The organism is Nonomuraea sp. NPDC049646 (genome assembly GCF_044465525.1).
GTDB lineage: Bacteria > Actinomycetota > Actinomycetes > Streptosporangiales > Streptosporangiaceae > Nonomuraea.
The window spans coordinates 113,472-225,101 of sequence record NZ_JBITLU010000013.1 but is presented as its reverse complement, the minus strand read 5'-3'; the positions used below and the strand labels follow the sequence as shown (position 1 = coordinate 225,101).

At 73.4% G+C, this 111,630-nt stretch carries 102 protein-coding genes, 1 pseudogene and 2 riboswitches (2 of these 105 running past the window's edge); of the genes and pseudogenes, 52 read left to right on the top strand and 51 right to left on the bottom strand.

Annotation, left to right across the window (positions count from 1 at the left end; all coding sequences use genetic code 11):
- The 9 genes in view from ACIBQ8_RS34665 to ACIBQ8_RS34625 are tightly spaced (at most 30 nt apart) and all read right to left on the bottom strand, a layout consistent with a single transcriptional unit that may run on beyond the window.
- Window positions 1-730, bottom strand: the 5' portion of a protein-coding gene (locus ACIBQ8_RS34665; protein WP_397174841.1) for a class I SAM-dependent methyltransferase. It extends 26 nt beyond the left edge of the window; 730 of the gene's 756 nt are visible here — the first part of the coding sequence; it begins with the start codon at window positions 728-730; its stop codon lies beyond the left edge, outside the window.
- 11 nt (window positions 731-741) lie between these two features.
- Window positions 742-2,013, bottom strand: a complete 1,272-nt coding sequence (locus tag ACIBQ8_RS34660) for a class I SAM-dependent methyltransferase (protein WP_397194074.1) — start codon at window positions 2,011-2,013, stop codon at window positions 742-744.
- A gap of 18 nt (window positions 2,014-2,031) precedes the next feature.
- Entirely contained in the window at window positions 2,032-3,015 is a 984-nt protein-coding gene (gene rfbB / locus ACIBQ8_RS34655; protein WP_352327799.1) for a dTDP-glucose 4,6-dehydratase, read from the bottom strand.
- Between the two features lie 30 nt (window positions 3,016-3,045).
- A complete protein-coding gene (locus ACIBQ8_RS34650; protein WP_397174838.1) occupies window positions 3,046-4,401 on the bottom strand; it encodes a nucleotide disphospho-sugar-binding domain-containing protein in 1,356 nt (451 codons plus the stop codon).
- Window positions 4,402-4,406: 5 nt separating this feature from the next.
- Window positions 4,407-5,759, bottom strand: coding sequence for a condensation domain-containing protein (locus tag ACIBQ8_RS34645; protein WP_397174837.1), 1,353 nt, complete (start codon window positions 5,757-5,759; stop codon window positions 4,407-4,409).
- Window positions 5,756-6,850: a 4-hydroxyphenylpyruvate dioxygenase gene (gene hppD / locus ACIBQ8_RS34640; protein ID WP_397194073.1), complete on the bottom strand. Its 1,095-nt coding sequence runs from the start codon at window positions 6,848-6,850 to the stop codon at window positions 5,756-5,758. Before hppD ends, ACIBQ8_RS34645 begins: the two co-directional genes overlap by 4 nt.
- A gap of 3 nt (window positions 6,851-6,853) precedes the next feature.
- Window positions 6,854-7,066, bottom strand: a complete 213-nt coding sequence (locus ACIBQ8_RS34635; protein ID WP_352359912.1) for an MbtH family protein — start codon at window positions 7,064-7,066, stop codon at window positions 6,854-6,856.
- A 10-nt stretch (window positions 7,067-7,076) separates the two neighbouring features.
- Complete coding sequence (locus tag ACIBQ8_RS34630) at window positions 7,077-8,831, bottom strand: amino acid adenylation domain-containing protein (protein ID WP_397194072.1); 1,755 nt, start codon at window positions 8,829-8,831, stop codon at window positions 7,077-7,079.
- 11 nt (window positions 8,832-8,842) lie between these two features.
- The gene (locus tag ACIBQ8_RS34625) at window positions 8,843-10,060 is read right to left on the bottom strand and encodes an NAD(P)/FAD-dependent oxidoreductase (protein ID WP_397174832.1); all 1,218 of its coding nucleotides are present in this window, start codon (window positions 10,058-10,060) and stop codon (window positions 8,843-8,845) included.
- A 148-nt stretch (window positions 10,061-10,208) separates the two neighbouring features.
- On the opposite strand from ACIBQ8_RS34625, the gene ACIBQ8_RS34620 reads away from it, so the two are divergent.
- The 4 genes from ACIBQ8_RS34620 (at window position 10,209) to ACIBQ8_RS34605 (ending at window position 14,070) form a co-directional block, all read left to right on the top strand.
- Entirely contained in the window at window positions 10,209-11,522 is a 1,314-nt protein-coding gene (locus ACIBQ8_RS34620; protein WP_397194071.1) for an extracellular solute-binding protein, read from the top strand.
- 141 nt (window positions 11,523-11,663) lie between these two features.
- Window positions 11,664-13,130 carry a multicopper oxidase family protein gene (locus ACIBQ8_RS34615; RefSeq protein ID WP_397174828.1) on the top strand — a complete coding sequence of 489 codons (1,467 nt, stop codon included), beginning with the start codon at window positions 11,664-11,666 and terminating at the stop codon, window positions 13,128-13,130.
- An 18-nt stretch (window positions 13,131-13,148) separates the two neighbouring features.
- A complete protein-coding gene (locus tag ACIBQ8_RS34610) occupies window positions 13,149-13,556 on the top strand; it encodes a DoxX family protein (RefSeq protein WP_397174827.1) in 408 nt (135 codons plus the stop codon).
- Between the two features lie 61 nt (window positions 13,557-13,617).
- Window positions 13,618-14,070, top strand: a complete 453-nt coding sequence (locus ACIBQ8_RS34605; RefSeq protein WP_397194070.1) for a DUF1579 family protein — start codon at window positions 13,618-13,620, stop codon at window positions 14,068-14,070.
- A gap of 64 nt (window positions 14,071-14,134) precedes the next feature.
- On the opposite strand, the gene ACIBQ8_RS34600 is transcribed toward ACIBQ8_RS34605, so the two are convergent.
- A complete protein-coding gene (locus tag ACIBQ8_RS34600) occupies window positions 14,135-14,833 on the bottom strand; it encodes a TetR/AcrR family transcriptional regulator (RefSeq protein WP_397194069.1) in 699 nt (232 codons plus the stop codon).
- A 99-nt stretch (window positions 14,834-14,932) separates the two neighbouring features.
- On the opposite strand from ACIBQ8_RS34600, the gene ACIBQ8_RS34595 reads away from it, so the two are divergent.
- Window positions 14,933-15,871: an NADP-dependent oxidoreductase gene (locus tag ACIBQ8_RS34595; RefSeq protein WP_397194068.1), complete on the top strand. Its 939-nt coding sequence runs from the start codon at window positions 14,933-14,935 to the stop codon at window positions 15,869-15,871.
- A 46-nt stretch (window positions 15,872-15,917) separates the two neighbouring features.
- Here ACIBQ8_RS34595 and ACIBQ8_RS34590 read toward each other — a convergent pair whose 3' ends face one another.
- Window positions 15,918-17,201 (bottom strand): acyltransferase family protein, encoded by a 1,284-nt coding sequence (locus ACIBQ8_RS34590; RefSeq protein WP_397174821.1) that lies wholly within the window; start codon window positions 17,199-17,201, stop codon window positions 15,918-15,920.
- Between the two features lie 239 nt (window positions 17,202-17,440).
- Between ACIBQ8_RS34590 and ACIBQ8_RS34585 the strand changes: the two genes are divergently transcribed.
- The gene (locus ACIBQ8_RS34585; RefSeq protein ID WP_397174820.1) at window positions 17,441-18,226 is read left to right on the top strand and encodes a tryptophan 2,3-dioxygenase; all 786 of its coding nucleotides are present in this window, start codon (window positions 17,441-17,443) and stop codon (window positions 18,224-18,226) included.
- Window positions 18,223-19,434, top strand: coding sequence for a kynureninase (locus tag ACIBQ8_RS34580; protein ID WP_397194067.1), 1,212 nt, complete (start codon window positions 18,223-18,225; stop codon window positions 19,432-19,434). The genes ACIBQ8_RS34585 and ACIBQ8_RS34580 overlap by 4 nt, the downstream gene beginning before the upstream one ends.
- Before the next feature lie 115 nt (window positions 19,435-19,549).
- On the opposite strand, the gene ACIBQ8_RS34575 is transcribed toward ACIBQ8_RS34580, so the two are convergent.
- The 3 genes from ACIBQ8_RS34575 to ACIBQ8_RS34565 are packed head-to-tail and all read right to left on the bottom strand — an operon-like array spanning window position 19,550 to window position 22,631.
- Complete coding sequence (locus tag ACIBQ8_RS34575) at window positions 19,550-21,193, bottom strand: CoA-transferase (protein ID WP_397174816.1); 1,644 nt, start codon at window positions 21,191-21,193, stop codon at window positions 19,550-19,552.
- A complete protein-coding gene (locus tag ACIBQ8_RS34570; RefSeq protein WP_397194066.1) occupies window positions 21,190-21,954 on the bottom strand; it encodes an enoyl-CoA hydratase/isomerase family protein in 765 nt (254 codons plus the stop codon). The genes ACIBQ8_RS34575 and ACIBQ8_RS34570 overlap by 4 nt, the downstream gene beginning before the upstream one ends.
- Complete coding sequence (locus ACIBQ8_RS34565) at window positions 21,954-22,631, bottom strand: FkbM family methyltransferase (protein WP_397174813.1); 678 nt, start codon at window positions 22,629-22,631, stop codon at window positions 21,954-21,956. The genes ACIBQ8_RS34570 and ACIBQ8_RS34565 overlap by 1 nt, the downstream gene beginning before the upstream one ends.
- Before the next feature lie 211 nt (window positions 22,632-22,842).
- Between ACIBQ8_RS34565 and ACIBQ8_RS34560 the strand changes: the two genes are divergently transcribed.
- On the top strand, window positions 22,843-23,712 hold the full coding sequence (locus ACIBQ8_RS34560; RefSeq protein WP_397174811.1) for an arylamine N-acetyltransferase: 870 nt from the start codon (window positions 22,843-22,845) through the stop codon (window positions 23,710-23,712).
- Window positions 23,713-23,733: 21 nt separating this feature from the next.
- Here the strand turns inward: ACIBQ8_RS34560 and ACIBQ8_RS34555 are convergent, their stop codons facing one another.
- Window positions 23,734-24,114, bottom strand: a complete 381-nt coding sequence (locus ACIBQ8_RS34555; RefSeq protein WP_397174809.1) for a VOC family protein — start codon at window positions 24,112-24,114, stop codon at window positions 23,734-23,736.
- Between the two features lie 95 nt (window positions 24,115-24,209).
- Between ACIBQ8_RS34555 and ACIBQ8_RS34550 the strand changes: the two genes are divergently transcribed.
- Window positions 24,210-25,340 (top strand): helix-turn-helix transcriptional regulator, encoded by a 1,131-nt coding sequence (locus ACIBQ8_RS34550; RefSeq protein WP_397194065.1) that lies wholly within the window; start codon window positions 24,210-24,212, stop codon window positions 25,338-25,340.
- A gap of 302 nt (window positions 25,341-25,642) precedes the next feature.
- On the opposite strand, the pseudogene ACIBQ8_RS34545 reads toward ACIBQ8_RS34550, so the two are convergent.
- Together ACIBQ8_RS34545 and ACIBQ8_RS34540 are read right to left on the bottom strand one after the other, a co-directional pair.
- Window positions 25,643-25,711, bottom strand: a pseudogene (locus ACIBQ8_RS34545) (nitroreductase family protein); the annotation flags it as partial.
- A gap of 109 nt (window positions 25,712-25,820) precedes the next feature.
- Window positions 25,821-26,336 carry a hypothetical protein gene (locus ACIBQ8_RS34540; RefSeq protein ID WP_397194064.1) on the bottom strand — a complete coding sequence of 172 codons (516 nt, stop codon included), beginning with the start codon at window positions 26,334-26,336 and terminating at the stop codon, window positions 25,821-25,823.
- Between the two features lie 221 nt (window positions 26,337-26,557).
- Between ACIBQ8_RS34540 and ACIBQ8_RS34535 the strand changes: the two genes are divergently transcribed.
- Window positions 26,558-27,433: an alpha/beta fold hydrolase gene (locus ACIBQ8_RS34535; protein WP_397194063.1), complete on the top strand. Its 876-nt coding sequence runs from the start codon at window positions 26,558-26,560 to the stop codon at window positions 27,431-27,433.
- A gap of 11 nt (window positions 27,434-27,444) precedes the next feature.
- Here the strand turns inward: ACIBQ8_RS34535 and hemC are convergent, their stop codons facing one another.
- Entirely contained in the window at window positions 27,445-28,380 is a 936-nt protein-coding gene (hemC, locus tag ACIBQ8_RS34530; RefSeq protein WP_397174804.1) for a hydroxymethylbilane synthase, read from the bottom strand.
- A gap of 130 nt (window positions 28,381-28,510) precedes the next feature.
- Between hemC and ACIBQ8_RS34525 the strand changes: the two genes are divergently transcribed.
- From ACIBQ8_RS34525 to catA, 4 genes are all read left to right on the top strand, one after another.
- On the top strand, window positions 28,511-29,743 hold the full coding sequence (locus ACIBQ8_RS34525) for a hypothetical protein (RefSeq protein WP_397174803.1): 1,233 nt from the start codon (window positions 28,511-28,513) through the stop codon (window positions 29,741-29,743).
- Window positions 29,744-29,864: 121 nt separating this feature from the next.
- Window positions 29,865-30,308, top strand: coding sequence for a hypothetical protein (locus ACIBQ8_RS34520; RefSeq protein ID WP_397194062.1), 444 nt, complete (start codon window positions 29,865-29,867; stop codon window positions 30,306-30,308).
- The gene (locus tag ACIBQ8_RS34515) at window positions 30,305-32,350 is read left to right on the top strand and encodes a M48 family metalloprotease (RefSeq protein ID WP_397194061.1); all 2,046 of its coding nucleotides are present in this window, start codon (window positions 30,305-30,307) and stop codon (window positions 32,348-32,350) included. The genes ACIBQ8_RS34520 and ACIBQ8_RS34515 overlap by 4 nt, the downstream gene beginning before the upstream one ends.
- 102 nt (window positions 32,351-32,452) lie before the next feature.
- The gene (gene catA / locus ACIBQ8_RS34510; protein WP_397194060.1) at window positions 32,453-33,121 is read left to right on the top strand and encodes a type A chloramphenicol O-acetyltransferase; all 669 of its coding nucleotides are present in this window, start codon (window positions 32,453-32,455) and stop codon (window positions 33,119-33,121) included.
- 265 nt (window positions 33,122-33,386) lie between these two features.
- Here catA and ACIBQ8_RS34505 read toward each other — a convergent pair whose 3' ends face one another.
- Both ACIBQ8_RS34505 and ACIBQ8_RS34500 read right to left on the bottom strand, forming a co-directional pair.
- Entirely contained in the window at window positions 33,387-33,572 is a 186-nt protein-coding gene (locus ACIBQ8_RS34505; RefSeq protein ID WP_397194059.1) for a hypothetical protein, read from the bottom strand.
- 42 nt (window positions 33,573-33,614) lie between these two features.
- Window positions 33,615-34,199, bottom strand: a complete 585-nt coding sequence (locus ACIBQ8_RS34500; RefSeq protein WP_397174791.1) for a TetR/AcrR family transcriptional regulator — start codon at window positions 34,197-34,199, stop codon at window positions 33,615-33,617.
- Between the two features lie 91 nt (window positions 34,200-34,290).
- On the opposite strand from ACIBQ8_RS34500, the gene ACIBQ8_RS34495 reads away from it, so the two are divergent.
- From ACIBQ8_RS34495 to ACIBQ8_RS34470, 6 genes are all read left to right on the top strand, one after another.
- Window positions 34,291-34,983 carry an SDR family oxidoreductase gene (locus tag ACIBQ8_RS34495; RefSeq protein WP_397194058.1) on the top strand — a complete coding sequence of 231 codons (693 nt, stop codon included), beginning with the start codon at window positions 34,291-34,293 and terminating at the stop codon, window positions 34,981-34,983.
- A gap of 276 nt (window positions 34,984-35,259) precedes the next feature.
- Window positions 35,260-35,814 (top strand): hypothetical protein, encoded by a 555-nt coding sequence (locus ACIBQ8_RS34490; protein WP_397174787.1) that lies wholly within the window; start codon window positions 35,260-35,262, stop codon window positions 35,812-35,814.
- 155 nt (window positions 35,815-35,969) lie between these two features.
- Complete coding sequence (locus ACIBQ8_RS34485; RefSeq protein ID WP_397194057.1) at window positions 35,970-36,659, top strand: DUF4097 family beta strand repeat-containing protein; 690 nt, start codon at window positions 35,970-35,972, stop codon at window positions 36,657-36,659.
- A gap of 120 nt (window positions 36,660-36,779) precedes the next feature.
- Window positions 36,780-37,607: a hypothetical protein gene (locus tag ACIBQ8_RS34480; RefSeq protein ID WP_397194056.1), complete on the top strand. Its 828-nt coding sequence runs from the start codon at window positions 36,780-36,782 to the stop codon at window positions 37,605-37,607.
- Window positions 37,604-37,981: a GntR family transcriptional regulator gene (locus ACIBQ8_RS34475; protein ID WP_364335224.1), complete on the top strand. Its 378-nt coding sequence runs from the start codon at window positions 37,604-37,606 to the stop codon at window positions 37,979-37,981. Before ACIBQ8_RS34480 ends, ACIBQ8_RS34475 begins: the two co-directional genes overlap by 4 nt.
- 194 nt (window positions 37,982-38,175) lie before the next feature.
- Entirely contained in the window at window positions 38,176-38,586 is a 411-nt protein-coding gene (locus ACIBQ8_RS34470; RefSeq protein ID WP_397194055.1) for a VOC family protein, read from the top strand.
- Between the two features lie 202 nt (window positions 38,587-38,788).
- On the opposite strand, the gene ACIBQ8_RS34465 is transcribed toward ACIBQ8_RS34470, so the two are convergent.
- From ACIBQ8_RS34465 to ACIBQ8_RS34455, 3 genes are all read right to left on the bottom strand, one after another.
- Window positions 38,789-44,284 (bottom strand): fibronectin type III domain-containing protein, encoded by a 5,496-nt coding sequence (locus ACIBQ8_RS34465; RefSeq protein WP_397194054.1) that lies wholly within the window; start codon window positions 44,282-44,284, stop codon window positions 38,789-38,791.
- Window positions 44,285-44,460: 176 nt separating this feature from the next.
- The gene (locus ACIBQ8_RS34460; protein ID WP_397194053.1) at window positions 44,461-44,859 is read right to left on the bottom strand and encodes a hypothetical protein; all 399 of its coding nucleotides are present in this window, start codon (window positions 44,857-44,859) and stop codon (window positions 44,461-44,463) included.
- 31 nt (window positions 44,860-44,890) lie between these two features.
- Complete coding sequence (locus ACIBQ8_RS34455) at window positions 44,891-48,097, bottom strand: BTAD domain-containing putative transcriptional regulator (RefSeq protein ID WP_397194052.1); 3,207 nt, start codon at window positions 48,095-48,097, stop codon at window positions 44,891-44,893.
- A gap of 93 nt (window positions 48,098-48,190) precedes the next feature.
- On the opposite strand from ACIBQ8_RS34455, the gene ACIBQ8_RS34450 reads away from it, so the two are divergent.
- The gene (locus ACIBQ8_RS34450) at window positions 48,191-49,498 is read left to right on the top strand and encodes an FAD-binding oxidoreductase (protein WP_397194105.1); all 1,308 of its coding nucleotides are present in this window, start codon (window positions 48,191-48,193) and stop codon (window positions 49,496-49,498) included.
- 117 nt (window positions 49,499-49,615) lie between these two features.
- Here the strand turns inward: ACIBQ8_RS34450 and ACIBQ8_RS34445 are convergent, their stop codons facing one another.
- Both ACIBQ8_RS34445 and ACIBQ8_RS34440 read right to left on the bottom strand, forming a co-directional pair.
- Window positions 49,616-50,413: a class I SAM-dependent methyltransferase gene (locus ACIBQ8_RS34445; protein WP_397194051.1), complete on the bottom strand. Its 798-nt coding sequence runs from the start codon at window positions 50,411-50,413 to the stop codon at window positions 49,616-49,618.
- A 244-nt stretch (window positions 50,414-50,657) separates the two neighbouring features.
- Entirely contained in the window at window positions 50,658-51,047 is a 390-nt protein-coding gene (locus ACIBQ8_RS34440; protein WP_397194050.1) for a MerR family transcriptional regulator, read from the bottom strand.
- An 86-nt stretch (window positions 51,048-51,133) separates the two neighbouring features.
- Between ACIBQ8_RS34440 and ACIBQ8_RS34435 the strand changes: the two genes are divergently transcribed.
- On the top strand, window positions 51,134-52,318 hold the full coding sequence (locus ACIBQ8_RS34435) for an MFS transporter (RefSeq protein WP_397194104.1): 1,185 nt from the start codon (window positions 51,134-51,136) through the stop codon (window positions 52,316-52,318).
- 248 nt (window positions 52,319-52,566) lie between these two features.
- On the opposite strand, the gene ACIBQ8_RS34430 is transcribed toward ACIBQ8_RS34435, so the two are convergent.
- A complete protein-coding gene (locus ACIBQ8_RS34430; RefSeq protein WP_397194049.1) occupies window positions 52,567-53,055 on the bottom strand; it encodes an ester cyclase in 489 nt (162 codons plus the stop codon).
- A gap of 141 nt (window positions 53,056-53,196) precedes the next feature.
- Window positions 53,197-53,326, top strand: a riboswitch (cobalamin riboswitch).
- A 34-nt stretch (window positions 53,327-53,360) separates the two neighbouring features.
- On the opposite strand from ACIBQ8_RS34430, the gene ACIBQ8_RS34425 reads away from it, so the two are divergent.
- The 6 genes from ACIBQ8_RS34425 to ACIBQ8_RS34400 are packed head-to-tail and all read left to right on the top strand — an operon-like array spanning window position 53,361 to window position 59,008.
- Complete coding sequence (locus ACIBQ8_RS34425) at window positions 53,361-53,552, top strand: CbtB domain-containing protein (RefSeq protein ID WP_352320001.1); 192 nt, start codon at window positions 53,361-53,363, stop codon at window positions 53,550-53,552.
- A gap of 9 nt (window positions 53,553-53,561) precedes the next feature.
- Window positions 53,562-54,347, top strand: a complete 786-nt coding sequence (locus ACIBQ8_RS34420) for a CbtA family protein (protein ID WP_397194048.1) — start codon at window positions 53,562-53,564, stop codon at window positions 54,345-54,347.
- A 5-nt stretch (window positions 54,348-54,352) separates the two neighbouring features.
- Complete coding sequence (locus tag ACIBQ8_RS34415; protein ID WP_397174767.1) at window positions 54,353-54,904, top strand: histidine phosphatase family protein; 552 nt, start codon at window positions 54,353-54,355, stop codon at window positions 54,902-54,904.
- Window positions 54,901-57,057, top strand: a complete 2,157-nt coding sequence (locus ACIBQ8_RS34410) for a VWA domain-containing protein (protein WP_397194047.1) — start codon at window positions 54,901-54,903, stop codon at window positions 57,055-57,057. The genes ACIBQ8_RS34415 and ACIBQ8_RS34410 overlap by 4 nt, the downstream gene beginning before the upstream one ends.
- Before the next feature lie 2 nt (window positions 57,058-57,059).
- Complete coding sequence (gene cobO / locus ACIBQ8_RS34405; RefSeq protein ID WP_397174765.1) at window positions 57,060-57,662, top strand: cob(I)yrinic acid a,c-diamide adenosyltransferase; 603 nt, start codon at window positions 57,060-57,062, stop codon at window positions 57,660-57,662.
- An 8-nt stretch (window positions 57,663-57,670) separates the two neighbouring features.
- Window positions 57,671-59,008 (top strand): cobyrinate a,c-diamide synthase, encoded by a 1,338-nt coding sequence (locus tag ACIBQ8_RS34400; protein ID WP_397194103.1) that lies wholly within the window; start codon window positions 57,671-57,673, stop codon window positions 59,006-59,008.
- On the opposite strand, the gene cobN is transcribed toward ACIBQ8_RS34400, so the two are convergent.
- Window positions 58,963-62,592 carry a cobaltochelatase subunit CobN gene (gene cobN, locus ACIBQ8_RS34395; RefSeq protein ID WP_397194046.1) on the bottom strand — a complete coding sequence of 1,210 codons (3,630 nt, stop codon included), beginning with the start codon at window positions 62,590-62,592 and terminating at the stop codon, window positions 58,963-58,965. The genes ACIBQ8_RS34400 and cobN overlap by 46 nt on opposite strands.
- 34 nt (window positions 62,593-62,626) lie before the next feature.
- Window positions 62,627-62,804, bottom strand: a riboswitch (cobalamin riboswitch).
- 39 nt (window positions 62,805-62,843) lie between these two features.
- Here cobN and cobG point away from each other — a divergent pair.
- The 3 genes from cobG to ACIBQ8_RS34380 are packed head-to-tail and all read left to right on the top strand — an operon-like array spanning window position 62,844 to window position 66,141.
- Window positions 62,844-64,040: a precorrin-3B synthase gene (cobG, locus tag ACIBQ8_RS34390; protein ID WP_397194045.1), complete on the top strand. Its 1,197-nt coding sequence runs from the start codon at window positions 62,844-62,846 to the stop codon at window positions 64,038-64,040.
- Window positions 64,037-64,657, top strand: coding sequence for a precorrin-8X methylmutase (locus ACIBQ8_RS34385; RefSeq protein WP_397194044.1), 621 nt, complete (start codon window positions 64,037-64,039; stop codon window positions 64,655-64,657). The genes cobG and ACIBQ8_RS34385 overlap by 4 nt, the downstream gene beginning before the upstream one ends.
- A gap of 5 nt (window positions 64,658-64,662) precedes the next feature.
- Complete coding sequence (locus tag ACIBQ8_RS34380; protein WP_397194043.1) at window positions 64,663-66,141, top strand: precorrin-2 C(20)-methyltransferase; 1,479 nt, start codon at window positions 64,663-64,665, stop codon at window positions 66,139-66,141.
- On the opposite strand, the gene ACIBQ8_RS34375 is transcribed toward ACIBQ8_RS34380, so the two are convergent.
- The 3 genes from ACIBQ8_RS34375 to cbiE all read right to left on the bottom strand — a co-directional run bounded on the left by ACIBQ8_RS34375 (window position 66,132) and on the right by cbiE (window position 68,899).
- Window positions 66,132-66,884 carry a cobalt-precorrin-6A reductase gene (locus ACIBQ8_RS34375; protein WP_397174756.1) on the bottom strand — a complete coding sequence of 251 codons (753 nt, stop codon included), beginning with the start codon at window positions 66,882-66,884 and terminating at the stop codon, window positions 66,132-66,134. The two genes, ACIBQ8_RS34380 and ACIBQ8_RS34375, sit on opposite strands and share 10 nt — an antisense overlap.
- The gene (cobM, locus tag ACIBQ8_RS34370; protein ID WP_397174755.1) at window positions 66,869-67,624 is read right to left on the bottom strand and encodes a precorrin-4 C(11)-methyltransferase; all 756 of its coding nucleotides are present in this window, start codon (window positions 67,622-67,624) and stop codon (window positions 66,869-66,871) included. Before cobM ends, ACIBQ8_RS34375 begins: the two co-directional genes overlap by 16 nt.
- A gap of 66 nt (window positions 67,625-67,690) precedes the next feature.
- Window positions 67,691-68,899 carry a precorrin-6y C5,15-methyltransferase (decarboxylating) subunit CbiE gene (cbiE, locus tag ACIBQ8_RS34365; RefSeq protein ID WP_397194042.1) on the bottom strand — a complete coding sequence of 403 codons (1,209 nt, stop codon included), beginning with the start codon at window positions 68,897-68,899 and terminating at the stop codon, window positions 67,691-67,693.
- A 150-nt stretch (window positions 68,900-69,049) separates the two neighbouring features.
- Between cbiE and cobF the strand changes: the two genes are divergently transcribed.
- A complete protein-coding gene (cobF, locus tag ACIBQ8_RS34360) occupies window positions 69,050-69,808 on the top strand; it encodes a precorrin-6A synthase (deacetylating) (protein WP_397194041.1) in 759 nt (252 codons plus the stop codon).
- 44 nt (window positions 69,809-69,852) lie between these two features.
- Here the strand turns inward: cobF and ACIBQ8_RS34355 are convergent, their stop codons facing one another.
- The 5 genes from ACIBQ8_RS34355 to ACIBQ8_RS34335 all read right to left on the bottom strand — a co-directional run bounded on the left by ACIBQ8_RS34355 (window position 69,853) and on the right by ACIBQ8_RS34335 (window position 73,173).
- Complete coding sequence (locus tag ACIBQ8_RS34355) at window positions 69,853-71,073, bottom strand: Dyp-type peroxidase (protein WP_397194040.1); 1,221 nt, start codon at window positions 71,071-71,073, stop codon at window positions 69,853-69,855.
- The gene (locus ACIBQ8_RS34350; RefSeq protein ID WP_397194039.1) at window positions 71,073-71,624 is read right to left on the bottom strand and encodes a copper chaperone PCu(A)C; all 552 of its coding nucleotides are present in this window, start codon (window positions 71,622-71,624) and stop codon (window positions 71,073-71,075) included. The genes ACIBQ8_RS34355 and ACIBQ8_RS34350 overlap by 1 nt, the downstream gene beginning before the upstream one ends.
- A 156-nt stretch (window positions 71,625-71,780) precedes the next feature.
- A complete protein-coding gene (locus ACIBQ8_RS34345) occupies window positions 71,781-72,341 on the bottom strand; it encodes an MFS transporter (RefSeq protein ID WP_397194038.1) in 561 nt (186 codons plus the stop codon).
- 226 nt (window positions 72,342-72,567) lie between these two features.
- Window positions 72,568-73,014 carry a hypothetical protein gene (locus ACIBQ8_RS34340; protein ID WP_397194037.1) on the bottom strand — a complete coding sequence of 149 codons (447 nt, stop codon included), beginning with the start codon at window positions 73,012-73,014 and terminating at the stop codon, window positions 72,568-72,570.
- Window positions 73,015-73,020: 6 nt separating this feature from the next.
- Window positions 73,021-73,173 (bottom strand): hypothetical protein, encoded by a 153-nt coding sequence (locus tag ACIBQ8_RS34335; protein WP_397194036.1) that lies wholly within the window; start codon window positions 73,171-73,173, stop codon window positions 73,021-73,023.
- 80 nt (window positions 73,174-73,253) lie between these two features.
- Between ACIBQ8_RS34335 and ACIBQ8_RS34330 the strand changes: the two genes are divergently transcribed.
- The 12 genes from ACIBQ8_RS34330 (at window position 73,254) to ACIBQ8_RS34275 (ending at window position 87,668) form a co-directional block, all read left to right on the top strand.
- The gene (locus ACIBQ8_RS34330; protein ID WP_397174744.1) at window positions 73,254-73,679 is read left to right on the top strand and encodes a sensor histidine kinase; all 426 of its coding nucleotides are present in this window, start codon (window positions 73,254-73,256) and stop codon (window positions 73,677-73,679) included.
- A gap of 172 nt (window positions 73,680-73,851) precedes the next feature.
- On the top strand, window positions 73,852-76,164 hold the full coding sequence (locus ACIBQ8_RS34325; protein ID WP_397194035.1) for a molybdopterin-dependent oxidoreductase: 2,313 nt from the start codon (window positions 73,852-73,854) through the stop codon (window positions 76,162-76,164).
- A gap of 58 nt (window positions 76,165-76,222) precedes the next feature.
- Window positions 76,223-76,774: an EF-hand domain-containing protein gene (locus ACIBQ8_RS34320; protein ID WP_397174741.1), complete on the top strand. Its 552-nt coding sequence runs from the start codon at window positions 76,223-76,225 to the stop codon at window positions 76,772-76,774.
- A 210-nt stretch (window positions 76,775-76,984) separates the two neighbouring features.
- On the top strand, window positions 76,985-77,170 hold the full coding sequence (locus ACIBQ8_RS34315) for a hypothetical protein (RefSeq protein WP_397174739.1): 186 nt from the start codon (window positions 76,985-76,987) through the stop codon (window positions 77,168-77,170).
- Window positions 77,171-77,178: 8 nt separating this feature from the next.
- Window positions 77,179-78,789, top strand: a complete 1,611-nt coding sequence (locus tag ACIBQ8_RS34310; protein WP_397194034.1) for a hypothetical protein — start codon at window positions 77,179-77,181, stop codon at window positions 78,787-78,789.
- Window positions 78,790-78,852: 63 nt separating this feature from the next.
- The gene (locus ACIBQ8_RS34305) at window positions 78,853-79,434 is read left to right on the top strand and encodes a hypothetical protein (RefSeq protein ID WP_397194033.1); all 582 of its coding nucleotides are present in this window, start codon (window positions 78,853-78,855) and stop codon (window positions 79,432-79,434) included.
- Window positions 79,431-80,747, top strand: coding sequence for a lanthionine synthetase C family protein (locus ACIBQ8_RS34300; RefSeq protein ID WP_397194032.1), 1,317 nt, complete (start codon window positions 79,431-79,433; stop codon window positions 80,745-80,747). Before ACIBQ8_RS34305 ends, ACIBQ8_RS34300 begins: the two co-directional genes overlap by 4 nt.
- On the top strand, window positions 80,744-83,692 hold the full coding sequence (locus ACIBQ8_RS34295; protein WP_397194031.1) for a lantibiotic dehydratase: 2,949 nt from the start codon (window positions 80,744-80,746) through the stop codon (window positions 83,690-83,692). The genes ACIBQ8_RS34300 and ACIBQ8_RS34295 overlap by 4 nt, the downstream gene beginning before the upstream one ends.
- Before the next feature lie 117 nt (window positions 83,693-83,809).
- A complete protein-coding gene (locus tag ACIBQ8_RS34290; protein ID WP_397194030.1) occupies window positions 83,810-85,114 on the top strand; it encodes an MFS transporter in 1,305 nt (434 codons plus the stop codon).
- Window positions 85,115-85,248: 134 nt separating this feature from the next.
- Window positions 85,249-85,764, top strand: a complete 516-nt coding sequence (locus ACIBQ8_RS34285; RefSeq protein WP_397194029.1) for a DUF3592 domain-containing protein — start codon at window positions 85,249-85,251, stop codon at window positions 85,762-85,764.
- A 195-nt stretch (window positions 85,765-85,959) separates the two neighbouring features.
- Complete coding sequence (locus tag ACIBQ8_RS34280; RefSeq protein ID WP_397194028.1) at window positions 85,960-86,955, top strand: hypothetical protein; 996 nt, start codon at window positions 85,960-85,962, stop codon at window positions 86,953-86,955.
- Window positions 86,956-87,026: 71 nt separating this feature from the next.
- Complete coding sequence (locus ACIBQ8_RS34275; RefSeq protein ID WP_397174726.1) at window positions 87,027-87,668, top strand: DsbA family protein; 642 nt, start codon at window positions 87,027-87,029, stop codon at window positions 87,666-87,668.
- 17 nt (window positions 87,669-87,685) lie between these two features.
- Here the strand turns inward: ACIBQ8_RS34275 and ACIBQ8_RS34270 are convergent, their stop codons facing one another.
- Window positions 87,686-88,276 (bottom strand): NUDIX hydrolase, encoded by a 591-nt coding sequence (locus tag ACIBQ8_RS34270; protein ID WP_397194027.1) that lies wholly within the window; start codon window positions 88,274-88,276, stop codon window positions 87,686-87,688.
- Between the two features lie 91 nt (window positions 88,277-88,367).
- Between ACIBQ8_RS34270 and ACIBQ8_RS34265 the strand changes: the two genes are divergently transcribed.
- Entirely contained in the window at window positions 88,368-88,664 is a 297-nt protein-coding gene (locus ACIBQ8_RS34265) for a hypothetical protein (RefSeq protein WP_397194026.1), read from the top strand.
- 22 nt (window positions 88,665-88,686) lie between these two features.
- Here the strand turns inward: ACIBQ8_RS34265 and ACIBQ8_RS34260 are convergent, their stop codons facing one another.
- From ACIBQ8_RS34260 to ACIBQ8_RS34245, 4 genes are all read right to left on the bottom strand, one after another.
- Window positions 88,687-89,196, bottom strand: a complete 510-nt coding sequence (locus ACIBQ8_RS34260) for a DUF6624 domain-containing protein (RefSeq protein WP_397194025.1) — start codon at window positions 89,194-89,196, stop codon at window positions 88,687-88,689.
- A 44-nt stretch (window positions 89,197-89,240) separates the two neighbouring features.
- On the bottom strand, window positions 89,241-90,470 hold the full coding sequence (locus tag ACIBQ8_RS34255; RefSeq protein WP_397194024.1) for a cytochrome P450: 1,230 nt from the start codon (window positions 90,468-90,470) through the stop codon (window positions 89,241-89,243).
- 236 nt (window positions 90,471-90,706) lie between these two features.
- Entirely contained in the window at window positions 90,707-91,282 is a 576-nt protein-coding gene (locus ACIBQ8_RS34250) for a hypothetical protein (protein ID WP_397194023.1), read from the bottom strand.
- Between the two features lie 355 nt (window positions 91,283-91,637).
- Window positions 91,638-92,531: a CNNM domain-containing protein gene (locus tag ACIBQ8_RS34245; protein WP_397194021.1), complete on the bottom strand. Its 894-nt coding sequence runs from the start codon at window positions 92,529-92,531 to the stop codon at window positions 91,638-91,640.
- Window positions 92,532-92,850: 319 nt separating this feature from the next.
- On the opposite strand from ACIBQ8_RS34245, the gene ACIBQ8_RS34240 reads away from it, so the two are divergent.
- The 3 genes from ACIBQ8_RS34240 (at window position 92,851) to ACIBQ8_RS34230 (ending at window position 95,361) form a co-directional block, all read left to right on the top strand.
- On the top strand, window positions 92,851-93,669 hold the full coding sequence (locus ACIBQ8_RS34240; RefSeq protein ID WP_397194020.1) for an ion transporter: 819 nt from the start codon (window positions 92,851-92,853) through the stop codon (window positions 93,667-93,669).
- A 142-nt stretch (window positions 93,670-93,811) separates the two neighbouring features.
- Window positions 93,812-94,477, top strand: coding sequence for an RNA polymerase sigma factor (locus ACIBQ8_RS34235; protein ID WP_397194019.1), 666 nt, complete (start codon window positions 93,812-93,814; stop codon window positions 94,475-94,477).
- Window positions 94,474-95,361, top strand: a complete 888-nt coding sequence (locus ACIBQ8_RS34230) for a hypothetical protein (RefSeq protein ID WP_397194018.1) — start codon at window positions 94,474-94,476, stop codon at window positions 95,359-95,361. The genes ACIBQ8_RS34235 and ACIBQ8_RS34230 overlap by 4 nt, the downstream gene beginning before the upstream one ends.
- Before the next feature lie 27 nt (window positions 95,362-95,388).
- On the opposite strand, the gene ACIBQ8_RS34225 is transcribed toward ACIBQ8_RS34230, so the two are convergent.
- Window positions 95,389-96,423: a nitrilase family protein gene (locus tag ACIBQ8_RS34225; protein ID WP_397194017.1), complete on the bottom strand. Its 1,035-nt coding sequence runs from the start codon at window positions 96,421-96,423 to the stop codon at window positions 95,389-95,391.
- Between the two features lie 93 nt (window positions 96,424-96,516).
- Here ACIBQ8_RS34225 and ACIBQ8_RS34220 point away from each other — a divergent pair, with 93 nt between their 5' ends.
- Window positions 96,517-97,413 (top strand): LysR substrate-binding domain-containing protein, encoded by an 897-nt coding sequence (locus tag ACIBQ8_RS34220; protein ID WP_397194016.1) that lies wholly within the window; start codon window positions 96,517-96,519, stop codon window positions 97,411-97,413.
- A gap of 7 nt (window positions 97,414-97,420) precedes the next feature.
- On the opposite strand, the gene ACIBQ8_RS34215 is transcribed toward ACIBQ8_RS34220, so the two are convergent.
- Window positions 97,421-98,686: a hypothetical protein gene (locus tag ACIBQ8_RS34215; protein WP_397194015.1), complete on the bottom strand. Its 1,266-nt coding sequence runs from the start codon at window positions 98,684-98,686 to the stop codon at window positions 97,421-97,423.
- A gap of 177 nt (window positions 98,687-98,863) precedes the next feature.
- Here ACIBQ8_RS34215 and ACIBQ8_RS34210 point away from each other — a divergent pair, with 177 nt between their 5' ends.
- Window positions 98,864-99,682 carry an alpha/beta fold hydrolase gene (locus tag ACIBQ8_RS34210; RefSeq protein ID WP_397194014.1) on the top strand — a complete coding sequence of 273 codons (819 nt, stop codon included), beginning with the start codon at window positions 98,864-98,866 and terminating at the stop codon, window positions 99,680-99,682.
- Window positions 99,683-99,697: 15 nt separating this feature from the next.
- Here ACIBQ8_RS34210 and ACIBQ8_RS34205 read toward each other — a convergent pair whose 3' ends face one another.
- The gene (locus tag ACIBQ8_RS34205) at window positions 99,698-100,117 is read right to left on the bottom strand and encodes a hypothetical protein (protein WP_397194013.1); all 420 of its coding nucleotides are present in this window, start codon (window positions 100,115-100,117) and stop codon (window positions 99,698-99,700) included.
- Between the two features lie 139 nt (window positions 100,118-100,256).
- On the opposite strand from ACIBQ8_RS34205, the gene ACIBQ8_RS34200 reads away from it, so the two are divergent.
- Window positions 100,257-100,745, top strand: coding sequence for a GNAT family N-acetyltransferase (locus tag ACIBQ8_RS34200; protein ID WP_397174703.1), 489 nt, complete (start codon window positions 100,257-100,259; stop codon window positions 100,743-100,745).
- A 91-nt stretch (window positions 100,746-100,836) separates the two neighbouring features.
- On the opposite strand, the gene ACIBQ8_RS34195 is transcribed toward ACIBQ8_RS34200, so the two are convergent.
- The 6 genes from ACIBQ8_RS34195 to ACIBQ8_RS34170 form a co-directional block, all read right to left on the bottom strand.
- A complete protein-coding gene (locus tag ACIBQ8_RS34195; RefSeq protein ID WP_397194012.1) occupies window positions 100,837-102,825 on the bottom strand; it encodes a right-handed parallel beta-helix repeat-containing protein in 1,989 nt (662 codons plus the stop codon).
- Window positions 102,826-102,850: 25 nt separating this feature from the next.
- Entirely contained in the window at window positions 102,851-103,708 is an 858-nt protein-coding gene (locus ACIBQ8_RS34190; protein ID WP_397174699.1) for a carbohydrate ABC transporter permease, read from the bottom strand.
- Between the two features lie 9 nt (window positions 103,709-103,717).
- Window positions 103,718-104,668, bottom strand: coding sequence for a carbohydrate ABC transporter permease (locus ACIBQ8_RS34185; protein ID WP_397174697.1), 951 nt, complete (start codon window positions 104,666-104,668; stop codon window positions 103,718-103,720).
- The gene (locus ACIBQ8_RS34180) at window positions 104,650-105,897 is read right to left on the bottom strand and encodes an ABC transporter substrate-binding protein (RefSeq protein ID WP_397174695.1); all 1,248 of its coding nucleotides are present in this window, start codon (window positions 105,895-105,897) and stop codon (window positions 104,650-104,652) included. The genes ACIBQ8_RS34185 and ACIBQ8_RS34180 overlap by 19 nt, the downstream gene beginning before the upstream one ends.
- A 226-nt stretch (window positions 105,898-106,123) precedes the next feature.
- Window positions 106,124-107,956 (bottom strand): heparinase II/III family protein, encoded by a 1,833-nt coding sequence (locus tag ACIBQ8_RS34175; RefSeq protein WP_397174693.1) that lies wholly within the window; start codon window positions 107,954-107,956, stop codon window positions 106,124-106,126.
- Window positions 107,946-109,208, bottom strand: a complete 1,263-nt coding sequence (locus tag ACIBQ8_RS34170) for an alpha-L-fucosidase (protein WP_397174691.1) — start codon at window positions 109,206-109,208, stop codon at window positions 107,946-107,948. Before ACIBQ8_RS34170 ends, ACIBQ8_RS34175 begins: the two co-directional genes overlap by 11 nt.
- 95 nt (window positions 109,209-109,303) lie before the next feature.
- Here ACIBQ8_RS34170 and ACIBQ8_RS34165 point away from each other — a divergent pair, with 95 nt between their 5' ends.
- Window positions 109,304-110,104 (top strand): hypothetical protein, encoded by an 801-nt coding sequence (locus ACIBQ8_RS34165; protein ID WP_397194011.1) that lies wholly within the window; start codon window positions 109,304-109,306, stop codon window positions 110,102-110,104.
- Between the two features lie 37 nt (window positions 110,105-110,141).
- Here ACIBQ8_RS34165 and ACIBQ8_RS34160 read toward each other — a convergent pair whose 3' ends face one another.
- The gene (locus tag ACIBQ8_RS34160; protein WP_397174688.1) at window positions 110,142-111,056 is read right to left on the bottom strand and encodes an aldo/keto reductase; all 915 of its coding nucleotides are present in this window, start codon (window positions 111,054-111,056) and stop codon (window positions 110,142-110,144) included.
- A protein-coding gene (locus tag ACIBQ8_RS34155) for a hypothetical protein (protein WP_397194010.1) crosses the window boundary here: on the bottom strand, window positions 111,053-111,630 show its final stretch. It continues 1,324 nt past the right edge of the window; 578 of the gene's 1,902 nt are visible here — the last part of the coding sequence; its start codon lies beyond the right edge, outside the window; its stop codon occupies window positions 111,053-111,055. The genes ACIBQ8_RS34160 and ACIBQ8_RS34155 overlap by 4 nt, the downstream gene beginning before the upstream one ends.

Here is a 111,630-nt window from a genome sequence, read left to right as displayed (position 1 = left end):
CCTCGCGCACGCCGACGAACAGCCCGGGGCTGTTGGGCCGGCCGTCGGCCAGCTTGAACGCGGGCCGGAACTCGGCCCGGCAGCCCGCCTCGGCGAACGCCTCCAGGTACTGGTCGCAGGTGAACAGGCTGGAGTACAGGACCTCGGCGAACTCCTTGAAACCCGAGGCGTCGGCGACCCTGAACCGCACCTCCAGCCGGCTCTTGCCGCCCTCCCTGCGCGAGTGCGTCATGCGGGAGATGACGAGCCCCTCCTCCACCAGCGTGTGGCCGCCGACGTGCCCGTCGAGGAAGTTCTCCGGGAAGTACCAGGGCTCGACGACGAGGACGCCGCCGGGCGCCAGGTGGGCCGCCATCCGGCCGACGGCCTCCACCAGTTCGTCGTAGGAGCCCAGTTCGCCGACGGCGTTGCCCATGCAGGTCACGGCGTCGAAGGTGCGTCCGAGGTCGAAGGTGCGCATGTCGCCGGCGTGCAGCGGCACGCCGGGCAGCCGCCGTCCGGCGACCTCCCGCATGTCGGGCGACAGCTCGACCCCTTCGACGTGGTCGAACAGCTTGGCGAAGGTCTCCAGGTGCGCGCCGGTGCCGCAGGCGACGTCGAGCAGCGAGGCCGCGTGCGGCGACCGTTCCCTGATGATCCTGTCGAGCTCGCGGGCCTCGCCCTCGAAGCTCTTGCCGCGGCTGCGGAAGACGCGGTCGTAGTACTCGGCGTGGTCGGATCCGTATTCCATGCAGATCTCCTTCAGGCCACCGCCGGGACGGGCTCGGCCGTCACGACCCTCGGCTGCGGGATGGGGATGATGAACTTGCCGCCGCGGCGCAGGAAGTCCTGTTCCTTGGAGATGATCTCGTCGGCGTAGTTCCAGGCGAGCAGCAGGTAGTAGTCGGGCTGCTGGTCGCGGGCCTGCTCGGGCGAGCGGCACGGGATGCGGGTGCCGGGCAGCAGCCGGCCGTGCTTGAGGCTGGTGGTGTCGCTGCAGAAGCGCACCTCGGCCGGTCCGAGCTCGCAGAACTGCAGCAGGGTGGTGCCCTTGGAGGGCGCGCCGTACCCGGCGACGGTCAGGCCGCGGCCGGCCAGGTCGCGGACGAGGTCGCCGATCTGCTTGATCACCTGGTGGGCGCGCCCGGCGAAGGCCAGGTAGGCCTCGTCGGAGTCGAGGCCGCTCTGCCGCTCCAGCGACAGCAGCCGGTTGACCGAGGGGCGGGTGGGGTGGTCCGAGCCCTCCCTGGCGGCGAAGACGACGATCGAGCCGCCGTGCACGGCCGCCCGCTCGACGTCCACGACGCGCAGGCCGTGCCGCGCGAACAGGTGGCTCAGCGTGGTGACCGAGTAGTACGACAGGTGCTCGTGGTAGATCGTGTCGAACTGGTTCTCCTCCAGCAGGTCCAGCAGGTACGGCACCTCGATCGCGACCAGCCCGTCGGGGGCCAGCACGGCGGTGGCGCCGTCCAGCACGTTGTGCACGTCGTCGATGTGGGCGAAGCACTGGCGGCCGAGCACCAGCTTGGCCTCGCCCTGCTCGGCGTGGATGCGGCGGCCCTGGTCGGCGCCGAAGAACTCGGGCAGCGTGCGCACGCCGCGGGCGTTGGCGATCTCGGCCAGGTTCTCGGCCGGGTCCACGCCGACGACGCGCTGCCCCTGCTCCTGGAAGAGCGCGAGCTGCAGGCCGACGTTGCTGCCCAGCTCGACGACCAGCTCGCCGGGCGCCAGGCCGGCCCGGCGGGTGCACCAGCCGACGATGCGCCGCATGTGGCCGGTCATCTGGTCGGACTCGGAGGTGACGTACACATAGTGCCGGAACAGCACGTCGGGCCTGATCACGTGGCGGATGGCCATCAGCCGGCAGTTGCGGCACACGATGACGTCCACGGGATAGGCGGGCTCCTCGGCCGGCAGGTCGGCGGGGTCGAGGAAGCCGTTGGCCAGCGGCACGGACCCGAAGGAGGTGACCTCCAGCCAGTCGTCGCGCCCGCAGACCCGGCACGTGTCAAGACGTCGGACAATGTCCTGCATGGCTTCTCCTCATGATCTTCAGTGGGCGGCCACGGCGAGCTCGCGGTGCTTGAGCGGTTCCCACCAGGACCGGTTGTCCCGGTACCACGCGACGGTCGCGGCCAGCCCGGTCTCGAAGTCGACCGACGGCGCGTAGCCCAGCTCCCGCTCGATCTTGGAGATGTCGAGGGAGTAGCGCAGGTCGTGCCCCGGCCGGTCGGGGACGTGCTCGACCATGTCCCAGCCCGCGCCGCACGCCTCCAGCAGGCGGGCGGTCAGCTCCAGGTTGCTCAGCTCGCTGCCGCCGCCGATGTGGTAGACCTCGCCGGCCCGGCCGCGGTCGAGGACCATGCGGATGGCCCGGCAGTGATCGGAGACGTGCAGCCAGTCGCGCCGGTTGCCGCCGTCGCCGTACAGGGGCACCCGGCGGCCTTCGAGCAGGTTGGTGACGAACAGCGGGATGACCTTCTCGGGGAACTGGTAGTGGCCGTAGTTGTTGGTGCAGCGGGTGATCACGACGTCCAGGCCGAGGGTGCGGTGGAAGGCCAGCGCGAGCAGGTCCGAGCCGGCCTTGGAGGCCGCGTACGGCACGTTCGGCGCGAGCGGCGTCTCCTCGGTCCACGAGCCCTCGGCGATGGAGCCGTACACCTCGTCGGTGGAGACGTGCACGAAGCGGCCGACGCCGTGCCGCAGGGCCGCCTCCAGCAGGGTCTGGGTGCCCAGCACGTTGGAGCGCACGAAGCCGGTCGCGCTGACGATCGACCGGTCGACGTGCGTCTCGGCGGCGAAGTGCACGATCGCGTCCTGCCCGGCCACCACCTCGTCGGCCACGAGCGGGTCGGCGGTGTCGCCCTGCACGAAGCGCAGCCCCGGGTGGCCGGCCACCGGGTCGAGGTTCTCCAGGTTGCCGGAATAGGTGAGCTTGTCCAGGACGGTGACCCGCGTGCCCGGCGAGTCGCGCAACGTGGCTCTGACGAACTCCGAGCCGATGAAACCGGCGCCGCCGGTGACCAGGATCCGCAACTGTCCGCCTCCTGTCTGAGGGGTCGACGGCTACCGGGCGGCGGCGGTCAGCCGCTCCAGCTCCGCGACGATGTCGGTCGGGCTCGGCGTGGCCAGCCAGTCCTCGTGGATGGCGGCCGCGCCCTTGGTGAACGAGGGGTCCTTCAGCACGCGCAGCAGCTCGTCGCGGATCTCGGCCGCGGACTGCGTCTGGTGGTTGATCCGCACGCCGGCGCCGCGCGTGGTGACGTACCGGGAGGTTCGGGTCGAGGTGAGCTGTTTCTGGCACTGGAGCTGCCAGTCGATGCCGTCCTCGACGGGGGTGCCGACGAGCCGGTTGTGCTCGTCGGTGTCGCAGACGACCTGCGGGACGTTCATGGCCGAGGCGGCCGCGAAGGTGCCGATCGAGCCGTGGTGGATGATCGCCGAGCAGGTCGGCAGGAGCTGGTCGAGCGGCACGTAGTCGAACACGCGCACGTTGGCGGGCAGCGGGCGGTCCAGGTCGAGGAGCTGGTTGGCGTCCAGGGTGGCGACGACCTCGGCGTCCAGGCCGTCCACGGCCTCCATCAGCTTGGCGGTGCGGCCCCAGTCGCCCTTGAAGAACGTGCGCATCGACACGCCCAGCGAGATCGCCACCCGCGGCCGCTCCGGCGGTCGCCGCAGCCACTCGGGGACGACGCTCGCCCCGGTGTAGGGGACGTACCGGACGGGCACGCGATGCACGCCGGGGGTGGGCAGGCTCATCCCGGGTGGGAACGGGTCCACCGTCCAGTCGCCGAGCAGCAGGTTGTCGTCGACGGTCACGCCGTACCTGTCGGCCAGCGGGCCGATCACCCCGGTCATGGGGTTCCGCTCGCCGCTGCCGGCGAACCTGTCCGCGGCCCAGGCGGTGTAGTCGGGGGCCAGCAGCGTACGGGCGTGGGCGGCGCCGCAGACCCGGGCCGCCACCGCGCCGCACGGGAACCACGGGTCCCACAGGACGAGGTCGGGCCGCCACTCGCGGGCGAACTCGACGACGGCCTGCACGTCCTGGCGGGGCTCCGGCGGATGGTAGTTGCGCATGGTGAGCAGCGCGAAGTGGTAGAAGACGTCCCAGGGCGGGCGTTCGGCCTCGGTGATGCCGAGCGCGGCGACCAGGCGCTCCGACTCCTCGATCGTCGGGATGAGGCCGGCGAACCCGGGGTAGCCGCGGTCGTGCACCGACAGCGGCTCGGGCGCGCCGCAGGAGACCGCGGTCAGCCCGGCCGCGTTCACCGACCGGTGGAAGTCGGGCACCGAGACCCCGGTGTCGACGCCCGGCGGGGCGGCCACCACCACCTGGTGCCCGGCCGCCTGCAACGCCCAGGCGTAGGGCACGATCGGCAGGAAGTGCGCCGTCGCGGGGAAGACGGTGAACATCACGCGCATGGCGATCACTCCAGCGGCGAGTCGGGGGCGGCCAGGCCGGCGCGCAGGATCTCGCCGAAGTCGGCCACCATCGTCACGATCGTGCTCTCGGTGAACAGGTTGCTGTTGTAGGCGAAGTTGCCGAAGATCTCGCCGGAGGGGGCGATGTCGAAGGTGAGCAGCGCGCCGTCGGGGATGTCGGTGCCGTTGGGCTGGTCCAGCAGGCGTTCGCGGACCTCGGCGATCTCCAGGTCGCCGACGCGCTCGCCGTCCATGCCGGTGGCGAACTGCCAGACCTGCAGCGCGCACAGCGCCTTGCTCTCCAGCGCGGCGTCGGCCATCAGCTCGGGCGCCTCGGCCACGATCTGCAGGAACGGGATCTCGTTGGCGTAGGAGTCCATGCAGGTCCGGCGGGAGCGCTCGACGACCTGCCGGAAGGTGGCGCAGCCGTCGAGGCCGGTGCGCAGCGGCAGGAAGTTGAAGAACGGCCCCACGGTCTCCTGGAACTCCGGCTGCCCGCGTCCGGAGCTGATCACCGGGACGACCAGGTCGGTGGCCCCGGTGATCCGGCTGAGCAGCACGTTGTAGGCCGCCAGCAGCACCATGAACGGCGAGCTGCGCATCGTCCTGGCGTAGCCGATCACCCGGGCGGAGACGTCCTTGGGCAGCGAGAACCGGTGGACCGGGCAGACCTTGGCCAGCCCGGCCGACCTGGCGTGGTCGGTGGGGACGGCCAGCATGCGCGCGCCGCGCAGCCGCTGCGCCCAGAAGTCGCGGGCGGCCTGGGTCTCGGCGCTTGCGGCCTGCTCCTGCTGCCGTCCGGCGTACTCGTGGTAGGGACGGGGCTCGGGCAGCGGCGGCACGGCATGGCCGCGGCGCTCGGCGTAGCGGGTGACGATGTCGCGGATGAGCAGCTGCATGGACCAGCCGTCGCCCGCGGTGTGGTGCACGATCAGCGCCAGCACCGCGTCCTCGTCGTCGAACCGGCCGAGGATGGCGCGCAGGTGCGGCAGCTCCTGAAGGCTGTAGGAGCCGGCCTCGACCTCGGTGAGCAACTCCTCGGCCCGCAGCGCGCGCTCCTCGGGGGCGGCGGCCGGCAGGTCGACCACCAGCAGCCGGGCCGGCGCGGACGGCTGCCGCACCTGGTACGCCTCCCCCTCGCCCCGGGTGATCGTCATGTTGAGCGCGTCGTGCCGGTCGGCGACGTCGTCCATGGCGAGCTGGAGGGTGTCGACGTCGATGCGGCCGCGCAGACGCCAGCCGACGACGATGTTGTAGCGGGCGCTGAAGGGCCCCTGGGCGTCGCCCTGGTCGAACAGGCGCAGGAAATGCTGGGTGTAGGACAGGGGGTACCGGATCGCCGGCGGGGAAATGGTCATGCTGCCGCCTCCGTGCGGGCATCGCGTCGGCCGCTGCGCTGGAGCTCCACGGCCCGGTAGAGGGCGCTGATGTTGCCGCTGCCGAAGCTGCGGGCGCCCAGTCGCTCGATGAGTTCGAAGAAGAAGGTGTCGCGGGGGTGGGTGGAGCGGGCGAAGATCTGGTAGAGCTGCCCGTCGTGGTCCTCGTCGACGAGGATGTCGAGCCGGGCCAGGTCCTCCACCCGGTACTTCACCGGCCGGACCCGCTCGGCGAGCAGGCTGTAGTAGACGTCGGGGGCGGTCAGGAACTCCACCCCGCGGGCCGCAGTGCCCTCCACCGCGGCCACGATGTCGGCGGCGGCCAGCGCCAGGTGCTGCACGCCCGCGCCGCCGTGGTCGCGCAGGAACTCGTCGATGTGGCCGGGCGTCCTGGTCACGTCCGGCTCGATCAGCGTGAACGTCACCTCGCCGCCGCGGCTGCGGACGACCTTGGTGGTCATGGCCTGCGAGCCGACGGCGATGCGCTCGGCGAAGGTCAGGTCGAAGCCGAGCACCCGCCGGTACCACTCGACGGTGGCGTCGAGCTCCCCGGCCGGGACGCACACGGCCAGGTGGTCCACCTCCCGCAGCCCGAGGGCGGAGCCGGCCGGCCCCGGCCCGGCGGACGCGGTGTCGCGGAAGCCGGGCAGTGCGTGCTCGCGTGCCCCGGCCGGGCGCTGCACGAAGGTGTGCAGCACGTCGCCGAAGCCGTAGATGGCGGCCGTGACGAAGCCGTCGCGCCCGGCGGGGGCCGAGACCGGACGCGCGCCGCGCCGCACCGCCTCGTGGTAGGCGGCCGCGGCGTCGGGCACGCCCAGCGCGATGTCGGACACGCCGTCGCCGTGCCGGTCGAGGTAGCCGGCGCCGGGGTGGTCGGCGGCCAGCGGCTGGGTGAGCACGAACCTGATCCGGTTCGCGCCCAGGACGGCCGCGCGGGCCCGGCCGTCCTGCGCCGTGGCGTAGGCCGAAAGGCCCAGGGAGCCGGTCAGCCGGGCGGTCTCGCCGTCCAGGTCGCCGACGTAGAAGCCGATGTGGTCCAGGCGCAGGTCGTCGAAGATCGTCGTGGTGGTCATGGGCTATCCGGCGTCCGTCCGGGCGGCGAGACCGCGCGGGCGCAGGTCCGTCCAGTGGGCGGTGACGTACTCGGTGCAGGCGTCGCGGACGGCCGGGCCGAAGGCGACCTCCCACCCCGCGGGCACGTCGGCGAAGGCGGGCCACAGGCAGTGCCGGCCCTCGTGGTTCACCAGCACGCGGAAGGCCGCGTCCCGGTCGTCGAATGGGTTGCTCATCTCGTCCCTCTCACTGGGTGCGCGCGCCGGCCTCTAGCCATTCGTCCAGGCCGGCCACGGTCGCCGCGTCGAACAGGTCGCCGATGGACAGGTTGACGCCCAGCGCCGCGCGGATCCGGCTGACCAGCCGCATCGCCAGCAGCGACTGGACGTCCAGGTCGAAGATGCTGTCGTCCACGCCGACCCGCTCGACGCCGAACACCTCGGCGAACACCGTGCACAGGACCTCCTGGCGGGGGTTCTGCGGCGCGCGGTAGGCCGAGCCGGGCTCGTTGTCGGGGTCGGGCAGGGCCGCGCGGTCCACCTTGCCGTTGGCGGTCAGGGGCAGCGCGTCCAGCACGACGAACGCCGTGGGCACCATGTAGTCCGGCAGCGACGTGCGCACGTGGGCGCGCAGCGCGGCCGGGTCGGGGGCCTCGCCGGCCGGCACGACGTAGGCGACCAGACGCTTGTCGCCCTGCCGCGACTGCCCGGCCACGACGGCGACGTGCGCCAGCCCGGGATAGCCGGCCAGGACGGCCTCCACCTCGGCCAGCTCCACCCGGAAGCCCAGGATCTTGACCTGGTCGCCGGCCCGCCCGATGAACTCGATCTGCCCGTCGTCGTTCCGCCGGACCAGGTCGCCGGTGCGGTACATGCGCTCGCCGGGCCCGCCGAACGGGTCGGCGACGAAGCGCTCGGCGGTCAGGTCGGGGCGGCCGTAGTAGCCCCGGGCCACTCCCCGGCCGGCGATGTACAGCTCGCCCTCCAGGTCGCCGGGGACCGGGCTGAGGCGGTCGTCGAGCACGTAGAGCCGCACGTCCCGCATCGGGCCGCCGACCGGCACGCTGGTGCCCAGCTCGGTCCCGGCGGTCAGGGGGGCGTGGGTGGAGAACAGGGTCACCTCGGTCGCGCCGTACATGGCCCGCACGGTCGTCCCCGGGCAGGCGGCCAGCACCTGGCGGACGGCGGCGGGCACGATCACGTCGCCGCCGGTGAGCACCTCGCGGACGCCGGCCAGGCAGTCCGCCCCCTCCTCGGCCACGACGCGGAACAGGCCCGCGGTCAGGTGCAGCCCGGTGATCCGCTCCTCGCGGATCAGCCGGCGCAAGGTGTCGAGGTCCGGCTCGCCGGGCGGCGCGACGACGATCGTGCCGCCGTGCAGCAGCGGCACCCACAGCTCGTACGTCGAGACGTTGAACGCGTACGGCGCGACCATCAGGACGCGCTCGTGGGCGCCGGTGTCCCAGCAGGGGTCGAGGGCCAGGCCGAGCACGTCCCAGTGGGTGACCGCGACGCCCTTGGGGTGCCCGGTCGAGCCCGAGGTGTAGATGACGTAGGCCAGGTCGTCCGGGCCGGTGGCGACGCCCGGCTCGGTGGCCGGTTGCTGCGCGGTGGCGGGGTCGTCGTCGGCCAGCAGGGTCGCGGGGGCGGCCGGCAGTCCCGCGGCGGCCTTGGCGCGGTCGGCGACCAGGACGGGCGTCCCGGACGAGTCGACGATCCACTGCCGGCGGTCGGCCGGGTAGGCGCTGTGGACGGGCAGGTAGCAGCCGCCCGTCTTGAGGATCGCGAGGAGCGTGACGACCAGCTCGGCCGAGCGCTCCATCAGCACCGCGACCGGCGTCTCGGGGCCGGCGCCGAGCCCGCGCAGGCGGTGGGCGAGGCGGTTGGCCCGCTCGTCGAGCTCCCGGTAGGTCAGCCGCACCGGGCCCGCCGACACCGCGACCGCGTCGGGCGTGCGCCTGGCCTGCTCGGCGACGTGTCCGTGCACAGTTGTAGGCGACATCAGCGGGTTCCTCAGTCGTCGTGGAAGATGGCGTGGATGCCGGAGACGCCCGAGAGCATCGTGGCGAAGTCGATCTTGCGGGGGCGGAGCTTGCTGGGGTCGAGGGTCTTCTGCGCCCTGTCCCAGTACTCCTCCTTGTGCTTGGTGCGGTCGTAGAAGAAGCGCACGAAGTCCAGCAGGGAGTCCAGGAACTCGCGGTAGTCCTTCTCGTAGCGCGCCAGCACGGCCTCCTCCGAGGCCGGGTCGTTCAGGATCTCGTCCACCGCGCCGGCCAGCCCGTGGGCGCCGCGCAGCGCCAGGCCGACGCCGGTGGACAGCAGCGGGTCGATGAAGGCCGCCGCGTCGCCCACCAGGGCCCAGCCGGGGCCATGGAAGCGGGTGCAGGTGTAGGACCAGTCGCGGATGCTGCGGAAGCCGCTGACCCGGGTGGCGCCCTCGGTCAGGGCCCGCACCTCCTCGGCGGCGGCCAGCTCCGAGGCGTACAGGTCCTCCAGGCTCTTGCCGGACTTCTTGTACTCCTCGATGGGGGTGACGTAGCCGACGCTCACCGTGCCGTCGTGCAGGGGGATGAACCAGAACCAGCCCGCGGGGCGGTTCTCGGTGACGGTGTCGCCGAAGCGCGTGCCGCCGTAGCGCTTGCACCCCTGCCAGTACGACCAGACCGCGATGTTGCGCAGGTCGTCGTGGTACTCGATGAGGTCGAAGCGGCGGGCCAGGAGGTGCTGCTGCCCGGTGGCGTCGATCAGCAGGCGGCAGCGGGCGGTGCGCTGCTCGGCGTCGCCCTTCACCGTGTACGTCACGCCGGTGACGCGCTCGCCGTCGAACACCAGGTCCTTGACCGTGGCCTCCTCGAACACCGTGGCGCCCAGCTCCCTGGCCCTGGCCAGCAGGAGGGAGTCGAAGTCGGCGCGGCGCACCTGGTAGGCGTACTCGTAGTTGGACGCCTCGGCGAAGCGGAAGTCCCAGGTGCCCTGGTTCCTGCCCCACAACAGGGTGCCGCCGTACTTCTTGACGAACCCCATCTGGTCGAGCCGCTCCTTCAGGCCCAGCTCCTCCAGCGTGGGCATGGACCCCGTGATCAGCGACTCACCGATGTGGTAGCGCGGGAACTTCTCCCGCTCCAGCACCAGAACCCGGTGCCCGCGCTGGGCCAGCAGTCCCGCCGTACCCGAGCCGCCAGGGCCTCCGCCGATCACGACAACGTCGAACTCGTCATGAGTGTTGATCACCGTGCTCCTCCGTTTCGCCGCTCTGCGACTCGCAGTCAGGGTCACATTCACGTCGCGGGGCCCACATCCTTTGAATTGCTGTCTGAGCTCACGAAACACCGCATTTCACAAGATGTGCGGCGGGGTGGCCGCGTTCATCATGAGGCGAATGAGAACGGTCATCAGCGTCTGGATCGCCGAGCATCCCCTGCCGGACTACCTGGGCCCGATCAGGAGGATGGCCGCCGACTTCGAGGCCGCGCACCCGGACCTCCGGATCGAGATCACCGGGCACGGCTTCCGCGAGCTGCCCGCCGAGGTGGCCCGCGCGGCCGGCCGGGGGGAGCCGCCGGACCTGGCGGAGTACTACGCCACGGCCACCCGGCCCGCGCTGGACACCCGGGCGCGTTCCGGCGCGCCGCTGTTCACGCCGATCGAGCGCGCCGTCGGGGGGCGCGCGGAGATCCTCGGCGAGCCGGTCGTGCTCGCCGACCTCGAACCGGCCGTACGCGGCCACTACACCTACCGCGGCGAGCTCGTCGCCGCGCCCGCGACGGCGACCACGGCGGTGCTGCTCACCAACGCCACCCTGCTGCGCGCGGCCGGGATCGACGCGCCGCCGCGCACCTGGGAGGAGCTGGAGCGCGCCTGCGCCGCCGTGCGGGCGCTGCCCGGCGGCCCGCCGCACGGCGTCTCCTGGGCCAACCACGGCTGGCTGTTCCAGCAGGCCGTCGCCGGGCAGGGCGGCCTGCTGGCCGACCACGACAACGGCCGCGCCGGCCGCGCCGGACGGGTGGACCTGGCCTCCAAGGAGCTGCTGGCCTACGCCGCCTGGTGGCGGCGCCTGCACGCCGAGGGCCACTACCTGCGCGCGGGCGAGCCCGGCGACTGGGGGCCGGCGCTGGGGGCGTTCCTGGGGCAGCGGGTGGCGTTCACGATCGCGTCCTCGGTGGTGGTGGGCATGATCGCCGAGCGCGGGCGGGAGTCCGGGTTCGAGGTGACGGCGAGCCCGCTGCCGCACAACGAGAGCCTGCCGCGCGCCGGGCACCTGGTCTCCGGCCAGGCGCTCTGGCTGACCGACGGGCTGCCGCCGGAGCGGCGGGACGGCGCGCTGGCGTTCGTCCAGCACCTGCTGAGCGCGGGCAACGCGGCGCGGTGGCACCGGGAGGCCGGTTTCCTGCCGGTCACCGGGGCCGCGGCCGGCCTGCTGGAGCAGGAGGGCTGGTTCGACCGGCACCCGGTGCACCGGGCCGCGACCGCCCAGCTCCGCGCGGCCGACGGCTCCCCCGCCGCGCTGGGCGCGGTGCTCGGGGACTTCGCCGGGATCCAGGACCTGATGACGCAGGCCATGACCCGGGTGCTGGACGGCGCCGACCCCGACGACTGCTTCGCCGACGCCTCGCAGCGGGCTCAGGGCCTGCTCGACGCCTACAACGCCGACTGCCTGGACGGGCGCACCCCGCGCCGCCTGTCGGTGGGCTGAACCACCGCCGCCTTCCGGGCGGCGGCACCGCTCCCACGGCATCCGCCCGTGAAGTGAGCACTTCAGAAGAAGACCGTGCCGGCGGGCGATGCCACGCTCGGACATGGCGATGGGAGTTCCCGTATGTTAAGCCGACGGCGCTTGATCGTTCTCGGTGGCCTGGCAGGAGGCGCCGCGCTCACCCCGGTGTCCCGCGGGCTGTTCGGCGAGCCGGAACAGCAGGCGCAGCAACAGCACATGATGCGCATGCACGACCACGGGGGCCGGGTCCCCGCGGTCCGCACCGGCGCCACCGCGGCGCCCTTCAGCGTCGCGATGCCGGTGCCCCCGGTGCTGGCCCCCGTGGCCACCCTGCCGGGCATCGACTTCTACCGGCTGTCCATCCAGCAGGCGACCACCGAGATCCTGCCGGGCGTGAGCACGCCCGTGCTGACGTACGGCGGCCAGTTCACCGCCCCCACCATCCGCGCCCGCCAGGGCCGCAGGGCGCTGGTCACCTTCGACAACAAGCTCGGCCACGAGGCGAACGTGCACCTGCACGGCGGCCGGGTGCCGGCGGCCAGCGACGGGTACCCGATGGACCTGATCGCCGACGGCAAGTCGAAGACCTACGACTACCCGAACGCCCAGGCCGGCGCCACGCTGTGGTACCACGACCACACCCACCACATGGAGGCCGAGCACGTCTACCGCGGCATGCACGGCTTCTACCTGGTCGAGGGCGCCGACGAGCAGCAGCTCGGCCTGCCGTCCGGGGCCTACGACGTGCCCATCCTGCTTCGCGACGCGCTCTTCGACGACCAGGGCGGGCTGGTCTTCGACCCGGCCGACCCCTACAACCGGCCGACGCTGATCGCCAACGGCAAGGCCCAGCCGTACTTCAAGGTCGCGGCCCGCAAGTACCGGCTGCGCCTGCTCAACGGCTCCACCCACCGGATCTTCGAGCTGTCGCTGAGCAACGGCGCCCAGATGACCCAGATCGCCACCGACTGCGGCCTGCTGGCGGCGCCGGTGCCGACGTCCAAGCTGGTGCTCTCCTCGGGCGAGCGGGCCGAGGTCGTGATCGACTTCGGCGCGTTCCCGCTGGGCACGCAGGTGACGCTGGAGGACGTGAGCGGGTCCGTGCTCCGCTTCGACGTCGTACGGCGGGCCGTCGACCGCAGCCGCGTCCCCAGCCAGTTGCGCGCGATGGTCCCGCTGGCCGCGGCCACGCAGACCCGGCAGCTCACGCTCAGCCTGGACCCGGTCAACATCCAGGCCCTGATCAACAACCGGGCGTTCGACGCCAACCGGGTGGACATGCAGGTCAAGCGGGGAACCAGCGAGGTCTGGGAGGTCACGAACTCCGACACCAACGTCGGCGGCTCGGGCTTCGGCGTCCCGCACAACTTCCACACCCACCTCGCCCAGTTCCGGATCCTGGACCGCGACGGCACGCCGCCGCAGCCGGGCGAGGCGGGGTGGAAGGACACGGTGCTCATCCAGCCGGGCGAGACCGTGCGCTTCCAGGCCAGCTTCGGCGACTACCTGGGGCGATACGTCTACCACTGTCACATGTTGGAGCACTCGGCCATCGGGATGATGGGCCAGATGGAGATCATCAACTAGTTCCTCAAGGAGGACTGCATGAGCACCACGAACAGCACGACCGCCGTCGGCCGGTCCACCGGTCGCGGCGTCAACATCGCCCTCTGGGTCGCCCAGGTCCTTCTGGCGTTCCAGGTCGGCCTGGGCGGCGTGCTCAAGCTCGCCGGCGACCCGACCATGGTCGCCATGTTCGAGGACATCGGCGCCGGCCAGTGGTTCCGCTACGTGGTCGGCGTGCTGGAGATCGCCGGCGCGATCGGGCTGCTGATCCCGCGGCTGAGCGGCGTGGCCGCCCTCGCGCTGATCGGCCTGATGATCGGCGCGGCCGGCACCAACGCGATCGTGCTGGGCGGCGTCCCCGTGATCGAGGCCGTCCTGCTGGTCGTCCTGGCGCTGGTCGTCTGGGGTCGCTGGTCCCGGGTCAAGGCGTTCTTCGGCGCCAAGTGAGCTCACCCCCGCCCGGTACGCGATCGGCGTACCGGGCATCGACCTGTCCCGTGGAGGGAACATGACAGAGACGGCCAACCCGCAGAACCAGCTCCCCACCCCCGACCCCTCGCTGCAGACCCTGCAGCCGCTGGTCGGCACGTGGGAGATGACGGGCAAGGACTTCGGCACCGGCGAGGCGACCGGCGGCCGGCTCGTCTTCGAGTGGATGGACGGCGGCTTCTTCCTCGTCCAGCGCGTCGAGATGAGCCACGGCGGCGGCACGATGACCGGCGTGGAGTACATCGGCCACGACCCCGAGAGCGGCGCGCTGCGCTCGCACTACTTCGACAGCACCGGCAACAACTTCGTCTACGTGTGGAAGCTCGGCGGGCGCGACCTCAACATCTGGTTCGGCGCGGAGGGCTCGCCTGCCGGGTTCAGCGGCGCCTTCAGCGAGGACGGCCGGACCATCAGCGGCCGGTGGGAGTGGCCGGGCGGCGGCTACGAGGCCACCATGACCCGGGCCGGCTAGCCCGGACCGATCTCGTGACGGCCGGGACGGGCCCGCCCGTCCCGGCCGACGCCGGTCCGCCTGCTCACTCCAGGTCGTCGCCGGGACCGGCGGCGGGGCGGGTGAGGCGGACCATGGCCCGGTACAGGGCGGTGGGCGCGGGGGTCGGCTCCAGCGGGGGCAGGTCGGCGCCGGGGGCGGCGTAGGCGCGCAGCATCTGGCCGACGAGGCGGCGCCAGGTGTCCGGGGCGACGTCCCCCGTGGCGGCGATGACACCGGCGTTGGCCATCAGCAGGATGACCATGTCCTGGTCGGTGAAGTCGGCCCGCAGCCGGCCGGTGGCCTTGGCGCGGGCGATGAGGTCGAGGAAGCCGTGATAGGCCGCGGCCCGGCGCTTCTCCAGGGCCTTGGCCGCGGGGAAGGTCATGGCCAGCACGTCGGCGAAGCCGCGGTCGGCGGCCTGCATGGCGCACACGGCCTGGACGTAGCCGACGAAGCCGTGCCAGGGGTCGGGGTCGGCCAGCGCCTGCGCGACGGCGGCGGCGTAGGCGTCCATGCGGTCGGCGAAGACGGCGTTGATGAGCTCTTCTCGGGTGGCGAAGCGGCGCGACAGGGTGGCCTTGCCGACCCCGGCGGCGCGGGCGATGCAGGCCATGGAGACGCCGAGGCCGTGGCTGGCGTACAGGCGGCGGGCGGTGGCCACGATGCGTTCGCGGTTGCGTTCGGCGTCGGCGCGCAGGCCCGGCCCTGGCTGCTCCCCGGAGGGTGCGGAGGCGTGATCCATGCCCCCATCCTACCCAAGTGGAACGACCTACCCACTTTCTTTGTTACGCTGGCGGCACGAAACGGGTAGCCCGTTCCACTTTTCTGAGAGGTGCAGCTCATGCGTGCTGTCATGCTGAACTCCGTCCCCGCCGACCCGGCCGTGGCCGACCTGCCCGTCCCGCGGCCGGCGGCCGGCGAGGTGCTGGTGAGGGTCGCCGGCTCCTCCGTCAACGGCTTCGACCTGGCCGTGGCCGCCGGCTATCTGCAGCAGATGATGGAGCACCGTTTCCCGCTGGTGGTGGGCAAGGACTTCGCCGGCACCGTCGAGGCGCTCGGCGAGGGCGTCGAGGGCTTCACCGCCGGGCAGCCGGTCTTCGGCGTGGTGATGACGCCGTTCCTCGGCCCCGGCGCGATGGCCGAGTACGTGACCGTGTCCGCCGGTTACGGCATCGCCCCGCTCCCCCAGGGGCCGGCCGCCGCCGAGGCGGGCGCGCTGGGCCTGGCCGGCACCGCGGCGCTGGACAGCCTCGACGCCGTGGCCCCGGCCGAGGGCGAGACCGTGCTGATCTCCGGCGCCACCGGCGGCGTGGGCGCGCTGGCCGTGCAGCTGGCCGCCGCCCGCGGGGCCCGGGTGATCGCCACCGCCCGTCCCGGCGCCGAGGCCGGCTTCGTCACCGGCCTCACCGCGGCCGAGGTCGAGCTGGTCGACCACGGCGGCGACCTGCCCGCTCAGGTCCGCGCGCTGGCCCCGGCGGGCGTGGACGCCGTGCTGCACCTGGCGGGTGACGGCGCCGAGCTGGCGGGGCTGCTGCGCGGCGGCGGCCGGATCGCCTCGACCCTCGGCCTGACCCCGGACGCCGTCCAGGGTGCGCCGGTCACCGTGCACACCGTCATGGCCGACCCGAACCCGCGGACCCTGGGCGAGCTGGCGGCCCGGGTCGCGTCCGGTGCGCTGCGCGTGCCGATCAGCGCCACCTACCCGCTGGAGCAGGCCCCCGAGGCGTTCGCCGCCTTCCGCGCGGGCACGCTCGGCAAGATCGCCGTCACCTGCTCCTGACGTCCCCGGCCTGAGCTGAACAGCCGCCTCGGCCACCCCCCAGGCGCTAGACCGGGACGCGCGGGCTCTCGGCCGGCCGGCGCGGCTCGGTCTCGGCGCGCCTGGCCACCAGGCGCTCGCGCAGCCGCATCGCGGGCAGCTCGACCAGGTAGTAGCTGACCGTCGCGACGGCGACCGTGCCCACGAGCACGACCGCCAGCAGCTCCCAGAAGCCGGACTTGCCCATCACCATCGGCATCGGCACCGGCGGCGCGCCGAAGACGCTGCCGTTCTGCAGCCAGAGGTACTGCAGGATGAAGTGCCACAGGTAGACGCCGTAGGAGATGCGGCCGAAGAAGCGCATCGGACGGTTGGTGAGCACCGCGTCGATGACCTTCGAGTGCACGCCGGGCACCACCACCGGGGCGATGATCAGCAGCGCGAAGATCAGGAACAGCACCATCTCGGCCATCGCCTCGGGCACCGTGGCGTAGTCGGCCATGCCGGGCTTGCCGAACGGCCGGATGCAGTTGATCACGTAGACGACGGCCGCGCCCAGCCAGAACAGCAGCGGCCGGCGGGCCACCAGGCGGTAGAAGGCGGGCGTGGTGTCCTTGGCCTCCGCGTACGCCGACAGGATCGCCAGGCCCATGCCGATGGCCAGGAAGCCGGTGAAGCCGATCACCCAGAAGTACTCGTACGGGAAGGGACCCATCGACTCCAGGTGCGTGTACGCGGTCCAGGCCAGGCCGACGAGCACGAAGACGCCCAGCGGGACCAGCAGGCGGCGGGCCTTGGCGCCGGGGTCGGCGGCCTTCCTGGCGTACCGGTCGAAGATCCAGGCCAGGATGGGCAGCGCCAGGTAGAAGGTGACCTCGGCGGGCACGGTCCAGGTGGGCTCCAGCCCCGCGTAGCCCGCCTCGGGGCCCGGCACGTAGTAGTGCATGAGCAGCAGGGGGCTGAGCACGTACCAGAGGCCGTCGACGCTCTTGAGGTTGAGCAGCAGCAGCGCCGCCACGGCCACCAGCCAGTACGCGGGCAGGATCCGCAGCATCCGCTTGATCAGGTAGCCCTTGAGCTCAGGACGCGGCGTGCCGACGATCGTCGCCCTGGCGAACGGCCGGTACAACAGCAGGCCGGACATCACGAAGAAGGGCGGCAGCAGCACGTTGAGCCCCTGGATCAGCACGGGCCAGATGCCGACGGACGGTTTGTCGTAGAAGCCGATGACGCCGGCGGCGAAGGCGACGTGCACCACGATCACGCCGAGTGCCAGATATCCGCGCAGCCCGTCGAGCCGAGGGGCACGTTTGCCGGGGCCGCCCCTCTTGATGATCTCCGGTGAGGTCATGGCATGTTTCCTCGCAGTTCGCTCGCTGATGGGGCTCGGCGCCCCCTCGGCGCCATCGTCACCCGGGGCCGCGGGCGGCCGCATCTCGTGTCGTGCGCAATTCCCGGTGCCGCCGGACGGCCTTTTCCACACCTTCCTGAATGCCTTTCCCGCGAATTGCAGGAAGCGGTCCCGGCGGGGCAGGTAGCTGCCCGCGAATGCCCTGTCGCCCGTTCCTGGGGGCGCGCATCGTTGGGGCCATGAGAGAAGACACCGTCCTGACGTACTCGTCCTACCTGGCGCTGGAGGAGATCCTCACGGCGCAGCGACCGGTTTCCGAGAGCCATGACGAGACGCTGTTCATCATCGTCCACCAGGTGTACGAGCTGTGGTTCAAACAATTGCTGCACGAATTCGCCGAGCTGCAACTCGAACTCGCCGGCGGATTCACCGCGCACGCCATGCGGACTTTGCACCGGTCCTTGAAGCTGATGCGGCTCGCGGTTTCCCAGATGGACGTCATGGAGACGATGACGCCGTTCCAGTTCGCCGCCTTCCGCGGCAAGCTGGGCACCAGCAGCGGCTTCCAGTCGGCGCAGTTCCGCGAGATCGAGGCGGTGCTGGGCCGGCGCGACGAGCGCATGCTGCTCGGGCAGGCCGAGGGCACCCCGGCCCGCGCCCGGATCGAGGCGGCGATGGCCAGGCCCACGCTGTACGACTCGCTGCTGACGTACCTGTACCTGCGCGGCTACGAGGTGCCGCAGGACCGGCTGCACCGCGACGTACGGCTGCCGCTGGAGCCGTCGGAGTCGCTGCAGGAGCTGCTGCTGCGGGTCTACCGGGACGACACCGGCGCGGCCCAGCTCTGCGAGCGGCTGGTGGACCTGGACGAATGCCTTCAGGAGTGGCGGTACCGGCACCTGAAGATGGTCGAGCGCACCATCGGCGCCCGGCCGGGCACCGGCGGCTCCAGCGGCGGGGCGTACCTGCGGGCCTCGCTGACGCCGTCGTTCCCCGACCTGTGGGCGGTCAGGAGCATGGCATGAACGACATCTCCGGACGCCTGGCGCCGCACTACTCGGCCTTCCGCGCGGCGGACCGGCTGCTGCTCACCGGCCACTCCCACCAGGCCTGGCCGGACGTGGCGCTGGCCGGGCAGATCGAGGCGTTCGACGACGCCGCCAGGGACGTGGACGACAAGTGGGCCGCCGCGTTCAAGAAGGCCGACCGGGTCAGGGAGGGGTTCCGGCTCTTCCTCGGCGACCCGTGCGCCGAGCTGGCCCTCGGGTCCAGCACGCACGAGCTGGTGCTGCGCTTCCTGTCGGCGCTGGACCTGCGCGGCCGGCCCCGGCTGGTCACCTCCGGCGGGGAGTTCCACACGCTGCGGCGCCAGCTCGCCCGCCTGGCCGAGGAGGAGGTGGAGGTGGTCGTCGTCCCGCCGGAGCCGGTGGGGACGCTGGCCGCGCGGCTGGCGGACGCGGCCGACGGGCGCACGGCCGCCGTCCTGGTCTCGGCGGTGCTGTTCGAGACGGCCAGAATCGTGCCGGAGCTGGACGCGCTCGCCGCCGCCTGCCGCCTGCAAGGGGCCGAGCTGCTGGTGGACGCCTACCACGCGCTCGGCGTGGTGCCGTTCTCGACGGCGGGCCTGGAGTCGGCGTGGGTGGTGGCGGGCGGGTACAAGTACCTGCAGCTCGGGGAGGGCAACTGCGTGCTGCGGCTGCCGGCGCACGCCGACCGGCTGCGGCCGGTGGTGACCGGGTGGTACTCGGAGTTCGCCGAGCTCGCCGAGGACCCGCGGGCGGGCGGCCGGGTCGGCTACCCGGCGGGGGCGGCCCGGTTCGCGGGGGCCACCTACGACCCGGTGAGCCACTACCGGGCGGCCCGGGTGTTCGACTTCTTCGCCGCGCAGGGGCTGACGCCGCAGGTGCTGCGGGCGGTCTCGCTGCGGCAGCGCGGGCTGCTGGCGGCGCGCTTCGACGAGATCGGCGCGCCCGCGCACGTGGTCAGCCGGGACCTGGACGCCGCGCCCGAGGAGTTCGGCGGGTTCCTGGCGCTGCGCTCGCCGTACGCGGGGCGGCTGCGGGCGGGGCTGGCGGCGCGGGGGGTGCAGGCCGACAGCCGGGGCGAGTACCTGCGGCTCGGGCCGGCGCCCTACCTGTCGGACGCGCTGCTGCACGCGGCCATGGACCGGCTCGCCGCCGAGATCCGCTCGCTGCCGTCCGACGGGAGGGCCGGCGCGAGGCGGGCGGCGTGAACCGGCGGGACGGCGGAGGCGAGGCGGGCGGCGTGAACCGGCGGGGGCGGCGGCGCACAACCGGCCACCCGCCCCCGGCCCTGGCGCCGGTCGCCTGTGTGCCGGTTTGTGGTGGTCAGGGGCGGAAGAGGGCCGGGTCCATGGGGACGAGCGACGGCGAGACGCGGACCGGGAAGCCGATCTGGTCGAGCACGTCGCGGCGCAGGTCCACGCCGGGCGCGAGCTCCACCAGCTCCAGCCCGCCGGCGGTGACGTCGAAGACGGCCCGCTCGGTGACGACCCGGGCCCACTGCCCGCGCCGCACGCCCTCGCCCAGCCGGTACGTGACGTGACCGGCCCGCGGCACCAGCTTGCGCACCCGCCCTTCGGCCAGGATCCGCAGCCCGCCGTCGGCGCAGCTCACCCGCAGGCCGTCGGTGGTCAGCGTGCCGGCGAAGACCAGCCGCGTGGCGTTGTGCGCGATGTCCACGAACCCGCCGGCGCCCGGGTTGGCCGCGCCGAACCGGCTGACGTTCACGTTGCCCTCGGCGTCGATCTGGGCGAAGGCGAGCGCGGCGAACGGGCAGCCGCCGCCGTCGATGAAGTCGAACTGCGAGGGCCCGTCGAGCAGCGCCCGCGGCGAGTAGTTCGCCGAGAACTGCCAGCCGCTCATCACGATGCCGCCGAACGAGCCGTGCTCGGTGGTGAACAGGTGCTCCTCCAGGCGGCCGTCGTCCAGCAGGCCGTCCTCGGCCATGGCCAGGACGGCGTCGGAGGAGGCGCCGAACCCGAAGATCGACGTCTCCCCCGGCCTGACCTCCCTGGCGACCCGGCGGGCGATCACCTTGTCCGGGCCGGACGGCAGCCGCGGCACCCGCGCGACGGCGTCGGGCACGTGCCGCAGATAGCCGGGGTCGTGCCGTACGCCGGTGGTCATGGGCGCGTCAGGAACCACGACGACCCGGTCGACGAGCGCCCCCGGCACGCGCATCTCCCGCGCGGGCGACGAGCCCGCGGGCACGATCCGCGACACCTGCGCGATCACGGTGCCGCCGCACGCCTTCACCGCGAGGGCGATCGCCAGCGCGCTGGAGAACAGCGGCTGGTCCTCGAAGGACAGGTTGCCGTCGGGGTCGGCGGCGCTCGCCCGGATCAGCCCGGCGTGCAGCGGCCAGGTCGGGTAGAACAGGTACTCCTCGCCGCCCAGCTCGACCAGCTCCACCAGGTCGTCCCGGGCCAGGCCGGTGAACCTGCCGCCGCCGTGCCGGGGATCGGCGTACGTGCCGAGGCCGACGCGGGTCAGGTAGCCGGGGCCGCGCCGGGCCACCTCGCGCAGCCAGTGCATGGCGGCGCCCATGGGCCAGCTGTACGCCTCGACGAGGTCGTTCTGGATCAGCTCGGTCAGGGCGGGGCGGGCGCCGGTCACCGGATGGCGCGGATTGATGAACGAGGCGGACACGATGCGGCGCATCAGGCCCTTCCTGGCCACGTGGTCCATGCCGCCGATGCCGACGGCGTCCCCGGTGGCGCAGGGGAAGTAGAAGGTCAGCTCGCGCGGGGCGCCGGTGGTGGCGAAGCGCTCGCCGAGCGCGGCCAGCAGGGCGTCGGGGGTGAGCCAGCCGATGACGCCGGTGCTGGCGACGGCCTGGTGGTCCTCGATGAGCGCGACGGCCTCGGCCGCCCCGCACACCTTGCCCGTCCGTCCGCCCGCGACCGTTCCCGGGGCCTGGCCCCGGGACTGGCCCGAGGGCTGGTCCGGGAACGGGGTCGGGCCGGTCATGGGCGGGCTCCGAAGCGGGCCAGGCTCTCGCGGGCCGCGGCGGAGGCGCAGTCGGCGCCGAACATCCAGGCCGTGCGGGCGTCGAGCGTCTCGGCGGGCCCGCTCACCGCGTCGGTCAGCGCCCGCTTGGCGGAGGCGACCGCGTGCGGGGGCAGCGCGGCGAGCCCCGCCGCCACCTCCAGCGCGCACGCCAAAGCCTGCCCCGGCTCGGCCAGCTCGTCGGCGCCGCCGAGCGCGTGCAGCTCGCGGCCGGTCAGCGGGCGGTCGCCCCAGACCAGCCGCCGCGCGGCGACCGGCCCGACCCGGGCGGCCAGGCTCTGGATGCCCCAGGGCGGCACCCAGCCGAGCCGCACCTCCGGCAGGTGCCAGCGGGCGTCCTCGGCGGTGACCACCACGTCGCAGCCGGTGGCCAGCAGGAAGCCGCCGCCGAGCGCGAAGCCCTCGACGGCGGCCACCACGGGGATGCCGAGATGCTGGACGGCCCTGGCCACGCGCCCGGTGTCGGCCTCGTGCCGCACCATGCCCTCACGCGTCATCCCGGACAGCTCCTTCAGGTCCGAACCCGCGCAGAACCCCGGCGGCGCGCCCGTCAGCACGGCGGCGCGCACCCCCGGGTCGTCGTCCAGCTCGGTCAGTGCGGAGCCGAGCGCCGCGACCAGCCCGGACCCGAGCGCGTTGCGCACGCGGGGCCGGTCGAGCCGCAGGACGGCCACCGCACCCCGGCGCTCGCACGTCAGGCCCCCGTCCGACGGCCGGTCCATCAGAACGGGGTGGGCCAGGGGGCCAGCCAGGCGACGTCCACGACGCCGGGACGCAGGTGCGGCCAGGCGGCCACCTCGCGCCAGCCGTGCGCCGTCATGTGCTCGGCGATGCTGTCGAGGGTCGAGCCGCCGCTGTAGCGGGCCGTCACGCTGCCCTCGATGACGGCGAGCCGCAGCCGGCTCAGGTCGGTCCCGGCCAGCACCTCCAGCTCGGCGCCCTGGGCGTCCACCACCATCACGTTGCAGCCGTGCTGGATCTCGCTGACGGGGATCACCGGGACGACGTCCTGCCGGACGACGGCCATGGGCAGCAGCGGCGGCAGCATGCTGGACTGCTTGTCGTAGGGGGTGACGTTGAGCGTGGCCTGGCCGCGTTCCCGGCCGGCGCACGCGGCCACGACCTCGCGGGCCGGGTGGCCGTGCTCGGGCTCGGGCAGCCCGGCGGCCAGGTGGTGCAGCCGGAGCTGCTCGCGCAGCGCGGGCAGGTGGTCGCCGTTGGGCTCCATCATGACCAGGCGGCGGAACCCGCACCTGGTGAGCGCCTCCACCTCCTGGCCCCGGTGCGCGCCCACCTGGATCGCCCCTTCGGCCGGCAATCCCAGCTTGTCCAGCAGGTCGGGCAGGTGATCCTCCCATCGGGCGCTCACCCGCTCCGGTGCGACAGTCTGGTTGCGCATCTGGTCGTCTCCTCCCGGTGAACCGCTCAGGGCAGCGTCATCGTGGTCATCGTCGGTCGCGGCCGCGCGCCGCCGCATCTCGTGGATTGCGCGGTACGTCCGCCCGCCGTCCCGCATCGCCGTCCCGCATCGCCGTCTGGGGAGCAATCCGCGAGGTGCGGGACGGCCGCGCGGCGGACCACGATGGACGCGGCGACCGAAGGGAGGGCCCATGCGGCGAACTCGTGACCGTGACCTGAACGCCTACCTCGACCGGCTGGACGTCGGCGACCCCGGCGAGCCGTCGCTCCCGGCGCTGCGCGCCCTGCACCGCGCGCACGTGGAGCGGGTGCCGTACGAGACCTTGGAGGTTCAGCTCGGCCGGCGGATCACCGTGGACCCGCGCGAGTCGGTCGAGCGGGTGCTGCGCGGGCGCGGCGGCTACTGCGTCCAGCTCAACGGGGCGTTCGCCACGCTGCTGACCGCGCTCGGCTACGACGTCACCTGGCATCGGGCCGGGGTGCAGGCCGCCGTCCGGGCGCCCGCCTCGCCGGCGTCGTTCGCGCCGCACCTCGCGCTCACCGTCGCCCTCGACGGGCAGGACTGGCTGGTGGACATCGGGCTCGGCGACGGGCTGCACGAGCCGCTGCCGCTGCGGGCGGGGACGTACCGACAGGGGCCGTTCGAGTTCCGGCTGTCCGCCTCGGACGTGGAGCCCGGCGGCTGGCGGTTCGACCACGACCCGCGCGGGTCGATCGCCGGGCTGGACGTCGAGCGGGCCCCCGCCGAGCCCGGGGACTTCGTGGAGTGGCATCCGTACCTGTGCACGTCGCCCGAGTCCCGGCTGGTGCGGGCCGCCGTCGTGCTGCGGCGCGACGCGACGGGCGCCGACTGCCTGGTGGGCTGCATGCTGCGCCGGATCGGCGCGGACGGCAGGACCGAGCGGGAGCTGTCCACCCGGCGGGAGTGGTTCGGGGCCCTGGAGGAGGTGTTCGGGCTGCGCCTCGACGACGTCAACGGCGCCGAGCGCGAGGCCCTGTGGACCAAGGTCCACGACGCCCACCTGGCCTGGCAGTCCCGCCGCCGCACCCCCGCCGCCTGACCCCGCCTGCTGACCCGCTGGTCAGCGGGCGGACGCGACCGGGGTGAAGAAGTTGACGAGATTGCCGTCGGGGTCGCGGAACAGCAGCGACCGGTTGCCCCAGGGCATCGTGGTGGGCTCGTTGACGAAGTCGGTGACGAAGCCGGTCAGGTTCTCGTACACGCGGTCCACGTCGTCCACCAGGAACTCGACGATCACGCTGTGGTTGTCGGCCGGGCGGGAGGATCCCGGGGCGAACAGCGGGACGGTCCGGGTGCCCGCGATCGCCAGCGTGGCGGTGCCCGTCCTGATCTCGGCGAAGTCCTCGGTGGACCAGGTCGCCGGCGTCCCGGTGGCCTGCTCGTAGAACCCGGCGAGGCGGGCGACGTCACCGGTGATGATGCGGATCGATACGAAGTTCATGACGTTCCTTCGGTGTTCGTGCAGCTCTTGGCACCCCGCACGGTACGACTGATACTGGACAGGTTCGGTCCACTATTCGCCATAGGCTCGGATTCATGTCGCCACCCACCGGTCGTGTGCTCACGCTCCTGGAGTTGTTGCAGTCGGGCGGCGTCCGGACGATGGCCGAGCTGGCCGACCGGCTCGGCGTGGACGGCCGTACCGTGCGGCGGTACGTCGGTCAGCTCGTCGACCTCGGGCTGCCGGTCGAGTCGGTGCGCGGCCGTTACGGCGGCTACCGCCTCGCCCGCGGCTACCGCCTGCCGCCGCTCATGCTCGACGACGACGAGGCGCTGGCCGTGCTGCTCGGCCTGATCGCCAACCGCCGTGCGGCCGGCGACGCGGGCGACACCGCGAGCGAGACGGCGAGCGGCGCAGTGAGTGGCACGGCGAGCGAGACGGCGGCCGCGAAGATCCGCCGGGTGCTGCCCGAACGGCTCGTCCGCAGGCTCGACGCGCTCATGGAGTCCCTCGCCTTCACCGGCCCGCCCGCCGGGCCCGCCGGCCCGGACGCCGCCGTCCTGCTCACGATCGCCGACGCCGTACGCCACCGCCGGCCCGTCTCGATCCGGTACGCCGACCGCGCCGGCCGGCGCAGCGACCGCACGCTGCACCCGTACGGGATCGTCAGCCACGCGGGCCGCTGGTACGTCACCGGCGAGGACCCCGGCGTCGGCGAGAACCGGACCTTCCGCCTGGACCGCGTCGCGGACGCCCGGGCCCTGCCCGGCTCGTTCGAGGCGCCGGCCGGACGCGCCGCGCCGGATCCGGCGCAGCAGGTCCTGTCAGGGTTCGCCACCGCGTCCTACCGGCACGAGGTGACCCTGCGGATCCACGGGACGGCCGAGCACCTCCGCACCCGCCTGCCCGCCTCTGTCGCCACCCTGGAAGAGATCGCCGCCGGCACCGCGGACGGCACCGCCGACGAGCCCGCCAGGGAGCCCGCGGACGGCACCGCAGTCGCCCTCGCCGACGAGCCCGCCGGGGAGGCCGGGGAGGCCGGGTCGGCGGGCGAGCGCTGGTGGCGTGTCGAGCTGCGGGCCGAGCGGCTCGACTGGCTGCCCGCCGTGCTCGCCGCGCTCGACCGGCCGTTCGTCATCGAGCGTCCCGGCGAACTGCGCGACCTCGTCCTCGCCGCCGCCGACCGCCTCGCCGCCCGCGCCCGCGCCCGCGCCCGCCGAGCCTGACCGCCCGGCGTCACACTCCGACGAAGCTCACCGTCTCCGCCAGGTCCGCCCGCCCGGTACGCAGCCGCGGCACGCCCTCCCGCTCGAACCCCACCGCGACACCACAGAATCCTCCTGGGCCGGTCGGGGTCGTCGCGCTCGATCCCCAGCGCCCTGTACCGCTGGTCGGCCACGGCGGCGAAGCGGTCCAGGTACGGCGAGGTCAGCCCGGCCGGGTACATCGGGTACTCCCGCTCGTCACCCGGGTCCCCGGCCTGCGCCCTGGCCGTCGCCCGCCGTTTCAGCTCGGCCAGCGGCTCGCCGGCCACGACGTACAGCCGCCACGGCTGGAGGTTCCCGCTCGACGGTGCCCGCGCCGCGGCGGTCAGCACCGTTCGAGCACCTCCTTGGGGACCGGCTCGTCGCTGAACGCCCGCACCGCCCGGCGGCCGTCCACGGCTTCGTACACGTCCATGCCCTCACGCCCTCTCGCCCGCTCGCTCAGCTGCCCGTGCGGGCGACGTCGTGGAGCCGTGCGGCCGTCACCGTCGTGCCCGCGACCGCGGCCGTCACCAACCAGATCATGAACGTCGGGTAGCGACAGACCACCTGGATCCACATGATGTCGCCACCCCGCAGGAGCACCCGCATGATCGGGACGATCGTGACGCACAGCGCGAGCGGGGCCGGCAGCGGCAGCAGCCGCCACCGCCGCCACCCCGCGCACACGACGGCCCAGCGCCGGGAGCGGGCCACGCCCCGCACGGCCAGCCCGACGGTCGCCAGGGCCAGCAGGACGAACAGGATGTCGGTGACGAGGTAGGGCGGCGAGGAGGGGATCTCGGGTGTGCCTCCCTCGACCAGGGCGACCAGGCCGTCCATGAGGGCGCGGGCGTCACCGAAGGCCGTCCCGGTGTTCGCCATGACCGCGATGCCGTACCCCCGATCCGGGGGCACGGCCGGGCCGGACGCGAGCGGCAGCGCGAGGCAGACCGCGGCGACGATGTCTGTGAGCACCCGCCCAACGCTATGGACCACCCGCGTTCCGCGACCATGGCGAAGTCCCTCCGCCTTTCCTGTGGAAAACCGCCATTCCCTCGCGCACCTCGACGACCAGCACCACGCCCCGGAAGCCCCTTCGCCGACCCGGGCGATTCCGCCTCCGACTGACGATTAATCCGTTTCGCCGGAAATGAAACCCTCGGTGCGCGAGTGCCGGTGATGGCTACCGTGGCGGAGTGCACACAGTGATCACGCGAGACGGCCGCGCCCTTGCCGTGGAGCAGTGGGGCGTCCCCGACGGGACCCCCGTCTTCTACCTGCACGGCACCCCCGTGGGACGCCTGGCCCGCCACCCCGACGACTCCCTGTACACCAGGCTCGGCATCCGGCTGATCACCTTCGACCGCCCCGGCCTCGGCGGCTCGACCCCGCTGCCGGGGCGGCGCGTCGTGGACGGCGCGGACGACGTCGCCGCCGTGGCCGACGCGCTCGGCCTCGACGAGTTCGCCGTCTACGGGGTCTCCGGCGGCGGGCCGCACGCGCTGGCGTTCGCCGCCCGCCATCCAGGCCGGGCCGTCCGGGTCGCCACGCTGGCGTCCCTGGCCCCGCGTGACGCCGAGGGCCTGGACTGGACGGCCGGGATGATGGAGGGCAACCGGCGCAGCGCCGCCGTCGCGCTCCAGGACCGCGACGCCATGATCGCCCACCTGGGGGCGGACTCGTCCGGGCCGCCGCAGTTGCCGCCGTTCGAGGCCGCCGTCCTGACGCGTCCGGAGGTCAGCGCCATGTTGGCGGCCGCGTACGCCGAGGCGGTCCGTCCGGGGCTCGGCGGCTGGGCCGACGACGTCATCGCCCTCTTCGGCACCCCCTGGGGGGTGGACCCCGCCTCCATCACCGTTCCGGTCCGGCTGTGGCACGGCGAGCTGGACGGGGTCGTGCCGGTCGCGCACGCCCGCTGGCTCGCCGCCCGCATCCCCACCGCCACCCTCACCGTCCAGCCCGGCGCCGGGCACGCCGGGCACTTCGACGCCACCCCCGCCACGCTGGAGTGGCTGCTGCACGGCGACGAACCCCTCCGCGACCAGGACGCGCTGGCGACCGGCACCGCGTAGGCGGCCCGCCGTCAGTGGGGGATGGTGTCGATCAGTTCCCGGGCGCCCTGGCGGAGCAGCGCGACCGCGACGGACGTGCCGAGCGTCGCCGGGTCGAGCGGGCCGGCCCACTCGTGCGCGTCGAGCACGCGCTTGCCGTCGGGGGAGAAGACCCGGGCGCGCAACGACAGCCGGCCGTCGCGCTCGGCGCGGGCGTGGCCGGCGATGGGCGAGTTGCAGTGGCCCTGGAGCACGTGCAGCAGCATGCGCTCCGCCGTGATCTCCCGCCACGTGTCGGCATGCCCCAGCCCGGCGACCGCGTCGACGGTCGCCGGATCGTCCTCCCTGCACTGCAGGGCCAGCACGCCCGCGCCGATCGGCGGGCACATCGTCTCCAGCGACAGCGCCTCGGTGATCCGGTCCGGCCGGCCGATGCGCTCCAGCCCGGCCACCGCCAGCAGCAGCGCGTCGGCCTCGCCCGCGTCCAGCTTCTCCAGGCGCCGGTTGGCGTTGCCGCGCATCGGCACGCAGCGCAGCCGCGGGTGCGACGCGGCGAGCTGGGCCACGCGCCGCACCGACGACGTGCCGATCCGGGTGCCCTCGGGCAGCGCGTCCAGCTTCAGGCCGCCGGGGTGCACGAGCGCGTCGCGCAGGTCGTCACGCTTGAGGAAGGCCGCGAACACCGTGCCGGCCGGCAGCGGGCGGTCGGCGGGCACGTCCTTCATGCAGTGGACCGCCAGGTCGGCCCGGCCGGCCAGGAGCGCCTCGTCGACCTCTTTGGTGAAGGCGCCCTTGCCGCCGAGCGCCGACAGCGCCCCCTGCCACCGGTCGCCGGACGTGGTGACCGGCACGACCTCGGTGCGGATGCCGGGATGCAGGCCGGCCAGCTCCCGCCGGACGCGCTCGACCTGGGCGAGCGCCATGGGAGAGGAACGCGTCACGATGCGGATCAGCTCAGGGACGGCCATCCCCCGATCGTAGGGCGTCGCCCCCTGCGCCGCGGGCCGATCCGGCAGCTCGCCATGGATGGCCCGCCGAGGGGACGGCGGCTTAGGGTACGGATCACCAGATGTCACGGGGAAGAGGACGGGGACGTACATGATGGCCAATGATCCGGCGCGGCCGACGCTGATGACGCGGATGCTCGCGGCGTACAAGGGCGAGGTCCGCGCGGACGAGCTGGAGGCCTACCGGCGGGCCGGGGGCCTGGTCTACACCGAGCTGGAGCGCGCCGAGGAGCTGCGCTTACGCCTGGTCCAGGAAGGCGTCAACCTCTGGCACGGCCCGCAGTCCGCCTCCGGGCAGCTGCTGTGCACCTGGAACGCGTTCGTGCTGCAGACCATCGGCGAGCAGCTGCTCGACTCCGACTACAGCGCCGACCCGCGCACCGCCGGCTACGTGCCGCCGGTCACCAGCCGGCAGGTGGCCGCCTGCTTCGCCCAGGTGGAAGGCTGGGTGTCGCGCGCCCGGCAGGCCGCCGGCAACACCCGCTATCTGGTCGAGACAGAGCTCCAGCTACCCGCCGACCTGCCCGAATGGGCCGAGGCGGACCCGTGCCCGCTGCCCCACCTGCACGGCATGCTGGCCGCCACCCGCGCGATCCGGCAGCACGCCGAAGTGGCCTTCGGCGTGTTCGAGCAGACCGTCGCCGACGACCACGACCACCAGGCCGACCTGCAGCGGCTGCGCCAGCTCGTGGCCGAGGCCGCCACCGCCGCCGACTACGCCGAGGGGCTGCTCAAGGCCGATCCGCAGCCGAGCCTGCACGAGGCGATCGAGCAACGGCTGCAGCGGTCCCTGGAGCTCTACTACCACGTGGGCCAGCTCATCGCCATGCCCAGGCACATCGCCACCTACCGGACCACCGCCACCAGGCCCGCGGCGACGTACCGGTCTCTTGAGGCGAACCTGCGCGACCTCGACCCCTGGTGCCTGACCGACCCGCAACGGCGGGACTACTGGCAGGCCGACCCCAAGGCCCGGCAGGCCGTCAAGGAGATGTGGGAGTACGACCCCGACCCGGCCGCCACGCTGCACATCCAGGCGCAGATCGACGCCGCCTTCCGGGACGGCGCCATCGCCTACGCCGTCGACGCGGCGGGCAAGCCGCTCGGGAGCTACTACTGCTGCCCGTTCCCCGCCATCTATTCGGTGCGCAGGCCGGTGGTCATCGCCGGTCGGCTGCTGCGGCCCATGCAGCGCTTCACCTTCGAGGCGTCCGCCGAGGAGATGCCGAGCGGCGGGCCGTTCCGGCGCGAGATCATCGTGGCCGACTTCAAGCCGACGGACGAGATCGACTACTGCGACCCCGACGGGCTCCACGGCGACTAGTCATCGGACGGGCCACGGGAGAAAGGCGCCGCGAGACGGGCCGGGCCGGGCGTATCCAAGGACATCCGGCATCGGAGCTGCCTATATTTCTGGCAACGGAATTCTCCTGTTGGAGGCCTAGGTGTCCGATGCGTTCGCCAAGGATCTCAGCCGCCGGGTCGTGACCAGGATCGCTCCCGCCGAACTGCCGCTGTTCGACCAGACCTGGGACGCGCTCGGCGGCCGGAGCAGGCCGAGGTCGCATCGGGATCCGCTCGGTTTCGGGTTGCCGGGGGTGGACGAGCTGCTGGTGACGGCGATCGTCTCCGGCGTCGTCACCACGGTGCTGGCGGACGTGGGCAAGGACGTCGGCTCGTGGACCGGCCGGCTGATCGGCCGGTTGCGCCGCCGTCCGCGGGAGCTGCCCGACGCGCCGGCGTCGGGGCCGCCGCCGTTGCCGCCGGCCCGGCTGACGGAGATCCGCAAGGTCGCCTACCAGAAGGCGCGCCGGATGGGCATGTCGCAGGCGCAGGCCGACGCGCTGGCCGACGCGGTGGTGAGCGAGCTGGCCCGCAACCCGTCATGAGCGGCCGTCTGCCGTCGGCCACCACGTCCGCGTTCGTCCTGCTGATCAGCCTGGCGTTCGCGACGACCGCGATCTACCGGCCGGGGATCTTCGACCTGCTGTCGGTGCAGGGGGCGGAGGTCCCGGCGAAGGTCAGGGAGGCGTGCCAGCTCGCGGCGCTGAAGGGCCTGGACGATCCCGCCTGCGAGGTGATGAGCCGCGGGGCCCACCAGGATCTCCGGCTCGGCGTGCTGCTCTGCTTCGCGACGCTCGTCCTGCTCACCGGGCTGCAGTACTGGTTCGGCCCGGCCTGGCGGATCCGCCGCCGGCGGCTGCGTCCGGTCGGCGGCGAGGTCGGCGAGGAGTTGCGGCGGATGGCGGCGGAGGTGCTCGGCGGGCGCCGGGTCGTCTTCCTGCTCGACGTGCTCGACCCCGCGGTGGCCGGGCTGGCCTTCGGCCGGGCCGGGCGCCGGTACGTGGTGATCAGCCGGGGCACCTGGCTGTCGTTCGAGCGCGACCGGCCGCTGTTCCGGGCGGTGGTGCTGCACGAGCTGGCGCACGTGCGCAACCGGGACCTGAACATCACGGCGGTGACGCTGGCGATGTGGCGGTCCTACGCCGCGGTGATCCTCGTGCCGGGCCTGCTGGCCGCCGTGAACGGGGTGCTGTCGGGGCAGGCGCCGTTCCTGCGGTCGGAGCAGATGCCGTTCGGGGCGCGCGCGGCGCTGTCATGGCTGTTCGCCGCCCAGATCGCCGGGCTGGCGGTGTTGTCGTGGCTGACCCGTTCGGTGGTGCTGCAGTCGCGCGAGCTGATGGCCGACGCCCGCGTGTTGTCCTGGGAGCGGGACGCGACGCCGCTGCGCCGCGTGTTCGACCGGGCGCCGGCGCCGCGCCGGTGGCCGGTGTCGCTGCGGGTGCGCACCCATCCGCATCTCGCCGTCCGCCGGGCCGCGCTGGAGGATCAGGAGCCGCTGGTGCGCCAGGGTTTCGTCTTCCCGCTGGCGCTGGGCGGCTGTTTCTCCCTGACCATGGATCCGGCCGCGTCGCTGACCGCGCAGGGACGCACCAACACGCTGCCGTGGCCGGCGGAGGTGTTCGCCCTGCTGCTGGCCGTCGCGCTGGGGTTGCGGGCGTTGCGGGCCGTGGGGGCGCGCCCCGACGCGGTGCACGTGCCGCTGGGCCTGGCCGTGGGGCTGGCGGGCGGCTGGGTGCTGGCCCCGAGCAGGATGACGGACCACGCGCTGGCGCCCTTCCCCGTGTCGGTGCAGCTCGCCGGGCTGGTGGTGCTGGCGATGGCGGGCCTGCTGCTGGGGGTGTGGGTGCGGTGGGTGGCGCGGGTGTGGGCGCCGAGGGTGCACGGGCTGCGGTCGGCGCTCGGGCCGCTGTCGCTGATCGCGGTGGTCGTGACGCTGGGCGCGCGGGCGTTCTACGACCTGCAGGCCGACATCATCATCGCCCACGTCCAGCGGTATCCCGCTGTTTCCGACCCGCTGGCGCAGGTGCTGATCAGCGCGCAGATCATGATGGACTCCCGCCTGTCGGCGGGCGTCCTGCTGCTGCTCGCCGTCGTCCTGCTCATGCTGGCCCCGATGGCGGTACGGTTCCTCACCCTCGGCGAACGCCGCCCGCCCGCGCCCCGGCGCACCGGCCGCGTCGCCCTGGCGGTGGGCTGCGCGGCCGCCGCGGCACTGGTCACGGCGATGGTGTCGGGCACGGTCAACGGCTACGTCTTCCAGAGCTCCGGCACCGCGTTGTCGGACGTCATCGCGACCGGAGCCGCCGCGGGCGCCGCCCTGGCGGCCTGCGTGGCCGGGTTGTCCGGCACGTCGCCCGTCGCGAAGGGCATGCTGGCGGGGCTGGCCGCGGCGGTGCTCTACGCCCTCGCGCTGGAGCTGGTGTGGCTGCCCTTGCGGGCGGCGCTGCCGTGGCAGATCCACATGATCATCCTGGCGCGCATGCTGGAGGCCGCGCTGATCGCCGCGCTGGCCACCGCCCTGCCGGCCCGCCTGCTGCCCGTACGCGGCGACCCGGCCCCGGTCCCCGGTGTGCCCGCACCAGGGTGAGCCCTGGTGCGGGCCCACCGGACGCTACCAAGTGCTCACGCAGGTGACCGTATCCGTCGGGGCCGGCGTTCGGTCCTGGCCGGTGGTTGGGATGATGGCGGCATGGACGCCCCCATCCCGATCGACACCGTGACCTGGCCGCGCCGGCAGCACTTCGAGCACTACCGCCGGGCCGTGCCGTGCACGTACTCCATGACGGTGGAGATCGACGTCACCGCGTTCGCGGCGGCGCTCGGCCGGTCGCGACGCAAGTCCTACCTCGCGCAGGTCTGGGCGATCGCCACGGTCGTCAACCGGCACGACGAGTTCCGGATGTGCCTGACCGCCTCGGGCGACCCGGCCGTCTGGCCCGTCGTGCATCCGGCCTTCACGGTCTTCAACCCCGACCGTGAGACGTTCGCGTGCGTGTGGGCGCCCTACGACCCCGACTTCGCCGCCTTCCACGACGTCGCCGCTCCCCTGCTCGCCGAGCACGCCCGCGCCGCCGAGTTCTTCCCGCAGGGGACGCTGCCGGCCAACACGTTCGACGTGTCGAGCCTGCCGTGGACGTCCTTCACCGGGTTCAACCTCAACATCGGCGACAACTGGGACCACCTCGCACCCATCTTCACCCTCGGCCGGTACACCGAGCGCGACGGCCGGGTGCTGCTCCCCCTCGCGCTCCAGGTGCACCACGCCGCCGCCGACGGGTTCCACTCCGCCCGGCTCGTGAACGAGCTCCGGACCCTGGTCGCGGACCCGTCCTGGGTCGACGGGAGCCCGGCCTCCTGAACCGGCGCTGACCTGCCACTGACCTCCGCCCCGGCCAGTGGCCGCCGGGCGAGATCGCCGCACGTTACGACCGGCTCGCCGAGGTGGCGGAGCCCCGGCTCCGGTTCCTCCAGGAGCACGCCGAACCGTCGGACCCGTCCGGGGCGTCCGCGCCGCGGAGTTCACCCGGGCGATGGAGGCCGACCCGCTGCTTCCCCCGAGCTGCTCCCCCGGCCCTGGCCCGGCGCCCGGGCCAGGGCGCCGACCGTCGGCGCCTGACGGGCCGTCACGCCGTCTCCACGGCGACCTGCACCGAACCGGTCCACCGGGCCAGGTCGGCGAAGAGCCGCTCGTGGTCGATCGCCGCCTCGGGCGGGTGGACGCCGGGTTCGCGCCCCGGGTCGTCGATCAGCTGCGCCAGGCTCAGCGCGGCCGGCCCCTCGAAGCCGAAGGCCCGTACGGCGGTGCGCACGGCCCGCCGCATGGTGGGCCATGCCGCGCCCGGCCTGCCTGCCTACTCCCGATGAGGGTGATCTTGGCTTTGGTCGCCGGTCAGTGCCGTGCGCGCGGCGGCGAGGATGTCCTCCGACAGCGGGTGGCCCGCGGTGGCGCGGGCCAGGACGAGGGCGCCGACCATGGTGCACAGCCGTGCCAGGCCGTCCTGGTCGGCGGTTTCGAGCCAGGCCGCGGTGTCGCCGACCTGCTCGGTGAACACGCGGCGCGCCTCGGCGTCCCCGTGACCGCGGGCGATGTCGGCGGCGAGTCCGGCGACGGGGCAGCCGTCGGCGGCGTTGTCGCGGTGCGCGGCGGAGAGATAGCCGTCCACGAACGCCCGCTGAGCGGCTTCGCGATCTCCCGCGTGCCGTTCGAGCGCGGCGGCCCGGACGTCGGCCTGCTCGTCGAAGGCATGCGCGGTCGCCTCGCCGATGAGGGCCTCCTTGGAGGCGAACTGCTTGTAGAAGCCGCCGTGGGTCAGACCCGCGGCCTTCATCAGGTCGGCGACGCTGACCTCGGTGCCCTGCTCACGGAAGAGCCGGGACGCCGTGTCGACGACCCGCAGGCGGTTCTGCCGCGCCTGCGCCTGTGATCCGCGTCCCATCTGCGCCTCCTTGCCGGATGTCAGTCGTCATCTATTCTATGCTGCGACAGATAGATTGCGTTCATAATCTATCTTCTCTCAAGGAGGCAGCATGAATCTGAACGGCGCAGTCGCGGTGGTCACCGGCGCGAACCGGGGTCTGGGACGCCACCTGGCCGCACAACTGCTGGAACGCGGCGCATCGGTCTACGCGGCCGTCCGCCGTCCCGGCGACCTGGACCTGCCAGGAGTCACCCCGCTGCTCCTCGACGTCACCGACCACGCGTCCATCCGGGCCGCCGCGCGGATCGCCACCGACGCGAACCTCCTGATCAACAACGCCGGGATCTCCACCGGCACGCCGCTCATCGGCGGCGACCTCGACGCGGTGCGCCGCGAACTGGAGACGAACTTCTACGGCCCCCTCGCCGTCACCAGAGCCTTCGCACCGGTCATCGAGGCCAACGGCGGGGGCGCGATCCTGAACATCCTGTCGGTGATCTCGTGGCTGCACCCGGCGCGGGCCGGTGCGTACGCGGCGGCGAAGGCGGCCGCGTGGGCACTGACCGACGCGACCCGCGAGGAACTCCAGCCCAGGGGGATCAGCGTCTCGGCACTCCATGTCGGCTTCATGGACACCGACATGACCGCCGGACTGGACGGCGTCCCCAAGGCCGACCCCGCCGACGTCGCCACCCAGGCACTCGACGGAATCGCCACCGGCCAGGCCGAGATCCTGGCCGACGACCTCACCCGCCGGATCCGTCAGGCTCTGGCGCGAGGACCCGTCCCGACCGGCGGCTGATCGCCCGCGCGAGCCGGCCGGCTTCGACCCCGTCGATCAGCGCGCAGCCATGCGGGCCGTAATGCGTCTCGCAGTGCAGGCTCATCAGGTCGGCGAGCCGGGTGGCCGCGTGCGCGACGCCCTCTTCCGCGACCTCCACTGCCCTCCTCGACGGGCGCCGCTGACCATCCGGGGGCCTCGGCGGCCTCGGCCCGGAGGTCGATCTCCCCCGGGTGGGGGAGGCTGCTCACCCGCTCAGGTGATCTTCCGGGGCGGCGGCCCGGACACGGTTGCAGCATGCCGATCAGACTCCTGCACCGGGCTCCCGCCGAGAGCGACACCGAGCGGCAGGTCCCGCGCTGGGCGCTGCGGGTCGCCTACGCGCTGCCGCTTCTGGTGCTGCCCTCCTGCCTCTGGCGGCTGCCGTTCGTCCTCGATTTCGACATGGGCCAGATCCACGACACGGACATGCCGGCGTTGTGGATCAGAATTCCGTACATCTTCGGGCTCAGCACGCTGTCGGAGCTGGCGGCGTTGCTGAGCATCGGGCTGGTACGCCGGTGGGGCGAGGTCTTCCCGTCCTGGGTGCCTCTTGCCGGGGGGCGGCCCGTCCCGCCGATGGCTGCGGTGGTTCCCGCGGCGGCCGGGGGCGCGATCCTGTCGGTGTTGCCGGTGCAGACGGTGCTCCACTGGGCGGGGGTCGTCGATGAGGTCGCCTACGACAACGTCTGGTGGGAGATCCTGGCGAAGGTGTGCATCAGCCCGCTCAACCTGTGGGGGCCCATGGTGCTGGCACTGACCTGCGCGTACTACGTGCGCCGCTGCCGTCCTGGCGTGAAGGCCGCCGCCTGATGCGACGACCTTGCCCGGCGCGTGCCCGTTCCCGACAGTGGCAGTGAGCGCGGACTCGCGGACGGACGGGGGCGTCGGAGGTACGGGTTCTTCCCGGGGGCCTGTCGGGGGCATCCCTGATGCGGGCCGCGGGACGTCCGGACAGGATTGACGGCATGAAGATCACTGCGATCGCGGGCGGCCTGCTGGCCTCCGCGGTGCTCCTGACCGGGTGCGGCCTGGACGCCATCGGCAAACCGAAGAACGAGGAGACCAGCACGTACCAGGTCAAGGAGAAGGTGCAGCGGCTTCACCTCAGAAGCGGCAGCGGGAACGTGACCGTCACCGAGTCGGACGCGACGTACGTCAGCGTGACCGAGAGGCTCTACTGGAGCAACGACAAGCCGCGCGCCGCGCACAAGGTGGAGGGCGGCACGCTGTCCGTCTTCTACGACTGCGAGAAGTCGTGGGGAACGTGCGGGGTCGAGTACCAGGTGCAGGTGCCCAAGGGGGTGCCGGTCGACGTGGACGCCGGCTCGGGTGATCTGACGCTGAGGTCGCTCACCGGCCCTCTGGACCTGAAGGCCGGCTCCGGCGACATCAAGGGCGACGGCCTGGGCGGCAAGAAGCTCCTGGTCAAGGAGGGGTCCGGCAAGGTCACCCTGAAGTACGCGGTCGCGCCGGAGAGCGTCGAGCTGTCGGCCGGGTCGGGTGACGTCGAGCTGACCGTCCCCGACGAGACCTTCGACGTGAAGGCGAGCACGGCCTCCGGGGACGCCGACGTCTCGGTCAAGAAGGACGGCTCCTCGCCGCGCAAGATGTCGCTGACCACGGGTTCCGGCAACATCACTGTCTCCGCCGGGTAACCGGCTCCTCGTGCACGCCACCTTCTTCGCCGGGTAACGGGCTCCCCCTCCCGGGCGTTGACTTTGTCGCAAGTGATGACGCACCATGTTGCTACAAAGCTTGCGACAAAAGGAGGAGGCATGACGAACGCTTCCACGTCCGACGCCGGGCCGCCGCCCGCGGACATCCGATGCGCCGAGACCTGGCTGCGGCGGCACGGCCTGAGCGACGGCCCGCCGACGCCGTTGCTGGCCACGCGGCTGGCGGTGCGGCGTCGGGTGCGGCTGCTGGGCAGCGTCCTGCTGGCCGTGCTGATCATCGCGGCCTCCCTGGCGCAGGTCGCCGCCCTGCCAGGAGCCGCCGACGGGTCCGGGTCCGGGTCGGACCGGCTGGCGCCGATGCTGGTGCTGAGCGGGTCGATCGTCGCGCTGCTGCTGACCCAAATCCTGCTGGACGCCTGGGTGCGGCGCGTCGACCGGCGCGCCGGAGCCGCGCTGCCGCGACGGGTGACCCATCCGGTGCGGCTCGGCTGGGCCGCCCTGCTCGGACGGCCCTACGCCGTCATGGCGGGCGCCACCTTCGCCTGCGCCTTCGCGCTGGGGGTGAGCGCGCTGACCGTCACCGAGGGCACCGCACGGCACGCCGCCGTCGTGCTGCTGGTCGCCGTGACCGGAGTCGCCCTCGGCGCCGTCCTGCAACTGCGCGAGATGCTGGCCCGTCCCGTCGTGGCCGAGGACGAGGTCTCGCTGACGGCCGACGTCGTCATGCGGATCGAGGACGCGCGTGAGAGTTCCGCGCCGCCCGTTTTGTGGGCGCTGCCGGTGGTGCTGCTGTCCGGGTTCGCGCCCGGGTGGTGGAGCGCCGCCTCGGTGGGCTTCCTGGTGCTGGGAGTGCTCGCCCTGGTCGCCGTCCAGGTCAGGACGCCGTCGTACGCGGCCACGGCGCGGCGCGCGGTGGGCCTGCGATGATCGTCATCGATGCGGGCTCACCGGTCCCGCCGTTCGAGCAGTTGCGGGCCCAGCTCGCCCGGCAGATCCAGAACCGCACGCTGGCCGTGGGCGCCCGGCTGCCGACCATCCGCCACCTGGCGGCCGACCTCGGTCTCGCCGTCAACACGGTCGGCCGGGCGTACCGGGAGCTGGAGGAGGCGGGTCTGATCGAGACGCGCGGGCGGGCGGGCTCGTTCGTGTCAGCCGCCGGCGAGGAAGGCCGGGAACGGGCCCGCCGGGCCGCCGCCGACTACGCCGCCGTGATCGCCAGCGTCGGCCTCGACGCGGCCGAGGCGCTCCGCATCGTGCAGGCGGCTCTGACGTCCGGCGCGGTGGCGCCGGCCTCGCCATGACGCTCCGGCCGCGAAGCCACGCCACCAGGCACTGCGGCCGAGAGCGCATGACGCCGACGCACCGGCTGGAGGTTCAGCTCCTTGTGAACCTGGTTTCCTCGTCCGGATAGCGCTCACACCGTTTCGGACGCTCCCACAGGGACCACGGCGCGGGCCGCCGACAGCGCCGACGGATCTTGTGACAAGATCGCCGAATGCTGCGACTCACCGACTTCATCATCGACTGCCCGGACGCGATGAAACTCGCGGCCTTCTACTCCGCGGTGACGGGACGCCCGGTCAAGGAGGGCAGCCACGAGAACTGGGCCGGCATCCAGTTCGGCGAGATCGAGCTGGCCTTCAACCCCGTGGAGGACTACCGCGCACCGCAATGGCCCGACAGCGAGCACCCCAAGCAGTTCCACCTCGACTTCGAGGTCGACGACGTCGAGGCCGAGCAGAGCCGCGTCCTGGCCCTCGGGGCGTCCCTGCAGCAGGATTTCATCGGGCCCAACGGCTACGGGTGGCGCGTCTACACCGACCCCGTCGGGCACCCGTTCTGTCTGTGCCGCAACAAGGGGGTCGTCTGGACCGACCAGGGCCCCGTCTGGCCCAAGCGCGCCTAGCAGTGCTGTGTGACTCGCGAATGACCTTGTAGCGGAAGGGTCTGCGCCGCCCGGTACGTGCCGGTCGTCGGCACGCGGTTGGCCGGGCCGCCCGGTGCGCCGGGGAGCACGCGCGCCCTTGCCGTCGTGCGTGTTCCGTGGCGTCCCCACGTGCGGGGAACCGGGTCCCTGTCGTCGGCAGTTCTCCGGTCCCCCGCCGGCGTCAATCGCGAGACGAGGAGACGGCCGGATGCGGCGTCGAGCCGAGCGTGACGGGCTTGTCCGGCATCCGGACCCGCAGGTCGCGGGCCGGCGCGCGCCGGTCGGGCGCCGCGGCGGGCGCCGGGGCGCCACCGGGCATCCCGCCCGTGGTGAAGTCCCACCACACGCCCGGCACCTCGTGCGCCACGACGGTGTCGGCCGTGGCCGTGCCGCCGTCGTAGCCGAGGGTGTAGATCAGGCGCTGGTCGTCGTCGGTGATGAACGCCGTCACCGGCCACGACTGCCCCGGCGCGCCGCCCGCCAGATGGGTGGCGCCGCCCCGGTAGCTGCGCAGGCTGTGCACCGAGTCGTCGTCGGTGTACTCGTAGGCCAGCGCGGTGCCCTTCTGGCTGAGGAACAGCGCCTTGCCGCGGCCGTTGACGTCCTCCGGGACCAGGCAGTTGCCCGCGCCCGGCGTGGCGCCGCCGATCCTGGCGACCATCAGGCACGAGGTCTGGGACGGATGCGCGGTGAACCGCAGGGCCACCACCTGCCCGTCGCCGGAGATGATCGGGTCGCCGACGTCCGTGCCAGGGAAGATCTCCGTCGTGCCGCCGGCGACGGCGTCGTACAGCCAGGTGCGGTACTTCTGGACGGTGACGTCGTAGGTGGACCAGGTCACCCGGTTGCCGTCGCCGGACAGGACGCCGTCGCCCGTCGAGGTCGGGCAGTCGCCGTCGGTCTGGGAGTCGCAGGAGGTCAGCTTCTGCGCCGCGCCGCCCTTGACCTGCCGGTAGAGGTTCCACCGGGAGGTGGCCGAGTTCACGTCCAGCTTCTTCCAGTAGACGACCGCGTGCCCGTCGTCGCTGACGGCGGAGACGTAGCCGTGCTCCTCCAGCGTCCAGGAGGTCCTGGCGGCGATGTCGTGCACGACCGACCTCGGGGTCAGCACGCCGGTCCACTCCAGCGAGGTGAAGGCGACCACGTTGCCGTTCCGGCTGGCCAGCGGGCCGCCGACGAAACCGGTGACCGGGGTGACGCCGTCGGCGCCCATCGACACGACCTGCGTGCCGCCGCCCTGCGTGTCCTTGCGCAGGATGAACGGCGCCGTGCTGGAGGGCGCGCGCCGGTCGTCCGGCATGAGGTTGCTGCGCGCCTGGGTCATGAAGAAGATGTAGCGGCCGTCGCCGGAGGCCGCGGCGCCGGTGGCGCCGCCGGCCGTTCCGGAGGAGTCGGGCCGGCCCTGCGTCTCGGTGCTGCCCGCGAGGTCCGCGCCGAGCGTGGAGGGCGGGCCGAAGAAGATCACGTCCGTCGGCGTCAGCTTCAGCGGCGCGGACGGCTCGCCGCTGCCCTGCGCGTTCTGCGCGATCACGGTGACGCTGTACGTCACCCCTGGCGTGAGCCCCTGGACGAGCTGGTGCGTCGCGTCGCCGCCGTAGGCGTACGTCCGCGCGGTCTGGCTGCCGTCCTCGGCCGTCGCGGTCACCACGTAGCCGGAGATGTCGCTCGTGCCGGTGTCGGCCGGCGGCGACCAGCTCACGGTGGCCCCGCGCAGCGTCGGCGCGGTGAAGGTGTCGAGCTTGGGCGGGCCCGGCGTCCCGTACTGCGCGCCGACCTCGACGCCGCCGCGGGCCTGCAGCTGCGGGTGCCCGCCGGTCGCGGGGCTGGTCACCTCGACCTCGGCGAGGCCCTCCTGCGAGGAGTTGAACAGGCCGTCGGCGGTGAGCGTGCCGGGGCCGCCGACCAGCTTCCACTGGGTGACGACGTCGTCGGGATAGCCGGAGACGGCGACCTTGAACTGGTAGTTCTGGCCCGGTCCCACCTTGCCGTGCTGCGGGACGACCTTGATGCCCTGGAAGGCGCCCGGGGCGTGGGTGACCGTCCAGAACGCGCTGATGATGTCGTCCTTGCGCCAGACCGAGTAGTCCTTGCCGATCGCGCCCAGGTCGATGGCGGCCCCGAGCCGGGCCAGCACCCGCAGTTCCCACCACGGGTTCTGCGTGGTGTCGGCCTTGAACTGCGCGCCCGGCGCGTCCACCACCAGGGCGGGGCCCACCACCCCGTACAGCAGGAGCTCGATGTCGGTGGAGATGGCGGTGGTGACCGTGCCGTCGCCGTAGGCCCCGACGCCGCCGTCGCTGTAGAAGCCAGGGCCGCCGTCGTTCGGGGTGCAGGACGTGCCGCTCTTGCCGGTGTGGCAGCGCGTGCCGAACTGCTTGTCCCAGTGGACGGCGAAGCTCAGCCCGACCGTCGCGGACGCCTCGAACGCCAGCGCGACCGAGAAGCGCACGCACACCACGACCGGCACCTTGCCCACCATGAACGAGAAGCACGGCCCGTTGACGTGCCCGAGGTGCGTCCGCCTCTTGTACTCGAACGCGAGACCCTGCTTCACCCGCACCTCGGAGCTGATCTTCGTGGTGTTGCTGATGTCCACGCCGCGGCCGGCGGAGTCGGTGCTGGCGCCCATCTTGGTGTCCTGGTCGATCACCGCCCAGCCCTCGACCTTCGTGACCGAGCGGCCCTTCTGCTCGAACGACTGCTCGAACTCGATGACCAGGTTCCCGTCCCGCAGGCCGACCCGCGGCCCGGCCGCCCGGTGACTGGTGTTCTCGACGGGTTCGACGAGCCGCGCCCCCGGCACCGACGGCACGAACTCCACCTGGTCGCCGGTGTCCACGCGGCCGTCGGTGGCGAAGCCGGCGTCGGTGAAGGCGTCGCTCAGCGAGGCGGCCGTGGTCGAGACGACGAACCGCCCGTTCTGCAGCGCGGTGCCGGACACCTTGCCGAAGAACCCTTCGGGGGTGCGTTCGGTCTGGCCGATGACGAGCAGCGTGCCCGCGGTGAGCCCGGTGACCTCCGCCGGCGGGTTCTCGAACTCCAGGGCCCGCCCCCGTACGGCCCGCAGCGTGGCCGCCGCCTGCGGGGACAGCACCCGCGGCTCGCTCTTGACCGTGAGCTTCGGCGTGATCGCCTCGGTCGGGGCGCTGGCCGTGCCGGTGCCGGCGGCGTTGGTGGCGCGCACGGTGAAGGTGTAGGCCGTGGCCGGGTCCAGCCCCGCGATCGTGGCGGTGGTGGCGGTGACCGTCGCGGCCTTGCCGCCGGGGCTGGCCGTCACCGTGTAGCCGGTGACCGGGCTGGTGCCGACGTCGGCGGGCGCGTCCCAGGTGACCTGGACGCTGCCGGAGGCCGGGAGCCCGGCCCGCAGGTGCGTCGGCGCGCCGGGCGGCCGGCTCGCCGCCGGGGTGACCGCCGCCGCGGTGCTCGGGGCGCTCGCGCCCACCGCGTTCCTGGCGACGACCGAGACCGTGTACGCGGTGCCGTTGGCCAGCCCGGTCACCGAGGTGACCGTCGTGTCGGGCGGCGTGTCGACGGTCCGGCCGCCGGGCTGGACGGTCACCGTGTACCCGGTGATCGGCGAGCCGCCGTCCACCGCGGGCGCCCACTGCACGTCCACGCGCTGGTCGAGGGGGGTCACCAGCAGCGCGGGCGGGGACATGGGCACCTCGGCGGGCGCCGGGCGCACCGCGTCCGAGGGCGGCGACGGGTCTCCGGCGCCCGCCGCGCCGACCGCGGTGACGGTGAAGGAGTAGTCGGTGCCGTTGGTCAGGCCGGTGACCGTGGCCTCCGTGGCCGTCGTGTTCACGGTGGCGCCGCCGGGGGCGGCCGTCACGACGTAGCCGGTCACGCCCGCGGCGCCGGTCTCGGGCGGGGCCCAGGTGACGCGTGCCGCGCCGTCCCTGCCGTACACGCCGGTGACGAACGGGCGGCCGGGCCGGCCCGGGACGCCGGGGGTTACCGGGTCGCCGGGCGCGGAGGCGTCGGAGACGCCGTTCGCGTTGGCCGCCGTGACGGTGAAGGTGTACGCGGTGCCGTTGGTCAGGCCGGTGACCGTGGCCTGTAACCGGTCGCCGGCGACGGTCGCGGTCGCGCCGCCGGGGGCGGCCGTCACGACGTACCCGGTGATCGCCGACCCGCCGTCGGAGGCGGGCGCGCGCCAGGTGACCTTCGCCGAACGGTCGCCCGGCGTCGCGGACACCCCGAGCGGCGGCGAGGGACGGGTGACCGTCCCGGCCGGCGTCACCGGCGCGGACGCGGCCGACCTGGCCGAACTGCCCACCGCGTTGGCGGCGGTCACGGTGAAGGTGTACGCCGTGCCGTTGGCCAGGCCGGTGACCGTGGCCTTCAGCAGGTCGCCGGAGACCGTCGCGGTCCCGCCACCGGGGCTGGAGGTGACCGTGTAGCCGGTGATGGGCGCGCCGCCGTCCGCGGGACGCTGCCAGGAGACGGTCGCCGACGTGTCGCCCGCCGTCGCGCTCACGCCGGCCGGGGCGGACGGCACGGACGCCGATCCGTAGTAGTCGAAGGTGTCGACGGTCACGTTGACGCTCGCGCCGCCGGTGTTCAGGATCACGAACGTGCCGCCGGTGCCCACCTTGACCGGCACCAGGCTCGACCAGAAGTCGTTCGGCTGGTACGCGATCGAGCCGCCGCCCGGGATGCTCGCCTGGCCGGTGGGGTAGACGCGCAGCAGGCCGTTCGCCGTGCCCTTGGCGGTGATGTTGACGCCGACCGCGCTCACCCCGGAGGCCGGCACACCGCCCTTGCCCAGCGGGGCGACCGTGTACGAGGCGCCCGCCGCCACCGTCACGGAGGTGAGGGTCCGTGACGGGGCGACGGGCGCCAGGACCGAGGAGGCGACCGTGGCGGCGGGCGTCGCGAAGTAGCCGGCCACGTCGGCGTACACCGTCAGCGCGGCGGCCCCGTTGTTGTTGACGGCGATCTTGCCGTCCGCGCCGAGGGCGGCGATGACCAGGTTCGACTGGAAGTAGGAGGGCCGGTAGTCGATGTTCGACCCGACGGGCGGCGTGCCGCCGGACGGGTAGGCGATCATCTTGCCGGACCCGGTGCTCTTCACCGCGAACGTCAGCGCCACGTACGCCACCCCGGAGGCCGGCACGCCGCCCACCCCCGCCACCGCGAACGTGGCGGTCGAGTTGGCCGCCACGGTCTGGTTGCCGATGACCCGGCCGGTGTTCAGCGGCACGTACCGGGCTCCCGCCGTCGCGGCGGCCGTCGCGGTGTAGTACCCGTGCACGTCGGCGTAGACGCTGACGGCGGCCGTGCCGGTGTTCTTGACCTTGAGGGAGCCGTCCGGGCCGAGCTTGACCGTCAGGAGCTGGTCGTCCCACACGCCGGAGCGGTAGCGGGTGCCCGTCACCGCGGGCGCGGCGGCCAGGTCGGAGGGGAAGACGATGAGGCCGCCCGCCGCGCTCGCGCCCTTGGCCGCGACGTTCACCGCGGCGCTCGCGACCCCGCTCGCGGGCACCGCGCCCACCCCCGCCACCTTGACCGTGGTGGTGGCCCCCGCCGCGATCGACACGTTGCTCAGCACCCGGGCCCGGACCCCGTAGAACTGGCCCGGCCCGGGTTGGACCGACGCGGCGGCGGCCGGGGGCGCCCCCGTCACCACGAGGACCCCGGAGAAGACCAGGATGAGCGCTGACAACCATCGCATGACCACACCGGCCTCCTGGGGCAGGATCACTCCGTGTTGCGCGGCTGACGCTACCAATGGCCCTGAGCTCGTGAAATACGGCGAAAAATAGATATTTTTCGTCTATCAACCGCTGTACGACTGTCTGTCCGCCTGCAACTTCGGCGGTAGCCGACGTCCCCCGTCAGGGGTGGGGCTTACTCGAACGCCTCGGCCGTCAGGTGATAAATGTCGCGATGTTGGTAGATGAGGTCGCCGTCTTCCGCGTCGCAGGCGATCCCGAAGGGCTCCTCGGGCGTTCCCTTCAGTTCTTCCCCCAGCGGCTCGTCCACTTCCAGGAACCATGTGACGCCCGCGATCGGCACCCCGGAAGGGAAGGGGAAGGGGATTCGGTCGCCGTTGGCGTGCATGATCTCGTAAATGGCGCTGTGCAGGTCCGGCACGGCGTCGTTCACTTCTTCCGGGGTCGCGTCCGGCTGTGTCCGGCGGTAGGACTTGCGTCCCTCTTCGAGAAGCCGGTCGAAGTCTTCGATGCGGTAATCGATGCGGGACAGGATCGAAATCGTCCCTCCGCTCCCGGGTTCGCCTTTCTCCATCTGATCATCTTGGTGTACGGGTTTCGCCGGCTCAACGACTTCTCGATGCCGTCCCTTCGCTCGCCCGGGCCGGGCGGGCGGCGGCGGCGTGGGCGCGGGCGGCGTCCTCGTCCCCGAGGCGGCGGGCCAGCTCGGCCAGCACGAGATGGGTGGACCCCCAGCAGGCGGTGCCCATCCCGGCCACCACCAGCAGGTCCGCGTACGGAAGCAGCCGCTCGTAGAGCGCGCGCGGATCGGGCACGCCCAGGCGGGCGGCGACCAGGCCCCAGACGGGCACGAGGAAGTCGGCCACCCAGTCGTCGGGGACGTCGGTCCCCCAGCGCGCCACCAGCTCGTGCGCCAGCTCGGCGCGGCCGGACTCGGCGGCGGCGAGCACGGCGACGGGCCGCAGCGGCACGAACCGCGGCTCCTCCGCGGCGGCCACCAGCTCCTCCAGGATCTCGGCCACCCGCCCCTGGCCGCGCCGGCAGGTGAACGTGGTCACCAGCCGGTGGAACCCGCGGCCCCACATGGTCGGGGCGAACCGCATGTCGCCGTACCGGGCGAGCAGGTCCTCGGCCTCCTCCCACCGTCCGTCGAGGGTGGCACGGGGTGTCTGGGCGATGCGCACCATCGACTCCAGCTCCGGGCGCGGCGCCATGGCCAGCAGTGCCTCGCAGCGGGCCAGCTCGCGGTCCCAGCCGGGCAGGTCGCCGTCGCGCAGCAGGCAGGACATGAGGGAGACCCGCGCCAGCACCTCGCCGCTCACCGGCAGGCCGGGCAGGGCCGCCAGCTCCTCGGCCATCGCCCGCCGCGCGGCGTTGCCTCCGGGGCGGAACGCGGCGAGCAGGTAGTTGTTCATCGTGCGGGCCAGGAGCGGCGTGTCACCCGTCCGCCTGGCCAGGGCGACGGCCTCGGCGGCGTGGCGTTCGCCCTCGGCGCCGCGGGGACCGTAGTGCAGCTCCAGGGCGAGGGTGCCCAGGAGGGTGGCGCGGTCGGCGTCCGGCAGCGGGCCGTCGAGCAGCTCCTCGATGACGGCGACCAGGCCGGAGTCGACGACGCCGTACGGGCGCCAGTTCCACAGGGCCGGGCCGCCGATGGCGGTGACCGCGGAGATGAGCGCCGCCCGGTCGCCGGCGGCTCTGGCCAGGACGATCGCCTCCTCCCAGTCGCGGTGCGCGTCCTCGGGCCGGCCGGCGGCGCGGTGGGCGTGGCCGAGCTCGGTGAGCAGGCGGGCGCGTTCGGCGTCGTGGCCGGGTTCGAGCGCCGACAGGGCCAGCGTCCAGAAACCGGCCGCCTCGGTGTGGGCGAGCTGCGCGGCGGCGTGCCGGGCGGCGCGGGAGGCGTACCGGACGGTTCTGCCCGCGACGTCCAGGCGGCCCGCCTGGGAGAAGTGGTGGGCGAGCGTGGCCGACCGCGACTCGGGCAGGACGCCTTCCAGCGCCTCGCCCGTACGCAGGTGCAGGCGCGAACGGTCGAGCTTGCCGAGCCCGGCGTACAGGGCCTCCTGGACGAGGGCGTGCGAGAAGCGGTAGTCGGGCCCGGCGAGCGGCTCGGCCAGCAGGCCGGTGGCGACGGCCGGCTCCAGCGCGGCCATCACCTGCTCGGCGGTGCTGCCGGTGACGCTCTCCAGCAGGCCGGCGTCCACGTCGCGGCCGGCCACGGCGGCGGCGGCGAGCAGGGCACGGGTCTCCTGGGGCAGGCGCGCGACCCGGCGCTCGATCACGTCACGGGCGCCGCTGGGGACCGTACGCTCGCCGCGCGGCAGGCGCAGCACCTCGCCCAGGTAGAAGGGGTTGCCGCCGGTCCTGTCGAGCAGGTCGCCGACCAGGCCGGGCTCGTCGGCGACCTGCTTGGCCCGCAGGAAGGCGGCCACGTCGCCGGAGGTGAACGGCGGCAGCTCCAGGCGCTCACCCGACCGCGTCAGCGCCGCCAGCGTCCCGCGCAGCTCGGCGGGGTGGTCGCCGGGCTCGGGACGGCAGGTGACCAGGACGAGCAGCGGACGCCGCAGCGCGGACTCGGCGACGAACTCCAGCAGCCGCAGCGAGGACACGTCGGCCCAGTGGAGGTCTTCCAGGACGACGGCCAGCGGCTCCTGCGGCCGGGTCAGGACGTCCAGGACCTGCTCGTACAGGCCGAACAGATCCTGCTCGGGGTCACGGGCGCGGCCGGACAGCAACCCGGTGGCGTCACCCGCCTCGCGCAGGATCTGCGTCCAGGGCCAGAAGGCCGAGGCGGCGCGGTCGGCGCAACTCCCCCACGCGACCCCGAACCCGCGCGCGGCGGCCAGATCGGCGGCGGCCCGGACGAACCGGGTCTTGCCGATGCCCGCCTCCCCCATGACCAGCACGGCGCCACCGTCGCCGCGCCGCGCGGCGGCCAGCCGCCGCGCCACCAGCTCCAGTTCGGCCGAGCGGGCGATGAGGGCCTCGCCCTCCGGTTCGGGGGCGGCCGGGACGAACGGCGCCACCGGCTCGGGCACCGGCGGGCGCAGCTCGGGCGCCTGGTCGAACACCGCGCGTTCCAGCTCCCGCAGATCGGGGCCGGGGCTCAGCCCGAGATCGGCCGACAGCCGCTCACGCACCCGGCGCAGCGCGGCCAGCGCGTCGGCCTGCCGTCCGGCCCGGTAGAGCGCGCGCACGAGCAGCGACCAGGCCCGCTCCCGGTACGGCTCGGCCGCGACCAGCGCCTCCAGCCCGGGGATCAGGGGCGCGTCCTCCCCCAGAGCCAGGCGGGCGTCGAAACGGTCCTCCAGGGCGGTGACGCGGGTCTCGGCGAGCCGCGCGGCGACCGGCTGGGCGAACTCCTGACCGGCGAACTCCCCCAGCGGTTCGCCCCGCCACAGCCCGAGCGCCCGGTCGAGCAGCTCGACGGCCCGGCCGGGCGCGCCACCCGCCAGCGCCGCGCGGCCCTCACCGGCCCAGGAGGCGAACCGCCACAGGTCCACCTGGCCGGGCGCGACGGCGAGCAGGTAGCCCGGCTCGCGGGTGAGCAGGACACGCGGCGGGGTACGCGGCGGCCGGTCGGGCTCCAGCACCCGGCGCAGGTGGGCGATGTACGCCTGAAGGGTACGGGTCGCCCCGGCGGGCGGCTCCCCGGCCCACAGCTCGTCGATGAGCCGGTCGAGCGACACCACCCGGCCGGGCTCCAGCGCCAGCATCGTGACCAGGGCACGCTGCTTGCGCGTACCGAGATCCAGCACACCCTGCTCGCCGGTGACCTCAAGCGGCCCGAACAGCCGAATCTCCAACCCTGCCATGTCCGTCCCCACCCTACGGCACCTCAACTCGATCCCAGCTCGACCCCAGCCCCCACCCGACAAAGTGGAGCCATCGACGAGAGAGGCGTGAACATGAACATCGGGGACGAACTGCGCGGCGTGGTCCGGGGCACGGTGCTCGCAGCCGGCGACGAAGGGTTCGAGCAGGCCCGGCGGCCCTGGAACCTGGCGATCGACCAGCCCGTGCGGGCCGTGATCGAGGCCGCCGACGCCGAGGACGTGGCCGCGCTCGTCCGGCACGCCCACCTGGCAGGACTGACCGTCACCACCCAGCCGAGCGGCCACGGAGCCACCGGCGACACCGCCGAGACGATCCTGCTGCGCACCACCCGCCTCGACCACCTGCACGTGGACCCCGCCGAACGCGTCGCCCGCGCGGGGGCCGGCGTGAAGTGGGGCCGCGTCCAGGAGGCCGCGAGCCCGCACGGGCTGACCGGGCTCGCGGGCAGCAGCCCGGCGGTGACCGTCACCGGCTACACCCTGGGCGGCGGCCTGAGCTGGTTCGGCCGCCGGCACGGCTGGGCGGCGGGCGGCGTGCGCGCCTTCGACATCGTGGACGCCACCGGCACGCGCGCCCGGATCACCGCCGACGACGACCCCGACCTGTTCTGGGCCCTGCGCGGCGGCGGCGGCGACTTCGCCATCGTCACCGCGCTCGAATTCGACCTGCATCCGGCCCCTGACCTCTACGGCGGCCGCATGTTGTGGCCCGCCGCGATGGCCCCCGCCGTCCTGGAGGCCTACCGCGAGATCACCGCCACCGCACCCGACGAGCTGACCCTCTGGTACGACCTCCTGCAGTTCCCCGGCGCCGCCCCGCTGGTGGCCGTGGACGCCACCCACCTCGGCGCGGGCGGCGACGCCGAGGCGCTGATGCGGCCGCTGGAGAAGATCGCGGGGCGGCTGTCCGACTCCCGCGCCGTGCTGCCGGTCGCCGGGCTGGGCGCCATCACCGCCGAGCCCACCGACCCCGGCCCCGGCAGGTCCCGCGCCGAGCTCCTGACCGGGCTGACCGACGAGGTGGCCGCCGTGCTGCTGGAGCAGCCCATCGACCCGCTCCTCAGCGTCCAGGTCCGGCACCTGGGCGGCGCGCTGGCCCGGCCGTCCGGCATCCCGGCCGGACACCTGGCCGAGCCGTACGCGCTGTACCTGTTCGGCATCCCCGGGCAGGACGGGGGCGCCGCCGTCCGCGAGCGCATGGACCGGCTGACGGGGGCGCTGGTGCCGTGCACGTCGGGGCGCAAACCGTTCACCTTCCTCGCGCCGGGCGAGCGCGCCGCCGCCGCCTTCGCCCCCGACGACCTGGCCCGCCTCCGGGACGTCAAGCGCTCCCGCGACCCCCGCGGCACCTTCCGCAGCAACTTCCCCGTCCTGGCCTGACGACCACCGGGGAGCCGCGGCGAGCAGAGCGCGCCGCCGGGCCGCGGGCACGGCCTCACCGCGGCCCGGACTCCTCGGGCACGATCTCACCGCAGCCCGGACTCCTCGGGCACGGCCTCACCGCGGCCCGGACTTCTCGGGCCGCTCGGGGCGGCGTCCCCATGCCGAGATCAGCGGCGCGAGGGTGAGGTCGAGCTCGCCGGCCTCGACGGCGGCCAGGTGCGCGTCGATCTCGGCGTCGTCGGCCAGCCCGGCGGCGAGCAGCTCGGCGCGTACCATGCGCACCGTCGCAGCCTCCAGCCGGTCGCAGGCCACCCCGCCGACCGGGAAGCACCCGGCCGCCGCGACGTCGGCCAGGCCGGCCGCGCGCAACGCCCTCGGCAGCGTACGGCCGTAGCGCAGGTCGGCGCCGCGACGGGTCATCAACTCCCGGACGGCGCGCCGCAGCCGGTTGGCTCGCCGCTGTGCCGGACCGACCTCGTCGAGGCAGGCCAGCGGCTGCAGCTCGGTGTCGGCGTCCTCGATGAGCAACCGGCCGCCGGGACGCAGCGCCGCCACCATCGTCGCCAGCGCCCGGTCCCGGTCGGGCACGTGGACGAGCACCAGCCGGGCGTGCACCAGGTCGAACGTGCCCGGCTGCGGCGGCGGGTCCTTGACGACGTCGTGCCGGAGCACCTCGTACCCGGCGTGCGGGTCCAGCCAGGTGGGGTTGATGTCCGTGGCCAGCACGTAGCCGGTCGGCCCGACGGCCGTGGCGAGCGCCTCGGGGATGCTCGGGCCGCCCGCGCCGACTTCCCAGCACCGCCAGCCCGGCTTCACGCCGAGCCGGTCGAAGTGGCCCCGGGTGACGCCGTCGAACAGCTCGGCCAGCCAGGTGAACCGCTCGCCCGCCTCTACCCGGGCGTTGTCCAGCAAGTAGCGGTGATCCGGGGCAGATCCATCCGGCTCTGGCCCGTGGTCGGCGAAGGGCTGCGATGAACTCATGCCTACATCTTCACGATCTTCCACGTGCCGTGTCAGCACGACATGGGATGAGATCGGACGACCTTCCGGGACTGGTGAGGACCGCAACGGATCTGCCCGGGATCGTCGTCCTGCCGGAACCGGCGAGAGCCGCCCGCCCACGGAAGGGCCGGCCGTCCCCGGGGGCTGACGTCGTTCAGACGCCGAGCGAGGCCAGGGCCCGGCGGGTGACGTCGGCCGGGGCCGCGGCGATGACGTCGTCGAGCGCGTCCATGGAGGCCTGAAGGTCGCTGATGGCCTGGGCGATGCGGTCGCGCTCCTGGTGGAGGTCGGCGAGCAGGTCCGGGCAGGTGGGGACGAGGCGGTCGCCGGCGTCCCGCAGGCACGGCAGGACCGTCATGATCGTCGAGGTGTTCAGGCCGGCGGCCAGCAGGCTGCGGATGCGGCGGACGACGGCCACGTCCTCCTCGACGTACTCCCGGTAGCCGCTGGGGCGCCGCTGCGGGTGGAGCAGACCCTGCTCTCCGTAGTAGCGCAGCAGGTGCACGGCCACGCCGGTCCGCCGGGACAGCTCACCGATGCGCACGACGACCTCCTGACGGCGGGCCGGTCACCGCCCCGCCGGACTTGACTCTCATATCGATGTGAGACTTTAGCGTCTACGGCGTGAAGATGAACAAGGGTTTCGCGACGCTCGCGGCATTGTGCGCAAGCGTCTTCGTCGTGGGCACCTCGGAGTACCTGATCGCCGGGTTGCTGCCGCAGGTCGGAGCTGATCTCGATGTCTCCGTGGGCACCGCCGGACAGGCCGTGACCGCGTACGCGCTCGGTGTGGTGGCCGGAGGGCCGCTCATGGCCCTGCTGACCTCGCGGCTGCCGCGCAAGGGGCTCGCCCTAGGGCTGATGCTGCTGTTCGCGGCGGGCAGCGCGATCAGCGCGGCGGCGCCGTCGTTCGGCCTGCTCCTGGCGGGCCGCGTGGTGTCCTCGCTCAGCCACGCCGCCTTCCTGGCGCTGGCGCTGGTGACGGCGACCCGGGTGGTCCCGGCCGAGCGGACGGGCTCGGCCATCGCCACCGTGGCCTCGGGCTTCACGGTGGCCACGCTCCTCGGGGTGCCCCTGGGCGCGCTGCTCGGAGAGAGCGCCGGTTGGCGGGCCCCGTTCGCCGTGCTGACCGTTCTGTCCCTGGTGGGCACCATGCTGCTGGCCGCCGTCCTGCCCCGGCAGGAGGCGCCGTCCACGCGGCTGCGTGACGAGATCCGCGTGGTGACGCGCCGGCCCGTCATGCTCGCCATCGCCACCACCGCGGTGGGCTTCTCCGGGGTCGCCACGGTGTTCACCTACATCGCGCCGCTGCTGATCCGCGTCTCCGGCTTCTCCGCCGCCGCGGTCTCCGGTCTGCTGCTCGCCTACGGCGCGGGCAGCTTCATCGGCAACCTCACTGCCGGCAGGCTGACCGACAGGTCGATGAGCGCCACCGTACGGGGGGTCTTCGGCGGGTTGGCGGGGACGCTCCTGCTGGTCCCGTTCGCCGTGGTGTGGCAGCCGACCGCCGTGATCGCGGTCCTGGTGCTCGGTCTGCTCGCCACCGCGACCATCGCCCCGCTGCAGGGGCTGATCCTGCACCACGCGGGCGCCGCCCCGAACCTGGCGGTCTCCGCCAACGTCGGCGCCTTCAACCTCGGGGCCGCAGCCGGCTCGGTCATCGGCGGCACGATCGTCGCCGCCGGCGCCCTGCGGTGGACCGGCCTGGCGGGCGCGCTACTGAGCCTGATCGGACTGGCCCTCACCTACCTCGTCCTGCCCCGGACACGCAGGCTGCCGAAGAACACCGAACGCCAAACCCCGCTGGCCGCCTGACTCCCACCTCGCAGGTGCAGGCACCGGGAGGCCGGGGGTCAGGCATCGGCGCGTCGCGGGGCTGCGCGGGGAGGAGCTGGCGCCGCTGGCGAGGCGGCCGCGCGGCCCCAGTCGCGGGGTCGTGTCCCGGGTCGTCGGGTCGTGAGTCTCTGTCGTCATGCGGCCAGGCTGGGGCAGGCCGCGAAGATCAACCAGAGCCCTGCTGAAGGTACATCTGCCAGATGCAGGACCAGCGCTCGAACAATGCGCTAAGGACGGGACAGAATCACCGAGCTGGAGAGCTGAGTGAGCAGCTCCAGTTGATCGAAATAAAGCCGCAGACTCGTAATGAGTCCGTCTTCAACCGTGCAGACATAACAGCACCGCAAACGAATGGGGCGACCCGTCGCGGTGAGCACCTGACCGTCGGGCATGGCGTACGGCCCTCGGTGGGTTCCCACCATGAGAAGCTCGTCGACGGTCGTGGCCTCGCCTTCCGAGGACTCCGTGATCACCGCCCGGACGTCGGGAAACGCCCTCCAGAACTCCTCCAGGTAGGAGGCCAGCTCGCTGTGTCCCTGGGACACGCCCTCGGGGCTGATGGACACTCCGGACGGGCTGACGGTGTGAAGCAGCGCCTTCATATCGTGTGCGTTGAACGCGTCCGTATAGCGGTCGCGCATTTCGCGGGCAACATTCATGGCACCGGATCCTCCCACTCGCTCGATGCCCGGCACGGCTGCCGATATGCGGTTCACCTACCAACGCACGCTAAATCCCTGCACTCGGCCGGGTAGAATTCCGGGCGCTTCGTCAAGGCGCGCGGTCGCGTGAGCGCCTGGGGCGGCGCGTGCCCGGCCGGTGACGGCGGGCCATCGTTCGCATATTGACGTGAACGTGAGGAAAGGATACGTTCCGGTAGATTTCACGGTTGTCCAAGGGAAATCCGGTGAGATGCCGGTGCGGACGCGCCACTGTATCCGGGACGTAGATCCCGGGAGCCAGGTCGCTTGGCAGCCGTGACCTCGTGATATGGGACGCGTGACCCCTGAGGAGGCTTGACATGACCGGGCTGTCCACCCCGTCGACGATTCCCTTTCCGCGCCTGCGCCCTTGGCTGCTGCTGGCCGTGCCCGTGCTGCTGCTGGTCGCCTACCTGGTTCTGATGGACAACGGCGCCATCTCCCAGACCGGCACCTTCCTGCACGAGCTGATGCACGACGGGCGCCACCTGCTCGGCGTGCCCTGCCACTGAGCGCCGGGCATGGTACGCACCTTCCTGGCCAGAGGTCTGCTCATCGGACTCCTGGCCGGACTGATCGCGGGGGCCTTCGCCTTCGCCTTCGGTGAACCTCGCGTGGACCACGCGATCGCCCTGGAGGAGGCCGCCGCCCAGTCCGAGGCGCCCGGCCAAGAAGCCGGGACGGCCGGGCACAGTCACGGCGAAGCGGCCGAGCACAGTCACGGCGAGGACGCCGTGGTCGGCAGGCCCGTGCAGAAGGCGGGGCTGTTCCTGGCCACCGGGCTCTACGGGCTGGCCGTGGGCGGGGTGTTCGCCCTGGTGTTCGCCGGGCTGCGCGGCCGGGTCGGCCCGCGTTCGGACGGGCTGCTGGCGGTGGCCGCGGCCGGTACGGCGTTCGCCGCGATCATCCTCGTGCCTTTCGTGAAATATCCGGCCAACCCGCCTGCGGTGGGCGACCCGGACACCATCAACAGCCGCACGCTGCTCTACGTGGTGATGATCCTCGTCGGGCTGGCGGCGACGGCGATCGCGGTGGCGACGGCCCGCCTCGTCGACGGCGGCCCGTGGGCTCGCTGGACGGCGGCGGCGGTCGCCTTCCTCGTGCCCGTCGTCGCCGCGTGGTGGTTGCTGCCGGCGGTCGACGAGGTGCCCGACGGGTTCCCCGCCACGCTGCTGTGGGAGTTCCGGGTCGTCTCGCTCGGCACGCAGCTCGTCTTCTGGGCGGTGTTCGGCGGGCTGTTCGGCTGGGCGAGCGACCGGGCGGAGCGGCGCGCGGCGGCTCGTCCGCTGGTCGCGGCGCCGAGCTGAGCAAGGTGCTGTTCGTCCGGCATGCCACGACACCGGGGATGCGGGCCGGGTGCTTCCCCGCCGACGAGGACGCCGACGCGGCGAGCCTGACCAGGGCCGCCGCGTCGGGGCCCGTCGAGGCGCCGGCGGCATGGGCCGCTCCCGGCAGGGCCGCCCGGCAGACGGCCGCCGCCATGGGGCTGGCGGCACGCGTGGTGCCCGCCCTGGCGGAGGCGGACTGCGGCCGGTGGCGGGGCCTGCCGTACGGGCGGGTCGCGCTGGAGGAGCCGGACGCGCTGGCGAGCTGGCTGGCCGACCCGCACGCCGCCCCGCACGGCGGCGAGTCACTGAGCGCGCTCGCCGCCAGGGTGGCGGGCTGGCTCGATGCGGCACGGGACGAGCCGCGGGCCGTCGTGGTCTGCGACGCGGGCGTCATCCGGGCGGCGCTCGGCCACGTCCTGGGGCTGGATCCGCTGCGCGCGGCCCGTTTCGACCTGGCTCCTCTGTCCACCACCGAGCTGACCGTCGCGCGGGACGGCTGGCGGGTGGTCCACGTCAACCGGAAGGCTGAGTCTTGATCGTCACCTATCCGTTCAGCGCCGTCGTCGGGCTCGGCGACCTGAAGCTGGCGCTGGTGCTGAACGCGGTGTCGCCCCGGGTGGGCGGGGTGCTCGTACGCGGGGAGAAGGGAACGGCGAAGTCCACGATCGTGCGGGCGCTGGCGGCCCAGTTGCCCACGGTGGCCGTGGTGCCGGGCTGCCGGTTCGCCTGCGACCCCGTCGTCCCCGACCCCGGGTGTCCGGACGGGCCGCACGAGCCCGGCGCCGAGCGGGTGGAACGGCCGGCCGCGCTGGTGGAGCTGCCGGTCGGCGCGTCGGAGGACCGGCTGGCCGGCTCGCTCGACGTCGAGCGGGCGCTGACGGAGGGGGTGAAGGCGTTCGAGCCGGGGCTGCTGGCGGCCGCCCACCGCGGCGTCCTGTACGTGGACGAGGTGAACCTCCTGCACGACCACCTCGTGGACCTGCTGCTCGACGCGGCCGCGCTGGGCACGTGCTACGTCGAGCGCGAGTCGGTGTCGGTGCGCCATGCCGCCCGCTTCCTGCTGGTGGGCACCATGAACCCGGAGGAGGGCGAGCTGCGTCCGCAGCTCCTGGACAGGTTCGGGCTGACGGTCGAGGTCAGGGCGTCCCGCGACCCGGAGGAGCGCGCGGAGGTGGTGCGGCGGCGGCTGGCCTTCGAGGCGGACGCGGCGGCGTTCGCGCATCGATGGGCCGGGGAGGAATCGGCGTTGTCGGCCCGCATCGCCGCCGCGCGGTCCCGGGTTCCGGGCGTGCGGCTGCCGGACGCCCGGCTGCGGCAGATCGCGACGGTCTGCGCCGCCTTCGAGGTGGACGGCCTGCGCGCCGACCTGGTGACGGCGAACGCGGCCATCGCCCACGCCGCCTGGCAGGGCCGCGACACGGTGACGACCGAGGACGTGCGGGCCGCGGCCCGGCTGTCCCTGCCGCACCGCAGGCGGCGGGATCCGTTCGACGCTCCGGGGCTGGACGAGGCGCTCCTCGACGAGCTGCTGGAACGCACGTCGGCCGACGACGACCCCGACGACTCCGGTCCCGGCGGCGACGGCGGACCCGCCGGGACGCCGCCACCGGGCGACGGCGCCGGACCGGAAGCACGCAACCAGCCGACCGGCGCCGAGTCACCCCCGGATGACACGACCGCGCCCGCTGACGCGCGATCGGCGGCCGGAGAATCCGGTGAGGCGGCACTACCAGGGGCGGAGGCGCCTGGGGAATCCGGTCCGGAGGCGGCAGGGGCGGAGGCGGCCGGGGGATCCGGTCCGGAGGCGGCCGCGCCGCAGGCGGCCTCGCAGGTGGCGGGCGTGGCAGCGCCGTACCGGGTGCCGCTGCTGGAGGTGCCGGGGGTCGGCGAGGGAGCGGTGGGCCGGCGGTCGCGGTCCCGGACCCGGCGCGGCCGCAGCGCCGGCGCGCGCCGCCCGCACGGTCCCGTCCGCGACCTCCACGTGCCGGCCACGCTGCTGGCAGCGGCGCCCCACCAGCGGGAACGCGGCCACCAGGGCCCCGGCCTGACGCTGCGCGGCGACGACCTGCGCGAGGTGGTGCGCGAGGGCAGGGAGGGCAACCTCGTGCTCTTCGTGGTGGACGCGAGCGGCTCGATGGCGGCGCGCAAGCGGATGACCGCGGTCAAGACGGCCGTGCTCAGCCTGCTCCTGGACGCCTACCAGCGGCGGGACAAGATAGGACTGATCACTTTCCGGGGCGCCGGCGCGGAGGTGGCGCTGCCGCCCACGTCGTCGGTGGAGGCGGGCGCGGCCCGGCTGCGCTCCCTGCCCACCGGAGGGCGCACGCCGCTGGCGGCGGGGCTGGTGCGCGCGGCGGAGGTGCTGAGGGTGGAACGGCTGCGCGACCCCGCCAGGCGTCCGCTGCTGGTGCTGGTCACCGACGGACGGGCCACGGCCGGCCGCGACATGGGCAGGCCCGGCGGTGGCATGGGCAGGACCGCCGGAGGCATGGGCACGACCGGCGGTGATGTGGACAGGGCCGCCGCGCTGCTGGCCGGCACCGCGGCGGTGGTCGTGGACTGCGAGAGCGGGCCGGTCAGGCTCGGCCTGGCCGTCCGGCTGGCGTCCCGGCTGGGCGCGCGGCTCGTGCCTCTCGACTCTCTGGCCGAGCTCGGCTCGGTCGTCCGTGACCACAGGAAGGCTGTCTGACCATGCCTCAGGGAAAGCCGGCTGTCGTGCCCGACGACGGCCTGACCACGCGCCAGCGGCGGACGCGTCCGCTGCTGATGGTGCACACCGGGCCGGGCAAGGGCAAGTCCACGGCCGCCTTCGGGATGGCGTTGCGGGCCTGGAACCAGGGCTGGCCGGTCGGGGTGTTCCAGTTCGTGAAGTCGGCCAAGTGGCGCATCGGCGAGGAACGGGCGCTCAAGGTGCTCGGCGAGACGGGCGAGGGCGGCCCGGTGGCCTGGCACAAGATGGGCGAGGGCTGGTCGTGGATCCAGCGGCCCGGCGCCGAGGAGGACCACGCGGCCGACGCCCGTGAGGGCTGGGAGCAGATCAAGCGCGACCTGGCGGCGCAGACGTACCGGTTCTACGTGCTGGACGAGTTCACCTACCCGCTGAAGTGGGGGTGGCTGGACCTGGACGACGTCCTGAAGGCACTGACGGACCGGCCGGGCAGCCAGCACGTCGTGATCACCGGCAGGGACGCGCCCGAACGGCTGATCGAGGTCGCCGACCTGGTGACGGAGATGGGCAAGGTCCGCCACCCCATGGATGCCGGCCAGAAAGGACAGAAGGGCATCGAGTGGTAGTTCCCCGGCTGGTGATCGCCGCGCCGTCGTCGGGCAGCGGCAAGACGACGGTGGCCACCGGGCTCATGGCGGCGTTGCGGGCGCGCGGGCTGCGGGTCTCGCCGCACAAGGTGGGGCCCGACTACATCGACCCGGGCTATCACGCGCTGGCCGCCGGGCGTCCCGGACGCAACCTGGATCCGTGGCTCGTCGGGGAGGAGCTCGTCGCCCCGCTGTTCCTGCACGGCGCGGCCGGGTGCGACGTGGCGGTGGTCGAGGGCGTGATGGGCCTGTTCGACGGCAGGGGTGACACCGGCTTCGCCTCGACCGCGCACGTCGCGACGCTGCTGGACGCGCCGGTGGTGCTGGTCGTGGACGCGGCCCGGCAGAGCAGGTCGGTGGCGGCGGTGGTGCACGGGTTCGCCACCTTCGACCCGGACGTGCGGGTGGGCGGGGTGGTGCTCAACCGGGTGGGCTCCGACCGGCACGAGGAGCTGTGCCGGTCGGCGCTGGCGGCGGCGGGCGTGCCGGTGCTGGGGGCGATCCGCCGCGACGACGCCGTGGCCACGCCCTCCCGGCACCTGGGGCTGGTGCCGGCCGCCGAGCGCCGGGCCGAGGCGGTCGCCGCCGTGGACCGGCTGGCCGCCTTGGTGGCGCGTTCGTGCGACCTGGACGCGCTGCTGCGGCTGGCGCGCTCCGCTCCCCCGCTGGGCGGCCCCACCTGGACACCGCCGCCGCCCCCGATGACGCCGCCGACCCCCGGCGCGTCGGGCGGCCGGCCGGTGGTGGCCGTGGCCGGTGGGGCGGCGTTCACCTTCGGGTACGCCGAGCAGGTCGAGCTGCTGCGCGCGGCGGGGGCGGAGGTGGCGGTCTTCGACCCGCTGCGCGACACGCGGCTGCCGGACGGGACCGGCGCGATCGTGATCGGCGGCGGCTTCCCTGAGGTGTACGCCGCCGAGCTGGCCGCCAACGAGCCCCTGCGGCAACAGGTCGCCGCCTTCCCAGGCCCGATCGCCGCCGAGTGCGCGGGGCTGCTGTACCTGTGCGACGAGCTGGACGGCCAGCGGATGTGCGGGCGCGTCCCAGGGCGGGCGCGGATGACGTCCCGGCTGACGCTCGGCTACCGGGACGCCGTCGCGCTGCGCCGCTCGCCGCTCACCAGGACGGGCGAGCGGCTGCGCGGGCACGAGTTCCACCGGACGGCCGTCACCTACGCGGGCGAGCCGCTGTTCCACTGGGACGGCGGCCACGACGGGTACGGCGATCCCGGCGTGACCGCGTCCTACCTGCATCTGCACTGGGCGGGCGCGCCGCGCCTGGCTCAGCGGCTGGTGTCGTCCTCCAGGTCGCCCTCGGTCTTGAGGTAGACCTCCTGGAGCCCGCGCAACACCTCCGGGTCCGGGTGCTGCCACATGCCGCGCTCGGCGGCCTCCAGCAGGCGTTCGGCGATGCCGTGCAGCGCCCAGGGGTTCGAGCGGGCCATGAACGCCTGGTTCTCGGGGTCGAGCACGTACGTCTGCGTGAGCCTGTCGTACATCCAGTCGGCCACCACGCCGGTGGTGGCGTCGTAGCCGAACAGGTAGTCGACGGTGGCGGCCAGCTCGAAGGCGCCCTTGTAGCCGTGGCGGCGCATGGCGGCCAGCCAGCGCGGGTTGACCACCCTGGCGCGAAAGATCCGTGAGGTCTCCTCCGACAGGGTCCGGGTGCGCACGGCGTCGGGACGGGTGCTGTCGCCGACGTAGGCGGCCGGGGCCCTGCCGGTGAGCGCCCGCACGGTGGCGATCATGCCGCCGTGGTACTGGAAGTAGTCGTCGGAGTCGGCGATGTCGTGCTCGCGGGTGTCGACGTTCTTGGCGGCGACGGCGATGCGGCGGTAGGCGTCCTCCATCTGGGGGCGGGCGGCGACGCCGTCGAGGTCGCGGCCGTAGGCGTAGCCGCCCCACACGGCGTACACCTCGGCCAGGTCGGCGTCGTCGCGCCAGTTGCGGCTGTCGATGAGCGGCAGCAGCCCGGCCCCGTACGCGCCGGGCGCGGAGCCGAAGACGCGCATCGTGGCCAGCCGCTCGTCGCCGCCCGTCGCGGCCACGTGGGCGCGGACGTAGTTCTCCTCGGCCGGCTCGTCCAGCGAGGCGACCAGCCGTACGGCGTCGTCGAGCATGCCGACCACGTGCGGGAAGGCGTCGCGGAAGAAGCCGCTGATGCGGACCGTCACGTCGATGCGCGGGCGGCCCAGGTCGGCGGGCGGGATCGGCTCCAGGCGGACGACGCGCCGCGACGCCTCGTCCCATTCGGGGCGGACGCCGAGCAGGGCCAGCACCTCGGCGACGTCGTCGCCCGCCGTGCGCATGGCGCTGGTCCCCCACACCGACAGCCCGACCGAGCGCGGCCACTCGCCGGTGTCGGCGCGATAGCGCTCCAGCAGCGACTCCGCCATCGCCTGGCCGGTCTCCCAGGCCAGGCGGCTGGGCACCGCCCGGGGGTCGACGGAGTAGAAGTTGCGGCCGGTCGGCAGCACGTTGACCAGGCCGCGCAGCGGGGAGCCGCTGGGGCCGGCGGGCACGTAGCCGCCGTCCAGGGCGTGCAGGACGTGGTCCAGCTCGTCGGTGGTGCGGGCCAGGCGCGGCACCATCTCGGTGGCGGCGAAGGCCAGCACCCGCGCCACGAGCTCCACCCGTTCCTCGTCCGCGCGGGTGACGGCGGGCGTCCCGTCCAGCACCGCGCGGGCGACGGCGGGGGCTGCCTCCGGGGCCCAGGCGTGCTCCTCCATGGCCTCGACCAGGGCGCGGGCGGTCGTCTCCGCGCGGTCCACCTCGCCCAGCCCCGCCGTGCCGTCCTCGGCCAGGCCGAGCGCCTCGCGCAGGCCGGGCAGCGTCTCCCGGCCGGCCCACATCTGCCGGGCCCGCAACATGGCCAGCACCAGGTCCACCCGCACCTGGCCGGTGGGCGCCTGGCCGAGGACGTGCAGGCCGTCGCGGATCTGCGCGTCCTTCACCTCGCACAGCCAGCCGTCCACGTGCAGGATGAGGTCGTCGAACTCGCTGTCGTGCGGCCGGTCGGCCAGCCCGAGGTCGTGGTCGAGCCGGGCGGCCTGGATCAGCGTCCAGATCTGCGCCCTGATCGCGGGCAGCTTGGCGGGGTCCATGGCGGCGATCGTGGCGTGCTCGTCCAGGAGCTGCTCCAGCCGGGCGATGTCGCCGTAGGTGTCGGCGCGGGCCATCGGCGGCACCAGATGGTCCACCAGCACGGCGTGCGCGCGCCGCTTGGCCTGCGTGCCCTCCCCCGGGTCGTTGACGAGGAAGGGGTAGACCAGCGGCAGGTCGCCGATGGCGGCGTCGGTGCCGCAGGCGGCCGACATCCCCGCCGACTTGCCGGGCAGCCACTCCAGGTTGCCGTGCTTGCCGACGTGCACCATCGCGTGCGCGCCGAACTCGGCCGACAGCCAGCGGTAGGCGGCCAGGTAGTGGTGGCTGGGCGGCAGGTCGGGGTCGTGGTAGATGGCGATCGGGTTCTCCCCGAAGCCGCGCGGCGGCTGCACCATGACCACCAGGTTCCCGGCCCGCAGCGCGGCCAGCACGATGTCGGGCCCGTCGTCGCCCTCGTGCACGAACAGCTCGCCCGGCGGCGGCCCCCAGTGGCGTTCCATGTCCTCCCGCAGTCGCGCGGGCAGCGTCCGGTACCACCGCTCGTAGGAGGCGGCGGAGATGCGGACCGGGTTGCCCGCCAGGTGCTCCTCGGTCAGCCAGTCCTGGTCCTGGCCGCCGGCGGCGATCAGCGCGTGGACGAGCGCGTCGCCGTCCTGGTCGGCCACGCCGGGGAAGCCGTCGCCCAGGTCGTAACCGGCCTCGGCGAGCCGGGCCAGCAGCCGGACGGTGCTCGCCGGGGTGTCCAGCCCGACCGCGTTGCCGACGCGGGAGTGCTTGGTCGGGTACGCCGACAACATCACCACCAGCCGCCGTCCGGCGGGCGGGGTGTGCCGCAGCAGGCCGTGGCGCACCGCGATGCCCGCCACCCGGGCGGCCCGCTCGGGGTCGGCGACGTAGACGGTCAGCCCGTCGGGGTCGATCTCCTTGAACGAGAACGGCACCGTGATGATCCGGCCGTCGAACTCCGGGATCGCCACCTGCGAGGCGGCGTCCAGCGGCGACAGGCCGTCGTCGTTCTCCTCCCAGGCCTGCCGGGTGGTGGTCAGGCAGAGTCCCTGCAGGATCGGCACGTCGAGCTCGGCCAGGGCGCCGACGTCCCAGGCCTCGTCGTCGCCGCCCGCCCCCGCGGTGGCCGGACGGGAGCCGCCCGCCGCCAGCACCGTGACGACCAGGGCGTCCGCCGCGCGCAGCGTGTCCAGCAGCTCCGGCTCGGCCGCGCGCAGCGACGAGCAGAAGACCGGCAGCGCCTGCCCGCCCGCGTCCTCGACGGCGTCGCACAACGCCTCGACGAACGCGGTGTTGCCCGCCACGTGGTGGGCCCGGTAGTAGAGCACCCCCACCACGGGACCGGCGGTGTTCCTGGCGGGACGGTCCAGCCGTCCCCAGGCGGGCGCTGCGGCGGGCGGCTCGAACCCGTGCCCGGTCAGCAGGACGGTGTCGGACAGGAACGCGTGCAGCTCGGCCAGGTTGGCCGGGCCGCCATGGGCGAGGTAGGCGTGCGCCTCGGCGCACACCCCGCCGCTGACCGTGGACAGCTCCATCAGCTCGGCGTCGGGGGCCTGCTCCCCGCCCAGCACCACCACCGGGCGCGGCCCGGCCAGCAGCGCGTCGAGCCCGTCCGGCCAGGCCCGCCGCCCGCCCAGCAGGCGCACCACGACCAGGTCGGTCCCCTCCGTCAGGCCGGGGACGTCCTCGGCGGTCAGCCGGGCGGGATTGCCCAGGCGGTAGCCCGCCCCGCAGGCGCGGGCGCTCAGCAGGTCGGTGTCGGAGGTGGAGAGCAGCAGAACGGTACGGCTGTCGCCAGGCACGGCGCATTCCTCCCTCGGGGTCCTCGCCCCGGTCGCGGGTGACACGACGGCAGGAGTCTCCTGGCTCCCGGATCGACGCTCACCCCGGCCTTCCCGCCCGTCGCCGGACAGTGGCCTCGTGGTGGGGTTCGCTCCCCGGTCACAGTGGCGGGACCGCGCCGGTTTCGCACCGGCTTCCTCCCATTGCCATCGCCTACGCCGAAGCTTACGACAGGAGCGACCCGTCCCAGAAGTGGCGTTACGATCCCTTCGTGCCCGTAGGTGAATCTTCCGGACGTACGCGTCCCGATGCCTGTCCGGGGGCGCTCCAGGTGCACGAGGCCGCGGACGGCCCGCTCGCCCGTGTGCGCCTGCCCGGCGGCGCGGTGTCGGCCGCGCAGCTCCGCGTGCTCGCCGGGTGCGCGGCCGAGCTGGGAACGGGCGTGATCGAGCTGACGTCGCGGGCGAACGTCCAGGTGCGAGGGCTGCGCAAGCCCGAGGTCTTCGCCGGGCGGATCGCGGCGGCCGGGCTGCTGCCGTCGCCCGCGCACGAGCGGGTGCGCAACATCCTCGCCTCGCCGCTGAGCGGGCGCGGTCCTGACGGGCTGCTGGACGTGCTGGCGATGGCGGACGCCCTGGACCGGGCCCTGTGCGCGCGGCCCCGGCTGGCCGCGCTGCCGGGACGCTTCCTGTTCGCCCTGGACGACGGCACCCGGGACGTCGCCGGGCTCGGCGCGGACGTCACCTACCTGGCGACCGGACGGCTGCTGCTGGCCGGCGCCGACACCGGGCTCACCGTCGCCCCCGACGCGGCCGTCCCGCTCATGATCGACGCCGCCGAGGCGTTCCTGGACGAGCTGTCCCCCGGCGGCCCGCGCGCCTGGCGCATCCGCGACCTGCCGGACGGCCCCGCCGGAATCGCCGCCCGCCTGCGCCACGCCCGCCCCGGCCGGCCGGACGCCCCGGAGGCCCGGGAGGCCCCGGACAACCTGGATAACCCGGACACCCCGCCCGCCTCCGCACGGCGCCCGTCCGCGGGCAGGATCGCCCAGCGGGACGGCCGGGTGGCGATCGAGGCGCTCGTGCCGCTCGGCCGTCTGACGTCCGCCCAGGCCGCAGCCCTCGCCGGCCTCGGGCGGCCGGTGCGCCTGACGCCCTGGCGGACCGTCGTCCTGCCGGACCTCCCCCAGGGCGAGGCGGACCAGGCCGAGCGGGCGCTGGCCGCCACCGGGCTCGCCACCGACCCGGACTCCCCCTGGGCCGGGGTCACCGCCTGCACCGGCCGTCCCGGCTGCGCGAAGGCGCTCGCCGACGTGCGGGCGGACGCCCTGCGATGGGTGCGGGGCCTCGGCCGCGCGCCCGCCACGCCCGTCCACTGGGCCGGTTGCGAGCGGCGCTGCGGCCTGCCACGCGGCCCGGTCCGCCAGCTGATCGCAACCATCGACGGATACGAGGAACGCCAGGAGTGAGCGACTACATCCGCGACGGCGCCGAGATCTACCGGCGCTCGTTCGCGACCATCCGCGCCGAGACCGACCTCACGGGCCTGCCGCCCGAGGTCGCCCAGGTGGCGGTGCGCATGATCCACGCGTGCGGCATGACCGACCTCGTCACCGACCTGGCCTGGTCGCCGCAGGTGGTCGCGCGGGCCAGGGAGGCGCTGCGCGGCGGCGCGCCGGTGTTGTGCGACGCCATGATGGTCGCCTCCGGCGTGACCCGGCGCAGGCTGCCCGCGGGCAACGAGGTGCTGTGCACGCTGGGCGATCCGCGCGTGCCCGAGCTGGCCGAACGCCTCGGCACCACCCGCAGCGCCGCGGCCCTGGAGCTGTGGCGCGACCGCCTGGCGGGCGCGGTGGTGGCGATCGGCAACGCGCCGACCGCCCTGTTCCGGCTGCTGGAGCTGGTGGCCGGCGGCGCGGGACGCCCCGCGGCCGTGCTCGGCATCCCGGTCGGCTTCATCGGCGCGGCCGAGTCCAAGCAGGCGCTGGCCGGCAGCGACCTGGAGTACCTGGTGGTGCACGGCCGTCGCGGCGGCAGTGCGATGACGGCCGCCGCGATCAACGCCATCGCGAACGAGACGGAGTGACGACCATGTCAGGACGCCTGTACGGAGTCGGCCTCGGCCCCGGCGACCCCGAGCTGGTCACGGTCAGGACGGCCCGGCTGATCGGCGAGGCCGACGTGATCGCCTACCACGCCGCCCGGCACGGCCGCAGCATCGCCCGGTCGATCGCGCTGCCGTACATGCGCGAAGGCCAGATCGAGGAGCTGCTGCTCTACCCGCTGACCACGGAGACCACCGACCACCCCGGCGGCTACCAGGGAGCGCTCGACGACTTCTACGCCGACTGCGCCGAACGCCTGGCCGCCCACCTGGACGCGGGCCGCACCGTGGTCGTGCTGGCCGAGGGCGACCCGCTGTTCTACGGCTCCTACATGCACATGCACAAGCGGCTCGCCCACCGCTACCCGACCGAGGTGGTGCCCGGCGTGACCTCGGTCAGCGCCGCCGCCGCCGTGCTGGGACGGCCGCTGGTCGAGCGGGACGAGGTGCTGACCGTGCTGCCCGGCACGCTGCCCGCGCACGTGCTGGCCGAGCGGCTGCGCGACACCGACTCGGCCGCCGTCCTCAAGCTGGGCCGTACGTTCGGGAAGGTGCGCGACGCGCTGGCCGAGGCGGGCCGCCTCGACGACGCCTGGTACGTCGAGCGGGCCACCATGGGCGCCGAGCGGGTCGCCCCGCTCAAGGACGTGGACCCGGAGGGCGTCCCGTACTTCTCGCTGGCCCTGCTCGCCAGCCCGGCCGAGCGCACCTTCGTCCCCGAGCGCCCGGCGGACGAGGTGCGGGGCGAGGTGGCCGTCGTCGGCCTGGGCCCGGCCGGGCGGCCGTGGCTGACGCCGGAGGCGCAGGAGGCGCTGGCCGCGGCCACCGACCTCGTCGGCTACGGCCCGTACGTGGACCGGGTGGCGCCGAACCCGCGCCAGCGCCGCCACCGCACCGACAACCGGGTGGAGGCCGAACGCGCCAGGCACGCCCTTGAGCTGGCCCGGGACGGGGCCCGCGTGGCGGTCGTGTCGTCCGGCGACCCGGGCGTGTTCGCCATGGCCAGCGCCGTGCTCGAAGCCGCAGCCGACTTCCCGGACGTGCCGGTGCGGGTCGTGCCGGGACTGACCGCCGCCCAGGCGGTCGCCGCCAGAGCGGGCGCGCCGCTCGGGCACGACTACTGCGTGCTGTCGCTGTCCGACCTGCTCAAGCCGTGGGAGGTGGTGGCCGACCGGCTGTCCGCCGCCGCGCGGGCGGACCTGGTGCTGGCGATCTACAACCCGGCCTCGCGCAGCCGTACGTGGCAGGTCGCCGCCGCCCGGGACCTGCTGCTGGAGCACCGCGCGCCGGACACCCCCGTGGTGATCGGCCGCGACGTCGGCGGCCCGCGGGAGAGCGTCACGGTCACCACGCTCGGCGAGCTGGACCCCGGCCAGGTGGACATGCGCTGCCTGCTGATCATCGGCTCGTCCACGACCCGGGCCACCGAGGGCGGCGTCGTCTACACCCCGCGCCGCTATCCCTGAACCCAGGCTGCCGCCGCCGCCACGCTGTCCGTCGCCCGGACGCCCGCCGGCAGCGGCGGCCGGTCCACCATGATCACCGGCAGGCCGAGCTCACGCGCCGCGCCGAGCTTGGCCGTGGTCATGCCGCCGCCGCTGTCCTTGGTCACCAGCACGTCCAGGCGGTGCTCCCGGATCAGCGCGCGCTCGCCCTCGACGGTGTACGGCCCCCGGTCGAGCAGGACGTGCGTGTTCGCCGGCACGGGACCCTCCGGCGGGTCCACCGACCTGGCCAGCAGCCACACGCCGGGCAGCGGCGCGAACACCGGCAGGCTCCGGCGTCCGGTCGTCAGGAAGACCCGGGTCTCACGGCCGGCCGCGAACCGGGCCGTGGTCAGCAGCCCGGCCGCCGCCTGGAGTGAGCCGACCCGCAGCCAGGCGTCGCCCGGCCCCTCCCGCCACCCCGGACGCCGCAGCACCAGCAGCGGCACCCCGGTCGCCGACGAGGCCGCGACCCCCGAGGCGGTCATCCGCTCCGCGAACGGATGCGTGGCGTCGACCAGCACGTCGATGCGCTCCTTCAGCAGCCACGCGGCCAGGCCCGACGGCCCGCCGAACCCGCCTTCCCGCACCTCGCCCACCGGCAGCCGCGGGTTGTTCACCCGCCCCGCCAGCGAGGACACCACGTGCAGCCCGGGATCTGCGGCCAGCTCGGCGGCCAGGGCCCGCGCCTCGGCGGTGCCGCCGAGGATCAGGACCCGTCGCACGCCCGCTCCCTGGCGGCGCTGTAGAGGTGGCTGTCGGGGAACTGCGTCGCCGACAACACCCGGCCCACGACGATCACGGCCGTCCGCCGGATCCCGGCGTCGCGGACCTGTCCGGCGATGTCGGCCAGCGTCCCGCGCAGGATCACCTCGTCGGCCCGGCTCGCCCGCGCGACCACGGCCACCGGGCAGTCCGGGCCGTAGGAGGGCAGCAGCTCGGCCACCACCGCGTCGATCCGCTGCACGGCCAGGTGCAGCACCATCGTGGCCCGGCTCGCGCCGAGCGTCCCGAGGTCCTCGCCGTCCGGCATGGGGGTGGCGCGGGCGGAGGTGCGCGTCAGGATGACCGTCTGGCCGACGCCGGGCACGGTCAGCTCCCGGCCCAGCGCGGCGGCCGCCGCCGCGAACGCCGGAACCCCCGGCACCACCTCGTACGGCACGCCCAGGGCGTCCAGCCGGCGCATCTGCTCGGCCACGGCGCTGAACACCGACGGGTCGCCCGAGTGCAGCCGCGTCACGTCGAGCCCGTCGCGGTGGGCGGCGGCCAGCTCGGCGACGATCTCGTCGAGCGTCAGGTCCGCCGTGTCCACCAGCCTGGCGCCCGGCGGGCAGGCGTCGAGCAGCTCGCGCGGCACCAGCGACCCGGCATAGAGGCAGACGGGCGACGCCTCCAGCCGCCGCAGGCCGCGCAGCGTGATCAGGTCGGCGGCGCCGGGCCCGGCCCCGACGAAGTACACGGTCACGGCCGGTCCTCCTGCGTCATCGACCACACGGTCACGGTTCGTCCTTCCTGGTGATCGACCACACGGTCACGGTTCGTCCTTCCTCGTGATCGACCACACGGTCACCGGCATCGCCGCCCGCCAGCCGGTGAACCCGCCGACCGGCGAGGCCCGCTGGACGCTCAGGCGCACCAGGTCGCCGCCGAGCCTGCCGTACCAGTGGGCGAGGACGGCCTCGGACTCCAGGGTCACGGCGTTCACCACCAGCCGGCCGCCGGGGCGCAGCGCCGTCCAGCAGCGTTCCAGCAGGCCGGGGGCGGTCGCGCCGCCGCCGACGAACACCGCGTCCGGCTCGGGCAGCCCGTCCAGCGCCCCGGGAGCCCTGCCCTCGACCACGCGCATCGACGGCACGCCGAGCCGCTCGGCGTTGCGCCGGACGGCGGCGGCCCGGTCGGCCCTGCTCTCGATCGCCACGGCCGCGCACGACGGGTGGCTGCGCATCCACTCGACGGCGATGCTGCCCGCCCCCGCGCCCACGTCCCACAGCAGCTCGCCGGGCATCGGGGCCAGCCGGGACAGGCTGACGGCGCGGACCTCCCGCTTGGTGAGCTGCCCGTCGTGCTCGTACGCGCCGTCGGGCAGCCCCGGCACCCTGGCCAGGGGCTCGGCGTCCCGGGCCAGGACGCATTCGACGGCGATCACGTGGAGCGCGGATGCCTGGCCCTCCCCCCAGCTCTCCGCCGTGCCCCGCCGCTCGGACTCCCCCGGGCCGCCCAGCTCCGACAGCACCGTCATCGGGCTCGGGCCGTACCCGTGCCGGACGAGCAGCCCGGCGACCAGCGGCGGAGAGTCCGGCCCCGCGCCGAGCACGACGACGCGGCGGCCCGGCTGGAGCGCGGCGGCCAGCGCCGCGGGCGGACGGCCCACCAGGCTGACGACGTCCACCCGCTCGGCCGGCCAGCCCAGCCGGGCGCAGGCCAGCGCCAACGACGACACGTGCGGCAGCACCAGGACGCGCTCCGCGCCCAGCAGCCGGACCAGCGTCGAGCCGATGCCGTAGAACATCGGATCGCCGCTGGCCAGCACGCACACCTCGCGGCCGGCGTACCGGTCCATGAGCGCGGGCAGGGCGGGCAGCAGCGGCGAGGGCCACCTCACGCGTTCGGCGGCCGTCGCGGGCACGAGGTCGAGCTGCCGCGCGCCGCCCATGAGCACGTCGGCGGCCTCCACGGCGCGGCGCGAGCCCGGGGTCAGCCCGTCCCAGCCGTCCGCGCCGATCCCGACGACCGTGATCACGCGTCGCGCCGGGTCAGCCGGCTCTCCTCGGCAAGCCGCTCCCGACGGGAAGCGGCGCGGGCGTCGCCCTGCTCGGCCAGGTTCACGATCCTCCTCGATGGCAAAGTGCGAGGGATATCGTATATCTGCCTATCTGGCAGACTTTGGCGGGTGAAACGGCTTCTCGTCATCGGGATCGGCGCCGGCGATCCGGACCATCTCACCCTCCAGGCGGTCAAGGCCATCGCCGCCACGGACGTGTTCTTCATCGTCGACAAGGGCGAGATCAAGCACGAGTTGATCCAGCTCCGCCTCGACCTGATCGCCGAGCACGGGCGCGAGCCGTACCGGATCGCCGAGGCCCGCGACCCGGAACGCGACCGCACCTCCCCCGCCTACACCACCGCCGTCGAGGACTGGCGCTCGCGCCGCTCGCTCGCCTGCGAGGCGCTCATCCGCGACGAGCTGGGCGCCGGCGAGACCGGCGCCTTCCTGGTGTGGGGCGACCCGGCCGTCTACGACAGCACGCTGGCCGTCCTCGACGAGATCCAGGGACGCGGGAACGTCGCCTTCGACGTCGAGGTCGTCCCCGGCATCAGCAGCGTGGCCGCCCTCACCGCCCGGCACCGCATCGGCCTGACCCAGGTCGGCCGGCCCACGCACCTGACCACCGGCCGCCGCCTGGCCGAGCAGGGCCCCACCGCCGACGACGTGGTGGTCATGCTCGACGCCCACACCTCCTTCGCCGGCCTCGACGACTTCCACATCTACTGGGGCGCCTACCTCGGGACGCCGGACGAGATCCTGGTGTCGGGGCCGGTGTCCGAGGTCGGTGAACGCATCCGGCGGCTGCGCGCCGAGGCCCGTGACCGCAAGGGCTGGATCATGGACACGTACCTGCTGCGCCGCCTGGCACCGGGGGACCGCTGACCTGACGGCGAGGTCGCGCCGCCAGGCCGGCGGGCCCCCTCGCGTCATGCCAGCAGGCTCTGCCCGATCCAGCCGCCGGGCCCGCAGCCCGGCGGGATGGCGAACACCGCCGACCCGATCGGCGTGGTCCACTCGTTGAGCAGGTCGGCCTCGGCCAGCCGGCGCTGCATCGGCAGGAACTGAGCGCCGACATCGGCCTGGTAGGAGGCGAAGAGCAGGCCGCTGTCGGAGTGTCCGGCCGCGGTGAGCCCTTCGTCGTAGTTGTAGGGGCGGCGGAAGATCCCCTTGGCCGGGTCGGCGCTGTGCGCCCGCCTGATGTGGGCGTACTCGGAGATGACCGGGAACCCCACGGGCGTCAGCTTGGCGAAGTCGGGCGGGTCGTGCTCGGCGGCGCCGGTCAGCGGGGCGCCGGTGTCCAGGCGGCGGCCGACCGTGAACTCCTTGGCGACCCGGTCGGCGGCGTCCCAGGTCTCCAGCTCGACCCGGATCCGCCGCAGCACCAGCGTGGTGCCGCCGCGGAGCCACGCGGGCGCGTCCGCGCCCGCCCACACCACCCGGTCGAAGACGGGGGTTCCGGGGACGGCGTTGGCGGTCCCGTCGAGCTGCCCCATGATGTTGTGCTGGGTCAGCCCGGACGCCTGCACCCCGGCGGCCCGCCGGAACCCGCGCTGGACCCACCGGACGCGGGTGAAGGCGCGGGCGTCCTTGATGATCATGCGGAGGGCGTGGGCCACGGTCAGCGGGTCGTCGGCGCAGATCTGCACCAGCACGTCGCCGCCGTTCCACCGGCTCTGCAGCCTGTCGATGGAGAAGCGGGGCAACGCCTTCAGCGAGGACGGGCGCGCCTCCGCCAGGCCCACCGCGTCGAACAGGCCGGGCCCGAACCCGAAGGTGACGGTCAACCGGGCGGGCAGCACCGCCAGTTCCGGCTCGGTGTCGGCCAGGGCCGGGCCGCCCGCGCTCAGGCGGCGGGCGTCGTCGGTGAGCAGCCGCATCATCCGGGCCACCGCCTCGCGGCCGACGCCGTCGCGCAGGTCCAGCCCGGCGAAGACGGCGTGGGCCTGCGGGACGGTGGCGATCCCGGCCTGGTGCGGGCCGTGGAAGGGCTCCACCGCCGAGCCGGGCGGAGTGGCCTGCGCCGCGGCCGGGCCCGTCGAGGCGGCCTGCGTCGCGAGCGCGCCGGCCGCGGCGGCCGCGGCGGCCGCGGTCGAGGCCAGCAGGCCCCGCCGGGTCAGGCGGGACCTGCCGCCGGTGTGCGCGTCCATCAGTGCTTGCCCTCGCCCGGCTGGTAGTTCTCCTTGCCGCCGGCGAAGTCCTTGCCGATCGCGGTGAACTCGACGGTGGAACCGTCGGCGAGGGTCAGGGTGAAGGGCACCTCGGCTCCTGGCTCCACCTTGCCCGTGACCCCCATCAGCATGATGTGGTCGCCACCGGGCGTCAGCGGGTGGGAACCGCGGGCGGGCACCACGAAGCCGCCCTTCTTGGGGCGCATCACCATCTTGCCCCCGGAGTCCACCACTTCGTGCAGCTCGACCGTCGGGGACAGCGGCGACGTGGCGGAGACGACCGTCAGCTCGGCGTCGGTGTTGTTGACCAGGGCGCCGAAGGCGGCGGTCATGCCCTTCCCGCCGGTCTTGATCCAGGGGTCGGTGATGGTCAGAGCGGGCGAAGGGGTGGCGGTGGCGGCAGCCGGTGACGCCGACGCGGTCGTCGCGGTCGTCGCGGTCGTGCCCTGGCCGCCGCAGCCGGACACGAGCGCGGCCACGGCCAGCGCCGCGGCGGGAAGAAGCGGAGAACGCGAACGGAGAGAGTGCATGGTGGGCCTTTCCAGGCAGGCCTCGGCGCACGGCGGGCTTTCCCACCGCGCCGAAGGCGGATCAGGCAGGGACGCTTGACGCGGCCGCGACGTCGGCGGCCACGCGGACCCGGACGGAGCCGGGCATGACGACGTACTCCGGCCTCACCATGAGGGTCAGCCGGAGAGAGCGATCACCTGCGTGAAGGGCGGGCCGCGCGTGGGCGCGGCGTGTGCCGGCACCGCCGAGCGCAGCCGGTCCGGCTCGGGCGCCACCACGACGACCGGCTCGTGGACCGCATGCGGGAGATGCGCCAGCAGGACCCGGCACAGCCGCGCGTACAGGCGGTGCAGCAGCCCCCACAGAGCGGCCTCGCCGCGGGCAAGCCACAGGGCGACCAGCCCGGTGGCACCGGCGTGCGTGACGAGCATGCCGACGCCGGGCACCAGCCCCGAATGGCCGTGGACGAGCGTGGCGTAGGCGTCCGCGGCATGGCTGAGGGAGAACAGCACATGCAGCACCACCTGCATGCCGGTCAGCAACGGCAGGATCACCGCCGGCGTGCGCTCACGCGCCGAGGCCGCGACCCCGCCCCCGAACGCCAGCAGCAGCCCACCGGCCGCCACCGGTCCCGTGACCGATCCCCCGCCGAACAGGTGCGCCAGCACGCCCAGCGCCACGCAGACCACGGCGAACACCGCGGCACGGGCAAGACGGAACGGCAGGGAGGCGGTCATAATGCGCCCATCATCCCATCTCACCCCTTCGCCCTGGCATCCGCCATCGTGCCCACCGGCGGCCCGCCTGAAGGACGGCCGCAGGCGACGGCGATCAGACCGAAGGCGACGCCGGGAGGTTCACCCCTCTGACACGCGCCTCGTCGCTGACGTTCTGCCCCGGACGCGAAGGCCCGCCCGTGCCCGCTCGACGGCGGGCACGGGCGCGCTCTGTTCGCCTACCGGCTCAGCGGGCGAGCGGGCGACTGCCCTGAAGCGGCACTCTTCTGCGGTGCACGGCGACCGCCGCCCTCAAGGCGACGGCGGCATATCCGCAGGTCACAGCCAAGCCCGCCCACGGTGGAAGCCGGTAGTAGCCACCCAGCAGTGACGGGTCCACGTCCACATGGGCGAACGACGGGATGCTCTGCGTGATCGCGAACCCGGCGGCCGGGGTGATCATCAGCAGCCACGGCGCCAGCCCCGCGACCCCCAGCAGGCACGGCACGACGACCACCACGGCCTTGCCCACCAACAGCCCCCTCGAATGAACCCCGGCCGGTTCGTGCCGGTGGTCGGTCGGGCCGGTTCGGGTCGGTTCGCGTCGGTGGCCGGTGGTGCGGAAGGTGGCCACCGCCGCGAGCAGCGGGATCAGGCCCACGGCCCCGCCGAGCAGCATGAGGTCGGCGCGCACGCCGCCCTACACCGTGGCGGGCCCGATGTCGCCTCCCCCGGTCACGACGAGCTTCCCGCCGGACTCGACGACCCCGCCCGGATGGTGCGGGGTCCTCCCGTCGGACTCCATGGAGACGCCGACGTCGTCGCGGCGCCACGGGCCGTCCGCCCCCTGCACCTTGATCTGGTCGAAGGTGGCGGTGGCGTTGGCGAACGCTCTCGCCGGACACCCTCGACCTCGCCCACGTCGTCGGGACCGTGCTCGCCGCCCGCCGCCGGCAGGCCGCCGAACGCGGCATCGACCTCGCCGAACGCCTGAGCCCCGCGGTGACGGCCGGGGACCCGAGGCTGATCGGGAGCCTCGTCGCCAACCTCGTCGACAACGCCCTCCGCCACAACCACCCGGACGGGCACGTGGAGGTCACCACCCAGACCTCCGGCACGCAGGCGGTCCTCACGGTCACCGACAGCGGGCCGGTCGTCCCCGGCGACGAGCTCCAGCGCCTGTGTCAGCCCTTCCAGAGGCTGGCCCCCGACCGTCACGGCCGCGGCGACGGCCACGGCCTCGGTCTGGCCATCGTCGACGCCGTCACGCGAGCGCACCGCGCCACCCTCGCCGCCGCCGCACGCCCAGAAGGCGGCCTGTCGGTCACCGTACGGTTCGCGCGGGCGTCGCGTCCCTGACGTCAGGCCGCCGGCACGCGTCGCCGGACGGGCCGGTGCGCGCCGACGGGGTTGAGCAGCCGGGCACGGGGGAAAGTCTCCGTCCTGCGGGCCGCCGACTGGAGTGCGGGCCCCTGCGACGCGAGCATCCGCTCGCCGGGAGCAGGGGGATCTTCAGGGATGGGGTGGATGCATGGTGGAACGACGCATGTCGGTCGCGACGCACTGGGGCAGTCTCATCGCAGTGGTCGATTCCGGGCGATTAGTACGAATTGAGCCGAGGAGCGACGACCCCGTGCCGTCCCCCATCGGCCCCGGCATGGTGACGGCCGCCGACGACGGCGCCCGCGTGCTGCGCCCCGCGGTGCGCAAGGGCTGGCTCGACGGCGAGCCGCGCGTCCACGACGCCGCCAGAGGCTCGGCCGCCTTCGTGGAGGTGACCTGGGACGACGCGATCACGCTGGTGAGCGACGAACTCCGCCGGGTGCGTTCGCAGCACGGGGACAGCGCGGTGTTCGGCGGGTCGTACGGCTGGGCGAGCGCCGGCGTGTTCCACAACGCGCAGAGTCAGCTCCACCGGTTCCTGGCGCTGGGCGGCGGGTTCACCGACTCGCGCAACACCTACAGCACCGCGGCCCTGGAGGTCATCCTTCCCCATGTGATCGGCGGGCATCCGTGGAGCTACCAGTCGCGGATGCCGATGTGGGACGAGATAGCCGAAAACTGCGAGCTCGTGGTGGCGTTCGGCGGGCTGGCCCTCAAGAACAGCCAGATCAACCCCGGCGGGCTGGCCAGGCACCAGACGCAGATCCTGCAACGACAGTGCCGCGCGGCCGGGGTGCGGTTCGTGAACGTCAGCCCCATCCGCAGCGACGTCGCCGGCTTCCTCGACGCCGAGTGGCTGCCCGTCGTCCCCAACACCGACACCGCCGCGATGCTCGGCCTCGCCCACACGATGCTGGTCAACGGGTGGCACGACGAGGACTTCCTCCGCCGATGCTGCGCCGGGTTCGACCGCTTCGCCGCCTACCTGACCGGCGAGCTCGACGGCGTCCCCAAGGACGCCGCCTGGGCGGCGGGCATCACGGGCATCGGCCGCGAGGCGATCGTCGACCTCGCCCGCCGCCTGACCGAGCGGCGTTCGCTCATCATGGTCAACTACGCGGTGCAACGGGCGGACCACGGCGAACAGCCGATCTGGATGTCCGTCGTGCTGGCCGCCATGGCGGGGTCGATGGGCCGGCCCGGCTGCGGCTGGGGAGCGGGGTACGCGACGATGGACGCGACCGGCGTGACCAGAGGCCGCCCCTCCGTGGCGAAGCTGCCCGAGGTCGCCAACCCCGTCCCGGACTTCATCCCCGTCGCCAGGATCGCCGACACCCTGCTGCATCCGGGCAGGACCATCGGCTACGACGGCCGGCGCCTCACGCTGCCGGAGCTCCGCTTCATCTACTGGTGCGGGGGGAACCCGTTCCACCACCACCAGGATCTCCACCGGCTGGCCCGGGCCTGGCAGACCCCTGACACGGTGGTGGTGCACGAAGCCTGGTGGAACACCACGGCCAAGTTCGCGGACATCGTCCTGCCCGTCGCCACGAGCCTGGAGCGCGACGACTTCGCCGCCGGATTCTCCGATCCGCACCTCGTCGCGATGCCCAAGGTCCGCGAGCCGGCGGGCGAGTCGCGCACCGACCATCACATCTTCGCCGCGCTGGCCTCCCGGCTCGGGTACGGGCAGGAGTTCACGCAGTCGCGCTCCGAGCTCGAATGGGTCCGGCACCTGTACGAGCAGACGAGGGCCGCACTCGGCGACAATGCCGCGCTGCCGGGCTTCGACGACTTCTGGCGCAGCTCCACCGCCGAGCTGCCGCCGTTGACCGGGCCGTTTCCCGGCAGCTTCGAGGCGCTCCGCGCAGACCCGCAGCGGTTCCCGCTGCCGACGCCGTCGGGCCGGATCGAGATCTTCTCCGAGGAGATCGACTCGTTCGGCTACGACGACTGCGCCGGGCATCCGACGTGGTACGAACCGGCAGAGTGGCTCGGCGCCGATCTGTCGAGCCGGTTCCCGCTGCACCTGATCTCGAACCAGCCCGCCGCCCGCCTGCACAGCCAGTACGACAACGGCGGCCACAGCCTCGATTCCAAGATCAGCGGCCGTGAGCCGGTGACGATGAACCCGTCGGACGCCGCGTCGCGCGGCATCGAGAACGGCATGATCGTACGCGTGCACAACGACCGGGGCAGCTGCCTGGCGGGCGCGGTCCTGTCGGACGACGTCATGCCGGGCGTCGTGCAACTGTCCACCGGAGCGTGGTGGGACCCGGTCCGGCCAGGGGTGAGCGGAACACTGGACCGCCACGGCAACCCCAACGTCCTCACGGCGGATCGGCCGTGCTCGCGGCTGTCCCAGGGGCCGAGCGCCCTCAGCGCGCTGGTCGACGTCGAGGTCTACGACGGCCCTCATCCCGAGGTGCTCGCCTTCACCCCGCCACGCTTTGAGCGTTGACACCGGACGCCCTCCGGCGGCTTGCTTTACCGTAGTCGATCGAATACTTTGCGTAATCGTGACTCGACTGCAAAACCTCAAGTACGGCCAGTGGTTCAGGGGCGCCGACGTCGACGGCGACGGGTTCATCACCCAGCGGGACGTCCGGCTGATGAGCGAGCGTTACATCGCCGTCCGCGGCGCCGCGCCGGACTCCGAGACCGCCCGCCTGCTCACCGAGAGGATGGACGCGTTCTGGACGCACGTGATCGCCCCGATGGATCGCGACGGTGACGGGAAGGTCGATCTGTCGGAGATGACCGAAGGGTTCAGGCAGGCCCTGACCGACCGCGCCCTGTACCCGGCACAGATCGAGCCGGTGACCGACTGCTTCTTCGACCTCGCCGACCTCAACGGAGACGGCCGGATCGACCAGGCGGAGTTCCAGCAGATGTTCGACTCCGTCGGCGGCGTCCCCGGCGACGACTGCGCCGCGGTCTTCGCCGCCCTGGACCACGACGGCTCCGGCGTCCTCGACCGCGCCGAGTTCCATCAGGCGGTCACGGAGTTCTTCTACGGCGACGACCCGGACGCTCCCGCCAATCACCTGTTCGGCAGGTTCACCGGCTGACGGCCCATTACCCGCACGCCCGCACCACTTCCGGTGCGGGCGTGCGGCGTGCGCACCCCAGGCCGGGCGGCCCCTGACCCGGGCCCGGATCGTCGCAGGCGACCGCCGGCGTACGGGCGGAGAAGAACCTTGAGGAAGCCGATGGTTCTCTCTTGCCCGACGTCGAGCAGGACCAGCATCGATCCGATGTGCCCGATGAGGGGAGTACCAGTGGGGCAGAGCATCAAGGGGCCGATGGTCCTGCGCATCACCGAGGGCGAGATCGTCGACAGCCAGCTCTCCGAGGACGATCTGAGGGCGTTGAGCGACAAGAGCGAGGGATCCGCCGCCACGGCCAGGATCAGGTGCCCCGTTCTGTACTGCGCCGCCATGTACGACTCCGGCGTCGCGCGCTGAGGCGCCCGGTGAACACCGCTCAGGGGCGGCGGCAGATGGAGGAGATCCTCGCCGGCGACCGCCCGTTCGGCGACTGCGACTACATCCGCCGGCGCACCCGCCTGCACTACCGCCACCGCCTGCTCCTGCTCAAGGAGCACTCCAAGGGCGCGCATCTGCTGCTCGCCGCGCAGGAGGACGCCTCCGACGCCTGGCACCACCAGGTGCTGGGCGATCCGGCGGTCCGGGTGGCGACCGACACCTGGCTGAGCGCCGTGCTCGGCGGCCGGGAGCTGCCCTGGCCCGAGGAGGAGCTGGACGCCGTCCTGGAGACCGCGGCGGCTCAGAGCCCCCGCGCGGCCGTGCCGCCGCTGGCCGAGGGGGCCGCGGACCTGATGAGGCTGCATGAGGCCGGCCGGCCGTGGGTGTGGACCGAGCCGCGGGCGGAGGCGGACCCGCTGGGAGAGTTCTTCCGCCGCGTCTTCTCCGCGAGCTTCCACGGGCTCACCCTGACGAGCCCCGAGGGCCGCGTCCGCGAGACGCTCCTGCGGGGTGCGGAGCTGCTGCACGAGCTCTGCCCGGTGCTCGCGCGCAGCGCGCTGAGCCACGTGCACCTGGTCGTCGTCGCGGGCAAGGAGACGCCCGGGTCGGCGTCGTCCGGGTCGGCGTCGCCAGGGTTCGCGTCGCTCACGCATCCTCGCATCCCGGGGGTGATCTTCCTGTCGGCCGCCGTGCTGGGCAGTGCGTGGCAGGCCGCCGAGTATCTCCTGCACGAGGCGATGCACGCCAAGTTCACCGACCTCGAACACACCCACTCGCTGCTGGACGAGGACTACGACGCGGCGGCCTCGCCGCTGATCCGTCCGCACTGGAACCGGGCCAGGCCGGAGGCGGGCGAGGGCTGGCCGGTCGATCGCGCCCTCACCGTGAGCCACGTCTACACCACCCTGGCGCTGTTCCACTCCACCGTGGCCGCCAGGCACGCGGAACTGGCCGGCCGGTACGGGCCGATCACCGGCGCGGACCCCGCCCGGCAGGCGCGGCGGTCCTTCGACCGGGCCCAGTACCTCCTGCACCGTCTCGGCGGGCACACGGAACAGCTCGGCACCGGCGGCCGGCTCTTCCTGCGCTGGCTGGGCGGGATCAACGAGGCGTTCGACCCGTCGCCCGCGCCGGAGGGCGCGTACGCGCACCTCGTGCTCGACCTGTACGAGCGTGAGGCCGACACCATCCGCACGGCCCTGTCCCGGCCGGACGCCGGGCACCCCGACGAGGACGCCGACCGGGACGCCGACCGGGACGCCGACCGGGACGCCGCCGCCCTGCGGAGCGCCGCGCGGCAGGAGATCAGCGGTTGCCTCGCCGCCCTGGCCGCGACCGGCGAGCCGAGCGGTCAGCGGCAGGAGCTGGCGGACCAGGACAGTGTGCTCGCGCAGCTCGAATCCTCGGGGGCGTCGTTCCGCGACAGCGCCGAGGCGTTCCTGCGGACGAGGGACCTGGTGCTGCGGGCACTGGGCCCGCTGCCGGCCGCCGCGTTCCTGGGCCCCGTGCCCGGCCGGCCGGAGGAGACCGTCGCCGAGATGGTACGGGCGATGGCCGAGGAGTCCGGCCGCCGCCTGGGCGCCCTGCTGGAGCGCTGATCAAGGGGCCGCGGGGCCACGTCGCCGCGACCCGGCAACCGCGGACGTCAAGGAGCGCGTGCGATGCCCGACGAGGACGAGCAGGCACCGGGGAGTGCCCGCAGATCACAGGACCCGATCGTGGAGCGGCTGCGTCCCGATCCGGCGCAGGCGCCCGCGGCGGTTCTGCGCATGACCGGCTTCCTCGGCGACAGCGACCGGCCCGGCCACCGGCGGCTGTACTTCACGCGCGGGCTCGACTACTACGCCGAGTTCCGCACCGGCGACGTCGTCGACATGACCCCGGTCGCCCGCCACGAGGAGCCGTTCCGGGGCGAGGAGGCCACCCAGGTGTCCCTGCGCCGCGACGCGATGGTGGAGTTCACCAGAACCCGCACGGCCCGCTCCCCCGACGAGTTCGACCTCGACGTGCGGATCGGCCGGTCGAGCAGCGGCCAGTGCGTCCCGGGCCTGACCGACACCCGCGAGCACGACTGCCAGGAGCCGACGGGGGCGGACGGCGGGGACTGCGTGACGCCGGGCACCTGCGCGCCGACCTGCGAGACGTGCGTGACGAACTGCGGGTCCTGCTACGAGACCTGCGTCATCCCCACCAACTGCGGCAGCTGCGTGACGTGCGACGCTTGGTGCGGTGAGAACCGGTGAGCGCCGTCACGTCCGGGCCGGCGCAGCAGTGTGACACCGCCTGGCAGAGCCCGCTCGGCCCCGACCGGCGGGCGTCGGCCCTCCGCGTCGCCCGCGACGTCGCCGCGCGGGTGACCGACCCGGGCCGGCTGGCGGCGGCGCTCGCCGCGTCCGTCGAACAGACCCGGTTCCCGAAATCCCTGGCCCGCAGGCCCTACGCCGTGGCCGACGGCGACGCGGGCCTCGCGCTGACCTGCGCCTGCCTGGACGCCTGCCTGCCCGGCGAAGGCTGGGACGCGGTGGGCCACCAGTTCCTCACGGCGGCCGCGGCGGACGTGGAGGGGGCGCCGTCGGGCCTGTTCGCCGGATTGAGCGGGCTGGCGTTCGCCACCGTGTCGCTGAGCCGGGACGGGACGCGCTACCGGCGGATGCTCGCCACGCTGGACGACGCCCTCGCGCCCCGGGCCGCGGCGATCGGCACGCGGCTCGGCGAGACCCGCGAGCCGGGCCCGGTGAGCGCGTTCGACCTGATCTCCGGAGCCTGCGGGACGGGCGCCCACCTGCTGAGGCACGACCCGCACGAGGTCCTGCCCGCGATCCTCACGGGGCTCGTGACGCTCGCCCGGGAGCAGGAGCCGCCCGCCTGGATGACGCCCGCCCACCTGATGGGCGACGAGACGATGGCGCGGCTGCACCCGCACGGCGCGCTGGACTGCGGTCTCGCGCACGGCATCCCGGGGCCGCTCGCCCTGCTGTCGCTCGCCCTGCGCGCGGGCGTCGAGGTGCCGGGCCAGGCCGACGCCGTCAGGCGGATCACCGGCTGGCTGGTCGCCCATCGTGCCGGGGACGGCTGGCCCGCGCTCGTCCCGCTGACCGGCGAGGGACGGCCCGGCCCGGCCACCCCGTCAAGGACCGCGTGGTGCTACGGGACGCCCGGGGTCGCCCGCGCCTTGTGGCTGGCGGCCCAGGCGCTCGACGACGGCCTCCTGGGCGAGCTGGCGCTGGAGGCGATGGACGCCGTCCTGCGCCGCCCGGCCGCGCGACGCGCGATCCCGTCGCCGACGTTCTGCCACGGGGTCGGCGGCCTGCTGCAGGTCGTGCTCCGCTTCACCCGCGACACCGGCCTGTTCCGCCAGGAGGCGGCCGAGCTCGTGGACGAGCTGCTGGCCGCCTACCAGCCGGAACGTCCGCTCGGGTACGCCTCGCTGGAGCCGCAGGGCAACGCCGTGGACCGCGCCGGGGTCCTGGACGGCGCGGCGGGCGTCGTCCTGGTGCTGCTGGCCGCGGCGACCGACGTCGAACCGGCCTGGGATCGGCTCTTCCTGCTGTCATGACCCGCGCGAAACCTGCCGTGCTCCGCGGGGACCGGAGCCTGTACGCGCCGATGGACTGGGCGCTGGTGCGCGCCCCGCTCCTGCCGGTGGACGCCGCCGGGCGAGCGGGCGAGCCGGCGGATCCGGGCCGCCTGCTGCCCGGCGACCCGGCGGTGGTGGCGGCCGTCCAGGTGGCCAGCGGCGATCTGGCCGCCGCTCTGGCGCGGACGGCGCCCGGCCATCCCAAGGCCCCGCGGGTCGGCCGCAAGCTGCTGCGCTACCTCATCCGCATGAGCACCCGGCCGACGCCGTTCGGTCTCTTCGCGGGCGTCGCCCTGGCCGGCTGGGGAGATTGCACCGATCTGGCTCTCGCCAAGCAGGAGCCGCGCACCCGCACCCGTCCGGACCTGGGCTGGCTCACGGACCTGGTCGCGCACCTCGAAGCCGACCCCGGGGTCCGCGCCCGGCTGCGCCTGGTGGCCGACCCGTCCGTGCTGGTCCGCGCCGGGCGGGCGTTCCCGGCGGGCGGCGCGGCCTCCGTACGGGCCACCTCGGCGGTACGGCGGGCGCTCGCCCTCGCCCGCGCGCCCGTCCCGCGTGCGGAGCTCGTCGAAGCGCTGATCACGCTGCCCGGCGCCACGCCGGAGAAGGCGGACGGGCTGGTCGAGGAGCTGCTCCGGCAGGGGTTCCTGCACCACGACCTGCGTCCGCCGCTCACCCGCGACCCGCTCGGCCACGTGCGGGAACGGCTCGCCGGCCATCCCGTCGCGGACGACCTCGCCGGGTTGCTCGCGGCCCTGCGGCAGTGGGACGCCCGCCCGCTCGGCGAACGGGCCCGCGCGTGGCCGGGCCTGCTGGACCGGATGACCACGATCGCGTCCCCCGCCGACCCGCGCAACCTCCTGCAGACGGACCTCGCGCTGCCGCTGTCCGGGACCGGCCTGAACAGGCGGATCGGGGCGGAGGCGGCGGTCGCGGCCGAGCTGCTGCTCCGGCTGAGCCCGCACCCCGCCGGACCGCCGCACCTCGACGCCTGCCGCCGGGCGTTCGAGAGCCGCTACGGCGCGGACCGCGAGGTCCCGCTGCTGGAACTGGTCGATCCGGACGTCGGGCTGGGCCGCCCCGCCGACGGCGGCCAGGCCCACGCGCCGGCCGCCCGGCACCGGCTGCTGACCGACCTGGCGGTGAACGCCTGCCGTGACCGGGTGACCGCCGTCGAACTCGACGACGACCTGCTGGCCCGCCTCCAGACCTGGACCCCGGCGGACGCGCCGGCCCCGCCGACCCTCGATCTGGCGGTCCTGGTGGCGGGCTCCAGCGCCGAGGCCGTGGACAAGGGCGACTTCCTGCTCGTCGTCGGCCCGAACCTGGGCGCGCACGCGGCCGGGCGCACCCTCGGGCGCTTCGCCGACCTGCTCGGCCCCCCGGCGGCCACCGCGCTGGCGCGGGCGGCCGAGGCCGAGTCCCGGCACGCGCCCGGCCGGCTCCTCGCCGAGGTGGTCTACACGCCGGAGCGGGCCCGTTCCGGCAACGTCGCCGTACGCCGGTGCGGGCACCGCCACGAGATCCGGTTCGGCCCTTCCGCCGGCCTCGCGGAAGAGTGGGCCGTACCGGTCGACGAGCTGGTCGTGGGCCTGCGCGACGGCCGGTTCACCGTCCGGTGGCCCGCCCGGGACGTGGAGGTCGTCGCCACGCAGTGCCACATGCTCAACCCGTCGCACGCGCCCCCGGCGGCCCGCTTCCTGCTGGACGCCGCCCGCGACGGCCGGTGCGCGTTCACCTCGTTCGACTGGGGGCCGGCCGCCGGTCTGCCGTTCCTGCCCCGGATCCAGCGAGGTCGCATCGTCCTGTCCCTGGCCCGCTGGCGGGTCGATCCCGCCGCCCTGAGCGCGGCGGGCGGCCCGGCCGCCTGGCGGCGGGCGCACGGCGTGCCGCGCCACGTGTACCTGGCCGGTGGCGACAACCGGCTGCTGCTCGACCTGGACGACCCCGAGCACGCCGGACTGCTGCGCGAGGAACCGCAGGGACGTCCCGTCACGCTCCAGGAGGCCCTGCCCCACCCGGATCACGCCTGGCTGCCGGGACCGGCGGGCTTCCACCTCAGCGAGGTGGTGGTGCCGCTCGCGCTCAGGGAGCGGCGGGACGTCCCGCCGCGCCGCCGGAGCCCCGGCGTCGTGCCTGCCGGCGCCCGCGTGCGGCCGCCCGGCAGCGACTGGCTCTACCTCAAGCTGTACGGCCCCCGCCGGTTCCAGGACGAGCTGATCGTCGACTCGCTGCGCCCCTTCGGGCAGTTCGTCACCGGAGCCGGGCTGGCCGACGGCTGGTTCTTCCTGCGTTACGCCGATCCCGGCCCGCACCTGCGCGTCCGCTTCCACGGCGACCCCGCCACGCTGCTCGGCCCGCTCATGCGCCACGTCTGCGACTGGGCGGCCGAGCTGATCTCCACGGGCGCGTGCGCGACCTTCGCCTTCGACACCTACGAACGCGAGATCGAGCGGTACGGCGGCCTGGACGACATGCCGGCCGCCGAGGACGTGTTCATCGCCGACAGCGCGGCCGTGGCCGGTCTGCTCGCCCTGTCCAGAGGCCACGGGTTCCCCTGCGCCCCGGCCACCGTGGCCGCGCTCAGCGTCGACGACCTGCTCGACGGCCTCGGACTGGACGTCGAGCGGCGCACGCGCTTCTACCGCGACGCCGTCTCCCTCTCCCCGGACGGCGGCCGGGACCATCGCCGGCGCTCCCGCGAGCTGCGCCGGCTCCTGGGCGATCCGGGTTCGCGCGACCGGGCCCTGACGTCCCTGCTGGCCGCCCGCCGCCGGGGCCTGCCGTCCACCCGCCCCTCTCCCGAGGTGTGCCGCAGCCATGTGCACCTGCACTGCAACCGCTTGCTCGGCACCGGTCACGAGCTCGAACACCGCGTCCTGGAGCTCCTTCGCCGCACCCGCGAAGGTCTCGCCCGCCGGTGACGGTTGGACAGCGTCATCCCTGATGGGTAGTTTCTCCGGGTCCCGTCCGAGCTGCCCGACACCGGAGGCGCCGCCTCAGGCCGGGTGACCCGCCCCCGCCTCCAAGGAAGACGCGCCGTGACCGACCTCGTCCCGCTGCGCAGGAACGTGCGCTTCCAACTGCTGTGGGTCGGCAGCGCGATCTCCGAGCTGGGGTCGCAGCTCACCGCGCTCGCCATGCCGCTGCTGGTGCTGGCGCTCACCGGGTCGCCCGGGGCGGCGGGCGTCGTCGCCGGGGCCCGTACCGTCGCTTTCCTGGCGGCCCAGATGCCGGCCGGCGTCTGGGTGGACCGGTGGGACCGCCGCCGTACGCTCGTCACGGCCCAGAGCGTGCAGGCGGTCGTCTCCGCGCTGCTGACGGCGCTGGTCATCACCGGTCAGGCACAGGTCTGGCAGTTCGTCACGCTGGCGGTGCTGGACGGGCTGTGCGCGGCGTTCCTCGGTCCCGTCCAGGACACGGCGCTGCGCGGCGTCGTCCCCCCGGGCCAGTTGCACGGCGCGTACGCGCAGGAGGAGGCCCGTACCCACGCGGCCGGGCTGATCGGCCCTCCGCTCGGCGGCCTGCTGTACGGCCTCGGACGGGCGGTGCCCTTCGTCGTCGACACCGTCACCTTCGTCGCCGCCACGCTCTTCTACGCCCTGGCCAAGGTGCCCCGCCGCCCGGCGGAGGAGCCGCAGCCGTCCGCCCCGGACGACGGCGAGGGGCAGCGGCCGGTCCGGCGCAGCATGCGCCGGGAGGCGGCCGAGGCCGTCAGGTGGCTGTGGCGGCGGCATGGCCTGCGGGAGGTCACCGCGGCGGTGACGGTGCTCAACCTGCTCGGCGGGGCGTTCCTCATCCCGCTGATCGTGCTCGTCGGCGAACGCGGCGGTGACGCCCGCGTCACCGGCACGGTCCTGGCCGGTCTCGGCATCGGCGGGCTGACCGGCGCGCTGCTGTCGGGCCGCATCAGCAGGCTGCTGCCTCCTGGACGGCTCCTGCTCGCCGTCGTCACGGTCTTCGGGGCCGCGCTGGCGGCCACGGCACTGCCCTGGGGGGCGTGGTGGCCGATGATCCCGCTCGTGTTCATCACTTTGTCCACGCCGTCGCTGAACGTGGTGATGAACGTCGTGGTCGCACGGATGGTGCCGGAAGCGATGCTCGGCCGGATGGGCGCGGTCCTGAGCACGAGCGCGATGGCGCTCAAGCCGCTCGGGCCCGTACTCGGCGGGGCGCTGGCCGCGGCGCTGGGCGGTGCCGGGGCCCTCGTCGTGCTGGGCGGACTGCTCGTCCTGACCGCCGCCGTGGCCGCGCTCAGCCCGGAGCTGCGCCACTTCACCGGAGAACCCGCCCCGGCCGGGGACGACACCCCGACCGGCGGCAAGGCCCCGCACTCCCCCGCCTGACGCCGCCTTGACGACGGTGGCGCTCACCGGCTCCTTGCGTCCGGGGGCCGCGGTCCCGCACTCCCCCGCAGCGCCGCGAACCATGCGCCGTTCTCGATCGTTGTCCGGGTGTTGCCGATTTCTGGGGGACCGCCGTGGAGCAAGTCTTCGAGTACCTGCCCTTGTTGTTCGTGGCGTTCGGCGCCGTGATCGTGCTGGTGTCGGTCAGGGGGATCGTGCAAGGCAGGCGGTTCGTCCGCGGGGCGCGGCGGGTGCCGGGCGTGGTCACCGACGTGGCCACCGCGTTCACCGGACGCGGCGAGCATCTGAAGGCGAGCCGGCGCCCGGTGCTGACCTTCACGACCGAGGAAGGGCGGGAGGTGACCGCCGAGTCCTGGGCCGAGTCGAAGCTGGGCATCGGCAGGGAGACCGACGTCCTCTACGACCCGGAGGACCCGACGAAGGCCGCGCCCGCCGGTGACGCCGGCGTCGGGGGCGGTTACGGCGGCATCGTCGTCGGGCTCCTGGCCGCCGCCGTCGGCCTGGCCGTCTTCGCCGGCTTCCCCGGACATGCCGGCCCATTCGGCGGCACGGAGAACGGCTGCCAGATCGAACACGCCGACGGCACCTCCGAGCCCGTCGACTGCCCTCCGGGCCTGGACGCCGAGTGACCGCCTTTTTCAGCGAATACAAAGACCTATGATGGACGAATGCGGCTTTGGGGACGTCACCCAACCCAGAATCATGTCATCGCCAGACATATGCAGAAATTCTTCCGCAGCCTGCATCAAGATGAGCAACCAGAACAAGTAGCGAAAAAGTACGCAGCCTACTTCTGGGACCGGGACGCGGACACCCTGCGCGACATGAGCTCACTCACCCAGCACGAGTTCGACGTGAGCCTCGGCCTCAGAGCAAGCGACCTCGCCGCCGTCACAAAGCGCGTCTCGCTCATCTCCGACACCCTCCTTCTTTCCGACGGCATAGGCGGGACATATCACGAAATCGGACAGACCGGAATCCACTGGGACGACCCGGGGAGACGCTCAGGAAACAAACCGCGGCTCCCGCCCGGGACGCCGCCCGACCTACCGGCCTCGATGCTCCATATGGCAGCCGCCCCCGAGCCTCGCGAGAACTGGCGGGAGGACTACTTCGGCATCAGGACGCTCGATCTGGCGCAGCTCGGCGCCTGGATCCTTCAGGCCCGGCCCCTCCTGCAAGCCGGGCTGACCTGGTACCTGCCCACCTACTGCCTGCGCACGCAGCAGGTCAAGAAGGGACGCCCCGTACAGAGGAGCAGGTCGATCCGTGACGCTCGGGCCGTCGACTTCCTCCTCAAAGGGCGGCGCGCGATCGAGGCGTCCGGCGAAGAGCCCGTCAAGAGCCGGATCGTCCGGCCGATCCTGGACATCAGACTGCCCTACATCGACGGCGTCGGACTTGGGGACTTCAGCAGGATCACCGTCGAGGAGTTCGGATCCTACGACCGTTTCCGCACCTACCTGCGCGGCAAGTTCCTCCAGCTCGACGAGGCCCAGGACGCCGTCCAGTCCGAAGTGGCCCTGACCCGGATCGGCCTGGAGATCCGGGAGCAGATTCAGGAATGCCAGGCCGAAATGGCCAAGATCCAGAGGACCAGAGCTCTTGCCGCCACCGGCGCCGTCCTCGGAACCACGGGAGCGACCCTCACCGCCGTGTACGGTCCGGCGCTGACCGCTGCGCTCGGCGTCCTGGGCGCCACCGGTGGGATATGGAGCGTCGTCCAAGCGATCAGCCAGAACAGCGTCCGGACACTCCGTGAGGGCAGGTGGTACTACATCTGGACCCTCGATCAGGCGTACGAGCGGAACCAGCGTTAGGGCGTGGGCCGCGCCGTCCTGACGCGAGCCACCGGGGCATGCGAGAGCGGCCCGAGAGGAAGGAAGCCATCATGACGATCACGGAAGAGTCGGAGCTCGTCGAGGTCCCGTTCTGGTTCGATCCGCTGTGCCCCTGGGCGTGGGTCACCTCGCGCTGGCTGCTGGAGGTCGAGAAGGTACGGCCGGTGCGCGCCGACTGGCGGCTCATGTCGCTGGCCCACCTGAACCTCGTCCAGCGCAAGGGCGAAGGGCTGAGCGACGACTACCGGAAGGGCATGGAGGAGGCCTGGGGGCCGGTACGCGTCTGCGCGGCCGCCGCCGAGCACGCCGGCCACGCGGTTCTCGGCCCGTTGTACACCGCTGTCGGCACCCGCTTCCACAACCAGAGACGCCGCGATGACCCCACGGTCATCACCGAAGCCCTCGCGGAGGTGGGCCTGCCCGCCGCGTTGGCGGCCGCCGCCGACAGCGATGAGCTGGACCAGCTCGTCAGGGACTCCCACGACGAGGCTTTCGACGAGGTGGGGCTCGATGTCGGAACGCCCGTTCTCCGCATCGCCGGGATGGCCCTGTTCGGCCCGGTGATCAGGCAGGCGCCCCGCGGCGAGGCAGCCGGCCGGCTCTGGGACGGCCTGGTCCTGGTCGCCGGGACGCAGGACTTCTTCGAGCTCAAGCGGAGCCGGCCGCAGGGCGTCAGACCGTCCTTCGACTGAGGCACGTCCGACGCTTTCTACTCGCGGGCCGGCGCGTTCCACCCACGGGCGGGCGCGTTCTGCTCGCGGGCCGGCACGGCTCGGGCGATGCGAGGGCCGACGAGGCGCTCGGCCTCGTCGAGGGGGTACCAGGCCGCGTCCGTCACCTCCGACTCCTGGATCGGCCCCGTGTCGGCGTGCGTCACGAACGCGTACCCGATGTCGAGGTGACGGTGCGCCGGCTCGTCCTTCCGCGGTCGTGCCGGCACGCGGCCGTACTCGATGTAGACGGGGGTCCGCGACCTCGGCACGACCTGCGCGGGATCGATGCCGGTCTCCTCCGCCAGCTCGCGCACCGCTGCGTCGATCAGCGAAGTGTCGTCCGGCTCCAGATGCCCGCCGGGCTGCAACAGCATCCCGTAAGCGCGGTGCCGGACGAGCAGGACCTCGACGCCACCTCTCACGAGCAGCGCGCCGACGGTCACATGCATCCGGAAATTCCGCCGCGAGGCGAAATCCCGGCCCTCGGCCAGCAGGCGAAGCGGCTCGGACAGGAGCGCGGCGTCGTCCGGGAATCGCGCGAGGTAGTCCCGGACGACACTCGACAGGTCCGCGTCAGTGATCGCCACAGGTCACCCCCGCACCTGCCCGGCGGCACACGTCAGCCGGTCCGACGACGGGGGCGGCGAACCCAAGCCGCACTTCGCGAGAGGTGGGACCATGTACGCACCTGCTGGATCGCGGCCTGCATCTCCTCGGCCGGGCGAGCTGATCGCCCAGGCCCACGAGCCGCCGGGGATCCCGCGGGAGCAGCTCAGCCGGGTGATCGCCACCTCTTCGGTCGCCGGCAGCGTGCTGGTACCGCTGTTCTCCGCGTTCGCCGATCCGCTCGCCGACGCCGTCGGGGTGCGAGTGGTGCTCGCCGGCTGCGCGACGGTCGTCGTCGCCGGTGCGGCGGCCGCGTCCGGTGTTCATGACGTACGCCGTCTCGGCACCACCAACGGTCGAAGCCGGTGAGCCGGGCATCTGACCACGCCGCTCATCCGTACTGCTCACGCATCGAGCTGTCGTAGTCGGCGTGCGGTTCCAGCCCGGCCTCGGCCCGGCGCTCATCGAGCCGATCACGATCTTCTATCGGCCGCGGCTGGAAGACGCCGTCAGGGGCGTGGTATTGCGTGCCGAACACCTGCGGCCGCCCCTCACCGACTCGAACCCGGTCCACGAGGTAGGCGAGGTGTCGAGGCGCCGCCTGGCCCTGGCCCACGGCGTCCCGCAGCAGCTCCAGGCACCGTTGCTGGAAGGCCAGATCGTGGTCGGCATGCTGGGCCAGCAGCCATGCCGCCTGCGCTCCTTCATCTCCGACGAGGTCGCGTCCCGGCCAGCCGTGCTCGTCGATCACCTGCTTGAGGTAGGCGGTGTTGTCGGCGTCCACGGTCGTCCATCGCTCCATCAGGTCCTCGGACACGGGCCCACTCCTGGGCAGGCTCAGCCGGACCTCCTGATCGCGCCTCATGCGTTCCAGCAGCTCAGCACGGAGCTCATCGTTCATCTTGACAGGCCCCCCTGTCGTTTCGATGTCCTGGCGCAGTGCAGCTAGGCGCCGCTTCTGCAGTCGGTGGTCAGCGTCACGGGCAGTTGGAGCACGTCGGTGCCGATGAAGGAGGGCAGCGGCTGGAGATCCGGCAGGCCGGTGGCCAGCCGCAGATCGGGGAAGCGGTCGAACAGTGCGGGCAGAGCGATGCGCGCCTCCAGCCGGGCCAGCGGCGCGCCCAGGCAGTAGTGCATGCCGTGGCCGAAGGCCAGGTGCGCACGGTCGTGCCGGTCGATGTCGAAGCGGCCGGGATCGGCATTGACGGCAGGGTCACGCCCGTGAGCGCCGAAGCAGATGAGGATGAGGTCGCCGGCCCGGATGACGGTCCGCCCGTCCAGGGGGATGTCCGCGGTGGCGTAGCGCAGCGGCAGATGCATGACGGGCGGGTGCCGGCGCAGAGTCTCCTCGATGACGTCGTCCCAGCGTGCGGGGTCGCGGCGGGCGGCAGCGAGCTGCTCGGGGTGGCTGAGCATGGCGATGACGGCATGGTCGAGCAGAGACACGGTGGTCTCGCTGCCCGCGCCGATCATCAGGAGCAGCGTGCTGACGAGCTCGTCGTCGGTGAGCTGATCGAGGCCGCCGTCCCTGGCGGCGATCAGCCGGGTGGTCATGTCGTCGCCGGGCTGGGCTCGCTTGGCCTGGACGAGACGGTGCATCGAGGCGATCATCTCCTGCTGCACGCGGGTCGTCTGCTCGGCTGACAGGGTGGTGTCCAGCACGGCGTCGATGGTGGCCAGCATGGCGGGCCGCTGATCCGGCGGCACGCCGAACAGGTCGCAGATGACCTGGGTGGGAATTCTGTAGGAGTAGCGTGCCCGCAGGTCCAGGACGCCTCCCGGAGCCTCGGCGGCCAGGGCGTCCAGCAACGTGGTGACGACGGTGGTGATCGGCCGCCGCATCGCCTCCACGCGGCGGGGCGTGAACGCTCTGCCGACCAGGTTCTTCAACCGCTGGTGGTCGGGGTCGTCGGTGGTGAACATGCTCTTCACGTCCACCCAGGCGGTGAGCCAGCCGATCGCGTAGGGGCGGTAGCCGGGCCAGGACTTGCGCGCGTCCTTGGAGACGTGGGGATGCGTCAGCAGGTGCTTGACGACCTCCCCGTCGGTCACCGACCAGGCGGTGAGGTCGCCGGGCAACCGGACGGGCACGGCCGGTCCGGCGGCTCGTAAGGCGTCGGCCTGCTCGTAGATGCGGCGTCCGCTGCTGTCGAGAACCACGGGTGCGGGGGTCACGCGTGCCTCCGGTGCGGGCAGGGCTTCGGTCGAGCCCGCCCTTCCTCTCAGTTCAAGAGTCCACAACCTGTCGAGGATCGTTTCAAGGGCCCGTTTCTCCCTCCACCAGGCCGGCGAGCCGCCCTTGCTCCCGGGCGGCCCGGGGCCGGGCGCATGGAGCGAGCCCCCGGCCCTCTCGCGGTTGCAGGGGGCCGGGGGCTCGCGGCGGTGCTGAGGTGTCCGTTCCGGCGGAGGGGTTACCTCACGTAGCTGACCTCGACGTTCAGATAGGTGCCGACGCCGTAGTCATGGCCGCGGATGGCCAGGAGGTTGCAGTGCTCCAGGTGCCTGGCGGGCAGGACGACGTTGATCGCGCCCGCGGCGCAGCCGCCGCTCCTGACGGCCTGGACGAGGCGGCCGTTGAAGTAGACCCGCGCATCGTTGTCGATCGTTCCCTGGATGCGGATCTGCCGGGCGTTGCGCGGGATGTGCACCCAATGGCGTACCAGGATGTCGGTGTTCACCGCCCAGGACGTCTTGACGTGGGCGGAATTGTTCCAGGAGCAGATGCCGTTGGTGGTGCCGAATCCTTCTTGCCCGCTCGACCAGTCGCTGTCATCGAAGTCCGGCTCGTAGAAACGCGGGGCGTTGGCCCCGGGCGGCACCTGGAGGTATTTCCAGTCGGTGCTGTTGTAGCCGAGTACGGTGACGACATTTTGCCGCGTTCCGGCCTGGGAGGCCGACGCCGACGCCGGAGCGGGCAGGGCCACGGTGGCCAGCAGCGAGCCGGCCGCGAGGCCGACGGGAAGGAAACGCAGCAGTTTCTTGAACATGGCGATCTTCCTCCGTTGATGGTGCGAAATGTCGATCCTGCGGCCGCCGAAAGGGACATGTCTATGCATGTCGCAATTCTGCCGCCTAACATCCCGGCCGGAATGGGTAAATCGAATCATAAGTTGAGCACACACCGACAGGTTAAGCAATGGCAAAGAAAGGTCGACAAGAAGAGGCAGGCGCATTTATTAATAAAGAGGAATTTTCCGATATGCCGAATATGAGGGGCCCTCGGCGGGGTGGCTCGCGTGTTCAAGAGGCGACCCCGTACGGCTACGCGTCCTGTCGATCGGGGCCGGCCGGCCCCGAAACGCCGGGCGAGCCGTCGGCGCCGCCGCCCCGCCCCGCCGGTGGTCAGGCGGGCAGCAGCAGGGTGGTGAGCAGGTCGTCCAGGGTGACGAGGCCGGTCAGCGTGCCGGCGTCGTCGCGGATCAGGGCGATCTGGCTGTGGGCGGCGCGCAGCCGGGCGACCGCGTCGGCGACCGAGGTCTCCTGGGGCAGGTCCGGCACGCGGTAGGCGAGCTGGGCGGCGGCGGTGGCGGCGCCGCGCCGGCGGGCCAGGTAGGCGTCGCGCAGGTGCACGACCCCGCTCGGCCCGGCGTCGGACCACACGATCAGCCGGGTGCGCCCGGACCGGTTGCAGGCGTCGATGACGTCCTGGGCGGCGGCGTTGGCGGGGACGCCGACGATCTGCGCGGCCGGGGTGAGCAGCGCGGCGATGCCGGACTGCGGCGCCTGCAGGGCCTGGCTGAGCACGACGTGGTCGTCGGCCTCGATCAGGCCGAGCCTGCACGACTCGGCCACCAGGTGCCGGAGCTGGTCGGGGGTGCGCGCCTTGGCGCCCGCCTCGTCCGGACGGACGTGGAACAGCCGCAGCAGCCCGTTGGTGACCGCGTTCAGCGCGCTGATCAGCGGACGGACCAGCAGGGTGAAACCGCGGAACGGCAGTGCGAGCAGGGTGGCCGAGCGCTCGGGGTGGGCGATGGCCCAGGACTTGGGCGCCATCTCACCGAGCACCATGTGCAGGAACGTCACGACCGCCAGCGCGACGACGAACGCCACCGCGTGCGCGACGGCCTCGGGCAGGCCGACGGCGTCGAAGAGCGGGGCGAGGGTGCCGGCGATCAGCGGTGCCTGCTGGGACAGGGCGAGCCGGTCGGCGCTGACGTAGGCGAACTCCTGGGCGACGAAGTAGCCGGTGGCGAGGGTGAGCAGGACGATGGCCACCAGGCCGAGGGCGACACTCATCGCGGCTGCGCACCCCGCAGACGAAGGCCGTCCCTGAGGCTGGGGCTACTGCTCGGGTCCGCTGACACGGACACCACCACCGATCCTTCCCGTTTCGTGTTCTCCGCCGCGGCGCGCCGGCCGCGGCTTCCTGGCCCGGACGTTCTCCGACCCGGGCAGTCCGGTCCTGACCGGGGCGTCTTCGCCCGGGTCAACGCATATGAGCGAGCGTAAGCACCGGATGTGATCCGCGTCTCAGCCGGGTTCGGTCGCAGTGGGAGCCTCCCGTCGCCTCTACCATGATCAGCGATTTGTGATCTTCACTGTGAGGAGCGATCCCGTGTCGTCCGGGCAAGAACGCGTGCGGGCCGTGCTCGAGCACCGGCTGACCCAGCGGGCCGTCATCGGCGTCATCGTGCTCAACGCGGCCACGATCGGCTGCGAGACCAGCGCCTACCTGATGGAGCAGGCCGGCGGGCTCCTGCACGCCGTCGACCGGATCGCCCTGGCCGTCTTCACGGTGGAGATCGCGGCCCGGCTGTTCGCCTACCGCCGCGCGTTCTTCGCCGACCCGTGGAACTGGTTCGACACGATCATCGTGGCGATCGCGCTCGTCCCGGCCTCCGGCCCGGCCTCGGTGCTGCGCGCGCTTCGCATCCTGAGGGCGCTGCGGCTGGTCTCGGCGGTGCCCAGCATGCGCCGCGTGGTCAGCGCGTTGTTGTCGGCGGTGCCCGGGATGGCCTCCATCATCGGGCTGCTCGTCCTGATGATCTACATCGCCGGAGTGATCGCGACCAAGCTGTTCGGCGAGATCATGCCCGAGCGGTTCGACGAGCTCCCCCGCTCGCTGTTCACCCTGTTCCAGATCATGACCGGCGACGACTGGGGCAACGTCGCCCAGGCGGTCATGGAGCACAAGCCGTGGGCGTGGGTGTTCTTCATCGCCTACATCCTGATGTCCACCTTCGTCGCGCTGAACCTGTTCATCGCGGTGGTGGTCAACGCGATGAACGACGCCGAGCCGTCCCCGGCGGAGACGCGGGCCCAGGCGGAGCTGGCGGAGGTGAAGCAGCAGCTCGCGGCGGTGAACGCCAAACTCGACCAGCTGCTGCTGGCGCGCGAGGGCGTCACGGCCGACGGCCGCGCCGACGCCGGCTGAGGGGGCGTCCGCGGCGATCGAGAGGGGCGACGAGCCGGCCTGACGGAACACGGCTCAGCCGACCAGGTGGCCGCGCGGTTGCGCGACACTGGGCGAAGTGACCGAGCGACACACCCGTGCGCCTGCCGGACATGAGCCAGGCATGAACGTCACCGACACCGGGCCGCCGGAGCGCGCCCAGCGCTTCGCCCGGCTCTACGAGCAGACGTATGCCGCGTTGCTGCGGTTCGTCGAGCGTCGCGTCGACCCCTCGCACGCCGAGGACGTGGTCGCCGACGTGTTCCTCGTCGCCTGGAGGCGCCTGGACGACGTGCCGGCGGCGGCGGACGAGGCGCGGGCCTGGCTGTTCGGCGTGGCGCACCGCACCCTCCGCAACGGGCTGCGGGCCGACCAGCGGCGGCGGGCGCTGACCGTCCGCATCGCCGACAGCCGGCCGACCGGCGCCGCGGCGGACGGGCTGGACCCCGAGCTGGTGGCACGACGCCTCGACCTCGTCCAGGCGTGGCGGCGGCTCAGCCCGCGCCACCAGGAGACGCTCGCCCTGGCCGTCTGGGACGGCCTCACCGCCCCGCAGGCCGCCGGGGTGCTCGGCATCTCCCCCGCCGCGTTCCGGCTCCGGCTCACCCGGGCCCGCCGCGCCCTGCGCCACCATGCCGACCACCAGGCCGACCACCAGGCCGACGCCCAGACCGACAGCCACGCCGACGCCCGGACCGACAACCAGACCGACCACCAGGCCGGCACGGCCCCCGCCGCGACGACCCAGCCTGTGGCAACCGCCACCGCAGACTCCCGGAGCATGCGATGAACGACAGCCTCGAAGACGTCCTGCGCGACCTCGACCCGGCCGTCACCCCCGCCGGCCTAGACGCCGGCACCGATCCCGGAGCCCGGGCCCTGCTGGCCCGGGTGGTGTCCGCCGACCCGGCGGCGGCGCCCGCCTCGGCGGCCGGCCGCCGTCGCCCGTTCACGACCAGGCGTCTCGTCGTCGTGGCCGGCGGGGTGGCCGCCGGCGTCGCGGCGGCGCTGCTGCTGCCCGGCGTGTTCGGCGGCGGCTCGGCGATCGCGGCGTGGACCGCGACGCCGCACACGGTGACCGGTGACCGGGCCGCCGAGGCCCAGGAGAAGTGCCTCGACCACGCCCAGGACGCCGCCCGGCGCACGACGGGGCACGAGCTCGGCTTCCGGCCCGTGGTGACCGAGGGCCGGGGGCCGTGGACGCTCGTCTACGTCAACGACGGCGGCAGCCGGCTGGCCGAGATCAGCTGCCTGTTCCGCGACGGCGGCATCGCGGCCGCGGGCGGCTCCACGCCGGGCCCCGGCGCGCGACCGCTTCCGCCGGTCCCGCCGGGATCGGCGCGGGCCGCCCTCGGCTCGGTCGTGAGCTCGAGCGAGGAGAGCGTGCGCATCGTGACCGGCAGGGTCGGCGCCGACGTGGTGGGCGTGGAGCTGTCCACGGAGGCGAAGGGCACCGTGACCGCGACCGTCACCGGCGGCTACTTCGCGGCCTGGTGGCCGGACGCGCCGACGACGGAGGAGCGCGAGAGGGCCGCATCGGGCCGGGGTGGCGTCAAGGGCGTCACGACGATCCTCCAGGACGGGTCGCGGCACGGCGTCCCCCTGGAGGAGCTCACCGGCCGGACGAGCGCGCAACTGACCACACCGGCCACAGGGGGCTCTGCGCGCAGCTGACCTGGCCCTTCACAGCGGCGCCGGGCCTCAGGCGCCCCCGCCCCCGCTGCCCGGGGTGCGGAGGAGTGGCACGGGGTCGGTGGCGAACCGGGCGGCGCGAGGCTCGCGTTCGTCCCCGAACCGGTGGGTGAGGAGGCCGTAGAGTTCCGGGCGTCGTCCCTGGAGCCAGCGGCGGCCGGTCGAGAGCGGCAGCAGGGTGAGGTCGAGGTCGGCGGTCACCATGTCGTCACCGGCCGCCCAGGTCTCGCCGAGGACGCGGCCGTAGGGGTCGATGATCATGGCGTTGCCGGTGCGGATCTCGCCGTCGTCCTCGCCGACGCCGTTGCTGAACAGAACGAACAGCCCGTTGTCGTGAGCCCGCGCGGGCAGCCAGCGCATCAGCCACTGGCGTCCGCTGGGGCCGCGCAGCTCGGCCTCGATCGCCTCCGGGGCGCTGTGCCGGTTGCGCCAGAGCTCCACGGGGATCGGGCGCATCCCGTGGGGGCTGCGCGAGGCGGTGCCGCCCGTCTGGTGGGGCGCCACCAGGATCGAGGCGCCCATCAGCGCGGTGACGCGGACGTTCTCCACCAGGTTGTTGTCCCAGCAGATGAGGATGCCCATGCGGACTCCCCAGGGGGTGTCGAAGACGGTGTAGGCGTCGCCGCTGCTGATCGCCGGGTGCTCGAAGGCGTGCAGCTTGCGATGACGATGGACCGATCCGTCCGGGAGGCAGAGGGCGTAGCTGTTGAACAGCCGCCCGTCCGGGTCGCTCTCCAGGAAGCCGACTCCCACGGCGAGGCCGTGCTCGGCCGCCAGCGCGCGGACCGCGGTGACGGACGGACCGTCCAGCGGCTCGGCGAGCTCGCGCAGCCGCTCGGGGGTCTGGCGGCGGAGGTGCCAGTACCCCAGCAGGCACATCTCCGGGAAGGCGATGACCTGCACGCCGTCCGCGCTCGCCACGCGCACGTGCTGCTCGACCTGGGCCAGGTTGTAGGTCTTGTCATCGGGACGATGCTCGAACTGCACGGTCGCGCACCGCAACGCCGGTGCGGGGGTCTCGGCCGCTTCGTCGTTCCCTGCCATCGCGAACCTCCGGATCCTTGGGGTTCACCAGGAGACCGCATGCGCCTCCCATGCGTCCAATGAATGTTTTTCGCTGTTCGATAGAGTCACGGAATGGATCTGGTTCTGCTGCGCGCCTTCCTCACGGTCGCCGAGCACGGTCACTACGGCCGCGCCGCGCGGACGCTGAACGTCACCCAGCCGACGCTCACGAAACAGATCCAGTCGCTGGAGGCGCAGGTGGGAGGCCGGCTGTTCGACCGCGGCCGGCACGGCGCCGTCCTGACCGAGCTGGGCGCCGTCCTGCTCCCGGACGCGCAGGCTCTCCTGCGGCGAGCCGACGCGCTCACCCGGCGGATGGCGAGAATGGCCGCCGGGGAGATCGGCAGGCTGGCGGTCGGCTTCGGGCTGTCCAGCATCGACCTGGCCCCGCGGATCGTCGCCGCTTTCCGGCGGCGCCACCCCGATGCGCACGTCACGTTGGACGACATGTCGTCACAGGTCCAGCTTGACCGGATCGACGCGGGCGACCTCGACGTCGGTTTCGTCCGCCTGCCTCTCGAAGGCGGACGGGGACGACTGCCGCTGGCCGGCGACCGCCTCGCCCTCGCCTGGGCCGACCACGACGACCGGCCCCCGCACGACGTCGGAGAGCTCGCGAGCTGGGCGGCCCGCCACGACTTCCTCCGGCTGGCGCGGGAGAGAGGGCCTGGACTGGCCCGGCAGATCAACCACCTGTGCACCGCCGTCGCGGTCCGTCCCGCCGTTGTCCAGGAGGCGCGGGACCTGCAGACCGTCCTCGCGCTGGTGGCGGCCGGGGCGGGGGTCGCCTTCGTGCCGGCCAGCGCCCGCCGCATCGCGCCCCCCGCCGTCACGATCACGCCGATCCGCCATCCGGCGGCCGAATGGCAGATCGCCGTGGTGTGGAAGGACGGGCGGCCCGGCCCGTTGACGACCGGTTTCCTCGACCTCGTCCGAGAACACGGTCATCCGGAAGCCGGCGGCTCCTGAGCCGGCGTCAGGAGATGGTGAGCGTGCCGTCCGGGTTACGGGCGCACGTGACGACGGCGCGGGACGTCGCGGCGAGCGCGCCGGTCAGGCACTGGCCGAGGACCGTGTGCCCCGCGGCGTTGGGATGCCACGACTCCTGACAGGTCTGGAAGTAGGTGACGCAGGTGTTCGCCGCCCGCTGGATGCCGATCTTGTCCCAACCGGACAGGCTGGTGACGAACGTGCCGGACGGCCCGTCCTGCACCCGGACCGGCGTCGCGAGCGCACCCGCCGGGCTGCCGGGGTTCTCGCACAGCCTGGCCCCGTCGAAGGCCCTCTGGACGTCCAGCACGCGCAGGTCGGCCGCCGGGCGCTCGGCTGCCAGCGTGGCGAAGGCGTTCTTGACCAGCGAGCCGAGGTTCTGCGAGAACACGTGCCCGGGGGCCAGGCTCGCGCGGTGGATCGGGCACCCGGCGGCGTAGCGCTCGGCGCCGAGGGCGCGGAACTTGTCGCGGGTGTCGGTGCGGCCGTCCTCGTCGTAGTACTGCGGGGCGACGTCGGGCGGCAGCGGGTTGGTGTAGGTCTGCAGCACCACCTGGTGGACGCCGTCGGCGTCGATCTGGTCGAGGGTGTCCAGGATCTGGCGCAGGGCCGCGGTGGTCTCGGCGGTGGCGGCGGCGACCTCGGCGTCGGTGGCCAGGTCCGAGGCGGTGCAGGGCTTCTGCGGCACCTCGCCCTTCAGGTAGGCCCAGAACTCCCACCAGCCCGTCCAGGCGTCGGCGATGAAGCGGTTGGCGCACAGCGTGGCCACGTCGCCGAAGGTGAACTGGGTGTTGTTGGAGCCGAGGCCGACGAGGACGACGTCGATGTCGTGCGTCCGGGCGACGGCGCGCAGCTGGTCGAGCTGCGCGGCGACGGCGCGGCCCTCGGCGCGGGCGCTGGAGGGGGCGGCGATGTCGGCGGGCTGGGCGCCCGAGCAGGCGAGGTTGAACCGTTGCTGGATGCCCGGGAGCGACGCCGTGAACACCGAGGCGTTCGCCGACCGGTGACAGAAGTAGGCGTTGCTGTTGGCCGCCGACCAGCCGGGGAAGGCCTGTGCCGTACCGGAGGCGTCGACGACGGGCTGGTAGTCGCCCGCGCCCTCCCCGCTGATGAAGCTGTCGCCGAGCGCGACGGCGGCGGTGGGCAGAGCGGTGGGCAGAGCCGCCTGCGCCGGTCCGCTCCGCGCGGCCTGGATGCCCGCCGCGCTCACCAGGAGCATGACCACCGCGACCGCGTTCCGGAGGAGCCTCATGACCGCCTCATTTCATACTGAACAAGTACGAAATACGCCTGTGTGGATCACAACACGCGGCGCCAACAGCGTCAACATGCACCGGCGGCGATCCGCGCACGCTTACCCGGGACGTAATTGCCGCCCCTACCTCCGCCTGAAAAGCTCGAGACATCGCACGACATAAGGAGTCATGAGATGTTCTTCGAGACCACGGACGGCACCCGCCTCGCCTACGAGGACCACGGCCAGGGCAAGCCCATCGTCTTCGCCGCCAGCGTGATGCTCTCGGCGGACATGTGGGAGTACCAGATCCCGTACTTCGTGGAGCGCGGCTACCGTTGCGTCGCCCTCGACCGGCGGGCCCACGGCCGCTCGGACCGTCCCTCGACGGGCTACGACCTGGACACCGGCGCCGACGACCTGGCCGAGCTGATCGAGCTGCTCGACCTGCGCGACATCACCCTGGTCGGTCACTCCATGGGCGGCGCCGAGGTGGCCCGGTACCTGGCCCGCCACGGCGACGAGCGCGTCGCGCGGGTGGCGTTCGTCTCGGCGATGCTGCCGTTCCTGTGGCGGACCGACGACAACCCCGAGGGTGTGCCGGGCGCCGTGCTGGAGGCGTCGATGGCGGCCCTGGACGCCGACCGTCCCAAGTGGCTGGCCCAGCGGGCGCAGGCGTTCTTCGCCACGCACCTGGGCAACGAGGTCTCCCCCGCGCAGGTGGACTTCACGCTGCGGCAGTGCCTTGAGGTCTCGCCGTGGGCGATCCGCCAGTACCAGCGGGCCGCGATGACCTTCGACCACCGGGCCTCGCTGGCCGAGATCGCCGTGCCCGCGCTGGTCGTGCACGGGGCGGCCGACGCCTCCGTGCCGGTGGCCGTCAGCGGGCGGCGCACCGCCGGGCTGGTTCCCGGGGCGACCTACCTGGAGTACCCGACCGGCGGGCACGGCCTGTTCGTCACCCACCGCGACCGGTTCAACGACGACCTGCACACCTTCATCAAGTCCACCTGACCCGCGCACGGGTGGTCACTCGACCACCCGTCCTGTCGCCTTCCGCCCGTCCACGCGTACGGCCAGGCAGTACACGGTCCGGTAACGCGGCCAGTCCCCCGGGGCCGGCGCGAGCCACGCCAGCCCGATCTCGTCCTTCTTCGGCTTCTTGACGCGCATCCTGGGAAGACAGCCGTTCTCCGCGAGGCGCGCCATGTCCGCCTCCGGGTACGGCCCCTGCGGCAGGACGTACGTGGTGGCGAACTCGGCCGAGTGCGGCACGTGGCAGGGGACGACGGTCACCAGGTACGTCTGGGGAAGGGGTTCGACGCAGTCGCCGGGTCGTAGTTCGGTGGCGTAGTACCGCTGCGTGCCGGGAACGCTGCTCTGCTGCACGGGGGTCCGCGGGGCGGCGGCGGGCTCCGGCCGGGCGGACCCGGACGACGCCGCCGGCACCGGGTCACCCGCGCAACCGGTGAGCGAGACGGCTAAGCAGCATGCGATGAGTGAGGTGCGAACCATGGCACAAGGGTGGCAGCATCGCGGCGCTCCGGCGGCTCTCCTGACGCCCGGCCGCCGCCGGTATATTGGGCGGATGCTGATCAGGGAAGCCACCGTGGACGACTGGTCGGCCATCTGGCCGTTCTTCCGCGAGATCGTCGCCGCCGGTGAGACCTTCACCTATCCGCTCGACCTCGGCCGGGAGGAGGGGCGCGGCTGGTGGTTGCTGCCGGCCCCCAACCGCACGGTCGTCGCCGTCGACGACGACGGGACGATCCTCGGCACCGCGAAGATGAACAACAACCAGATGGGCAACGGCTCGCACGTCGCCAGCGCCAGCTACATGGTCGATCCAGCGCATTCCGGACGCGGTGTGGGCCGCGCGCTGTGCGAGTACACGATCGAGTGGGCCCGCACCAACGGTTTCCGCTCGATGCAGTTCAACGCGGTCGTGGAGACCAACGAGACGGCGGTGCGGCTGTACCGGAAACTCGGGTTCGAGGTGCTGTGCACCGTGCCGGAGGGCTTCCGGAGCCCGGCGAAGGGCTACGTCGGCCTGCACATCATGCACCGCCCTCTGTGACGGCGTCCCGGAGGACACCGCGCACCGGACCCGGCGCCCGTGGCGGCGGCCACGGACGCCGGCCGGCGAACCCGATCCGGGCCCGGCCCTCCTACCGGGTCGCTCCGGCCACCCACTTGGGGGCGCCGTACTGGTAGGCGCCGAGGCTCGGGAGCGGGTCGGTCGAGCCGTCGTTGACGCCGGGCAGCGGGATCGCCTGGTTGCGCGCCGGGGACGCCTCCGACAGCCGGTAGTCGCGCCCGGCCGGGTCGACGAACAGCGGGTCGACGTCGGCCGGCAGGTTGTTGGACAGCACCATCCCGCCGTTCGTGGCGCCGTCGAGGCCGCGGATCGGGCCGATGTTGTTGTAGACCTTGGTGCCGGTCGAGTTGCCGGGCTCCTTGACGTAGAACATCGTCATGCCGCCGGTGTTGTTGTAGACGCCGTTGTTGCGCGAGCCGCCGCCGAGGCCGTTGAGCATGACGGTCCCCTCGGGGTTGCCCCAGCCCACGTTGGCGGCGATGGTGATGTTGCTCTGCCCGTTGTCGGCGTAGACGCCGGTGACCCCGAACTTGGTGGCGCCCCACCTCGGCGCCGGGTCGTGCAGCACGTTGTGGTCGATCGAGGTGCCCAGCATGTCGGAGCCGCAGCAGGTGTAGACCGCGGCGACGTCCAGGCTCAGCCGGGCGTACCGGGAGATGTCGTTGTAGGCGATGCGGTCCGGCCCCGGCGTGCCGCCGGCGGCGTCGTCCCACTGCAGGTTCACGCCGCTGCGGCCGACCCGGTAGATGGTGTTGTGCGTGACCGTCTGGCTGTTGCCCTGCACGGCGACGCCGGCCGCGTATGTGCCCAGGTAGTCCACGTCGTGGATGACGTTGTTCGTCGCGGTGTTCCGCATGCCGCGCAGCGCGATGCCGTTGCCGGCGCTGAATGACAGGTCGCTGCCGACGACCTTGTTGTCCGTGCCGTTGAGCACGATGCCGGTGTCGGCGACGCCGCGGGTGACGGTGGAGCCGCAGTCGGCGGCGCCGCGCGTGATGTCGGTGTAGTGCGACAGGTACGTGCCGGTGATCCCGTCGATCACGATGTGGCTGCTGCCCGGCCCGGTCTCGATGGTGGCGGCGAACAGGCCGAGGCCGGCGATCGTCGTGTGGCTCGCGTTCCGCAGGTCGAAGGCCAGCGTGCGGGCCTTGGCCTCGATCACGTGCCGGTTGGGGTCGTCCTCGCTGTACAGGTACAGCCGCTTGCCTGCCGGGTCGTAGAACCAGGTGCCGGGGTGGGCGAGTTCGCCGATCTTGCCGGCGAGCGCGTACCGGGTGTCCTTCGGCACCACCTTGTGGACGCACGGCGGCGCCACGTCGAGCTCGACCGAGCCCACGTCGGAGCTCTTGATCGTGGAGGTCGCGGTGATGTACCAGTAGTTCGTCGTCACGCGGGCGCCGTTCCAGTAGCCGGCCGGGCGGGTCAGCGCGTCGTCGGCGACGGTGGCCGCCGCGCTGCCCGGGCCGGCGTACCGCACCGCGGGTTCGAGCAGGTCGAGGCCGGGGTAGGGCCACTGGGCCTCGACGTTCATCCGCTTGTCGGTGAAGGTCTGCACGGTCGTGACGTCGGGCCCGAGGTCGGCGCGGGCGCTGTGGACGTGACCGTCGCGCACGGCCTGGGCGAAGGGCGAGCCCGCCGCGTACGGGTCCGACCGCGCGATGCGGGCCAGGTCCCGGCCGGTGACCGGGGACCAGCCCCTGATCCGCTTGGCGCCGCTCACCGTCACGCGCGCGCCGGGGGCCGCCCGGTAGGTGATGGGCAGTCCGGCGGCGCCCGGCCTGGCGGGCACCACGGTCTCCTCGTACGTGCCCGACTGGATCAGGCAGGTGTCGCCGGGCGTCATGACGTCGGCGCACCGCTGGATGCGGCGGTAGGCCGTCGCGGCCGACCGGCCGTCGGCCGAGTCACTGCCCCACGGCGCGACGTGGTAGGTGGTGCCGCCCGCGCTCGCGCCCTGCTCGGCCGCCGCCGGGACGGCCGGGACGGCTGCCGGCACCGTCGCGATCACCGTCGCGATCACCATGGCCGCGAACGGCCGCCGATTGCGTAAGAACGTCATGGTCCTTCTTTCCGTGACGGGCCGTTCAGCCCTTGACCGCGCCGACCGTGAGGCCGCTGATGATGTGGCGCTGCATGTAGACGAAGAAGATGACGACCGGTGCCACCGCCAGCAGCAGGTTGGGGAACACCCTCGTCAGGTCGGTCGAGTACTGGCTGATCCCGGCGTAGATGGCGGTCGTCACCGTGTACCGGCCGGAGCCGGGGCTGAGCAGGATCTGCGGGCTGACGAAGTCGTTCCAGATCCCGATCGAGTTGAGGATCAGCACGGTGACCACCGCGGGCCGCATCAGCGGGAAGATGATCGTCCAGAACGTGCGCAGCCGGCCCGCGCCGTCGATCATCGCCGCCTGGTCGATGGAGGCCGGGATGGTCCGGATGAAGCCGACGAACAGGAAGATGCTCACCGGAAGGGTCGAGGCCACGTCGTGGGCCACCAGCCCGGCCACGGTGTTGGCCAGGCCGACCGAGCGCAGCACGTAGATCACCGGGATCACCAGCGCGGCGCCCGGGATGAACGTGCCCGCGAGGAAGTACAGCAGCAGCAGCTGCGAGCGGCGGCTGAGGCTGCGCGCGATCGCGTACGCCGCCGGGCCGGCCAGCAGGATGCACAGGACGTCCACGACGACGACGAGGAACAGCGTGAAGCCGTAGCTGCGGATCACGTTGTACTGGGGGCTGTCGACGGCGTTGGCGAGGTACTCGAAGGTGAGGTCGCCGAACGGGAGGGAGAAGGGGTTGCCGAGGATGTCGTCCTGGGACTTGAAGCTGTTGACCACGAGCAGGTAGACCGGCACGGTCATGGCCACCAGCAGCAGCGCCAGCATGACCGGGCGCACGAAGGAGCGGCGCCTGCCGTGGCCGGCTTCCGTTTGTTCGATCATCGCCGTCCCCTAACTCGTCGTGGCCCGGTCTTGCCGGTTGCGCGCGGCGGTCACCAGCAGGGCGAGGCCGGCGCACACGACCATGAGGAACACGGCCTGCGCGTTGGCGTAACCGACCTTCGTCCCCTCGAAGGACCTGGCCAGGATGAGGAACGAGTACGTCTGGGTGGCGCCCGCGGGCCCGCCGTTCGTGAGGCTCACGACCAGGTCGTAGGTCTTGATCAGGCCGATGAGGTTCAGCACGGTGGCCACGGTCACCACCGGGGAGATCATCGGGATCACCACCCGCAGGTTGGCCTGGCGCCGGGTCGCGCCGTCGATCGCCGCGGCCTCCAGCAGTTCGGCGGGGACCGTCTGGAGCGCGGCGACGAACAGCACGACGTTGAACCCGAATCCGGCCCACACGATCACCGCGATGAGCGAGACCAGGGCGAGGTTCTCCTCGAACAGGAAGCCGACGGGCCCGATGCCGAAGTGCCGCAACGTGCTGTTGACGGCGCCGTTCGTGCCGAGGATCGCGGCCCAGAGGAAGCCGAGGATCAGCGCGCTGATCACGTGCGGGTAGTAGGCGAGCGTGCGGAAGAACGAGTTCGTCCGCGAGCGCTCCTTCAGCAGCAGCGCGTACGCCAGGCCGCCGCCGATCATGAGCAGGGTGCCGGTGACGGCGACGAGGGCGGTCACGTACCAGGCGCCGGTCGAGCTCGGGTCGTCGAACAGGTGCAGGTAGTTCTCGAAGCCGATGAACACCGCCTCGGAGAAGCCGTTCCAGTCCGTCAGGCTGAGATAGACCGCCACGCCCACCGGGACGACGGTCATCACCGTGTAGACCAGCACGGACGGCGCGACGAGCCCGAAGGTCACCGCCCTGGCCCGGTACCTGGCGGGCAGCCACTCGCGGCGCGGGCGCCGGGGCTCGGACGCCTGCCGCTCCGGCCGCCGGGTCAGCTCTGCGAGTTCCACCACTTGTCCAAACCGGCGGCGACCTGCTCGGCCGTGGCGCCCGTGTACAGCTTCTGCACCTGCGTGTTGAGCTCGGCCGGATAGCCCTCGACCGGCTGGCGCTCGCCCGACTTGACCAGGACGGACGGCGCCTCCTCAAGGATCTTCTGGACCTGCGTGCCGAGGCTGGACATCTTGTAGGTGAAGCCCTTGCGCAGGTTGCCGTCGGCGGCGAGCTGGCTCTCGATCGCGGCGGGGTCGGTGACCAGCCACTTCACGAAGTCGATCGCGGCGGCCTTGTTCTTGGAGGCGTTGACGACGACGTACGGGCTGGCGATGTTGCCGTACTGGGCGGTGGGGTGGGAGCCGTCGGACGGCATGGAGAAGACGCCGATCTCGTCGCTCTTCTTCGCCGCGTCGGCGGCCGGGACGAAGAAGGAGCCCATGACGTACATCGCGGACTTGCCGTCGAGGAAGGCCGTCTGCCCGTCGGCGTAGGTCAGGCCGAGCGCGCTCTTGTCGAGGTAGCCCTGGTCGATCCAGCTCCGGAAGCGCTGGAGGTACTTCAGGTAGTCGCCGGTGGCGAAGGAGACCTGGTTCTGCTTGCGCTTGACCGTCCAGTCGGGGTCGGCGGTGAGCACGCCGGAGTCGGCGATCAGCGAGAACTGCGCTCCCGGCACCCACTGCCCGGCGCTCTGCAGCGGCGTGTAACCGGCGCTCTTCAGCTTGGCCATGGCGTCCTGGAACTGGTCGAGCGTCTTGACTGCGGTGGCGTCGAGACCGGCCTTGGCGAAGGCGGCCTTGTTGTAGAAGACGAGCGACTGGATCTGCTGGCCGACGCCGACCAGGTAGCGCTTGCCGTCCACGGCGTACTGGTCGGCCAGCGGGGTCTGGCCGGTCCACGCCTCGCCGGTGAGGTCGGCGAACAGGGCGGCGTTCTCCTTCGTCGGGGTGATCTGCTGGGCGATGTCCGGCGGGTCGCCGGCGGCGAGGTCCTGGGTGAGCTTGGCGGTCGCCGAGACGGTCCCGGTGAGCTCCAGGTTGACCTTCACCCCCGGGTGGCTCTGCTCGTACTTGGCGAACAGCCCCTTCCAGTACTGCTCGGTCAGGTTCGGGCTGATGTTGACGATGATCCGCAGAGTCGTGGCGCCGGCCTGCGCCGGGTCCTCGCCGCCGCAGGCGGTGGCCGCGGCCACCACGGTGGTCGCGGCGACCGCGACCGCGCACGCCCGGCGCAACTGTGTTCCCATATCCGCTGCACGCTCCAATTGCATAGTCATGACCGGTGGAAGGTCGGGGTGGACTGGCCGTCTTCGGCAGCCGCCCGCCCGGGGGCCACCTGAGTGAGGGGGTCGGGCTGCGCGGGCCGGCGTGGCGGACGGCGTGACGGCTCGACACGATCGACGCGGCGACCTCGACCACCGTCAACGTCCATCGCCTATCGATAGGTGATGTTATGTGGCATACCTAACTTGTTCAAGAGTCATTTCGTGCGTGCCGGCGAAAGCTCACGGCGAACCGGCCGCCGCTCCCCGGGCCGGTGACGGCCAGCGTGAGCCGGGTCAGCCGGGAGCCCCAGCTGCGCGCGAGGCGCGGGTCGTCGATGTCCCGGTGCTCGACCGACGCGGTGCCGGCGGCGGCGTCCCAGCGCAGTTCGAGCGGCGGTCCCCCGTCCGCCGTGACGACCGCCCGGCCCGGCCGGCACTCGACCTCGCCGGCGAGAAGGTGCCGGAACAGCACGGTCCGCGGGCCCGCGGCCCATGCGTCCGCCACGCTGACGTACGGCTCCGGGCCGTCGCGGACCAGCCGCACGACGCGCTCCCAGCGGGTGAGCAGGCCCGCCGGATAGGCGGCGCTCAGGTCCGCCCGCAGGACGGCCTGGCCCTCGCCGAGCCGGACGGCGACGTCCCGCGCACCGTGCTCCTCCCCCGGGAGCTGCCCGTGTCCCGGTTCGGGCACGTTGTGCCAGGCGCTCTGGAACGGCCACTCCTCGTAGCGGCGCGGGCCGAACGTCGCGGCGGTGTAGGTCGGCTGGCCGGCGTCCACGACCATCGGCCGTCCGTCCAGCGCCACCCAGTAGGAGCCGACGTCGAGGTGGTTGTGGTGCTCGCCGTTGTGGCCGGCCTTGGCCGCCACGGTCAGCCCGTCCGCGCTCCCGGCCCGCTCGCGCGCGACCATGACCTGGATGCGCGGCAGCCAGCACTCGCGGGCCAGCCAGGGCGAGCCGTCCGGCGTCCCGCCGGCCGCGACCGCCCGGCACCATCGCCGGTCGGCCAGCGCGGTCATGGCGCGCCCGAGCCCGGCCCTCGGCTGGACGACGCCGCCGGAGCGGCGTGCGGCGGCCACCGCGTACGCCACGGTCTCCGGCTGCCCCAGGCGCTCGCCCCAGCGGAAGAGCACCTGCCACGGCCGCTCGCCGGAGAGCCGGGCGGGGGCGTCGCCGGTGTTGACGTACCAGTCCGCGCCGAGATGCATGCGCCGGGGGTAGGCCAGCAGGGCGGGCAGCACCGGCGGGCCGGGGTCGTCCAGCAGGTCCAGCGCCTCCAGCAGCCGGCACGCCCCCTGCCACCAGTACGCGATGCCCTCGTCGATCCCGCCGTCGTCGGGGAGCCCGGTGACGTAGTGGTCCAGCCCCTCGGCGACCAGGCGTACCAGGCGCTCGCGCCGCCGGGCGTCGTCGCAGAGCAGCAGCGCGGCCGCCAGGACGGCGCCGTGGATCCAGGGGTTCCAGTTGTTCGCCCGGCCGTCGCGGCCGATCCAGTGCCAGTCGCGCACCCGCTCGAACGGGGTGAGCACCCGCCGGTCGGCCTCGCGGCGCAACCTGCGGCGCAGCCCCGGCGCCCTGATGTCCAGATGCGGGCCCAGCGCGTGGCCGGTCCAGGCGAACAGCGCCGCGATCTCGGCCGCGCCCAGGTCGAGGAAGGGGTCGTCGGGGTCGGGCACGACCTCGCCGCGGGCCGCGGCCCCGCGATCGTGCGGCGCCCAGCACCACGTGCTCGTCTCGGCGAGCGCCATCAGCCCGTCCACGACGGCGTCCAGGTGCGGGCAGGCTCCGGGGGGCGCGGTCGCGGGGGCCACCTCGCCGGTGAGCACGGCGGCGAGGGCGAGGACGTCCACGCGTTCGCGCAGCCGCCGCGCCTCGTCCTCGTGGACGGCCCGCGCCCCGTCGCGGAACGTCCGGGCCCAGTCGTCCGCGGACAGGCGCGGGGCCGGGCGGGCCAGCTCTTCGGCCGCGGCGGCCAGGACGGCGTCGCGGGCCTCGGCGGGCACCGCGTCCCACACCGGCCGCGCGGTGACGTCAGGAACCATCGTCGTCGCGCAGCACGAGCTCGACGACCGGGAGCGGCACGTCGGGCGCGGCGACGGGCAGGGTCAGCGTCAGCGTGCCCGGCGGCTGGCCCGGCAGGGCGAGGTTGTTGTGCTCGTGCAGGTCTCCGTCCGCCTGGTGGAAGCGCACCTCGGAGCCGTCGTGGAGGAACTGGGCGTAGCGCACGCGCCCGGCGAGGCCGGGCAGGTGGACGTGCTTGAGCGGCCAGGACAGCAGGTGCAGGTAGAGGCGGCCGGCCCGCTGGGTGTAGAGGGCGTTGGGCGGCGGGGTGAACGCGCTCGGCCCCGCGCCGTGCACGGCCCTGGCGTGCAGGGACATCCACTCCCCGATCGCGGCCAGCGTGTGCCGGGCCCGCGGGTCGAGCGCGCCCCGGCCGGTGGGACCGACGTTGAGCAGCAGGTTGCCGGCGCACGCGACCGACTGGACGAGCATCCGGATCAGCAGCGCCGGGTCCTTGTAGTCGTGGTTGTCGCGGTCGTAGCCCCAGGAGCCGTTGAGCGTGTGGCACGCCTCCCACATGACCTGGACGCCGTCGCGGGTGAGCGGCCGGTCGGGCTGGTACTGCTCGGGCGTGACGTAGTCGCCGGGGATGCCGAGGCGGTCGTTCACCACGATCTGCGGGCTCAGCGCGCGCACGGTCGCCATCAGCTCCTCCGCGCCCCAGTCGGCGGGCCCCTTCGCCGGGTAGGTGAAGTCGAAGAAGAGCAGGTCGATCGGGCCGTACCCGGTCAGCAGCTCGCGTACCTGCCCGTGCAGGTACGCCCGGTAGCGGGCCATGTCCCGCGTGGCGTTCGCGTCCGGCGGCGCGCTGTCGCGCAGCGGGTGGTACCGGTCGATGGTGAAGTCGGGGTGGCGCCAGTCGAGCAGCGAGTAGTAGAGCCCCACGCGCAGGCCCTCGGCCCGCATGGCCGCGGCGAACTCGGCGACCAGGTCCCGGCCGGTCGCGCGGGCGCTGGTGTAGTCGGTGAGCGCGGAGTCGAACAGGCAGAACCCGTCGTGGTGCTTGGCGGTCAGCACCGCGTAGCGCATCCCGGCGGCGCGGGCGGTCCTGGCGAGCTCGGCCGCGTCGAACAGGTCGGGATCGAACTGCTCCAGGTAGCGGTCGTAGTCCGCGTCCGGCATCTTCTCCCGGCTGCGCACCCACTCGTGCCGGGCGGCGAGGCTGTAGAGCCCGAAGTGGACGAACATCCCGAACCGCGCTTCCTCGAACCACTCCGTCGGCCCCGCCGGCATCCCGGTCTCCTCTCACGGTTGACAGCTCTCATCGGTCGGCAGTTACATCTACCATCGATAGGCGATAATTGTCGATGTATGGGGATGGGGCAGAAATGAGCACGAACGGGCATGTCGGGGCACCCGAGACGGGCGTCTACGAGACGATGCTGGGACCGGCGCACGCCTCGCCCTTCGTCCGGCCCGGCGCGGGCCTGGTGGACGCCCTCGCGGACGTGAGCGCCGCCACCGCCTGCGCCAAGCTCCACCAGATGGGCATAACCCGGACCTTCATCGACGGCCCCGTCCCCCTGCACAGGGAGCCGGGCGTGCGGATCACCGGCGGCGCCGTGACCCTGCAGTTCCTGCCCCAGCGCGAGGACGTCTTCTCCGGCACCGGCCAGGAGGACGCCGAGCGCAAGACCGCGCTGTGGGGGGTGCTGGAATCCATCCGGCCCGGCGACGTGCTGGTCATCTCCGCGCAGGCCAGCCACTTCACCGGCTGCCTCGGCGACATGCTGGTCCGCTACTTCAAGCTGCGCGGCGGAGCCGGCATCGTCGTGGACGGGCGGGTGCGCGACGCCGCGCGGGTGCGCGCGCTCGGCGTGCCGATCTGGTGCACGGGGGTGACGCCGCACTACGCCTCGCAGGCCGAGCTGTTCCCCTCGGCCTTCAACGTCCCGGTCGGGGTGGGCGGCACGCTGGTGACGCCCGGCGACCTGATCGTCGCCGACGAGGACGGAGCGGTCGTCGTCCCGCAGGGCAGCGCCATGGCGGTGGCCGAGGACTCCCTCCTGCACCAGGACCGCGAGGAGTTCGCCCGCCGCCGCCTGGACGAGGGCGGCCGGCTGTCGGACTACTACCCGCTGACCGGAGCCGGCCTGGCCGAGTACCTGGCCGCTCGCGAGAACGACTGAGCGACGGGGCGGGGCGGACAACCCGCCCCGCCGAGGGCTACCCCTGCCCGTCCAGCAGCTCCGGAGGGACGAACCCCTCCTCGGCGAGCCGGCGCCACAGCTCCGGCGGGATCTCCGTGCGCGCGGCGGCCGCGTTCCCCTTCACCTCGGCCGCCGACCGGCAGCCCACCACGACCGACCGCACGGCGGGATGGAGGAAGGGGAACTGGACGGCCGCCGCGGCGAGCGGCACCCCGAACTCCGCGCAGACCGCCCGGCAGCGCTCGGCCCGCGCGAGCACGCCGCCCGACACCGGCCGGTAGTTGAACATGGCCTCCGGACGCGGGTCGGCGAGCAGCCCGGTGTTGAAGACGCCGCCCACGACCACCGCCGTGCCGGTCTTCAGGCACAGCGGCAGCAGGGTCGTCAGCGCGTCGTGGTCGAGCAGCGAGAACCGCCCGGCGATGAGGACGACGTCCACGTCGAACTCGGCCACGTACGCGGCCAGCGGTTCGCTGTGGTTCATGCCGAAGCCGACCGCGCCGGCCAGCCCCTCGTCCCGCAGCCTGCGCACGGCCGGGTAGGCGGTACGGCGCACGTCCTCGGGGAAGTCGTCGGGGTCGTGCAGGTACAGGATGTCGACGGAGGGCCGCCCGAGCCGTTCCAGGCTGGACTCCAGCGACCGGCGGATGCCGCGCTCGGTCCAGTCGGTGACCACCCTCTGCCCGGGGCGCAGCAGCCAGCCCGCCTTGGTCGAGATCACCGGCTCGGCGGCCCCGCCGTGAGCGGCGAGCGCGCGGCCGAGCCGTTCCTCGGCGACCCCGTGCCCGTAGCGGGGCGCGGTGTCGAAGTAGGTGACGCCCTCCTCGACGGCGGCGGCCACCGTGGCGGCCGCGTCCTGCTCGGAGACGTCCTGGAACAGGTTGCCGATGGGGGCGGTGCCGAGGCCCAGCCGCGGCAGCCCGGCCTTCATCGCCGCACCTCCATCGGCGGAGCCTCGTACGTGGGTCTCCCGCCGCGCAGCGTCATCGTGAGGGTGAGCCGTACGTGCGTCGAGCCCGGCAGCCGCACGTGGACGTACGGCCCCTCGACGGGCGTGGGCGGCCCGTCGTCGGCGCGGACCTCGTGGATGACGTGCTCGGCGAACGTGCCCGCCTGCACCACGAGCGCGCGCGGCGCGTCGCCGAGGTTGGCCAGCTCGACCACGGTGTGGCCGGCGTCGATGCCGGTGACCAGCGCGGCGACGTCGGCGGGCAGGCCCGGACGGCGCTCCCCGGCGTCGAAGTACCGCAGGTGCATCTGCGCCAGCGCGCCGTTGTAGAGCACCTGCGGCGATCCGGTGGTCAGCTGCAGCAGCGCCTCCGTGACGACCGGGTTGCGGTCCTGCCAGTCGTGGATGCCGAACGCGTCGGGGCCGACGGCGGGGTCCACCGGGTCGGCCGCGATGGACTCCAGCCGCTGGGCGCAGGTGTCGATGGCGCTGCGCAGCATCCGCTCGGGGAAGCCGGGGTTGCGGCCGGCGAGGTACTCGTACCAGGGCTCCTCGT

What these genes read in the sequence shown, in the direction of transcription:
- ACIBQ8_RS34460 (WP_397194053.1), bottom strand. Translation starts at nt 44,859, where the DNA reads ATGGAGAAAGGCGAACCCGGGAGCGGAGGGACGATTTCGATCCTGTCC.
- ACIBQ8_RS34475 (WP_364335224.1), top strand. Translation starts at nt 37,604, where the DNA reads ATGATCGTCATCGATGCGGGCTCACCGGTCCCGCCGTTCGAGCAGTTG.
- ACIBQ8_RS34485 (WP_397194057.1), top strand. Translation starts at nt 35,970, where the DNA reads ATGAAGATCACTGCGATCGCGGGCGGCCTGCTGGCCTCCGCGGTGCTC.
- ACIBQ8_RS34660 (WP_397194074.1), bottom strand. Translation starts at nt 2,013, where the DNA reads ATGCAGGACATTGTCCGACGTCTTGACACGTGCCGGGTCTGCGGGCGC.
- ACIBQ8_RS34215 (WP_397194015.1), bottom strand. Translation starts at nt 98,686, where the DNA reads ATGAGGCTCCTCCGGAACGCGGTCGCGGTGGTCATGCTCCTGGTGAGC.
- ACIBQ8_RS34275 (WP_397174726.1), top strand. Translation starts at nt 87,027, where the DNA reads ATGACGATCACGGAAGAGTCGGAGCTCGTCGAGGTCCCGTTCTGGTTC.
- ACIBQ8_RS34345 (WP_397194038.1), bottom strand. Translation starts at nt 72,341, where the DNA reads ATGACCGCCTCCCTGCCGTTCCGTCTTGCCCGTGCCGCGGTGTTCGCC.
- ACIBQ8_RS34295 (WP_397194031.1), top strand. Translation starts at nt 80,744, where the DNA reads ATGACCCGCGCGAAACCTGCCGTGCTCCGCGGGGACCGGAGCCTGTAC.
- ACIBQ8_RS34610 (WP_397174827.1), top strand. Translation starts at nt 13,149, where the DNA reads ATGAGCACCACGAACAGCACGACCGCCGTCGGCCGGTCCACCGGTCGC.
- catA (WP_397194060.1), top strand. Translation starts at nt 32,453, where the DNA reads ATGGACGCCCCCATCCCGATCGACACCGTGACCTGGCCGCGCCGGCAG.
- cobO (WP_397174765.1), top strand. Translation starts at nt 57,060, where the DNA reads ATGCCTCAGGGAAAGCCGGCTGTCGTGCCCGACGACGGCCTGACCACG.
- ACIBQ8_RS34645 (WP_397174837.1), bottom strand. Translation starts at nt 5,759, where the DNA reads ATGACCATTTCCCCGCCGGCGATCCGGTACCCCCTGTCCTACACCCAG.
- ACIBQ8_RS34585 (WP_397174820.1), top strand. Translation starts at nt 17,441, where the DNA reads ATGAGAGAAGACACCGTCCTGACGTACTCGTCCTACCTGGCGCTGGAG.
- ACIBQ8_RS34500 (WP_397174791.1), bottom strand. Translation starts at nt 34,199, where the DNA reads ATGGGACGCGGATCACAGGCGCAGGCGCGGCAGAACCGCCTGCGGGTC.
- ACIBQ8_RS34590 (WP_397174821.1), bottom strand. Translation starts at nt 17,201, where the DNA reads ATGACCTCACCGGAGATCATCAAGAGGGGCGGCCCCGGCAAACGTGCC.
- ACIBQ8_RS34260 (WP_397194025.1), bottom strand. Translation starts at nt 89,196, where the DNA reads ATGAACGATGAGCTCCGTGCTGAGCTGCTGGAACGCATGAGGCGCGAT.
- ACIBQ8_RS34325 (WP_397194035.1), top strand. Translation starts at nt 73,852, where the DNA reads ATGGTGGAACGACGCATGTCGGTCGCGACGCACTGGGGCAGTCTCATC.
- ACIBQ8_RS34560 (WP_397174811.1), top strand. Translation starts at nt 22,843, where the DNA reads ATGCGGCGAACTCGTGACCGTGACCTGAACGCCTACCTCGACCGGCTG.
- ACIBQ8_RS34470 (WP_397194055.1), top strand. Translation starts at nt 38,176, where the DNA reads ATGCTGCGACTCACCGACTTCATCATCGACTGCCCGGACGCGATGAAA.
- ACIBQ8_RS34305 (WP_397194033.1), top strand. Translation starts at nt 78,853, where the DNA reads ATGCCCGACGAGGACGAGCAGGCACCGGGGAGTGCCCGCAGATCACAG.
- ACIBQ8_RS34495 (WP_397194058.1), top strand. Translation starts at nt 34,291, where the DNA reads ATGAATCTGAACGGCGCAGTCGCGGTGGTCACCGGCGCGAACCGGGGT.
- ACIBQ8_RS34380 (WP_397194043.1), top strand. Translation starts at nt 64,663, where the DNA reads ATGTCAGGACGCCTGTACGGAGTCGGCCTCGGCCCCGGCGACCCCGAG.
- ACIBQ8_RS34180 (WP_397174695.1), bottom strand. Translation starts at nt 105,897, where the DNA reads ATGGGAACACAGTTGCGCCGGGCGTGCGCGGTCGCGGTCGCCGCGACC.
- ACIBQ8_RS34555 (WP_397174809.1), bottom strand. Translation starts at nt 24,114, where the DNA reads ATGAACTTCGTATCGATCCGCATCATCACCGGTGACGTCGCCCGCCTC.
- ACIBQ8_RS34170 (WP_397174691.1), bottom strand. Translation starts at nt 109,208, where the DNA reads ATGCCGGCGGGGCCGACGGAGTGGTTCGAGGAAGCGCGGTTCGGGATG.
- ACIBQ8_RS34630 (WP_397194072.1), bottom strand. Translation starts at nt 8,831, where the DNA reads ATGTCGCCTACAACTGTGCACGGACACGTCGCCGAGCAGGCCAGGCGC.
- ACIBQ8_RS34195 (WP_397194012.1), bottom strand. Translation starts at nt 102,825, where the DNA reads ATGACGTTCTTACGCAATCGGCGGCCGTTCGCGGCCATGGTGATCGCG.
- ACIBQ8_RS34200 (WP_397174703.1), top strand. Translation starts at nt 100,257, where the DNA reads ATGCTGATCAGGGAAGCCACCGTGGACGACTGGTCGGCCATCTGGCCG.
- ACIBQ8_RS34235 (WP_397194019.1), top strand. Translation starts at nt 93,812, where the DNA reads ATGAACGTCACCGACACCGGGCCGCCGGAGCGCGCCCAGCGCTTCGCC.
- ACIBQ8_RS34515 (WP_397194061.1), top strand. Translation starts at nt 30,305, where the DNA reads ATGAGCGGCCGTCTGCCGTCGGCCACCACGTCCGCGTTCGTCCTGCTG.
- ACIBQ8_RS34420 (WP_397194048.1), top strand. Translation starts at nt 53,562, where the DNA reads ATGGTACGCACCTTCCTGGCCAGAGGTCTGCTCATCGGACTCCTGGCC.
- ACIBQ8_RS34190 (WP_397174699.1), bottom strand. Translation starts at nt 103,708, where the DNA reads ATGATCGAACAAACGGAAGCCGGCCACGGCAGGCGCCGCTCCTTCGTG.
- ACIBQ8_RS34570 (WP_397194066.1), bottom strand. Translation starts at nt 21,954, where the DNA reads ATGGACCGGCCGTCGGACGGGGGCCTGACGTGCGAGCGCCGGGGTGCG.
- ACIBQ8_RS34425 (WP_352320001.1), top strand. Translation starts at nt 53,361, where the DNA reads ATGACCGGGCTGTCCACCCCGTCGACGATTCCCTTTCCGCGCCTGCGC.
- ACIBQ8_RS34210 (WP_397194014.1), top strand. Translation starts at nt 98,864, where the DNA reads ATGTTCTTCGAGACCACGGACGGCACCCGCCTCGCCTACGAGGACCAC.
- ACIBQ8_RS34620 (WP_397194071.1), top strand. Translation starts at nt 10,209, where the DNA reads ATGAGAACGGTCATCAGCGTCTGGATCGCCGAGCATCCCCTGCCGGAC.
- ACIBQ8_RS34265 (WP_397194026.1), top strand. Translation starts at nt 88,368, where the DNA reads ATGTACGCACCTGCTGGATCGCGGCCTGCATCTCCTCGGCCGGGCGAG.
- ACIBQ8_RS34450 (WP_397194105.1), top strand. Translation starts at nt 48,191, where the DNA reads ATGAACATCGGGGACGAACTGCGCGGCGTGGTCCGGGGCACGGTGCTC.
- ACIBQ8_RS34160 (WP_397174688.1), bottom strand. Translation starts at nt 111,056, where the DNA reads ATGAAGGCCGGGCTGCCGCGGCTGGGCCTCGGCACCGCCCCCATCGGC.
- ACIBQ8_RS34565 (WP_397174813.1), bottom strand. Translation starts at nt 22,631, where the DNA reads ATGCGCAACCAGACTGTCGCACCGGAGCGGGTGAGCGCCCGATGGGAG.
- ACIBQ8_RS34595 (WP_397194068.1), top strand. Translation starts at nt 14,933, where the DNA reads ATGCGTGCTGTCATGCTGAACTCCGTCCCCGCCGACCCGGCCGTGGCC.
- ACIBQ8_RS34250 (WP_397194023.1), bottom strand. Translation starts at nt 91,282, where the DNA reads ATGTTCAAGAAACTGCTGCGTTTCCTTCCCGTCGGCCTCGCGGCCGGC.
- ACIBQ8_RS34635 (WP_352359912.1), bottom strand. Translation starts at nt 7,066, where the DNA reads ATGAGCAACCCATTCGACGACCGGGACGCGGCCTTCCGCGTGCTGGTG.
- ACIBQ8_RS34245 (WP_397194021.1), bottom strand. Translation starts at nt 92,531, where the DNA reads ATGAGTGTCGCCCTCGGCCTGGTGGCCATCGTCCTGCTCACCCTCGCC.
- ACIBQ8_RS34525 (WP_397174803.1), top strand. Translation starts at nt 28,511, where the DNA reads ATGATGGCCAATGATCCGGCGCGGCCGACGCTGATGACGCGGATGCTC.
- ACIBQ8_RS34600 (WP_397194069.1), bottom strand. Translation starts at nt 14,833, where the DNA reads ATGGATCACGCCTCCGCACCCTCCGGGGAGCAGCCAGGGCCGGGCCTG.
- ACIBQ8_RS34480 (WP_397194056.1), top strand. Translation starts at nt 36,780, where the DNA reads ATGACGAACGCTTCCACGTCCGACGCCGGGCCGCCGCCCGCGGACATC.
- ACIBQ8_RS34455 (WP_397194052.1), bottom strand. Translation starts at nt 48,097, where the DNA reads ATGGCAGGGTTGGAGATTCGGCTGTTCGGGCCGCTTGAGGTCACCGGC.
- ACIBQ8_RS34165 (WP_397194011.1), top strand. Translation starts at nt 109,304, where the DNA reads ATGAGCACGAACGGGCATGTCGGGGCACCCGAGACGGGCGTCTACGAG.
- hppD (WP_397194073.1), bottom strand. Translation starts at nt 6,850, where the DNA reads ATGACCACCACGACGATCTTCGACGACCTGCGCCTGGACCACATCGGC.
- ACIBQ8_RS34465 (WP_397194054.1), bottom strand. Translation starts at nt 44,284, where the DNA reads ATGCGATGGTTGTCAGCGCTCATCCTGGTCTTCTCCGGGGTCCTCGTG.
- ACIBQ8_RS34650 (WP_397174838.1), bottom strand. Translation starts at nt 4,401, where the DNA reads ATGCGCGTGATGTTCACCGTCTTCCCCGCGACGGCGCACTTCCTGCCG.
- hemC (WP_397174804.1), bottom strand. Translation starts at nt 28,380, where the DNA reads ATGGCCGTCCCTGAGCTGATCCGCATCGTGACGCGTTCCTCTCCCATG.
- ACIBQ8_RS34580 (WP_397194067.1), top strand. Translation starts at nt 18,223, where the DNA reads ATGAACGACATCTCCGGACGCCTGGCGCCGCACTACTCGGCCTTCCGC.
- ACIBQ8_RS34225 (WP_397194017.1), bottom strand. Translation starts at nt 96,423, where the DNA reads ATGGCAGGGAACGACGAAGCGGCCGAGACCCCCGCACCGGCGTTGCGG.
- ACIBQ8_RS34220 (WP_397194016.1), top strand. Translation starts at nt 96,517, where the DNA reads ATGGATCTGGTTCTGCTGCGCGCCTTCCTCACGGTCGCCGAGCACGGT.
- ACIBQ8_RS34605 (WP_397194070.1), top strand. Translation starts at nt 13,618, where the DNA reads ATGACAGAGACGGCCAACCCGCAGAACCAGCTCCCCACCCCCGACCCC.
- ACIBQ8_RS34175 (WP_397174693.1), bottom strand. Translation starts at nt 107,956, where the DNA reads ATGGTTCCTGACGTCACCGCGCGGCCGGTGTGGGACGCGGTGCCCGCC.
- ACIBQ8_RS34355 (WP_397194040.1), bottom strand. Translation starts at nt 71,073, where the DNA reads ATGGACGCGCACACCGGCGGCAGGTCCCGCCTGACCCGGCGGGGCCTG.
- ACIBQ8_RS34350 (WP_397194039.1), bottom strand. Translation starts at nt 71,624, where the DNA reads ATGCACTCTCTCCGTTCGCGTTCTCCGCTTCTTCCCGCCGCGGCGCTG.
- ACIBQ8_RS34280 (WP_397194028.1), top strand. Translation starts at nt 85,960, where the DNA reads ATGAGCTCACTCACCCAGCACGAGTTCGACGTGAGCCTCGGCCTCAGA.
- ACIBQ8_RS34230 (WP_397194018.1), top strand. Translation starts at nt 94,474, where the DNA reads ATGAACGACAGCCTCGAAGACGTCCTGCGCGACCTCGACCCGGCCGTC.
- ACIBQ8_RS34435 (WP_397194104.1), top strand. Translation starts at nt 51,134, where the DNA reads ATGAACAAGGGTTTCGCGACGCTCGCGGCATTGTGCGCAAGCGTCTTC.
- ACIBQ8_RS34550 (WP_397194065.1), top strand. Translation starts at nt 24,210, where the DNA reads ATGTCGCCACCCACCGGTCGTGTGCTCACGCTCCTGGAGTTGTTGCAG.
- ACIBQ8_RS34575 (WP_397174816.1), bottom strand. Translation starts at nt 21,193, where the DNA reads ATGACCGGCCCGACCCCGTTCCCGGACCAGCCCTCGGGCCAGTCCCGG.
- ACIBQ8_RS34490 (WP_397174787.1), top strand. Translation starts at nt 35,260, where the DNA reads ATGCCGATCAGACTCCTGCACCGGGCTCCCGCCGAGAGCGACACCGAG.